This is a genomic window from Nocardia sp. FBN12 (assembly GCF_050320175.1).
GTDB lineage: Bacteria > Actinomycetota > Actinomycetes > Mycobacteriales > Mycobacteriaceae > Nocardia.
This window is the reverse complement of the sequence record NZ_CP190048.1, coordinates 6,785,050-6,900,392: the sequence shown is the minus strand read 5'-3', so window position 1 is coordinate 6,900,392 and position 115,343 is coordinate 6,785,050. Positions and strand designations below refer to the sequence as shown.

The following is a 115,343-nucleotide window of genomic DNA, read 5'->3' as shown; positions in this document are numbered from 1 at the left end:
GAGAGTGACGCGTCGTCACCGGAGCTCAACGCGGATGCGGCGAGCTGGAACGAGGCGAACATGTCGTTGCCCCAGTAGCTGATCAGCACGCTCAATCGCACAGTCAGCAGAGCCATCGCCAGCAGTGCCGCGATGAAAAGCCAAGTGCGCCAAGCTCCGGGGCCGCGGAAATAATCACCGCTGACGTACCAGAACTGGCGACCCCACTTTGTCAGCCTGAGCAGCAGTACGGCGATCACCACGAATGCCACTGCGGTGATGAGGAAGGCGATCCCGAGCCATTTCAGGCTCTCGAACCACTCGACGCTCCAGTCTCTAGACGTCTCCACGCATGCATCCCATCCCACGACGGCCGAAATTCGGCGCAGTCTAACCCGGCTCGAGCACCTGCGCCGGACATGCGGCACGCGCCTTCGACCATCGATTGACCACCGAAAACGTACGTAGGTTAGCCTAGGCTGACTTACGCTGGAACTTGCTCTACGGAGGGTGCACCCATGACGACTGTTCGGACTTCGCGCGGCTGGCGACGCGCGGCGCTGACCGCGCTCGCCGGTGCCCTCACCCTCGGTGTCGTCGCCTGCGGCTCCACTGACGAGGTGACCACCGAGAGCGAAGCGGTGACCATCACCCACGCCCGCGGCGAAACCACCGTCCCCGGCACCCCGAAGAAGATCGTCGCCCTCGGCAACCAGTGGCTCGACAGCTCCCTCGCGCTCGGCGTGGTCCCCGTCGGCTACATCGACAATGTCTCCGCGGTCTCCAAGAGCACCCCGCCGTGGACCCCGGAATCCCTGAAGCAGGCCACCGCGCTCAACACCACCGGCAATATCGCCGAGCAGGTCGCGGCACTCGAGCCGGACCTGATCCTGGCCGACCCGTTCATCGCCGATCAGAAGACCTACGACGACCTGTCCAAGGTCGCCCCCACCCTGCCCGCGCTGACCAAGGACGCTGTCACCCCGTGGCAGGACCAGGTCACCGCGCTGGGCAAGGTGCTGCACAAGGAGTCCGACGCGAGCGCGGTGATCAAGAAGGTCGACGACAAGATCGCCGGCATCGTCACCGCCAACCCCGGCCTGAAGGGCAAGACCTTCGCCAGCACCTGGCTGGCGAGCCCCGCGCAGCTGATGGTGCTGACCGACCCCAACGACGGCTCGGCCAAGGTGTTCACCGCACTGGGCATGGGCATCCCGGCCAACCTCACCGCGCTGCCTGCCAACCAGGGTCGCCTTGCGCTGTCGCCGGAGCGGGTCGACGAGCTGTCCGCCGACCTGCTGCTGGCCGGTTACTCCCCCGGTCTCGACGAGAAGTACCGGCAGCTGCCGGGTTACGCCGATCTGCCTTCGGTGCGCAAGGGTTCGGTCGTGTTCCTGACCACGCAGGAGATCAGCGCGATCAACCAGCCGAGCGCACTGTCGGTGCCGTACATGTTGGACAAGCTGGAGCCCGCGTTCGCCGCCGCTTCGAAGTAGGAACCGAAACCGTTCGACCCAGCAAGGACTCGCCGTGCTCGCCTCCGCATACCCCGCCCAGACCCGATTCGCCCTCCGCGCGGGCGTCACCTGCCTCACGACTCCCGCAGGCGCGGTGCTGCTGAACCCGCCGCGCAACGAGAAGCTCACCGGTCTGGGCGCGGGTGCGCTGCAGGCGCTGAAAACCCTGAACCAGGGCCCGGCGACAGCGGCGGAGATGGCGACCGCGGCGGCGGGTGACGACATCACCGCCCTGATGCGCAAGCTCACCGATGGCGGCTGGCTCTCGGTGACGGTGCGCGACGGCGGCCGCGACCTCTACAGCATCCGCCCCTTCGCCGACCCCGCCCCGCGCCCCGAGGCGGCCTTGCCCACCTGGTCGGCGACGCTGTCGAAATTCGCTGTCCTGCACCGCGACAACCAGGGCTTCGTGCTCGAACACCCGCGGTCCTGGTGCGACCTGCGCATCCACGACCCGCGCCTACTGGCCCTGCTCGACGGTCCCCTCGCCGCCGACTCCCCGGTTCCCGCCGCCGTGAAAACCCAGTTCATGGCGGATCTGCAGTGGTGCGGTTTCCTGGTGGACGGCGACGAGGAGGAGCGCGAGTTCACCACCCGCTCCTGGAACACCCCCGACCTGTGGTTCCACCGCCGCAGCACCCTCGGCGCCCGCACGATCACCTGGGACGACTTCGGCCCCACCCGCTGGGCCGACGGCCAGTTCGCCGAATTGCCTTCGCGCCACGCGTCATTCGCGAGCGACCCGATCGCCCTCGCGAAGCCCGACCTGGTCTCGCTGCGCGTCTGCGACCCGAGCCTCGCCGCCACCATCGAAGACCGCGTCTCCACCCGCGCCTTCGACGACGCCGCCCCCATCACCTCAGTTCAATTGGCCGAGTTGCTCTTCCGCACCGCCCGCACCCGCGAAGACGGCTCCCGCCCCTACCCCTCCGGTGGCGGCGCCTACGAACTCGAGATCTACCCCGTGGTGCGCAATGTCGCAGGCCTGGAAAACGGTATGTACCACTACGATTCGGCCGACCACGCCCTGCGCCTCGTAGCGCCCGCCGACTCCCCCGCCGTCCAGAAGCTCCTGAAATCCACCTCCGCGACCTTGGCAGGCGGCGCGCAACCCCAAGTCCTGCTGCTGGTTTCGGCCCGCGCGGGCCGCGTCATGTGGAGCTACGAACAGGTCGCCTACGCCAACATCCTCAAACACGTCGGCGTCCTCATGCAGACCGTCTACCTCACCGCTACCGCCATGAACCTCGGCGTCGTCGCCCAGGGCTTCAGCGACACCGCCGCCTTCGCCGCCGCCACCGGCCTCGACGAACTCGAAGAGTGCAACGTCGGGAGCATCATCGTGGGCTCACCGACCCGCTGACCTACGTCCGAAGATCTCCTTGTGAACGGGTGCCCCAGCGATCGCCTGGGCGCCCGTTCGCACGGAAGTCCCTGGCCAGAGGGGGAACTCGCTAGTTGCTAGTGCGCGCGGGAGTGTGTAGCGTCACACGAACAAGAACGGCCGCCCGGTGAGCTACCAACTCACCGAACGGCCTGGGTACGAAACAGTCACTAGCTGTTCGCACCGTGGGATGAAATCCTACATGCAACGGCTCGGCGCTCCATGCGTCGGGCTTTCGTCGTTTCGGGGGTGAAGTCTGCCCTGACGACGGGCTATCTGTGTCGTGTCCTGGGCCTGGCCGCTCCTGTCGGTCGTTATCGGAGAGCCCGACCGAGGGACAGACAACCCTGTTAACCCAGCCTCCTGCGAGCACCTTCGTCGTACGCCTCGCACGTACGCACCTGGTCGGTTCGGGAGTGCACACCTTCGCCCAGGTCCGACATCGCCACACGCCGAAACGGGCGTGGGGCCAATTGTGTTGGCCGAGGACGCAAATCGGGGTTCGGTGCGGGGAAGCGGGCAGGGATGGTTACGACACCGGCACCCCTGGGTGCTCCGCTGACCTCACCGCCAATCCAGCTGGCCGTCGACAACGGTCGGCCTCGAATAGCCGTCGAACTCGGACCCGGTGCGCAAGCTCGTCGCGAGGTCGGTCAACATCGCGCTGATCGACACCCATAACGGGCCCGCGTCATCGGCATCGACCTTCTCGAACCGGGTGACGCAGCCGTATAGCTCGCCCGGCCGGGTATCGACGAACAGCAGGTAGCCGTCCGCACCCGCGAAGGGGATGAACTCAGGCAGATATGTCCCCGCCGGGTCGCCCGCCTGGCCGTCGGGATCGACCTCGAACCCCATCTCCTCAGCCATCGGCCCCCACACCTCCAGCTCGAGCTGACGCTCACTGAGAACGCGATCCAGATCGAACAGTTCGTCGCCGGGCAACAACCGCACCCACTGTTCGGCGGGAAACCCGTTGATCAAGGTATAGAGCTGGACCAACTCGGCAGGCCATGACCGACCGGTCGCGACAGCGGTCGCCCGAATCTGCTCTTCTGTCGCCCCGCCGATCGCCACCGTCGCAAGATTGCCCCGCAACCACTTCTCGATTTCGCCGAACTGCTCGGCGACCGACCCGGCCGGGGTCGAATACTTCGGCTCCATGACAATCCCCGTCCTCGCGCCTCAGCCCTCGTCGATGACACCGACGATGACGAGGGCGACTACTTCCGTAAACGAACCTACCTGCGAGTCAAGGGCGCCCGATCACGAGGATCCTTGTATCTCCAGGTACCAGATCGTTTGGTCGCCCCCCATGCCCTTGGTTACCGCTGACTTCGGGCTCACGAGGGAATCCGGAGTTGCGTAGGTCAGCCGCTTGACGATCGGACCTCGCTGTCTGTCGTCGTAGGCGAGGACAACCTTGCCCTCGTGTACGAACACCTGTGTCGTCGATTCGGAGTGGGTGTGTAGCCCGGTCCATTTCGCTCCGTCCGTCCCCAGTGTTCGGTTGAGCTTGTCACTGGTGTTGGGGGAACTGAAGCTGTACATGCGGTCCCACGCGCCGATCTGAATTCCCGATGATGTGACGATGTCGCCCAATCGAGCGGTTCCCCGTTCCTCCAAGAGGCGAGCGAAAGCTGCCGTCAATGCAGGGTTCCCGTCCTGAACGGAGATTTGTTCACCGCTCGAAGAAGAACTACATGCCACTACCGGGGTCAAAACTATCGCGGCCACGAACGTCGACAGCAGCCGACCGCTCATCCGTTTCCGAGTACGCACCTTCACTCCTTATGCGGCTTCACCGCTTCGTCGGACCCAAATCATTTGGGCGACGGCTTGTTGTCTGGAATCAGTGAGCCTGGCAGCGATTGCTGCTGGTCGCTTCGCTGGCGTCGTCGGACAACAACGCCCCGCCGATCGCCACCGTCGCAAGATTGCCCCGCAACCACTTCTCGATTTCGCCGAATTGCTCGGCGACCCGGCCGGGGTCGAATACTTCGGCTCCATGACGATCCCCGTCCTCACGCGAGACGTGCGTCACATAATGCAACCGCAAACGACTCCCGCGCGTCCAAACTCATGACGTGCTTCCTGACAGATCGAGGGTCTCATGAACGACGACTGGTCGGCGCCGACGTGGGCTTCCAACGACGCGTTGCGTGCGCAGATCGATTCGATGCTCGACACGTTCAACACGGAGAAGGCCGCCTTGCTCGACGCCCAGTCCCATGCCACGGAACTGGTAAGCGTGTGGTCGGCCGACGGCCTGGTCCGCGTCTCGGGCACGATCGCGGGCGTGTCAGAGGTCCATATCGCCGCGGACGCGTTCAAGAAGACGACGCCCGAGTCGTTGGGCAGCTCGGTCACCGAAGCCATTAGCGAACTGACGCGGCAGACCTCGCAGATCCAACAGCAGGCATTGAGTTCGCTGACCGGGTCGATGCCGGACCTGTCCGACCTGGTCCCCGGCGCCCCGAGCATGAAAGACCTCATCGCCCAGTTGACCCCGCCACCACCGCCGCTACCCGAGCCGGTCGTGGAGGCTGCACCCAGCCTCGTCGATGACACCGACGACGACGAAGGCGACTACTTCCGTAACCGGAGCTACCTGCGATGAGTTCGGTCAACGTCGACCCCGAAGCACTCCGTAACACCCAACCCGGGTTCGTCGCGGTCGCGTCCACGATCACCACCGCTGCCCAAGCCCTCGCTGCGGTCATCGCCGCCGAAGGTGAATGTTGGGGTGGCGACGAGATCGGTGCCGCGTTCGCCAAGAACTACACACCCGGTGTCGATCCCGGCCAAAAAGCGGTGACGGGGCTGGCGACTACGATGACCCAGTTGGGCCAGAACATGGTCACCGTCGCCGATACCTTCCAAGCCCAGGACACCACCCAGGCCGGCGCCATCGGTCAGGCAGGGGGTTCGCTGTAAATGGGTATCGAGATTCCCGGCGAGCTGCAATGGGTCGCGCAATACGTTCTCGGAGCAGGTGATTGGCCCGACGGTGACGAAACCGCGATGCGTCGGGTCGCTGATGGGTGGACCGCGATGGCCAACACCCTCAACACTGTCGACGACGACGCCGCGACAGTGTTGAACGTGGTGCTCTCGGCGATATCCGAAGGCGAAACCCACACCTCGATCCAGACCTTCCGCGACAAACTACTGTCCGGTGATCAAGCCACTTTTACCGCGGTCCGGCAGTGGTGTGAGAAGCAGGCCGAGCTGCTCGAAGACGGTGCCAACGATATCGAGCACACCAAACTCGTGATCATCGGCACGATGATCGTGACCGCGGTCTCGCTCGTCGCGGCCCTTGCGACCTCCTGGACCGGCGTCGGAGCGGCCGCCGGTGTCGCCGCACGAGTCGCGGCGCAAGTCGCGATCCGTACGGCGATAAAGCAACTCATCGCCCGCATGCTCACCCGTGGTGCCGCCAAAGCCGCGGCCCGACTTGCGTTGCGGGGCGCCGCGTTCGAAGCATTGGAAGAAGGTGGCGTCGACCTGGCCGCGCGGATGATCCAGGTCTCCAACGGCGACCGCACCGCGGACAAGTTCGGTTGGAAGGACTGGAGTCTGGCGACTGTCGGTGGTGCGGTCGGTGGTGCGGTCGGTGGTGTTCTGGGTGGTGGCACTGGCGCTCTCGGCGATGTCGCATCCTCTACCGCAGGCAAACTCGCAGGCAAGGTAGTCGGTGGCACGGTCACCGAACTAGGCGCTGACGTGTCGGCCCAAGTAGCCGCCGCCGGCGTCGGCGCGGCTTTGTACGATCGTGAATTCCAGCTCGATTTCGGCGTCGATACGTTCACCAGCGCTGGCGCGGGTGGTGTCCAGAGCGCAATCGAATCCGGTGGTCACGGCGGAAATGCCACGGCACCGACAGTTCCCGAGTTGGGCACCGAACCGCCTGGTGCGACATCCCCTACTGGGACTGACACGCCGTCAGAGGGCGGGAACCCGTCGCCGACCGACAACGGCAGCCCTGCTGATGGTGCCCCTACGACCCCGGCCGGAATCGACACCGAAAGCCCCACCGACGGCGCAGCCCCCACCACGCCGGCAGGAACCGACAACGGCAACCCAACGAACGGCGCGCCCACTACGCCAGCCGGAACCGACGGCGCCCCGACCGCACCGGCGGCCACAGGCGAACAGGGGACGGCGGGCAACGAGGCGCCCGCACCCCAGACCACCGCGCCCGATACTCCAACAATGGACGACCCTTCCGCTACTCCGAACAGCAACGGCGCGAACGGAACTCCGCCCACTAGCGACTCCGCACCATCCAACACCGACGGGACCACCGACTCCGCACCGCCTTCGACTCCGAACAGCCCGGCAGCCTCGGAGAACCCACCCGGCGACACCGAGCCATCCAGTCCGAACAACAGCCCTGCCGACACTCCCTCGACCGGCGACACGACCCAGTCGAACCCGAACACCAACGCGCCCAATGGAACACTCAGCCAGGGCGATGCGACACCATCGAGCGTCACTGACACGTCAACACCGACGAACAGCAACCCGCAGTCGACGAACCCGAGCACCGAAGCACCCGCCGACACATCCTCACCCAATCCGCCAAGCTCCACCGGATCAACACTTGATCTCCCCTCCCAGGACCGCCCAACCCAGGCGAGCGCTCCAGCCGACAACGCCCCCACCGAACAACAGAACCCGACCTCGGCTACCCCGAACGGCACCGGACAACCGAGCACCATCCCTACGACGCCCGCCAACCCTGAGTCGACATCGCCGGCACCCGCGGCAACTGCCGCCCCGGAGTCGACCCCCCAGCAATCGCCAACCTCTACTCCTGCTGCAACCACCAGCTCGCCGGCCACGACCTCCCAGCCGGCAACCCCGACGAACAGTCCGACGCACGCTCCTTCCGACACCACCCGCCCGTCCTCCACGGACACCTCGACAGCGACAACTCACACCGCGACTGCTCCCCAAACCACAAGCCCCACAACAACACCAGCCGCGTCGATCCCGCCGTCCACTGCTACACAGACATCAACGCCGGCACCCCCAGTAAGCCAAATTCCACCGTCAGCGTCATCGCCCAGATCGACCACGACACCCCCGGTAACCACCGGAACCCCGCCGACAGCTTCCGAAACGCGCCCAGCAACCAGCCCCGACAGTCGGCCGAGCTCCACCACGCTTGCCAACTCCGCCCAGACTGCACCGCAAAGCGGCACTCCCACAACAACTCCGACACCGGCTCCGACAACCCGATCACCCGACCCTGGTTACAGCCCCGATGCCCGACCCAGCCAGAGTCCGGGTACTCCCAGGACGCCTACTGTCGGGCCCGCGAATGTCCGGGGGACCGCACCAAATCCCGCTAACGGCCCCGCGCAGATGGCGCCTTCCCAGTCGTCGGCGCCTCCATCAAGTCCCACCCCCCAACAGATTCAGAATGCAAACCAGTCACGTATCGCCCGCGAGAGCCTGCGCCCGCAGCAGCCCGACGCCGGTGTTCAACCGGTCTCCGACCACAACGGTAATCGGCGCTTCATTGTTGGGCGCTACGCGACAGCACTCGGTGCTCCGGTATCGGTTCTGCGGATAACGGTTCGGATTATCGGCGGTGGCCACCTCAATTCCGCTGAGGTCAACGAATTGATCGAACGCGCTCAACTCGCCGTCGATCTGCATTTCAACGGCGGAAACCAGCTTTCCTCTGGCGACTGGGTGTTGGCAGACTTGGTTCCGCTTGCCGGACCCGGCATGTCCGACATGACGATTGATTTGACTCCGGGAAACCCTAACAGCGTCAACACTGCGGCAGACCTAGAGGCATTGACCACACTATTACGGCAACAGGTCGGCTTGCCGCCGAACAGCGGCTCCGTTCTTGACGCGAACGACCTTCAACAACTGAGTAACAACATCGGCAACGCGAATATACCGGGTCAGACTTCCCCTCCTACCTTGGATGAGGTCGATCATGGTCACCCGGGGCTGTACGACCGAACTGGGAATAGTGATCCGACCCCCGTAACTCCGCTTCAGGATCCTGCCGGATGGATCCAAAGGGTAAACCCGGGATATTCACACCTCCCCGGTACCAACAATAACTGCGGCGACTGCAGTCGTGCCTCCGAAATGAGATGGCGCGGTGTGGAGAACGAAGCTGGCCGCAGTACAAACCCGCCACAGGTCGGTGAACCAATGTCGTGCATGACAAGCTGGGAACGCGGCGAAAGGATCCCGGCGACCTTCCAAGAAATCCGGGATACACTTTCGCAACTCGGGCCGGGGGCGAGCGCTATCGTTGGCGTCGACTGGCACGGCGGCGGCGGTCACTGGTTCAACGCCTTCAACGTCGAAGGCACGCCGATGGCATCGGACTCGCAGAACTCCACAATCGAGCCGTGGCCGCCGACGGGCCAGGGCCTCGGGTTTGATGAGAGCGACGCAGTTTTTGTAGACGTGATGTACATCGATGCAAATGGAAACCATCTCAGAGAAAGTGAGCTCCCTTGATCAGCGAACCTGAGGCAAGAGAAATTGCCACCAAGTTTCTGGCTTCAGAAGACTTCACGCTCAGCGAGTTCGACGCCGGTTGGCGGGTCGTTCACACTTCTCCAGGCAGGGGTTCAGCCAGTCTTGTTATAGAACGGGAAACCGCCGATATCGTGAGCTTTCCATCCTCGGTACCCCCTCGTAGAATTGAGACCGGCTACGCTACCGTTCGACCCAAAGGGTGGCGCCACGAACCAGAACCTGAATAGGCGGTCGTTGCTCAGGGATCGGCTGTGCCAAGAATTCCGATGGTCGAGACTTTGCCGAATGGTGCTCTGCCCCGCGCATTCCCACGTTTTCGAGTGTGGTAGCTCGCTCCCCCCGGGGTTCGTGGGCGTGGTTCCATGCATGTGAATGCCTGAAGTTCTGTCGCCTCTCGGCGGTCCGTGATCGCGTTCCATCGAATTTCGACAGGGCTCACCGAGCGTTCCGCCGGCTCGTTCCTCGACTGGCACATCCAGCGCCTAGGCGAGATGTTCGGGCGAGATCTCACCGTTCTCGACCTTCGGCCGCCGAATGTTCCCAGGTCGTCAACCGCGTTGGCGCGAATCACTGTGGGAGTACCTGGTGAAGACTGCTTGTGATGGGATGGAACCGATCGGCTTCGGGGTGCGTCTAAGTTGATGTAGGCAGGTTACTGCCGTGTCCGACCAAGTAGGAGAGCTGTGCGAAGCGTTGTGGTGATGCGGGCTGTGGTCTGTGGTGTGGTCGGGGCGGCTGTGCTTGCGGGGTGCGGTGGGACCGAGGAGGGGTCGGCTGGGCCCACGACGACTGTGCGAGATCCGGACAGTATCGAGGTGTTCAATCCGTGCCGGGGGGCGTTGTCGGATGAGGTGCTGACGAGCGTCGGCCTCGACCCAGCCACAAAGGGCGTGCTCACTGACCCGCCAACGGGGCCCTCCGCGTGGCGGGTGTGTGACTGGATGCCACTCGATGACCGATACGGCTCCGGTAGCCGCAGCGTCAGCGTCTTCTCCACCAGCTTCACGCTGGACCAGGCTCGCAACAAAGAGTCTGCGACGGTCATCGGCGAGACCACGGTGAACTCTCGGGCGGGGCTGATCTCCAAGGAGAATTCGGACAATGAGAGTTGCTATGTTTCGTTTGAAGCGGAACAAGGCATGTTCGAGATCAATGTCGCATGGCTGAGTACCGAAGGATCGCACATCGGGGACACCTGCGAGATGGCAGCGAAGTACGCGGCAGCACTCGAGCCGCATCTGCCGAAATAGCAGCGGGGAGGAATCTAGATGTCACAGGACCACGCCACCTATTGGCGAAACATGAAGACACAGGCGGTCAATGGTGAGTTCAGGATCGAGGAAGACCTCGGCCAGGCTCTTGCAACCGTCGTGAGCCAATACATCACAGATCTCGAGCGACAGAGGGGCTACGCGCTGCGTCTCGACCGACTGACTGGTTGGGGCGGACTCCCGTCCGCCGAGACGATCCGCGCCAAGTACGAAGCCAAAGCAGTAGCAGGCGGCGCCGGTGACCCTAACGACTCCGCCGTCAAACGCCTCGACCAGCACATCGCCATCGCCCGCGACCAGCGCGACACCTTCCTCGCGGCGATCGGCAAACTACAAGCCGTCGACCAGCAGACCGCGGGCGCGCTCGGCGCGACGGGGGCGAGTATCTGATGGGGTTCTGGGGTGATGTCGGCGATGCCGGTGAGGCCGTCGGCGAATTCTTCGTCAGCGTGGGCACGCTGGGTGGTTTCAAGATCTGGGACAACCACAATCGGTCCGACAACGCCGACAACGAACGCAGCACGCTCGACAATGACGGCAAGCAGGCGTGGGAGGGCGACCGCAGCATCATCGGCGACGAAATGTCGAGGTTGCTGGCCGGCACAGCGGTGACCATGGAGGGAGAGAAGGTCTCCCCCGAGGCCTTCAGCACGTGGTCGCATCAGCAGATCTGGGATGCGTTGCGCGGCAAGGACGGCCAGCCCGGTGTCGATGCCGGCCAGATCAACGCCAGCGCGGACGCTTGGCGGCGCCTGACTACGGGAACCGAGACCGCGGTCAACAACTACCGAACGAGCTTCGAGCGCGTGTTGTCCGAGAAGTGGTCGGGCGCATCCGGAAACTCGGCGATCGATGGGGTGAAGAGCTACACCACCGAAGCCGCGAAGCTGCCCACCACATTCCAGATGGTCGCCAATGGCATCGACTACATGGAAGGTGTTCTCGGACAGGCGAAGATCGCCATTCCGAAGCCGGAGGAGGTTTCGACTTTCGACGAGTTCGTCAGCCATATCCCCGGCAACGGCGTGGTCAAAGCGGCAAAGCACCGCGCGAATGAAGCCGAGGAAGACGCACGGCTCTTCATGATCGGCACCTACCAGCCCGGCTCGATCACCGTCGACAGACAGACTCCGATTCTGCCCCTGCCCCACAACAACATCGGCGACCCGGGCAGCGTCCCCGGCACCGGAAACAACGGCGACACCGGTGGTTCCAACGGCAATACCGGCGGCAACAATGGTGGCAACCCGGCTACGGACACCGCTGGTACGCAACAGGATCCGGCCGCCACGTCGCCGCAGTCGACCGACCCCGGTGACGATCAGAACGAAGACGAGACCGGCGACGACTCCACCGAGCCGAGCGCGACCGACCCAGCCGCAACCACGCCCGCCGCGACCACACCAGTTGGAACCGGCACCCCGACCACGCCCGGCGGCGGATCACCCGGTACAGGATCACCGGGTTCGGGCTCACCCGGATCAGGTGTGCCGAACGGCGGCACACCAGGCGCCGCCGTGCCTGGAACTCCCGGCGGTGCGGGCGCGGCAGCAGGGGCGGCGGGTAACCGCGCCGGAGCAGGCAGCGCCGCAGGCGGTAGGGGCATGGGTGGCATGCCCGGCATGATGGGCGGCGGCCGTGGTGGCGGCAAAGGCGAGGACGACAGCGAGCACGCCATTCCGGACTACCTCATCCAGGATCGGGAAGACGAGCTCATCGGGCTGCTTCCGCCGACCCTGCCGCCAGGTGGGGTGATCGGCGCGTGAGCTGGAACCAAGCGCCGGCTATCGCGGATCGACACACGAGTTGGCAGCTCGACCCGCACGCGTTCGCTGTCGGGTTCGAAGCCCATGGCCGCGACCGCCTGCCCTACCCGCTGACCTTCCGACCCGAATTCGCCGAGACCAACGAGATCCACCAGGAGCGGCGCGAAGCAGCCTTCGCCAGGCTGCGACAGGTCTACGACGACGGTCTGCACAAGGTGTTCCGTGCTCTGCTCGAGCCTGAGGTTCGCGTCGAGATCGAGGGATTACACGGGCCTGGTCAGTCCGAGGCCGTCCGCGCGTATGCGGGAATCATCGAGGACCACGCGGCTTTGGCGGTCCAAGCATCAGGTCCCACCCGCGAGCAAGGCGGGGATATCACCTTGAGCATCGTGCCACTGCCAGAGCTGGCAGCCGCCATCGTCGCGAAACTTCCTCGTGCACATGGTGGTTCGACGCCACGCTTCGAAGGCCGTCGCAGCGACCTCGACACCGCCACCTACGCCCGCCACCCCACCCGCCTCTCCCCCGCCGAACAGACGCAACGATTCTTCCGTCGCCCCCGCACCGGCACCGGCGAAATCACCGTCTACCCAGGCTTCCAGGTGGACTCGCGCCCCACCACCGACGGCAAAGCCTTCCTCTGGCTGGACTACCCGACCGACGGCCGCTACCTCATCCAGCACCACGACGCCGACAACTTCACCGTCATCCCCGGCCCACCCGCCGAACTCCAACACCGCCTGGCCAACCACATCGCCATGTTCACCGAGCGCCGATAAGGGGTAATGCCCACATTTGGCGGTATCATCGACGTTACTATCATCAATGATACTAAGGGGTGCGATGGACTTCGTCGGGCGATGGCACGAGTTGCACACCTTGGGCGCCGCCCTGTCCGGCATCCGCTCCGCGATCGGAACCTCGAAACCGGGGTGTTGCCTGATCCTTCGCGGCCGTCGCCGTATCGGTAAGTCTGCAATGATCGAGGAGTTCACCCAGCGCAGCGGTGTGCCAAATGTCTTCTACACCAGCGAGATCGGACTCGGAACCGACCCGTTGGCCGAGTTCTCCGACACGGTCGCGCATTCCTCGCTGCCCGATGCCGAGATCTTCGGCGAGGCACTTCCGGCCAACTGGACCGCAGCCCTTCGGCAGCTCGCCGGCATTCTGCCCGACGGTGAGCCGAGTATCGTCGTTCTCGACGAGCTGCCCTACCTGATGGACGATTCCGGCGCGTTCGAGAGTGTCTTGCAACGCGCGTGGGACCGCGAACTGTGCCGCAAACCGGTGCTGTTGATCCTGATCGGTTCCGATCTCGCCATGATGGCCGCGCTCACGTCGTATGGGCGCCCGTTTCATCAGCGCGGCACCGAGATGCGCTTGGGCCCGCTCAATCCTGCCGATGTGGCTGTCATGACCGGCTCCGATGCCGCGGTAGCCTTCGATGCCACCCTCATCACCGGCGGACTGCCCATCATTTGCGCGCGATGGCGTGCTGGCGAGGGCGTGTGGGAGTTCTTGATGAGAGAACTGGCCGACCCGGTCAGTCCGCTGATCGTCTCCGCGCAGCTGTCCCTGGCGGCCGAGTTCCCCGATCAGACGTTGGCGCGCCGAGTTCTCTCTGCGATCGGCAGCGGCGAACGAACGTTCACCAATATCGCCCGTGCCGCCGGCGGTCTGGCCGGTACGAGCCTCACGCGTGCCCTGACCCTGCTGGTAGACAAAGGAATCGTGGCCGCGGAACTACCGATCAGCCTCACCTCATCGAAGGAACGCCGCTACCGGATCACCGACTCCTACCTACGGTTCTGGCTCACCTTTCTCGGCCCCTATCTGCCCGAACTGGATCGCCTGCGCAGCGACTTGACTGTGGATCGGATTCGCCGCGGATGGACGAGTTGGCGCGGGCGCGCGGTGGAACCGCTGGTCCGCGACTCGCTCGCCAGGATCCTCCCGGCCCAAGGCATCCCCGCCGTCCCCGCCATCGGCGGGTATTGGACTCGCACCAACGACGTGGAAATCGACATCGTCGGCGCCGATCGGGAACCGGTCGCGAAGGAGCTCGCCTTTCTCGGTTCCATCAAGTGGCTCGAGAACTCACCCTTCGACCTCCACGACCTCACCGCACTGCAAAACCACCGCTTCCGGCTGACCGATGACCCCATCCCTTTGATCGCCGTCAGCCGCTCCGGCATCTCCACCGACCACCTTGCCGCCTCCTTCACCCCCGACGACCTGATCGCGGCGTGGCGGCGTCCATGAAGCCGGCGGCGGCGTGGTCGCCTACCCGTCTACTACGTCGGCGAGCGTGCTGACCGCCTGCTCCCAGAGTTCGGCGAAGCGCGCGGCCTTGTCTTCGGTGAACAGGGATGCGCTCCAGCGGAAGTTGGTGGTCAGAGCTGGGCCTTCGGGGGTGGTGCCGATGCCTGCGATGACGTCTATCGCGTAGCGCAGGGGAAGGTCGGGTTCAGGGTCGAGCGGTAGAGCTTGGTCATGCTTGCCGACCAGGAGGGACCAGGGGTCGGATTCGTTGCCGCTGAGGTCGATTCGGCCGAGGTAGTTGAACTCGACCTGCGGCTCGGCGGCCGTGTGAAGTTCTGCGGCGCGGTTGACATAGCGGAGTAGTCCGTAATCGAGCCCCTGGTTGGGTATTTCGCGCAGATGGGTCGAGACCGAGTCGAGCAGTGCGCGGGCCGCCGCTGGGTCCGCTTGTGCGCGTGCGACATCCACCGCGTTGGCACCGACGCCGAGGCGGACGGGGAACACGCTGGTGAACCAGCCGAGGGTGTTGGCCGTGTCGGTGCCGAGGGTGGTGTCGGCACGGCCGTGGCCTTCCATGGCGATCAATGCGCCTGCGGCCGGGTCATTTCCGTTGTCCGCGTGCAGCGAGGTCATGGTCATGGTGAGGGCGGTGAGGAGGAATTCGCGAACACCCTCGTCCTTGCCGACGCGGTTGAGCAGGCGTTCGGTGACCGCCACGGGGGTCGAGACGGTACTGACGCGCAGGCTCGACCAGGTGTCGGTGGTCGGCGCGGGGTGCCGGGAGCCGAGTGCGGCATCAGGCTGGCGGACCTGAGTGGACCAGTAGTCGCGCTGGGCAAGGACTTCCGGCTCCGAGGCGCGCTGCCACATGGCCGCGGACCACTGCCGGTAGGAGGTGAACTCGGGCAGCGCCTTCGGTGTCACGCCCGCTTGGATCTGCTGCCAGGCGGCGGCGAGGGCGTCGAGCATTATGTGCCAGGACACGACGTCGACCGCGAGGTGGTGGATCGTCAGTAGGAGCATGTCGGCACCTTGGAACCACACCGCACGCACCATGTCACCCGCGCGGGGATCGATGGCGTCGTTGGCGATCCGCGCGAATTCGGTGATAGCCGAGTCGACTTCGGCACCGGCGAGATCGCGGGGTGCTTCGATCAACAGGTCGGCGGCGTTCACCGCACCAGGCGCGCGGGTGACCAGACGCGGGCCGTCCGTCGTGTCGGTGAGGACGGCGCGCAGGGTGTCGTGCGCGTCGAGCAGCGACTGGATGGTGGATTCCAGTGCGGCGCGGTCGATTCCGGCGGGCAGGCGCAGCAGTGCGGCCTGGGTGAAGCGGCGGTAGTTGCCGTATTCGTACATCCAGGAGACCACCGGCAGCGGCGGGACCAAACCGTAGGCGTCTTCTCCGGATTGCGCTGCGGCGACCGGTGCGTCGTCGACGGCAGCGGCGAGCTCGCGAATAGTCGGGCAGGCCAGCACCATTCGCGGGTTGAGGGCGAGGCTGCGGCGGCGGGCCTTGTTGACGAGGGAGATCGCGACGATGCTGTCGACGCCGAGTTCGTAGAAGTCGGCGTCGATTCCTGGGGCGCGGCCGTCGAAGAGTTCGGCGAAGAGCTCACTCAGCGCGATCTCGGTAGGCGTCTCGGCCGCCGCGTTGTTGTCGGCGACCGAAAGCGACTGCTCGGCGAGCTCGTTCAGCGCGTGACTGTCGAGTTTGCCGTTGACGTTCACCGGCAGCTGGTCCATCACGACGATGCGCGCGGGAATCATGTACGCGGGCAGGCGTTGTGCGAGATCAGCGCGCACCCGGCCGACGATCACGGCGCGACCGGCCTTGCCGACGACGAAGCCGACCAGCGACGCGCCACCGGCGCGGCGTACGACGGTCACCGCGGCGGTGTCGATATCGGCGGAGCGCCGCAGCGCGGTCTCGATCTCGCCGACCTCGATGCGATAGCCGCGCACCTTCACCTGGGCGTCGGCGCGGCCGAGGTAGCCGAACCGGCCACCGGGAAGCCTGCGTACGAGGTCACCGGTGCGGTACATGCGCTCGCCAGGGCGGGTGGGGTCGGCGATGAAACGGTCCGCGGTGATGGCGGGTTTGCCGAGATAGCCGCGGGCCAGCTGCACACCGGACAGGTAGAGCTCGCCGACGATGCCCTGCGGGACCGGGCGCAACCGGGAGTCGAGGACGTAGCCGACCATGCCGCCGTTGGCGGTGCCGATCGTCGGGATCTCCGAGGTGGCGACCGGTGCGACCACGGCTTCGACGGTGGTCTCGGTGGGGCCGTAGCAGTTGTACACAGCCGTCCCGGGCAGGGCGCGCAGTCGCGCCCACAGGGCGGTGTCGATGGCCTCGCCGCCGAGGGCGAGCACCGGCAGTTCGCGGTCGAGCAGGCCCGCTGCCGCCAGCTGGGCGAGCATCGACGGGGTCGTGTCGATCATGTCGATGTCGAATTCGGCTATCCCGGAGACGATTCGGTGCGCGTCGCGCATCTCCTCGGCGTCGAACAGGTGCAGGGCCTGGCCGGCGAAGAAGCCGACCATCGGCTGCCAGGAGGCATCGAAGCCGAGCGACCAGGCGTGGGCGATCCGCAGAGGGCGGCCGAGCTTCTCCGTGGCCGGGCGGTAGAAACGCTCCAGGTGATCGGCGAAATATCCCGCCAGCGCGGCATTCGTGCCGACGACACCCTTGGGTTCGCCGGTCGAACCGGAGGTGAAGATGATGTAGGCGCTGTGGTCGAGTTCGCGGCGCACTGCGGGGGCCTGTGCCGACCGGGCCGCGATCCGCTCTACGACGGCAGCCTCGTCGAGCGCCAACACCTGGACCACTCGCCGATCGGCCGATGTCGAGGTGACACCGGCAATCGCGCCGTCGCCGGCCGAATTGTGCCCAGCTGCCACGGCGGCGTCTGCGATTGTCACGGCGAAAGGCGCAGTGCCGTGCCCACGGTCCACAGACGATGTGTCGATGGTTGCGTTGTCGAGCAGGGCACGGTCTGCCCCGAGGAGCACAGCGAGCGTCGGGTTCGATTGGCGCAGGATGGATTCGATGCGGCCAACCGGCAGGGAGATGTCCACGGGGACGTAGGCAGCACCCGCGGCGAACGTCGCCAGGATGGCGATGATCGAGCGGGTGCCGCGTGGGAGCATCAGCGCGACAACGGTTTCCGGGCCGACACCGTGATCGGCGAACTCCCCCGCCAACCGGCAGGCCTCGTCATGCAACTCACGGTAGGTGAAAACCTCACCGGCGGTGGTGGTGAGGGCGATCGCGTCCGGGGTGGCGGTGGTCTGCTGCTCGAACAGTTCCCACGGGGCGGCGGTGGGAGCCGGGGTGATATCCGTTGCCTCGCTCAGGAGTTCGGCATGCTCGGCCTCGGTGAGCAGGTCGATCGCCTCGGTGGTCGCGGTGGCGTCGAGGGTGGACAGGGTGCGCAGGATGGTGAGCATGCGCGCGCCGAGGTCGGCGGGATCGAGGTGGCCGAGGAGGGCGGGGATCGCTTCGACGAGGACGAGGAGTTCGCCGTCACTCAGATGGGAGACGACCGTGAGCGGGTAGTGGGCGAGGCTTTCCATCTCGATCGGGCGGAACTGGGCACCGTCGGGAGTGGTGACCGTCTGAATGGCGTCGTCGATGGGGGCGTTCTCGAAGACGAACAGGGTGTCGAACAGGGCGCCGTGGCCCGCCGCACGCTGCAGGGTCGACAGGCTGAGGTAGCCGATGTCGCGCATGGTGGACGAATCACGTTGCAGGCGTGCGCATTGCGCGACAACCGGCTCGGTGGGATCGATGCGGTGCACCACCGGCACGGTGTTGATGAACAGGCCGACCATGCCTTCGACGCCGGTCAGCTTCTCGGGGCGACCGGAGATGGTGGTGCCGTAGACGACATCGCGGCGATCGGTGATGCGGCTCAGCAGCAGCGTCCAGGCGAACTGCACGGCCGTATTGAGCGTCATGCCGTTGGCCCGCGCCCACTGCTGGAGCCGCTCGGTCTCCCCGGCGGAGAGCCGGAGCCGCGTGGTCTGGGGAACACCGGCACCCCCGGTGCCGTCGGCCAGCACCAGCGGTGCGCTGACCTGCCGCAGGTACTCGGCCCAGCGGCGGGCCGCGGCGTCGTGGTCCTGGGCGCCGAGCCAGCCGATGTAGTCACGGTAGGGGCGCGGCGCGGCAAGGCCGTCGAGGGTGCCGCCCGCCCGATAGACCGCGAGCAGCTCCTGGAAGAAGACCGCGACCGCCCACCCGTCCATCAGGATGTGGTGCGCGGTGAGGATCATCCGCCTGCGCGGCTCGGGCGCGTCGGTGACGTCGAGCAGCAGCACGCGCAGGGCGGGCCCGCGGCTCAGCACGAACGGCACGCGCCGCTCGGATTCGGCGATCGAGTCGAATTCCGTTGAGTGCGCGGCACGTTCGGCCCACGGCAGTTCGGCGTGCGAGGGAATGATCTGCACCGGCTTGGGCACATCGGTGTCCCAGAACGCGGCACGCAGGTTCGGATGCCGGTCCAGCATGGCCTGCGCGCTGCGACGCAGCAGCTCGGTGTCGAGCGGGCCGTCGATGTCGACCACGAACTGCATCGTGTACAGGTCGATCTCGGTGCCCGTAAGCCGGGAGAGGGAGAACAGTCCCTCCTGCAGCGGGCTCAGCGCGAGTACGTCTTCGATCTGCGGCGCACTCATGCTGCGTCCTCTCCTAGCTGTGGGGTGTCGCTGTGGCGCGAGCTCGCCGAGTTGTTCATCCCTGGGCAGACCAAGCGGCCGTCAGCGCGGACAAGGCATCGGCCTCGAGGCCGGATGCACTCATCGGCGCGTGCGAAACCTGTTCGGGCTCTTCGGTGTGCGACTCACCCGCGGCCGCGTCGACGGCGGCGGCAAGTTCGGTGATCGTCGCGCACTCGAACACGAGCTGCGGGGTCAGCGCCAACCCCAGTTCCGCGGCGCGGGCCGACCACTGGATGGAGATCACGCTGTCGCCGCCGATGGCGAAGAAGTTGTCCTCGCCGGTGACGTCCTCGGTGTCGAGCAGCTCCTCGATCAGCGTGATCAGCGCCCGCTCGGTGTCGGAGTCGGCCGCCGCACCGGTGGCGACGGCGCTCGCGGCGACCGGGGCGGGTGCGGCCAGCAGTCGCTCGAGATCCGCGGCGGGCAGCACGCGCAGGTCGGCGACCGGCAGGTCGGACGTTTCGGCGAAGGCGCGCAGCGTGGCGGCGAGTGCGTCGGCGATCAGCGCGGCGGTGGCCGGGTCGTACAGATCGGCGTTGACGACGACGCGGACATCCATGCCGCCGTCGGCGGTCACATTCAGGCTCAGGTTCAGGTCGAGGAAGGAGACGTCGAAGTCGGCGGGCAGCACGGTGACGGTGCTCTCCCCCGAGGTCGCGAACGGGAGCGTGGTGGGCGCCCAGTCGGCGCCGCGGAAGTGGATCATGCTCTGGAACAACGGGTTCCGCGAACGTGAGCGACGCGGGTTGAGCGCTTCGACCAGGCGCTCGATCGGGAGCTCCTGGTGCGCGTTGGCGTCGAGCACCACATTGCGCGCCCGAATCACGGTGTCGCGCAGGGTGGGTCCGTTCGACAGGTCGTTGCGCAGCACGACCATGTTGGCGAACAGCCCGATCAGGGTGGTCGTCGCCGGATCGGTGCGCGCCGCGACGGGAGTGCCGAGGGTGATGTCGGTGCCACCGCCGAGCGTGTGCAGCAAGGTGGCGACCGCGGCCTGGCACACCATGAATTCGGTGGCGCCACTGCGGATCGCGAGGGCTTCGAGCCCGGAGCGAACGGCGGCGGGCAGCGAGAAGCTCACCACTTCACCGCGTTTGCCGAGCACCGGCGGACGCTGCCGATCGTGGGCGACCGCGATCTCCTCGGGGACGTCCGCGAGCGCGGCACGCCAGTAGTCGATCTGGTCCGTGGCGAACGCGCTCGGCGCGGCCTGGTCGAACAGCTCACGCTGCCACAGCGCGTAGTCGGCGAACTGGACCGGTAGCGGCGCCCAGCTCGGGGTGTCGCCCTGCTCGCTGCGCGCCCGGTAGGCGGTGGTGAGGTCGTCGAGCAGCACGCCGAAGGACGCGTGGTCGGCGACGATATGGTGCACCAGCAGCGAGAGCACGTGGGTGTCGGCGTCGAGGACGAGCAGTTCGGCGCGGATCAGCGGTTCACCGTCGAGGGTGAAGTGATAGTCGGCGATCTCGGCGAGGACCTCGGTGAGCTGCGCGGACGCGACCTCGCGCACCGGCAACGGGACCGGAGCGGCGGGGTGGACCACCTGGTAGGGCACGCCATCGTGTTCGGGGAAGGTGGTGCGCAGCGACTCGTGCCGGGCGACCACGTCATCGAGCGCCGCGCGCAGCGAGGCGATGTCGAGCGCACCGTCGAAGCGCATGGCCAGCGGCAGGTTGCCGACCGAACCGGCACCCTCCATCCGGTACTGGAACCACATCGCCAACTGCGAGTACGACAGCGGAACCCGCTCGCCACGTGGGCGCCCACCGATCGCGGGGCGAGGCGACCGCCCCGATCCGGTGACCGCTCCCGAGATATCGGTGGAGGCAGACTCCGCTGTCGCAGTGGTGGCATTCGCGGTCGCAGCAGTCGCGGTAGCGCTCTCGGTAGCGGCAGGGGTGTCGTCGAAATCGTTGTCGATGGCGTCGAGGTCGATATCGAACTCCGCCAGGAACCGGGCGACCAGGTTGACAGCGAGGGCGGCGGGGGTCGGGCTGTCGAAGACGACGCGGACGTCGAGTTCGATGCCGAATTCGGCGCGGACCTGGGCTACCAGGCGGGCCGCGAGCAGGGAGTGGCCGCCGAGTTCGAAGAAGGAGTCCTCCGCACTCACCTCGTCGAGGTTGAACAGGGCACCGAACAGGGCGCACACCTTGCGCTCGGTGGCGGTGGCCGGGGCGCGGTGGGTGCGCGCGACGGCGGGGGTCGCGGCGGGCAGGGCGCGCTTGTCGAGTTTGCCGTTGACGGTCAGCGGGATCTCCGCGATCACCGCGAAAGCGCTGGGCACCATGAATTCCGGCAGGGCGGACGAGGCGAAGGCCTGGACCTGCTCGAGGTCGATGGTCCCCTCGGCAGGGACCACGTACGCGGCCAGCAACGCGCCGATGGCCGGGTCCTCGGTCACCACGACAACGCAGTGGGCGACGGCGGGATGGGCCGCGATCGCGGCTTCCACCTCGCCGAGTTCGATGCGGAAACCACGCACCTTCACCTGCTCGTCGGCACGACCGACGAACTCGAGTTCACCGAAGCTGTTGCGGCGCACCAGGTCACCGGAGCGGTACATGCGCGCACCCGCTGCGGCGCTGCCACCGGCAGACGCGGCGGTGCCATTTGTATCGCCGGTAGCATTGCTAGCGCCACTAATGCTAGCAACGTTAGATTCAGTATCGTCGATAGAATCTGGCATGCTGGTAACGGTGAGGGCCGCCGCGTCTTCGACGGTCGAGCCGGCGGACCCGAGCACCGCACTCGCCGAGGCCGCGAACGGATCTGCGACAAAGCGCTCGGCGCTGAGCCCGGCGCGCTCCAGGTAACCGCGGGCCAGCTGGTCACCGCCCAGGTAGAGCTCACCCACCACACCGTCGGGCACCAACTGCAGCGCCTCGTCGAGAACGTAGGTGTAGACGTTGCGGTTGGGGATACCGATCGGCACCACGCCGGTGCCCTGCGGGCCCGCGACCGGCATGTGCGTGGAGCAGACCACGGCTTCGGTCGGGCCGTAGTGGTTGCGCAGTTCGGCGTCGAGGGTGTTGGCGAAGCGGTCGGCGACCTCACCGGGCAGCGCCTCGCCGCCGACCGGGATCTGGCGCAGCGACTGCCATTCGCTGATCTCGGGCAGCAGCAGGAAGGTGCTCAGCATCGACGGGACCATGTGCAGCACGGTCACCTGGCGGCGGCTGATGAGGTCGGCGACGTAGCGGATATCGCGGAAAGCGTTGGGCTTGGGCACGATCAGCTGCGCGCCGACGGTCAGCGTGATCGCGATGTCGACCAGGGAGGCGTCGAAGCTGACCGACGAAGACTGCATCAGCCGGTCGGCGGCGGTCATGTTCCAGTCGGCGGTGAAGCAGACGATATGTTCGGCGATCGCGTTGTGCGGCACCGGAACACCCTTGGGCTTGCCGGTGGAGCCCGAGGTGTAGATGACGTAGGCCAGGTTCGACGGGCGCAGCGGACGCAGGCGTTCGGCATCGGTGGGTGCCGTCGCGGGCAGGGCGGTCGCCGCCGCCTCCGCGGCGGCCAATTCGACTGCGCCGAGCAGCAATCGGGGCTTCGCGTCGTCGACCAGGTACTCGATGCGGTCGTCCGGGTAGGCGGGGTCGATCGGCAGGTAGGCGCCACCGGCCTTCAGGACCGCGAGCACCGCGACGATGAACTCGACCGAGGTACCAAGGCGAAGGCCGACGATGTCTTCGGCGCCGACGCCCTGCTCGATCAGCCAGTGCGCCAGGCGATTCGCGCGAGCGTGCAGCGCGGCGTAGGTGAGCTCGACGTCGTCGGAGACGAGCGCGAGCGCTTCCGGAGTGGCAGCGGCGGCCGATTCCAGCAGGGCGACAAGGGTTGTCGCGGGCTCGTCGACGAGCACGCCGTGCGAACGGCCGAGCAGCGCGGCCCGATCGGCGGCGCCGAGCATGTCGAGATCGGCGAGCCTGCGCTTCGGGTCGCGCAGTGCGCTGTCGAGGAGCCGGCCGAAGTGCTCGAGCAGCTGGTCGACGAGGGTATCGGCGAGTACGTCGGTCTGGTACTCGGCTTCCACCACCGCGGTACCGTCGGCCTCGAGCACCACGGCGAAGGCCAGCGGCACCTGCGCGCTCGCCGCGCCCAGCTCGAGCTGGGTGGACGTGACGCCGTCGATGGCGAAACCGTCGGCGCTCTTGCGCACGCTGAAACCGAGCCGGACCAGCTGATCCATGCCGTCGCGCCCGGCGACCCGGTCCGGATTCGCTTCGCGCACGACACGGTCGATGCCGACACTGCGGCGGGCGAACGCGCCGGTACACGTATCGCGGACACCGGCGACCAGGGTGGCGAAGTCGTCGCGCCCACCGATTCCCGCGCGCAGCAGCAGGGTGTTGCCGAAGTAGCCGATGAGCTGTTCGGTGCCGACGGGACGGTCGGTCACCGGGATGGAGACGAGGAAGTCGTCAGCGGCGGTGTAGCGGTGCACAAGGGCGTCGAAACCGGCCAGCAGCACCATGAACGGGGTCGCGGCCTGCTCACGCGCGAACTGTTCGGTGCGGGTGACGAGGTCGGCCGGGAGCCGGTGGGTTCGGCGCCGGGCGTGCCTGCCCGGGCGGGCCGCGGCGGCGCCGGGAAGTTCGAGGGGTTCGGGCAGCGGGCGCAGGGCCGCACGCCAGTAGTCGACGTCGGCCTCGGCGGGCTCGGCGATGGGCGCGATCGCGGCGAATTGGACGGTGCCGGAACGGGATTCCGCTGCCACGGGCCCGGTGGCGTTCGCCTCGTCCGGAGAGGTGCTCGTCGAAGCCGTGGCGCCTGCCCGGTAGGCGGCGTTGAGTTCGGTGAAGAAGATGGCCCAGGAGTCGTCGTCCCAGCAGATGTGGTGGATGGTGAACAGCACGACATGCTCGTCGGCCCCGGTGCGGATCAGCGTGGCGCGCAACGGGAGCTCGGTGCCGAGGGCGAAGGGGCGGGCGAAGTCGCGCTGGGCCAGCACCTCGACGCGCAGGTCGCGGTCGGACTCCTCGCGCTCGGTGACGTCGTGGGTCGACCACTCGGCGCGGGCATCGGCGGCGAACACCTGGTACGGCGTGCCCTCGGCATCCGCGCCGTAGGTGGTACGCAGGATGTCGTGGCGGGCCACCACCGCGTCGAACGCGGCATGCAGGCGGTCGGCGTCGAGCGGGCCGGTGAGCCGGTAGGCGACGCAGATGTTGAGGGCGGTGTCGTCCGCATCGCGGGTCTGCAGGAACCACATGCGGCGTTGGCCGGGAGTCAGCGGACGCTGCTCCCCCGCCGGAATCCGCGGTACGGCAACGGGTTGCGCGGTCACGGCGGCCATGCCGCGTTCGCGCAGCTTCTGCTGCAGCAGCAGTTTGCGGCGTTCCGCGACGGACAGGGTGGCTTCGGTGTCAGACATGTTCTTCGGCCCCTCAGCCCTGGTTGGTGTTCTGTGCCATGAGCAGCACGACATCGTCGAGCGATGCGCCGCCGAGAATCGCCGCGACCGGCAGATCGCGGTCGAGTTCCGCCTTCACGCGCTTGCGGAAGTCCAAGGCCTGCAAGGAGTCCAGGCCAAGCGCCACCAAAGGCATGGTGGCGTCGATGGACTCGGCGCTGTCGCCGCCGATCACCTTGAGCAGTTCGGTGCGCATGCGCAGGTCGAGAGGGACACTGTCCGACGACCCGATGCCGGGCGAGGTGCCGCCCCCCGCCCCTGCGCCCACCGAACCCGGCAGGCCGGAGACCGCCCGGATATCGGCACCGCCCGGCGAGCCCGCAGGGCCACCTGGACCGGCTACCAGTGCGGCCTCCGAACGGCCCGCGCCAGGTCTCGCGCTGGAACTCTCCGAACTCGGCTCGGCGGATTCGAGCCCGGTGAGCACGCTGGCCTGGCCGAACGCGCCGAGCACCTCGCGCAGGAAATCCCAGTCGGCGGCGATGATCATGCCGTCGCGAACCGGCACGGCGAGCCCGGCCTCGATCGCGTCGGCGGGCACCATCGGGAACACGCCTGCCTCTTCGACCCGGGCGAACCCGGCATCGTCGAGCGGACCGGCGACACTCCACAGCCCCCACTGCAGGCTCGCGGCGGCGATACCACGGGCGCGCAGCCGGCGGGCCGCCACGTCGAGCATGCGGTTGGTCACCGCGTACAGGACCTGTCCGCGCCCGCCCAGCGTCGCCGCCATCGACGAGCACAGCAGCACGCGGCAGTCCACGGTCAGCGCGACCGCGTCGATCAGGTTGTCCAGACCACGCAGTTTCGCGGCGGCGGCGGTGCGCACAGCATCGTCGGTGATCTGGTCGAGTTCAGCGTCCACATAGTTGACCGCGGCGTGAATCACCAGGTCCACCGGACGATCGGCGATCTCGGCACCGAAAGCCTTCGCGGCGTCGACGTCGCTCACATCGCAGGATCGCACCACGATCTCGGTCGCGCTGATACCGCGTAGCCGAGCCAGTTCCGGTGCCAGCGCATCGGTTTCGCCACTGCGGCTGAGCAGCGTGACCCGGCCCGCACCGGTGTGCGCCAGATGATCGGCGAACCGCAGGCCCAGCTGTCCGGTGCCGCCGACGATCACCACATGATCGAGATCTGTTCCGAGCGAGCCGGTTTCGGTGGTCACGTCGACAACAAGGCGCTTGACGAACAGCTTGCCCGCACGCAGCGCCAGCTCGGCTTCACCACTGGAATGCACCGCGCCGACGATCTTCGCGGCCTGCGCCGGAGCCGATTCGTTCGCGGCGAGATCGAGGTGCCGGAAGAGGATGCCCGGGTGTTCGATACCGACGCTGCGGAACCCGGCGCTGACGCCCGACTGGAACAACCCGGGAATCGGATCACCGTCGCGCACGGACTCGCCGCCGACGGTCAGCAGCCAGCACTCGCCACCGGGACGCAGCACCGACAACGCAGGGGCCCAGGCACGTTCGGCGTAGAACGAGGTCAGGGCTTCGATCGCCTTGGCGCTGTCGTCATCGAGGCTCGGGGGAAGCAGGACGATGACAGCGTCGGCCACGAGGTCATCGCCGGATCTGCCCGCGGCCGCATCCGCGCCCGGAACCGACTCGCCGACGATGCGCAGGCGCGGCGCGGAGTTCCCGGCGCCGCGGCTCTGCTCGCCGAGGTCGAGCGCGGGACTGTGTCCATCGGCCGGGCGAGGGCCACCGGCAGCCAGTTCCTGCGGCCCGACCACCCGCGCGTCGGCACCGTGGCGATCGGCAGCGGCGACCAGAGCCGTTGCCACCTCGGAGCATTCGCCGGTGTGGTCGACGATGAGCAGGCTGCGCGGGGCAGTCAGCGAGCGGCGCTGTAGCGGCGTCCACTGTTCCACCAGCCGTTGGGGTTTCGGCGTGGTGACCGCGAGTTCGGCGGGAGTTTCGTTGGCGCCCAGAGGCGCCCACAGCCGCTTGGGGAAGGTGGCGGTGTGCGGGAAGTCGCGCAGCGGGAGGGTGACGGTGTCGTCGACGCGCAGTGCGTCCCAGCGGTAGTCGATGTCGAGGACGGCGACCTGGGCGAGATTCCGGGTGAACTCGGACAGCCCCTCCGCGGTCCGCAGCGAGGTGCCGAGAACGCGGAAATCGCGCGCGGGCAGACCCGGACGATTCGGGACCAGGCTGAGGTTCTCCTGGATTGCCAGTTGCAGCACGGGGTGTTCGGCGACCTCGATCAGCAGGTCGACACCGTCGCTGCCCGCGCTGATCACGGCCCGGTCGAACCGGACGCGGTTGCGCAGGTTCCAGAACCAGTACTGCTCCTGCTCGAGGTCGGGGGTGATCTTCTCGCCGAGAGTCGCGCCGTAGCAGTCGATCTCGGAGGCGGTGAAGTTCGGCGTGCTCATCTCGTCACCGAGGAAGCCTTCGAAATCGGCCCGCACCTCGGCGACGATGGAGGTGTGCGCAGGGAAGGCGACCCGGATCTCCCTGGCGAACTGGCCGCGCGCGGTGGCCGCGGCCACCAGATCGACGACGCAGCCGCGTTCGCCGGAGATGGCAATGATGTGCGGCGAGTTGACGACCGCGAGTTCGGCCCATCCCGAGTGCCGCGCCATCAGCGCTTCCACGCTCTCGCGGTCCATCCCGAAGACCGCCATCGAGTAGCCGCGCGGGGACAGCCGGTCCGCGAGCAGGGCGCGGTGGGTCACCGCGAGCACCGAATCACGCAGCGTCATCACGCCCGAGACCGCGCCCGCGGCGAGCTCGCCCTGACTGTGGCCGATGGTCGCGTGCGGATCCACACCCGCCGCGCGCCACAGCGCGGCCAGGCCGGTCATGTGGAACATCAACGCGGGCTGCACTTCCCACACCGTGTCCTCGTACTGGCCCTCGCGGCCGAGCAGATAGTGCAGCGGCTGGGAGTGCCCGAAGCGTTCGGCGTGAATGGCGGCGCATTCGTCGACGACGGCGCGGTAGGCCGCCGACAACTCGTAGAACGCGGCGCCCATGCCGGGCCGCTGACTGCCCTGACCGGGGAAGACGAACCCGATCCGACGCGCGCTCGCGGGTACGTCGCCGTGCACGACGAGCGCGTGCTCGGAGCCGGTCGCGATCGCGTCGAGCGCGGACAGCAGCTCATCGGTCGCCGAGGCGCCGGCCGCGTCCACGACTGACACTGACACGACTTTGCCCACAGAAGATCCCGCGGTCGGTCCAGCCTCGGCGCCCGAAGCGATACCGTCCAGGGCGGCCGTGACCACCGGGCCGTTCGTGCGAGTCGGCGATGCGAGGATCAGTACTCGGCGACGGCGGGGAGTACGGGTGCGGAACAGCATGTCCGCCAACCGTTCCGGAGTCACGGTGGGATGCGCGGCGAGATAATCGCGCAGGGCGGCGGCCTCGGCGCGCAGTCCGTCGGCACTGTCGGAGGACAGCAGGACGGGAACCCGCCCGTCCGGCAAGCGGTACTCAGCCATGGTTGGTCTCCTCCAGCACCGGCAGGCCGACGATGGCGTGCGCGTTGGTTCCCGCGACACCGAACGAGGACACCGCGGCGTAGCGCAGGCCGTCCGCGCGTGGCGCCCAGTCGGTGAGTTCGGCCGCCAGCCGCAAACTGGTTGCGTCCCAGTCGATATCGGTGGTCGGCGCGTCGGCCCACAGGCTGGGTGCGATGACACCGTGCGCACCGCACAACAGCACCTTGATCAGCCCGAGCATCCCCGACGCCGCCTGGGCGTGCCCGATATTGGACTTCACCGAGCCGAGCAGGGGGCCGTCGGTCCGGTCAGGATTGCCGTAAGTCGCTGCCAGCGCGGTCAATTCGAGTGGATCGCCGACAGCGGTGCCGGTGCCGTGCCCTTCGATCAGCCCGATGTCGTCGGCACTGACCCCGGCCGCGGCGACCGTGTCCTCGATCAGCCGCTGCTGAGCACCGGCGCTCGGCACGGCGATCGGGGCGCCGGATCCGTTGTGGTTGACCCGCGATCCGAGCAGCTGCCCGTAGATCCGGTGGCCCAGCGCCTTCGCGCGCGATTCGCGTTCCAGCACAATGACTCCCGCGCCTTCGGCCCAGAGGGTGCCGGTCGGGTCGGCGGCATAGGAACGGCAATGGCCGTCGGTGGCGAGGGCGTTGTTCTTGGAGAACTCGTAGAACGCGCCGGGCGAACCCATCACGCACACCCCGCCGGCCAGCGCCCAGTCGCACTCGCCCGCGCGGATGGCCGAGGCCGCCTGATGCACCGCGGTCAGCGACGACGCGCACGCGGTATCCACGCTGATCGAGGGACCGACCAGGCCGAGGCCGTGCGAGATCCGCCCGGCCACCGCACCGAGCGCGGTTCCGGTCGCGCGATAGCCGCTGTACTCGTTGACCGACCCCACCCGCGGCCCGTACTCGACGGTCGAGACGCCCATCCATACACCGGCCGAATCACCGTCCAGCGCACCAGGATTCAGGCCAGCGTGCTCGAGCGCGCGCCAGGCCACCCGCATGGCCACCCGCTGCTGCGGATCCATGGCCACCGCCTCGCGCGGGGTGATGCCGAAGAACTGCGCGTCGAACTCGGTCGCGCCGTCGAGGAAACCGCCCGCGTCGCGGACCGGTGCCCAGCCGTCGAGCCTGCCGAGGGCGAACAGTTCGTCCAGCGGCCAGTCACGGTCGCGCGGGAAGGGACCGATCAGCTCACGTCCGGCCGCCAGCGCGGACCAGAACGCGGCCATGGTGTCGATACCGCCGGGGGCTTCGACGCCCATCCCGACGATCACAATGGGATCAGCGTTCATCGCGCGAGCGCCTGGCCGACGAGCGCCTCGGCGATGCTGTCGATGTTCTCGTCGAGGTAGAAGTGTCCACCCTCGAACAGGTTGACCTCGATCTCGGCGGTGGTGCTCTGCTCCCAGCCGTAGAGGTCACGCGGGCCGACGAACGGGTCGTCATCGCCACCGAGAACCAGCACGGGCGTCGTGACCCGCACCTCGGGGCCGCTCGAATACGCGTCGAAGGCACGGTAATCGGCCTTGAGGACAGGCAATGCCATCCGCATCACCTCACGGCTGGCCAGCACATCGGTGCCGGTGCCGTTGAGCGTGGCCATGTGGTCGAGCAATTCGTCGTCCTCGGTGGGATGGCCGGGGAGCTCGGCGATTCGGTGCGGTGCGGCCGCCGCCGACACCACCAGCAAACGCACGGCCAACCCCGCGGCCTCGGCCAGCCGGACGAACTCGAATGCCACGATGGAGCCCATGCTGTGACCGAAGACTGTCAGCGGTGCGCCGGTGTTGTGCACGCCTGCGCGGAAGGCTTCGAAGGCGCCCGCGGCCAGTTCGGGCAGGGTTTCGGCGGCGGCTTCGCGCGCACGGTCCTGACGGCCGGGGTACTGCACGATCGTGGTGTCGAAATCGGTGGCCATACGCTTGGCGAACACCCGATAGGCCGAGGCGCCCGCGCCCGCGTGCGGGAAGACGATCAGCGGCGGTAGGGAATCGGTCCTGGGGGCCTGAAACTGCCTGATCCAGCCGAGTTCTCTTGCCATGTCGCTCTCCCTCACCAACCACGCAAAGCTGCGCGGCCGTTTCGCACTGTCCAACGCCGCGCTCACGCGCGGGCCCGCCCGGCGCAGTCGTCCGGGACCGGGGCGAATCCTGTTGCACCCGAATCCGACCCGGATAAGGGACGGCCCGGCTATCACCGGGCGATCGGTCGGGCAACAGTAACACCCGGCCATTAGTATAGGCTAGCCTTACCACTTGAGGTGACCAAGGTAACGATTGAACGGAGCACCGAGCAGATGAACCCCGCCGGGACCCCCACCGCGCTGCCCCGCGAGCAGACCGACCTGCCCGCCGAAGTGGCCGCCGCCCCCGCGCCCGTGCTGCCCGTCTTCGCGGCACCGTTCAGCCTGCGCCTTGCCGATCCCGACGGCTCCGACCCCGAGCTACTCGCCGAATGGATGGCCCGCCCGCATCTGCTCGAGTCGTGGGAACAGGACTGGGACGCCGATCGTCGCCGCGAGAACTTTCGTGCCCAGCTGGCCGGAACCTATTCCCGCCCTTGCATTCTCAGCCTCGACTTCGCGGTACTCGGCGAGCCCGAAGCCGGTGTGCGCGAGATCGCCTATCTGGAGTTCTATCGCGCGGCCAAGGACGAGATCGGCCACTTCTACGACAGCGATCCCAGCGACATCGGCTTCCACATCGCCACCGCCGACACCGCCGTGATCGGCAAGGGCATCATGTCGGCCTGGATCTCCACCATGGTGACCGCGGTCTTCGCGGCCGACCCGCACTGCCGCCGTGTGCTCGGCGACCCCGACCACCGGAATGTGGCGATCGCGCGCAGCCTGGCCAAGGCCGGCTTCCAGGTGATCGGCGAGATCGATGTCCGCCCGGACCGCCGCATCGCGCTGCACGCCGCGTCGCGCACGCCGGCGGATCTTCCCGCCTGAGTCACTGGCGTCATCGCGCAATTCGCCGCCGCGCCATCAGTTTTCTGATTGTCGCGGCGCGAATCGCACGGTTACGCCAGCTTCGAGTCGCTCAGCGTGCGGCGACCCTGGCCCGCGCCCGGGCAGGCTGCGTCTGCAGCACCCGGTCCGAAAGTTCGCCGAGGCAGCTGAGATTCGGGAAACCGGGTCCCTGCGCCATCGCGGCCATGTTGGGCAGGTAGAGCTTTCCGGCGAGCCCGCCGACCGCCAGGTCGTAGCCGATCGACGATTCGATCCGCGCCTGCGTCAACGCCCCGCCGACAGCGAGTTCGAGCTGGTCGGCGGTCCGCTGGTCGAACAGGTCGAGGAACCACAGCGGCTGGCCGCCGGTCGCGTCGACCACCAGGTCGAAGTTGTGCACCTGGTCCGCGCGCAGCTCGTTGCTCAGCGTCAACGCCAGCGACTCCCCCTGCGGCGCGATCTTGGTGACTCGCCCCTGCAGATGATGAACGCGGTTGTCGCCCAGCAGGCTTTCCTGCACACGCACCGAGAACACCCCGCGGTCGGTGCGCCGGATCACGTCGCGGCGTTCCTGCACGCTCAGTGCCGCCCACTTCACGGGATCGCTGAACAGCGAGTTCTCGAAGAAGCTCTCGCCACGGGTGTAGAGGGTGGCCAGCGGGGAGATCACCGAGATGGTGAGCATCTCGTGCCGGACGAGTTCGTCCAGCGCCGAGCCGCCGGTCTCGCCGCCACCGATCACCGCGGCGCGGGAGGCGGCGGGCAGCGTGCGTTTGCCCGCGCGGTCCCAGAATTCGGCGATGCTGAGCACGCGCGGATGGTCGAGCAGGGCGCGGCTGCTGCGGCCGGGGCCGGTGATCATCAGGCCGTCGGCGGTCAGTTCGCTGCGCGCGCCGTCGGCGTCGACCACGTCGACCTGCCATTGCGCGCCGTCACCGTGACTGATCCGCTCCACGCGACCGAGTACCAACTCGAGGTCGATGGATTTCGCGACCCACTGCAGGTACTTGGCCCAGACATGGTGCTGCGGGCTCGGCCTGCCGCGGTCGATCCACTCGGCGTAGGTGCCGTGTTCGATCAGGAAGGTGGTCCAGCTGAAGGCGGCCATCGCGTGGTCGATATCGCGATTGCGGCCGCGCGCCCAGGTGGAGTGATACGGGAAGCCGATGTCCTTTTCCGGGCTGGTGCCCAGGCGGTGCTGTCCGTCGGTCCAGCCGCCGGTGGGCAGCCAGTTGCCGCCGACGGCATGCGCCTCGACCACGACAACGCGCGGCGCGGCCATTCCGAGCGAACGCAGAACGTGCGATTTAGCCGCCACCGCAAGGGCTTTCGGCCCCGCGCCGACTACCAGGAGGGTTTCCACCGGTTCGTTCTCCGCTCTCTCACACACCAGCCAATATTTGCATAGGCTTACCTTATTTAACCACCAGAGCAGACAAACAAGTGTCGTTAGGCTAACCTAACGAACATGGGTAAGGGATTGAATGGTCTGATAACCAAGGCCTGGGGCGGCGCCGACTATCGCCTGACGGTGACCTCCAACGAGCAGATCACCGACAAGTTCGTCCGCATCAGCTTCACCGCCGGCGGCCTGCTCGCCGACCACCCGGTGCACCCGACCCAGTGGATCCGCCTGTGGATTCCGGACGCGACCAGCGACAAGCTGCACCACCGCGGCTACACCCTGGTCGACCAGAACCCCGGCGAAGACACCATGAGCATCGACTTCGCCCTGCACGACGGCCCCGCCGCCGACTGGGCCCGCCGCGCGAAGCCGGGCGACCCGCTCGACGCCACCGTGCTCGGCTCGGACTTCCAGCTCCCCGAACAGGCCCCCAGCGAATACGTCATCTTCGGCGACACCGCCTCCCTGCCCGCCATCAACTCGCTGCTCGACGCCATCGGCGACACCCCCGCGCGAGTCTGGCTGGAGTGGCAGTACGAGTCCGACCAGACCATCCCGGTCAACAACAAGCCCCACCACACCCTCACCTGGCTGCAGCGCGTCGACGACGGCCGCCTGCTGCGCGAGGCCGCCCAGGAAATCACCTGCCCGGCGGACGCTTTCGCGTGGGTGGCCTGCTGCGGCAACACCACCCGCTCGATCGTGAAGACCCTCAAAACCCAGCACGCCCTGCCCAAGACCGCGATCAAGTCGCAGGCCTACTGGAAGTGAGGTCATCCTCCGGGATGACCCGCACCGCACCCTTGCCACTGCGTTCGGTTCCGGAGTAGGCCGCGAGGCGGGTAGCGGGGTGGCGGGATTTCGGCAAGGGTGGAACGGACGTTGTCCCCTGTCTGCGAGGAGAGCACCGTGTCCATTCTCGATGCCGCCACCCCGTTCGGCGTAGAGGTCGGCAAGCGGCTGGCCAAGGAAACCGTGATCTGGTTGACCACCATCGGCGCCGACACCACCCCGCAGCCGAACCCGGTGTGGTTTCACTGGGAAAACGACGAGTTCCTCATCTTCACCATGCCCGAGGCCAAGAGATTGCGGCACATCGCGCGCAATCCGCGGGTCGCGCTGAACTTCAACTCGAGCGAGACCGGCGGCGAGGTCGCCGTTTTCACCGGCACGGCGCGCCTGGACGAGCCGGCTACCGAGGACGAAATCGCCCACTACGTGCGCAAATACACCAAGGGGTTCGTCGATATCAAGATGACCGAGGCGGAATTCTTCGCGGCCTACTCGGTGCCTGTGCGCGTCACCGCGGAGCGCCTGCGCGGCTTCTGAAACCCGCATGCGGGCGCGGGCTCCCTGCGAGTACTGTGGCGAGCTCCGTCCGTATCACGGTGGGAGCCGACATTGCAGTTCAAACAGTCGAGCAAGCTCGCGAATGTTTCCTACGAAATCCGCGGCCCGATAGCCGAGCACGCCGCTCGGCTCGAGGCCGAGGGACACCGGGTGATCAAGCTCAATACCGGTAACCCACAGCAGTTCGGGTTCGACGCACCGTCGGAGCTGCTGCGCGACGTCATCGCCAACCTGCCGACCTCGGCGGGCTACGCGACCTCGAAGGGTTTGCTGCCCGCCCGGCGCGCGGTGGTGCAGTACTACGAGGGACGAGGGGTGCAGGACCTCGATATCGAGAACGTCTTCCTCGGCAACGGCGCGTCCGAGCTCATCATGATGGCGATGACCGCGCTCATCGAGAACGGCGACGAAGTCCTCGTCCCCGCACCGGATTTCCCGCTGTGGACCGCCGCGGTGCACCTCAACGGCGGCAAGGCGGTGCACTATCTGTGCGACGAGGGCGCCGACTGGTATCCCGATATCGCCGATATCGCCGCCAAGATCACCGACCGCACGCGGGCCATCGTGATCATCAACCCGAACAATCCGACGGGCGCGGTGTATCCGAACGAGGTGCTCGAGCAGATGCTCGAACTCGCCCGCCAGCACAATCTGATCGTCTGTTCCGACGAGATCTACGACAAGATCCTCTACGACGACGTGCCCCACACCGTCACCGCCTCGCTCGCGCCCGACCTGCTGTGTCTGACGTTCAACGGGCTGTCCAAGGCCTACCGGCTCGCGGGCTTCCGGTCCGGCTGGCTCGCCGTGTCAGGGCCGACCCGTCATGCCGAGAGCTACCTCGAAGGCCTGACGATGCTGTCGGGGTTACGGCTGTGCGCGAATGTGCCCGCGCAGCAAGCTGTTCAGGCGGCGCTGGGCGGGCATCAGAGTATCCACGACCTCACGCTGCCCGGTGGGCGACTACGCGAACAGCGCGACCGCGCGTGGCAGGCTTTGAACGCGATTCCGGGGGTGTCGTGCGTGAAGCCCAAGGGCGCGCTGTATGTCTTCCCCAAGCTCGATCGTGCGACCTATCGGATCGACAGCGACGAGAAGTTCGTCCTCGACCTGTTGCTGGCCACCAAGATTCACGTCGTGCAGGGCACCGGCTTCAATTGGCCCTCCCCCGACCACTTCCGGATCGTCACCCTGCCGCAAGCCGATGAACTCGACCAGATCATCGGCCGCATCGGCGAATTCCTGTCCACCTATCACCAGTGAACTCGGCCTCGGCGGTGTCGCGGACATCGCCGAGGCCCTGGCGTTTACGCGGAGACCGGTTCCAGACGCCAGCCGGTTGCCCGCTCGCGCTCGTTCCAGAACGCGGCGTAGCGGCCGTTCAGTGCGAGAAGCTCAGTGTGCGTTCCACGTTCGGCGATACGGCCCTTGTCCAGGAACAGGATCTGGTCGGCGTGGGCGATCGTCGAGAGCCGATGCGCGACGACGAGAACCGTTTTGTCCCTGGTGAGTTCGTGGATGCCACGGACAACGACGGCCTCACTGTGCGGGTCGAGCGCGCTGGTCGCCTCGTCGAGCAGGACGATCGGCGCGCCCTTGAGCAGGGCGCGGGCGATCGAAACCCGTTGACGCTCACCGCCGGACAGTGAGGTGCCACCTTCGCCGACGGTGGTGTCGAAGCCGTCCGGCAGCCGCTCGACGATCTCGTCGACCCTGGCGGCCACCGCCGCGCGGTGCACCTCGTCCTCGGTGGCGTCGGGCTTGCCGATGCGGATGTTGTCGGCGACCGAGCGGTTGAACAGGTAGACGTTCTGGAAGACCAGGGAGAGCTGGTCGAGCAGGGTGTCCGAAGGCTGTTGCCGCACATCGTGTTCGCCGACCGTCACCGCACCGGAGTCCACATCGTAGAAGCGGGCGGCGAGACGAAGCAGGGTGGTCTTGCCCGAGCCGCTCGGTCCGACGATGGCGGTGGTGGTGCCTGCCGGGACGGTGAAGGTCAGGTCCGACAGCACGGGCTCGTCGGGGCGGTAGCCGAAGCTCACCTCGTCGAAGACCACCGCGGGCGCACCGGGGGTGACCGGTTCGGTCGCGGCGGGCAGCGGCGATTCGGCGAGCAGGTCGGTGATGCGGTCGGCGGCCGCGGCGGCCGAGCGCAGAGCCGTGCCCAACTGGGCGGCCTGGTTCACCGGTTCGATGAAGCGCGCGCTCACCGCGATCAGCGCGATCGCCGCGGCGGCCGAGATCGCGCCGTCGGTCACCTGGACGACCGCGATGTAGGCCAGCACCAAGAACACAGCCTGCACGAACAGCGCGAACACTGTCAGCCCCGGCACTGTCGCGACCATCATCTTCAGCATGGCCGAACGTTGCCGCACCAGTGCCGAATCCAGCTTCTTGTTCCCCGCGCCGACGGCCCCGAACGCGCGCAATACCGGCTGGGCCTGCGCGAATTCCACCACCCGCGAGTCGGCTTCGGCCGCGGCGGCGTGCAGCCGGGCGTCGGCGCCGGTGTAGGCGCGATTGGCGAGATTGTTCACCAGGTAGAGCACCGGCGCGGCGAGCAACATCGCCACACCGACTCGCCAGTCGATGAACAGCATCCCGATCGCGACGACCAGCGGCACGATGACACCGGTGAGCACCTTGGTGAGCAGATAGGCGATCAGGCCCTGCATCTCGCGCACCTGCTCGACCATCACCCGCGAAAGCGGGCCCGCGTCACGATCGTCGAACCAGCCGAGCGGCAACGCGTTGAGCTGATCGCCGAGCCTGGTCTGCAGACCACGCTGCATGCCGAGGCCGATCCGTAGACCGATCACGGCCTGCAGGTAACCGAAGACGACCACCCCGGCCACGGCGGCGGCCATACCGAGCGCCCACAGCCACGCGCCGCTCAGGTCGTCACCGAACAGCGATTCCAGCACGGGTACCAGCAGCAGATACGCGATGGCCTGGCACAGCGCCTGCACCACGATCACGGCGAGCAGCCGCGGAATCAGAGGGGCGAACTCGGCGGGGACGAGCCGGAAAACCTTGCGAATCATCGTGTTTCCTCCACCAGGGCGAGCGCGCCGAGGGCAGCTTCGTTGATCTCCCACAGCCGCTGATACAGGCCACCGGCAGCTCGCAGTTCGGCGTGGGTGCCTTGCTCGACCAGGGTTCCGTTGTCCAGCACCAGGATCCGATCGACACCGGTGATGGTGTGCAGGCGATGCGCGATGACCAGCACCGTGCGCCCGGCGACCAGTGCGGCCAGTGCGTCCTGGACCGCGGCCTCGGACTCGGGGTCGGCGAACGCGGTCGCCTCGTCGAGGACCAGGACCGGGGTGTCGGCCAGCAGTGCGCGGGCAATCGACAGCCGTTGCGCCTCACCACCGGACAGCGTGGCGTCGACGCCGATCTCGGAGTCGTAGCCGCGGGGCAGCGCCAGGATCCGGTCGTGGATCTGGGCGGCCCTGGTGGCGCGTTCGATGGCCTCGGTGTCCGCGCCGGGGCGGGCAAGCAGGAGGTTCTCGCGAATGGTCCCGCGGATCAGGCGCACGTCCTGGAAGACGAATCCGACCGTGCGGTAGAGCTCTTCGGTCGTGAATTCGCGAATATCACGGCCGTCGATGGTGATTCGGCCCGCGCCCACGTCGTAGAAGCGGGGCAGCAGCTTGGCCAGGGTCGACTTGCCGGAACCGCTCGGGCCGACCAGAGCGGTGATCGTGCCCGGCGTAAGTTCGAGGTCGATGCCGCGCAGCACGTCATGCCCGGTGCGGTAGGCGAACTCGACGCCTTCGAAGCGCACGATGCCCGTTTGAACGCCCGCCGGTGTCTCGGCGATCTCCAATTCCGGGGTCTGCAGGAGTTCGTGCAGGCGCAGAGCCGCGGCGCCACCGGCGCGCAGCGCCTGCGAGCCGTAGCCCAGGCCGAGCAGCGAACTGCCGATGCCCAGCCCCACCAGCAGGAACGGCAGCAGATCGAGCGGGTGCACCCAGCCGAGGCCGACACCGGCAAGGCCACCGAGGACCACGACCAGCATCACGAACACGGGCATCACCACGATGTCGGAGGCTGCCTGCACGCGAATGATCGGCGTCTTCATCCGATGTGCCGCCTGGACCTGGCCCTCGACCGCGTCCTGGAACTCCTTGTGCGCCTTGCCCGCCTGACCGAACGCCCGCACCACCTGGATGCCGTCGACGAACTCGACGGTGGCGGCGGACAGGCGACGCTCCCACCGGGTGTACACCGCGAGGCGGTCGCGGCCGTCGCGGTCCATGATCTTGCCGAACAGGATCATGTAGGCGATCAGCGGGATCATCAGCACCAGCGTGAGTCGCCAGTCGACGGTGAACAGGTACCCGAGGGTCACCAGCGGAACCACCAGCGCGCCGATGAAATCGAGGCGGGCGTGCGCGACCAGGAAGTGCAGGGCGTCGACATCGTCGCGCAGATAGCCTTTGACCTCACCGGAACTGCGCTCGCCGAACCAGCCGAGTGGCACCCGGGTGAGCTTGGCCGCGAGCAGCCTGCGCAGGGTGAGCTGGTAGCCGGCGTCGACCGCGTGCGACCAGCTGAGCGCGACGACCTGCAGCAACGCCCGCACCACGAGCACGAGCACGGCCGCGCCGAACAGCCACCACACCCGGTCGGTGTCGACCGGGGAGTTGAGCAGTTCGCGGCAGGCCGCCACGATCAGCAGGAACGGGACCACCGAGCAGACCGACGCGATGGCCACGATCAGGCTCGCCACCGTCAGCATGCCTGAGACCGGTGCCAGAATCTCCTTGCGTGCCAGCGCTTCCCGCTGCTTCTGCGCTTTCGCTGCCGCCTTGGGCAGCCGGTTCCCCGACTCCGCCCCCGGCGGCGGCGCTACCTGCACCGTCATATCGTTCTCGCCTCTCGACCCGTCCGCGGCAACTCCGCAAAGGTAGGTTAGCCTAAGTTGAGCGGTTGTGGCCGATCGGGGAAGGTTGCGTGAACTGCCCGTCAACCCGTCGGCAATTCACTCTTTCGGGCGTAATTTCCTCCCTACCTCTTGATCACGTGCAGCGGTGGGAGAACGAAAATGTTTGTCACGTCAATCATTTCAGCAATTGCCGATTGTCATTCCGATCCTGGAAAGCTGTCGCCCGAACAGGCGCATCGGGCGATGCAGATACATCTCGAATGCAGCGTCGACCTGTGCCGGGTGCGACGCCGAGCGCGCCATGTCCTTGTCGAAGCGAAACTGATGGTGCTCGATCAGCGCGCCGGCTGACGATTGAGAAGCCGAATTCAGGGAATGCGTTTCTCATGTTCACTCCCCTGCCATCTTCGGCCGCGTGGTTACATCGGGACGCCCGTACCGGATTCGAAGTGACGTATTTTCGCGAAGACGCACGGGGACTTCTCGTCGAAGGATGCGCGACCGCTGTCGAGGACGGGACAGTCTGGGCGATCGAGTACCGGTTGCGACTCGATCGGAGTTGGCACACCCGGTCCGCGCAGATCGTCGGACGGTATCCCGCGGGCAGACGCACGGTGCATGTGCAGTCCGACGGATCGGGGCGCTGGCAGGTCGACGGCACGCCCTCACCCGAGCTGGACGGGTGCCTCGATATCGATCTGGAGGCGTCGGCGTTCACCAACGCCCTCCCGGTGCATCGGCTGGGACTGGCTGTCGGCGACGCCGCCGACGCACCCGCGGCGTACGTGCGGGCCGCCGACCTGACGGCGGCCCGATTACCGCAGCACTATCGCCGGATCATCGACGGAATCGGTCAGCGCTACGACTACAGCGCACCCGGCTTCGACTACCGCGCCGAACTCGGCTACGACGAATCCGGCCTGATCATCGATTACCCGGGGCTGGCCACGCGCGCGGCGTGAACCGGCATCCCCCGGGGCCACGAGGGGGTCGCGAGCACTCGACACCGGACGGCCGACGAGACTGTTTTCATGCGACGTAGGCAGCAGCCGCCGCTGCCGAAACGGCACGGCCTCGATCCCGCCCGGCTCCGGCTCCCCGAGGACGGGCAGTGGGCGACCGTGCGCGACCACCTCGTCGAGCGGTTGCCCCGGGTGGACCCGGCCCGTATCGACGCGATGCTGGTGGCGGGCGAGATCGTGGATCTGGAAGGGCCCCTCGCGCCGGACGCGCCGTTCGTACCGGGCAGTGCCGTGTGGTTTCACCGCGACCTGCCCATCGAAACCGATGTGCCGTTCGAGATCGGCATCGTGCACCGCGACGACGACATCCTCGTGATCGACAAACCGCACTTCCTGGCGACGATCCCGCGTGGTCAGCACATCCTCCAGACCGCGCTGGTGCGGCTGCGCAACGACCTCGAGCTGCCCGACCTGATCCCGGCGCATCGACTGGACCGGGTCACCGCGGGCCTGCTGCTGTTCGTCGTGAATCCGGCCCGGCGCGGGGCCTATCAGACGATGTTCCATCGCAAAACCGTGCGCAAGGAATACGAGGCCATCGCGCCCTACGACCCCGCGCTCGAGCTGCCACGGACCGTGCGGAGCCGGATCATCAAGGAGAAGCAGGTGCTCGCCGCTTTCGAAGTGGCGGGCGAGCCCAACGCCGAGACCGAGGTGGAGCTGGTCGAGCACCGGGACGGACTCGGCCGCTATCGCCTGCGCCCGCATACCGGTCGAACCCATCAGCTGCGCCTGCATATGAACGGGCTCGGTGTGCCGATTCTCGGCGACGATTTCTATCCGGTGATCACCGATAAGCCGGTCGACGATTACACCCGGCCGCTGCAATTACTTGCGGCTTCGCTGGAATTCCGGGATCCGATCAGCGCGGAGCCGCGCCGGTTCGAGACGCGGCGCGAACTACAGGCGTGGACCGATTTGGCCGGATGGTCCGGATCGGCTGTCGAGTAGCTCACAGCACCGCACCGGCTGTCGATCTTGATGGGCTCATTCCGGGCCGCTCATCGAGGGGCAGGCGGGTTGTCCGGCATTCACCGGACCGTTTTCATTTCGTGATAATTCCGTACACTCGGTCGGGTGCCCGTACCCGCCGTCGCCGATTCCCGGCCGAAGCTGCATGCCTATATCGATATCGCGGTCGTTGTCGTCGTGTTGGCAGGCACGAATCTGATCGCGCACTTCACCACGGCCTGGGCCAATATCGTCACCGTGCCCATCGCGGCGATCGCGCTCTTGGCGCTGATGCGCAAGCGCGGGCTCGGCTGGGCGGAACTCGGGCTCTCGCCCAGGCACTGGAAGCGCGGGACGGTGTACGCGCTCGGTGCGGTCGGGATCGTGCTGACCGCGGTCGCGATCGGCGCCTTGCTGCCGTTGACCAGGCCGTTCTTTCTCGCCGACCGGTACGCCACAATTTCCGGCGCGCTGATCGCGTCGATGATCGTCATCCCGCTCCAGACAGTGATCCCCGAAGAACTCGCATTCCGCGGGGTACTGCACGGCACTCTCGATCGAGTCCTCGGCGTCCGCGGGCTCTTCGCGGCCGGTTCGCTGATGTTCGGCCTCTGGCACATCGCGTCCTCGTTCGGCCTGACCTCGGGCAACAAGGGGCTTTCCAGCATCGTCGGCGGCGGGGTACTCGGCCAAATGGTCGGCATCGCTCTCGCCGTGGCAGCCACGGCCGCCGCGGGCGTCGTGTTCACCTGGCTGCGTCGCCGCAGCGGCAGCCTGCTCGCCCCCATCGCACTGCACTGGTCGCTCAACGGCGCTGGCGCACTCGCGGCCGCCCTCGTCTGGCACACCGCCCTGCGCTGAGCCGGGCAGCCGACGCTCCAGCCGGGCGTTTAGGCAATAGTCGAATACCGCAGGCGTCTGGTGATCAAGTGTCCAGAAGTCTGTCTCCGAGGCTATCGCCGCGTCGCGATCGCATGGAATACTGGCGACGATTTCTGACATGACGACAAGTCAGACATGGGCGGTTTCCATCGAGGGGGCATTTCGCAATGAAGCGTACGCACACCGGACGGGTCGTCGCGGTGACCGGCGGGGCCGCCGGGATCGGGCTGGAGATCGCGCGGCAGTTCGCGGTGGCGGGGGCTCGGGTGTGCCTCGGCGATCTGTCGGGACAGGCGGCGCGTGACGCCGCGGCCGGGCTGCCGGGCACCGTGCACGGGTGCGAACTCGATGTGACCGATGAGCGCTCGTTTCATGACTTCCTCGCCGTCACCGAGGCGATCCTCGGGCCGGTCGATGTGCTCGTCAACAATGCCGGGGTGATGTGGGTCGGGCCGTTCGACGACGAACCCGACAGTGCGACGGCACGGATGCTCGCGGTGAATCTGCACGGGGTGATCCGCGGGGTGCGACTGACGGCGCCGGCGATGCGGACACGCGGACGTGGGCACATCGTCACCATCGCGTCGATCGCGTCGAAACTCTCCCCCGCCGGTGAGGCGACCTACGCCGCGACCAAACACGGCGTGCTGGGTTATCTGACCGCGGTGCGGGAGGAATTGCGTGGCACCGGGGTGCGCTTGACGGCGATCATGCCAGGCGTCGTCGATACCGAGTTGGCGGCGGGAACAGCCACGGGCGCAGCGCGATTGCTGCAGCCCAGCGATGTGGCCGCGGCAGTTCTCGACGCTGTCGCCCGGCCGCGCTTCGAGGTGACATTGCCCGCGCATCTCGGACCGGTGGTCGGCCTGGCTGGTGCGCTGCCACAGTGGTTGCGCGACATCGTGTTGCGTCGGACGGTCCCGAATCAGGTTGCGGCGGTGGCCGGATCGTCGACACGTGCTTCCTACGAGAAACGGCTGCTCCGCGGCGATGCCGATTCCTGAATACCGGCGTGTCGCCGCCGGGGATTCGGCGGAATCGGCTCGTTGTCGTTGACCGGGGCACGGTCGGCGTTTACGCTCTCTGGCAATCACACATATGTTCGATAGTCCATATGTTCGAGTGGCGGAAGGCGCGGTATGTCCGACGATCGGTTGAGCGAGAATGCCGCCATCGCACCGAACACCGAGATCACGGCGCTCGCCCAGCAGGTCGCGACGGCCCGCGACAAGCTCCCCCTGCAGCACGACACCGCCCTCTACGACGCGCTCTCCGACACCGAGATCCGCGCCGAACGGGAACTGGCCGAATGGATTCGCACGCAACGACGCAAACAGCGTCGGCGTGCTGTGGGCGACGAGCTCGCCGCCGAACAACGCGACCGCCGCACCAGCGCCATCATCCGCCGTACCGACGAAGCCGACGCGCGCTGGCATCGCAAGGCGCTGGCCGCACGACGACGGGTGTCGAGCGCCGACGCGCGCCTTGCCCAGCTGTACCGGCGGTCGGAATGGTCATCGCGCGCGCTGATCGGGGTCGTCGTCCTCGGCATGGTGTGGGCCGGGGTCAATGTGCAACGCAATCTCGTGCCGAGCGGCGACATGAGCGACCCGCTGTACTGGCTCAGCTACGGTATCGAGGCCATGATCTCGATCCCGATCATCGTCATCATGGTCACCGCCACTACCGCGGCCCGATGGGGACGTGAGCTCGAGCGCGGCAAGGTGATCGTGTTCGAACTCGCCCTGCTCGGCACCACCATCGCGTTGAACGCGGGCCCCCACCTGGCCGCCGGATCCTTCGGCCGCGCAGCCGAATTCGCCATCGCCCCGGTGATGGTGGGCGTGGTGATCTGGCTGCATGCCTGGGTGTCGGCGCGGTACGCGATGTTGATCGAGAGCGCCTCGGTCGAATTGCCCGGTGACACCGGGTATTCCGCTGCCGAACGGATCACGTCGTCTGCGTTCCCGCGCAAGCAGGCCGCTTCGCTCGGTGACGACAGGCAGGCGCTTGGATACACAGCGCCGAACCCCACCAACGGCGAGGCCGCCGAATCGCTTGACCAGCAGGTCTTCTCGGAGCCGACTGTTCGAGCTGCCTCGGCGCCGAGCGTGGCGCCGCTGATCGCAGCGACCGATGGGAAGACCGCAGCGTCGGCGACCGAACGCACCTACCCGCACGGCCTGCGCCGCCCCTCCACCGACAAGCCGAGCGCCCCCGGCACTCTCGAACTCATCCACAAGGCCGCGGCCGACCATCGCCGCAACGGCACCGAACATGTAGGCCGCACCAATGGTGCCGCGGCGACCTTGCGGCGAATACCGGTCACCACCGCCGCGCACTCCCCTGCGGGCGAAGCGACCGGTACCGACCCGGTTCCCGAGGCGACGATGCACGCCGGCACCGTCGCCCGTGACCCTGATGGCGACACTCCACCGATCACCGATCCGGTAGCGGTGCACAACGATCCACAGCCCCCCGCCGCGGAGCCGGAGCAGCTGACCCTCACCGCGGAACCCGCTGAGCAACTGGTCCTGCAACCAGAGCCCGCTCCGCACACCGAACGGACCGCCACCACCTCCCCGGCGTCAATCCCCGAGGGCGCCAACTCCACCTCCCCGGCATCACCCCTCGCGCGGACCGCCACCACCGTCGCGTCCCCAGCCCACGAGCCGACCGACTCCACCATCACAACTCCGCCCGCCGGCCGTACCGACCACACCGTCGCAGCCTCCACCGCCAGCCGGGTCGATCACTTTGTCGAGGCCGAGACTCCTGAGCCGTCGCGGGCCACCGCGCAGCCGAAGACGTCCAGCCCTGACCTCGCCGCCGCCTTCGACAAGCCCGCAGCAACAGCCGACCCGGTCGACGCCGATGCCCCAGACGAAGACGAGGAAGACTTCCCGGCCCCCGACGACTTCGACTTCGACGAAGACACCGAGGTCCGCGCCCTGGCCCGCCAGGTCGCCCACCGCAGCCCCCTGCGCCTGACCCTCGGCCAGATCGAAGAGATCCTCGAACTCACCGACCAGTCCTGGTCGGCCCGCAGCATCGGCAGCGAAGTCGGCGTCCCCAGCAGCACCGTCACCAACATCGTCGAATTCGCCCACAAGATCCGCCAGCCCTACGCCTTCACCGGCTGACAGCCCAGCGGTTCGGAGCGACACCATCGGTTTTCCCGGCGGGGACCGCGTGTGGGCTACCCGTTGCTGATGCGAGTCAGCTCAGACCACTGCTCCAGGTTCTTCGCGATCTCGGCGACCTCCACATCACCTGTCGCAATCCGATTCATCAGCGCCTCCTGCTCGTCAGGGAGCGGGCGGACACGGTATCCGTTCAACCGAAGCATGGCGACGCTTGCGACAAATGCGGTTCTCTTGTTGCCGTCGATCAGCGCGTGATTTCGGGCAATCGAATGCAGTAGAGACGCAGCCTTGAGGAACAGCCCCGGGTAGGCCTCCTGGCCGAACACCGTCGCTTTCGGTCGCTCCACGGCGCCTGCCAGCAGACCGATGTCGGCGACGGCATGCGGTGTCCTGTTCACTGCGCGGGCAATGGCGACGACCTCAGCGAGATCGAGATAGATCACGCGAGCCGGCGCATCAGTTCGGCATGCTCATCCATAATCGAGTCCACCATCGCCCCGAACGCCTCCGCTTGCCGAGCGACGTACATATGAATCGCTTCCTGCGCCAAGTCCTGCTTACTCCGGCCGAGTCGCTCCGCTAACTCGGAAAGCCGTCGGTCATCGTCGCCATTGAGTCGCAGTGTCATCGCCATGATCTGATGGTATCAGCCAGGTATCAACCGTCGATGCAAACGACGAAGGCCCGCTTCCCAGAGGGAAACGGGCCTTCGCAGAAACGATCTCGATGGATCGAGGAGGGAGGCTTACTTGGCCTTCTCCAGGACCTCGACCAGACGCCAGCGCTTGGTGGCCGACAGCGGACGGGTCTCCATCAGCTGAACGTGGTCGCCGACGTGGGCGATCTCGTTCTCGTCATGCGCCTTCACCTTGGAGGTGGTGCGAATGATCTTGCCGTAGAGCTTGTGCCGGTGACGGTCTTCCAGCTCGACGACGATCGTCTTGTTCATCTTGTCGGAGACAACATAGCCGCTGCGTACCTTGCGGCTGTTGCGCTCTTCGGTGTTCTCGCTCATGCCGCATCTCCCTTGCCAGCGGGCGCCGTGGCCAGGCCGAGCTCGCGCTCACGCATGACCGTGTAAATGCGCGCGATCTCGTGGCGGACGACGCGCAGTCGACGGTTGTTGTCGAGCTGACCCGTCGCCATCTGGAAGCGCAGGTTGAACAGCTCTTCCTTCGACTCGCGCAGGCGTGCCACGAGCTCTTCTTCGTTGAGCTCACGGAGCTCTGCGGCCGGTGTTTCGGTAGCCATCAGAACTGCTCCTCCCTGGTCACGATCCTGCATTTCATCGGGAGCTTGTGCATCGCGCGGCGCAGGGCCTCACGAGCGGTCTCCTCGTTGGGGTAAGACATCTCGAACATGACCCGACCGGGCTTCACGTTCGCGACCCACCACTCCGGCGAACCCTTACCGGAACCCATGCGGGTTTCGGCCGGCTTCTTCGTGAGTGGACGGTCGGGGTAGATGTTGATCCAGATCTTGCCGCCACGCTTGATGTGGCGGGTCATCGCGATACGCGCCGACTCGATCTGACGGTTGGTGACGTAGGCGGGCTCGAGAGCCTGGATGCCGTACTCACCGAAGGCCACCGCGGTGCCGCCCTTGGCCATGCCGGAGCGACCGGGGTGGTGCTGCTTGCGGTGCTTGACGCGACGGGGCATCAGCATGCGTCAGCCCTCCTTGTTCTCTGCCGGAGCCTCCGCCACTGCAGTGGCGGCGCGACCGACCTCGGTGCTGGTCGCGGTGGTGCCAGTGGCGCCGGACCGACGAGGGCGGCTCGGACGCTCGCGACGCGGGCGTTCCGGAGCAGCGGCGGCGGCGGTCAGTTCACGACGACCACCGACGATGTCACCCTTGTAGATCCAGACCTTCACACCGATGCGACCGAAGGTGGTCTTGGCCTCGTAGAGGCCGTAGTCGATGTCCGCACGCAGCGTGTGCAGCGGAACACGACCTTCACGGTAGAACTCCGAGCGCGACATTTCGGCGCCACCGAGGCGGCCCGAGCACTGCACACGGATGCCCTTGACGTTCGGCGAACGCATGGCCGACTGAATGGCCTTACGCATCGCACGACGGAACGCCACACGGTTGGACAGCTGCTCGGCAACACCCTGAGCAACCAGCTGCGCATCCGATTCGGGGTTCTTGACCTCGAGGATGTTCAGCTGAACCTGCTTCTTGGTGAGCTTCTCCAGCTCGGCGCGGATGCGATCGGCTTCCGCGCCACGTCGACCGATCACGATGCCGGGACGCGCGGTGTGGATATCCACACGGACGCGATCACGGGTGCGCTCGATCTCGACCTTCGAGATGCCTGCCCGCTCCATGCCAGTGGCGAGGAGCTTGCGGATCTGAACGTCTTCCTTCACGTATTCCGCGTACTGCTTGTCCGCGTACCAACGCGACTTCCAGTCGGTGGTGATACCGAGGCGGAAGCCATGGGGGTTAATTTTCTGTCCCATTTACTTTGCCCCTCCCTTCCGGCGGCTACGAGTGGCAGCGCCGGTGGTGGGCACGCTCTCGACCTCGATGGTGATGTGGCTGGTGCGCTTACGAATCCGGAACGCACGGCCCTGGGCCCGCGGCTGGAAACGCTTCATGGTGGCGCCCTCGTCGACAAAAGCAGTCGAGATGACCAGGGTGGCCGGGTTGAGGCCGAGGTTGTTCTCGGCGTTCGCCGCGGCCGAAGCCACGACCTTGGCCACGGGCTCGCTGGCAGCCTGCGGTGCGAACCGCAGGATCGCCAGCGCGTCCTCGACGCTCTTGCCGCGGACCAGGTCCACGACTCGACGGGCCTTCATCGGGGTGACCCGAACGTGCTTGGCGGTTGCGCGTGCAGTCGGGTTCTGAATGGTTTCAGTCATCGCCGCTTGCTCTTCCGGTCGTCCTTGACGTGGCTCTTGAACGTCCTGGTCGGCGCGAACTCACCAAGCTTGTGGCCGACCATGTTGTCCGAGATGAACACCGGGACATGCTTGCGACCGTCGTGGACGGCGAAAGTGTGGCCGATGAAATCGGGGATGATGGTCGAGCGACGCGACCAGGTCTTGATGACCTGCTTCGTGCCCTTTTCGTTCTGGACGTCCACCTTCGCGAGGAGGTGGTCGTCGACGAACGGGCCCTTCTTGAGGCTGCGTGGCATTTCTTACCTCCTCCTTAGCGCTTCTTGCCGGTCTTACGACGGCGAACGATGAGCTTGTCGCTCGGGCGGTTGGGCTTGCGAGTACGGCCTTCAGGCTGACCCCACGGGGAGACCGGGTGGCGACCACCGGAGGTCTTACCCTCACCACCACCGTGCGGGTGGTCGACCGGGTTCATGACGACACCACGGACGGTGGGACGACGGCCCTTCCAGCGCATACGGCCGGCCTTGCCCCAGTTGATGTTCGACTGCTCGGCGTTGCCGACCTCGCCGACGGTGGCGCGGCAGCGCACGTCGACACGGCGGATTTCACCCGAGGGCATACGAAGGGTCGCGTACGGCCCTTCCTTGCCCAGCAGCTGAATGCTCATTCCGGCGGAACGAGCCATCTTGGCGCCGCCGCCCGGACGCAGCTCCACGTTGTGAATCGTGGTACCGGTCGGGATGTTGCGCAGCGGCAGGTTGTTACCCGGCTTGATGTCGGCCGTGGGGCCGGACTCGATCGGGCTGCCCTGCTTGATGCCCTTCGGCGCGATGATGTAGCGCTTCTCGCCGTCGGCAAAGTGCAGCAGTGCGATGTTGGCGGTGCGGTTGGGGTCGTACTCGATGTGAGCGACCTTGGCCGGGATGCCGTCCTTGTCCAGCCGACGGAAGTCGATCAGACGGTAGGCACGCTTGTGACCGCCACCGCGGTGACGCGTGGTGATGCGACCGTGCGCGTTACGACCACCGGACTTGGTGAGCGGGCGCAGCAGCGACTTCTCCGGCGTCGACCGGGTGATCTCGGCGAAGTCCGAGACGCTCGAGCCTCGACGGCCCGGCGTAGTCGGCTTGTATTTACGGATTGCCATGAGTTCTTCTCGCTTTCTGGAGTCCCAGGCGCTTACGCGACCGGTCCTCCGAAGATCTCGATGGGCTTGCTATCGGCCGAGAGGGTCACGAGTGCGCGCTTGGTGTCCTTGCGCTTTCCGTAACCGAATTTGGTCCGCTTGCGCTTGCCCTGACGGTTGGCGGTATTGACGCTGGTGACCGTGACGCCGAAAACCTTCTCGACGGCGATCTTGATCTGCGTCTTGTTCGAGTCCGGGTGCACCAGGAAGGTGTAGGTGCCTTCCTCGATCAGCCCGTAGGACTTCTCCGAGATGACCGGTGCGAGCAGGATGTCGCGGGGGTCGGCGATGGTGCTCACTTGCTCTCCTCCTGGGCCGCCTCGGCGGGACCGTGAACGAATGCGTTCAGGGCCTCGACGCTGAACACCACGTCGTCGCTGTTGAGCACGTCGTAGGTGTTGAGCTGATCCGGGGCGATCGGCAGCACGTTCTGCAGGTTCGCCACGCTCTTCCACGCGGCGACGTCCTCGCGGCCGACGACGACCAGGAACTTCTTGCGGCCCGAGAGCTCGGCCAGGAAGTCCTTGGCAATCTTGGTCGACGGGTTCTGACCCGAGACCAGTTCGGTGATCACGTGGATGCGCTCGTTGCGGGCCCGGTCGGAGAGGGCACCGCGCAGGGCGGCCGCCTTCATCTTCTTGGGGGTCCGCTGGCTGTAGTCACGCGGCTGCGGGCCGTGGACGGTGCCACCGCCGGCGAACTGCGGCGCACGGGTCGAGCCCTGACGGGCGCGGCCGGTGCCCTTCTGGCGGTACGGCTTCTTGCCACCACCGGAGACCTCGCCACGAGTCTTCGTGGAGTGGGTGCCCTGGCGAGCGGCGGCCAGCTGAGCGATAACGACCTGGTGCATCAGCGCGACGTTGGCGGTCACGTCGAAGATCTCCGAGGGGAGTTCGACGGTGCCTTCGGTCTTGCCGCCTGCAGCCTTGACGGTCAGCGTCAGGTTGGCCTTCTTGTCGAGGCTGGTCATGCGTGCGCACCACCCTTCACGGCGCTCTTGACGATCACGATGTTGCCCTTGCGGCCCGGGATAGCACCCTTGACCAGGAGCAAACCGTTCTCGGCATCGACCTTGTGAACCGAGAGGTTCTGCGTGGTGACGCGGTCGTTACCCATACGGCCCGACATGCGCATGCCCTTGAACACGCGGCCGGGAGTGGCACAGCCACCGATGGAACCCGGGCGACGGTGCACAGCCTGCGCACCGTGCGAGGCGCCCTGGCCCTTGAAGCCGTGACGCTTCATGGTGCCGGCGAAGCCCTTGCCCTTGCTGATTCCGGTCACGTCGACGTAGGTGCCCTCTTCGAAGACATCAGCCGAGAGTTCCTGGCCGATCTCGAAGGTGGAGGCATCCGCGACGCGGATCTCGGTGACGTGGCGGCGCGGGGTGACACCGGCCTTGGCGAACTGGCCGGAAGTCGGCTTGTTCACCTTGCGCGGGTCGATGGCGCCGAAAGCGATCTGCACGGCCGAATAGCCGTCGCGCTCCACGGTACGAATCTGGGTGACCACGTTCGGGCCCGCCTTGATGACGGTGACCGGGACTACGCGGTTCTTCTCGTCGAAGACCTGGGTCATGCCGAGCTTGGTGCCCAGGATTCCGGCCTGGGGCCGATTCTTGTTGTCAGTCATGTCTCGAGTCCCCGTCACTGAATGTTGACGTCGACGCTGGCCGGCAGGTCGATGCGCATCAGCGCGTCAACCGTCTTCGGCGTCGGGTCGAGGATGTCGATGAGGCGTTTGTGCGTGCGCATCTCGAAGTGTTCGCGCGAGTCCTTGTACTTGTGCGGCGAACGGATGACGCAGTAGATGTTCTTCTCGGTCGGCAACGGCACAGGCCCGACCACACGGGCGCCGGTGCGGGTCACCGTTTCCACGATCTTGCGCGCTGACGCGTCGATCGCCTCGTGGTCATAGGCCTTGAGCCTGATGCGGATCTTTTGTCCCGCCACGCTAAGTGTCCTTTTCTCCGCTTTCCTTCGTGGTCACAGGAGCTAGCTCCCGCACCACCCTCAATTTGCACAGCCCGAACACAAGAAAGACGCCTCAGCGTGGTTTCCCACTAAAGACCCGCAACCAGGGCGCACCAAAAGGCACTACCTAGTCCTCGCCGCTGTTCATCTGTCATGGTTCTCCGGTCCACGCGGTCGGGCGTGTCGCCCTAACTCTTAATCTCCGACCCTGGTCGATTGCTCACCATGGGCCGGAAGTGCGTGGTTCCGAACGTATCCACGCCGGCGAACCAGCGGGATACAAACTACTGCTCCCCTTGCCCGGATCATCCGCTCCGGAGAGTCGGTCGATCCTGCGCAAGGCAACCCGAACAGTATGCACCATGCCGACGACGTCCTTCAAATCGGGGGTCATGAGGTATCGATCACGCCCTCACAGGGGCTTCCACCTCGACCGCACCGCCGGCTGGGCTGTACCGATGAATGGTAGCTGCCGTATCGCCGCGCCTGGTCACCGGAGGGTTACCACAGAACTTACTTTTGAGTAAGATAGTACTCATGACACAGGAAACCGCGACCTACCGCGGCTGGAAGAAGCTGCCCGACAACCGCATCGGGCACGCGCTGTTCTCGCTCGGCATGGTCGCCCGGGTCCCCTACTTCGGCACCGTGCTCCCCCAGGTGGTCCGCCTCGAACCCGGCGTCTGCGAGGTGACCTCCCCGAAGTGGTTCGGCATCCACAACCATCTCGGCACCTTCCACGCCATCGCGGCCTGCAACCTCGCCGAGGTGGCGATGGGCATGCTCAGCGAGGCCACCGTTCCCACCACCCATCGCTGGATCCCCAAGTCGATGAACGTCCAGTACCTGGCCAAGGCGGAATCCGGCCTGCGCGCGGTCGCGAAACTCGACGAGATCCCCGACTTCGACGCGATCACCAAGGGCATGGAACTGACCGTTCCCGTCTCGATCTACGACAAGGACGGCATCGAGGTCGTCCACGCCGACATCACCACCTGGGTTTCGCCGCGCTGATTGCGGCCGGGTGAACCGTTGCCTCGGTACGGTTGTGGGCAGACAACTATCACGATGGGGAGTCCGATGTTGGAAGTCGCCCAGCTGACGCGGCGGTTCGGGGACAACGTCGCGGTCGACAACGTGTCGTTCGCGGTACCGCCCGGTGCGCTGACCGGTTTCGTCGGTGGCAACGGGGCGGGCAAGACCACCACGATGCGAATGATCATGGGCGTCTTGGCCGTTCATTCCGGCGAGATCCGGTGGGACGGCAGGCCGGTGACCGAGCTGGATCGGCGCTCGTTCGGATACATGCCCGAGGAGCGGGGGCTCTATCCCAAGCAGCCGGTGTTCGACCAGCTCGTGTACCTGGCCCGGCTGCGTGGGCTGCCCGTCGGCGAGGCGAAGGCACGTACCGAGAGCCTGCTGGAGCGGTTCGATCTGGGCGCGCGCGGCAAGGACAAGCTCGAATCGCTGTCGCTGGGCAATCAACAGCGCGTCCAGATCGCGGCGGCGGTGATCGCGCGACCGACGGCGCTGATCCTGGACGAGCCGTTCTCGGGACTCGACCCCCTCGCCGTGGATTCGATGGTGGATCTGCTGCGGGAACACACCGATCAGGGTGTGCCCGTGCTGTTCTCGTCGCACCAGCTGGATCTCGTGGAGCGGTTGTGCGATCAGCTGGTCGTGCTCGCCGCGGGCCGGGTGGTCGGACAGGGCTCGGTCGACGAGCTGCGGTCCAGCGGCGGCACGCGGTACCGGCTGGTGCTCGACGGTGACCCGGGGTGGTTGCGGGATTACCCGGGGGTTCGGGTGGTCGAGAGTGCCGGGCCGGGCGTGTTGTTCGAGGTCGACGGCGCAGGCACCGACGGGGTGTTGAAGGAGGCGCTGTCGCGGGGATCGGTGCGGGAGTTCGCCGAGGTGCGGCCGACGGTCGCCGAGATCTACCGTGAGGTGACGAAATGAGCGGGTCATCGCGCAGCGTGTGGCGGATCGTCGCGGCCAGGGAGATCGTGGTGAAGCTGCGTGATCGCAACTTCGTCATCTCGACGGTGGTCACGATCGTGGCGATCATCGCCTCGCTGGCGATCAGCGGATTTGTCAGCAGCAGGCCCGACAAGGTCGACGTGGCGATCGCCGGTTCGCAGACCTCAGTCGTGCTCGACACGGCCAACAGCCTGGCCGCGGGCGCCGGCACCGACATCACGTTCACCGCGCGACCCGTCGCCGACCGTGCCGCGGTCGAGCAGCTGGTGCGCGAGGACGCGGTCGACGTGGGTTTGGTGCCCGCCGAACCCACCGGGTGGCAGCTGATCGGGAAGACCGCCGAAGACGACGACGCCACCACCTACATCACCGCCGCCGCGCAGCAGATCGCGGTGCAACGCAATGCCGCCGCGGCGGGCGTCTCACTCGAAGAGCTCGGCCGTGGCGCCACGGTGACCTACGACCTGCTCGAGAAGGGTTCGATCGACCCGGGACTCGCCAAGATCGTCTCGTTCGTCTTCGCGTTCCTCTTCTATCTGGCGTCGATTCTGTTCGGCATGTCCATCGCGCAGAGCGTGGTCGAGGAGAAGCAGAACCGGATCGTGGAGATTCTCGCCAGTGCGATGCCGTTGCGGCAGTTGCTGATCGGCAAGGTCGCGGGCAACGCGGCGCTGGCGTTCGGGCAGCTCGTCCTGTTCGTCGGGGCCGGACTGACCGGATTGGCGGCGACCGGCCAGGCCGACCAGCTGGGCCAGGTCGCCGGGGCCGCGGGCTGGTTCATCGTCTTCTTCCTCGTCGGATTCCTCGCCCTGGCGAGTCTGTGGGCCGTCGCGGGTTCGCTTGCCACCCGCAGCGAAGACCTCCAGTCCACCGCCACCCCGCTCTCGATGCTGATCATGATCGTGCTGTTCGCGGGCATCTTCCTCACCGGCACCGCCCGCGTGATCGCCTCCTACGTTCCGATCATGTCGATCGTCGCCATGCCGGGTCGCCTTGCCGAAGGCACCGCGGCCTGGTGGGAACCGTTCCTCGCCCTTGCCCTGATGGCGGTGGCCACCTACGGCATCGTCGTCATCGCCGAGAAGATCTACCGCCGCTCCCTGATGCAGACCCAGGGCCGCCTGACGATGCGCCAAGCGCTTGCGCTGGAGGACTAGCATCTGCAGCCGGCCATCACGGGCTGGTCGCGCGGACGAAGTGACGACCGGATCACATGGTGCTTGCGTGGCAGCGGGTGCTGCCGATTGAATGCGGACGTGAGCGTTGCGCGGGAATTCGATATCTGTGTGGTCGGGCTCGGTCCGACCGGGCGGGGGTTGGCGCATCGCGCGGCCGTGGCGGGGTTGCGGGTGGCGGCGGTGGATCCGCGGCCGGAGCGGCTGTTCCCGCCGACCTTCTCCTGCTGGATCGACGAGTTGCCCGAGTGGCTGCCGGAGAGTGCGATCGCGCAGCGGATCGCGGCGCCGACGGTGTGGACCAAAGGCGAGCATCGGATCGAGCGGCCGTATTGCGTGCTCTCCAAGGCTGGGCTGCACGCGACGTTGGCCTTGGACGACGCGACGGTCTTCGCGGATCGGGCGCGGCGGGTGGACGCCCACGAGGTCGAGCTCGCGGACGCAACGGTGATCTCGGCGAATACGGTGTTCGATACCAGGGGGCTGCCGACGCTGGGCAGGCGCAGGGCCGCCTCGGCGCACGGAATCTTCGTCGATGCCGAGACCGCCGCGCCGATGGTCGCGGAAGGTGAAGGGCTGCTGCTGGATTGGCGGCCGGAGAACGGGGCGGGCCCGGATGAGCCGCCGTCGTTCCTCTACGCGGTGCCGCTCGGCGACGGGACGGTGATCTTCGAGGAGACGAGCCTCGGGTTACGTGGCGGGATGCCGCAGCACGAGTTGCGCAAGCGCACCCTGAACCGGCTCGCTGCCCACGGCATCACCCTCACCGGCGACGAACCGCACGAAGCCGCCCACTATCCCCTGGATCAGCGACCCCCGAAGAAGGGCACCGCCGTCGCGGTGCCGTTCGGCTCGCGCGGCGGGATGATGCACCCCTGCACCGGTTACAGCGTGGCCGACTCCCTCGCACTGGCCGACACCGCCGTCGCCGCGGTGCAACGGGGCGAGAACCCGATCGAAGCCCTCTGGCCGTGGCAGGCCAGGGCCGTGTACTGGATGCGCATGCGCGGCCTGTGGGGTCTCGGCCGGCTCACCACCGACCAGTCCATCGCCATGTTCGACGCCTTCTTCACCGAATCCGAACGCGGCCAGCGGGCCCTGCTCTCGGCCCACGACGACTACACCGCCCTCGGCGCCGTCCTGTTCAACACCGTCGCCCACACCTGGCCGTTCCGCTGGCGCTACGACCTCGTCGGCTGGACCAACCGCGACCGCTGGCTCGACTACCCCTTCGCGCCCGCAGACGCCGCCTCATCCAGCCGATAACGCACTGATCGCCGCCACAGAAGTTCGTGGCGGCGATCAGAATCGGGCACGACTCAGGACGACTCGGCGGCCTTCTTGTAGCCGACAATCGCCGGGTAGGCGAAGACCGCGACCATGCCGACCGTCCACGCGACCGTCTTGAGCAGCGGTTCGGCGACCGGCCCGCCGTAGGACAGGCCCTTCATCGCGTCGATCGCACAGCTCATCGGCTGATTCGCGACCACATCCTGCAACCAGGTGGGATAGGCGAACACGGGCACGAAGCCGGTGTTGAAGAACATCAGCAGGGTGTTGAGGATGCCGATGAGGCTGATCAGCATCACGCCCTCGGTGATCGTGGCCAAGGCGGTCACCATCACCGCGAATCCGATGCCGAACAGCACCGGAACGAGCACCAGCGCGATATTGGCGAGCGGGTCCTCCATGAACAGGAACCCGAGCGGCACCGCGACGAGCAGCACGATCAGTGTGGTGAGCAGGATGCGCAGCATCTCGGCCAGCAGTCGACCGGTCAGCAGCGAAGCCTTGTTCAGCGGCATCGTGTAGAACCGGCTGAGCAGCCCTGATGCCTTCTCGCGCTTGAAGCCGAGCGCACTCACCACCGCACCGGTCATGGCCGCGACCAGGGTGAGCAACGCGGCCTGGCCGTAGATGCTCGGTGCGCCGGTGGCCGCGGTGATCGAGTCACCGAGCACGATCCGGAACATCAGCAACGTCACCGCGGGGTAGGCGATGGTCTGGATGGTGGTGGACGGGTCGCGCAACCACACCATCAGCAGACGCTTGGTCTGGATCAGGCTGTGGGTGAACCACACCGACACCGAGTTCTCCGGTTTGGCGTGCACCACCGGCAGCTCGGCCGCGGTCTCGACGGCAGCGGTCTCGATGGTTGTCATGATCGCCTCACGCTCGCCCACACGGCCAGTGGGAGGAAGAAAATGGTGAGTCCGCCGAGCCAGGCCAGCGATACCCAGGTCCCAGCCCAGCTCAGCTGGCCCGCGGCCATATCGCTGAGCGTCTGGGCGAACTGGGAGATCGGCTGGTTGCGCGCGAACGGCCGCACCCACGACGGGAAGCTGGCCTCCGGCACGAACCCGGTCGACATCATGCCGAAGATCAGGATCGGCAGGGTGAGGGCCTGGCTGAGTGCCTCGGGGTTCTTGGTGAGGCTGCCGAGCGCGTCGGCGCCGAGCGTGAGCACCACGCCGACGATCAGCGCGAAGCCGCAGAACGCGAGCGCCTGCAACCAGCCGCCGGTGAACCGGAACCCGATCACATACCCGTAGCCCACGGTCGCGATCAGCGAGACGATCGACCGCACCAGACCCGCGCAGATGCGCGACAGCAGCGGAACCAGCGAACCGATCGGCATCGTCTGGAGCCGAGTACTCAATCCGGTGAGCGCTTCGAACGCCGCGAGCTGCGCGTTCGACATCATCGTCATGGCCATCGTCTGCAGCACGACGATCGGCATCACGTACTGCGCGTAGTCGATGCCCTGGACCTTCATCACGTACCGCAACGGCAGGTAGAAGGCCACGGTCACCACGAGCGGGGTGAGCACCGCGACGATCAGCTCGCCCTTGGTGGCCATGGTGCGCACGATGCGCCCGGTCAGCGCGCGCCACTGCGCGAAACTGCTCGGGCGCACAGCCGGAAGCTCGGCGAACAACGTGTTCGCCGCGGGGGTGGACACGCTCACTAGTGGCCGCCCGTGTGGCCGGTGATCGACAGGAACACGTCGTCGAGCGAGGGGCGGCGCAGGGCGATGTCGGCCAGGTCGATGCCCGCGGCGTCGAGCCTGCGCAGTGCCTCGGCGAGGGTGGCGGCGCCGTCGGGGGCGGGAATGGACACCTTGTCGGCACCGTCGGTCTCGGCGGCGACCGCGGCCGGGACCAGGTCACCGAGCGCCTTGACGGTCTGCGGGACGCGGCTCGGATCGAGCGGGACGATCTCGCAGAAGCTGCCGCCGGTTTTGGCCTTGAGCTCGTCGGCGGTGCCTTCCGCGATGACGGTGCCCTTGTCGATGACGATGATGTTGTCGCTGAGTACGTCGGCCTCTTCGAGGTACTGCGTGGTCAGCAGCACCGTGATGCCCTGGTTCTTGAGCGCGGTCACCAGATCCCACACGCCCTGCCGGCTGCGTGGGTCGAGGCCGGTGGTCGGTTCGTCGAGGAACACCACCTCGGGCCGCACGACCAGCCCGCAGGCGATGTCGACGCGACGGCGCATGCCGCCGGAGTAGTTGCGCACGGCCCGCTTACCGGCGCTGACCAAGTCGAACTCCTCGAGCAGCACCTCGGCGCGCTTGCGGGCGGCCGACTTGGGCAGGCCCATCAGGCGACCGAACAGCTCGAGGTTCTCCTTGCCGGTCAGGTTCTCGTCGAGCGCGGCGTACTGGCCGGTCATCATGATCGAACGGCGCACACCGGCGGCGTCGGTGAGCACGTCGTGCCCGGCCACCACGGCGGTGCCGGAGTCGGGGCGCAGCAAGGTCGACAGGACCTTGACCATGGTGGTCTTGCCCGCACCGTTGGGTCCGAGGATGCCCAGCACACTGGCCTTGCCGGCCTGGAAACTGATGCCCTGCAACGCGTGCACGTCACCGAACGACTTGCGCACGTCGGACACCAGCACCGCGGGTTCACTGTCGCTCGACGCGACGCCACCTGCGGGCGAATCCACTGAGATCGAACTCGGCATCAACTCTCCACCATCGGCCGGGTGCGCACGGCCCTGACGAGACGAGCGCACGCGGAATAAATTCTTCCCGGTAAGTGATCCATACCGTTCGGCGCGATGTTACCGGTCCGGTGGTTTTCCCGGCCCGGTCTGCGTTGATGCGCCCGGTTTGCCGGGCCGTGTTCGCCGCCCGCAGTGGTATTGCTCACGTGGGCAGTGCAAGGGCAGTGCGCTGACCTTGTCGGCCGGGCCGTACGCCCATACGCTGACAGCCGGGGAAACACTCGTCTCACCGGCCCGCGTGCGGGCGTGCTCGATCTTTGTGGGGAGGTGACCGTGGTCGAATCCGCGACAACCGGTCGATCCGATGTGCTCACGTCTTTCGATCCGCGCACCGGTGAACAGTTAGCGCAGTATCCCGTGCAGGGCACCGCCGAGGTCACCCGCGCGGTACGCACCGCACGTGTCACCCAGAACTGGTGGGGCGAACTGGCTTTCGGTGAGCGCAAGCACCTACTACTCGACTGGCGTCGCCAGATCGCCCGCAACGCGGGCGAATTGGTGGAGCTGCTGCGCAGCGAGACCGGCAAGCCGGAGGCCGACGCCACCCTGGAAGTGATGCTCGCGGTGGAGAATCTGGACTGGGCCGCCCGCAATGCCGAGCGCACACTGGGCCGAAAACGCCTGTCCACCGGCTGGATGACCCGCAATCAGCATGCCTCCGTCGGCTATCTGCCACTGGGGGTGATCGGGGTACTCGGCGCGTGGAACAACCCGGTGTTCACACCGATGGGTTCGATCGCCTACGCCATGGCAGCCGGTAACACGGTGGTGTTCAATCCACACGAACTCAGCACCGGCGTCGGCACCTGGCTGGCCGACAGCTGGGCCGCGGTTTCGCCCGAACAGCCTGTGCTGCAAGCGGTGACCGGAAATTCGCGGACGGCGACAGCCCTGTGCAAGGCGGGGGTGGACAAGATCGCCTACGCCGGGCCGGAAGCACGCGGGCGCGAGGTGATCGCGCTCTGCGCGCAGACGTTGACGCCGGTGGTGGTGGAGAACCTCGGCAAGGGCTCGATGATCGTGCACGTCGACGCGGTGCTCGACGCGGCCGCGGAGGCGGCGGTGTTCGGCGCGATGGCCAATGCCGGGCAGAACTCCTCGGGGATCCAGCGCTGTTATGTCGCCGATTCGGTGTTCGACGATTTCCTGGCCAAGGTGGCCGAGCGGGCGGCGAAGCTGCGTCCCGGCGCCGACAATCGTGCCTCCTACGGCCCGATGATCAATGCCACCCAGGTCGACGTGGTGCGCAGGCAGGTCAGCGACGCGCTCATCCACGGTGGGCACGCGGTGCTCGGCGGACTCGATTCGTTCCGCGACCCGTATGTGGAGCCGATCGTGCTGGCCGAGGTGCCCGAGGAGAGCATCGCGATCACCGGTGAGGGGATCGGCCCGGTGCTGGTGGTGAACCGGGTCGCCGACCTGGCCGACGCGGTCGCCCGGGTGAACGCGGCGGGCAACGGCATCGCCGTCACCATCTTCACCCTCGACATCCCCAGCGCGGAGTTCATCGCCGAGCAATTGAAAGTCGGTGTGGTGACGGTGAATTCGTCGACCGCGTTCACCGGCATTCCGGCCCTGCCGTTCGGCGGTGTCGGCGAGTACGGCCAGGGACACAGCCACGGTCAGCAGGGTCTGTTCGAATACAGCCGGACGATGTCGATCGCCCGCAGGCGCTACCGGGCGCCGGTGCGGCTGTCGACCTTCGATCGCCGACCAGGGCACTTACAGGCGGCGAAAGCCCTGTTCCGCCTGCGTCACGGTCGCGGCTGACCTAGTTCTGTCTCCGCCGAGCCATTTCCGAGCAACACCGCGTCGGTCAGCGCGGCGAGGCGGGCGAGCTGCTCGGGGCGCGAGTCGAAGCGCAGCAACCGGCCGACATCGATGATCTGGCCGACGGCGGCGTGCACGCGGAAGCGGGCTTCGATCGGGTCGCCGTCGAGCAGGTTGGCCCATTCGAGGATGTTCTGTCGCTGGATGGCGCGCAGGCGGTGCTGCTCGGCCTGCGGGAGATTGCTGAACTCCGCGTAGTAGACCGGCGCGATCTCGGGCGTCGCGAACGTCAAGCGCGCGTGCTGGTCGGCGATGCGGCGGGCGGCGTCGGCCCGGTCGTCGGTCTCGGCCAGCGCATCGCCGATCGCGACCGCGAGCCGGTCGGCGGTGCGATGGAAGGCGGCGGCGAGCAGGTCGGCCTTGCTGTCGAAGTGACGGTAGACGCTCGAGGCATTGATGCCGACGGCGGCGCCGATCTCCTCGATGCCGGATTCGTGATAGCCGTTGCGGCCGAAGATCCGGATCGCCTCGGTGAGCAGCTGTTCACGTTTCGACGTGACGGGCAGACCGCGGGTCTGCTTGTCCGGCTCTGCCTCGCCGGGGGTCGGCGGGAGCTCGGCGCGCACGATCGCCCAGGCCATCTCGAGCTGGACCGCGAGCATGCGGCCGTGCGAGAGGGTGGTGCGATGCGCGGCGATGCTGGCCAGCGAACTCAGTGCGCCGACCGCGAGCAGGACGACGTCGTCCGCGCTCGCCTCGGGGCGCAGCTCGGCGATCCGCGCGGCGACGGTGGCCTCGAGTTCGCGGTAGTAGGCGCGGATGCGCACCCGGTCCTCGCGCTCGAGATAGCGGCGTTCCCAGCGGTAGAGCCCGGCCTCGCGGCGGATGTCGATATTGCGTTCGGCGACCGCGGTGAGCACCGCGTCGAGCCTGGCCTCCGGGCTCAGCGACGGGTCGTCGGCCGCGGCGGCGACATCGCGCAAACCCCGAGCACCCTCCTCGGCGGCGGCGACGAGCAGCGCGTATTTATTGGCGAAATGGCGGTACAACGCCGGGCCCGAGATGCCCACTTCGGCGGCGATCTCGTCCACGCCGACGGGGTAGTAGCCGCGCGCGCTGAACGCACGGGCGGCGGCCCGCATGATCTGCATCTTGCGGTCCTTCGGCCTGCGGCGCACGACGCGGGCAGGTGCGGTCGTCGGCTCGCCGGCCTGTTCGGCCTCACTGCGATCGGCGACCATGCACTCACTTTCCGTTGCGCGAACCGGGTTGGACCAGTCAACCTAAGTTAACCACAATTCGCAAACGTCGAGGGCAGGTCGGGGAAATGGAACCGCCTCGGCAGCGACGTGCTCGCTACCGAGGCGGTTCGGGAGAAACTGTGGTCTACAGGCCGAGCCCGCGAGCCAGGGTCGGCCACGACAGCTTCAGCTCGTCCTTCCAGTAGCCCCACGAGTGGGTGCCGTTGGGGCGGAAGTTGAAGGTCGCCGGGATACCCAGCTCGTTGAGGCGGTTGGCCAGGTTGTGCGTGCAGTAGTTGGTGCCTGCCTCGATCACGCCACCGATGACGATCTGGTTGGCCAGGCCGTAGGCGCCGGGCAGCGCGTACGGGCCGTCGAGAGTGTCGTACGGGCCGGGCAGGCCGTTGCCGGTGGAGACGTAGAGATCCACGCCGCGCAAACCCTCGGCATTCACGTACGGGTCGTTCTTGACCCATTCCTCCGAGCCCTGCGGACCCCACATGTTCATGGTGTCGCCGCCGCCCCAGGTCTCGACCGTGAGCTTCACGAACTCCGAACCGACCGGGTCGGAGGTCTGCGCGCAACCGCTGTAGGCCGCGGCCGCCTTGTACAGGCCGGGCTTGGCGATCGGCAGCGCGAGCACGGTGGTGCCCGAGGTGGACAGGCCCGCGATGGCGTTCACACCGTTGGTGCCCAGCGCGCCGTCGACCAGCGGGGGCAGTTCCTCGGTGAAGAAGGTCTTCCACTTGTTGCGCCCGACAACCGGATCGTCGGCGATCCAGTCGGTGTAGTAGCTCCAGGAGCCACCGATCGGCTGGATGACGTTGACGTTCTTGTCGCCGAGGAATTCGAGCGCGTCGGTCTTGGCCACCCAGGACGCCGAATCCTCGCCGCCGCCCGCACCATTGAGCAGGTACAGGGTGGGGCGCGGGACCGAGGCGTCGGCGGGACGCTGCACGTCGACGATGATGTTCTGGTCCATGGCCGCGGAGTACACGTGCAGTCGCAGACTGCGCGAATCCTTCACTTCGGCCTTGACGATCTTGGAGCCGTCGTCGGAGACGGGATTGGCGAGCAGGCTCTTGGAATCGATGATCGGGTCAGCGGATGCCGGACTCGTGCCGATGCCGGACATCAGTCCCGCCGCCACTGCCGTTGCCGCGATCATCGCCGCGGCCCTTGAGCCACGACGCCGGGTGGGCCGACGCATCAATTTCGCACCTTCGCTTCGTCTCGAATTCCGACTCGGTCCGTGCTCCCCAACAGGGCACGAAGTTGCAACACGCCAGACCCTACGGGTTATCCGGTAGTTACAACAGGGGTAATCGTTACAACAGCGCGGTCACATCATGCCTCACGGGCACCGTTGATGTCATCGCGCCCCGGCGTTGTGTCACCACGCCTCCGGGCGTATTCGTCACCGCGCCCCGGCCTCGCGGTCGCCGGCGTCGAGCAGTTCGGCCAGCCGCGGCCCGATCTCCGCCAATGCCTGCGGCGAGGTCATCTGATCATGCACCACCGCGACCGGTCGATCACGCACCGCGCCGTCGACATACGGAGCCCAATTCGCCGCCGCCGCCTCGTGTCCGAGCGCACTGAAGTACTCGAGCCTGCCGCGGAACACCGCGGGCCGATGCTCGGCGATCAACTCCGCCGAGCGCACCGCGCTGCGATAGATCCGGCGCACCCGTTCAGGAGTCAGCACGGCCATGTTGGCGGGGATGATCGCGTGCAGCGCGGCCAGTCCGTCCTCGCTGAGTTCGCGCACGCCCGCGGCGGGCAGCGCGGCGCTGATGTCGACACCGAGTTCGGCGAGCGCGTCGCGGACCGCCGTGTGGAAATCGGGGACGTCGATATCGGGGTGCGAATCCAGCATCGCCAGCAGCGACACCCGCTCCCCCGCCGCCTGCAATTCGGTGGCGACGGCATGGGCGAGCACACCGCCCAGCGACCAGCCCATCAGCCGGTACGGGCCGTGCGGCTGCTGGGTCCTGATCTCGGTGGCGTAGCGGCGCGCCATCTCGGCGAGCGTGCCCGGCAGGTAGCCCGCCTCGCTCAGCGCGGGTGACTGCAGGCCGAAGATCGGCCGTCGCGCCGGAATGTATTGCGCCAGACCGGCATAGCACCAGGAGAGGCCGTACATCGGGTGGATGCAGAACAGCGCACCGCCCGCCTCGGTGCCGTGCGGCACCCGATTGCGAATGGCGAGCAGGACGCCGAGGGCGTCGTCGGATTCGAGATCGGAGGTGAGGTCGTAGTCGCCGGCGGCGGACTGGGTGGCGTCGATCCGGTCGGCCAGCGCGGCCACCGTGGCATCGGTGAAGAACCACTGCACTCGCACCTCGGCGCCGACCCTGGTGCGCAGGCGGCTGATGGCTTTGGTGGCGACCAGGGAGTTGCCGCCCAGTTCGAAGAAGTCGTCGTCGAGGCCGACCTTGCCCGCGCCGAGCACCTCCGCGTAGACCTCGGCGACGGCGCGCTGCAACGGTGTGGTCGGCGGGCGGTAGGCGCGGGTGGTGAAGGCGGGTACGGGGAGTGCCTTGCGATCGAGCTTGCCGCTGGCGTTGAGCGGCAAGGACTTCAGCGTCACCAGGGTCGCGGGCACCATGTACGACGGGAGCGCCGCCCTGGCATGGGCGAGCAACACGGCTTGATCGAAACCGGCAGTGGCGGTGCCGCTTTCGATCGAGTAGCCGGCCGCTCGAGCTTCCTCGTCCGGCGCCTCGGTAGGTACCACGTAGCCGACCAGGCGATCTCCCGTCGGACCGTGAACGAGCGCGACGGCAGCGTGGCGGACACTGTGATGGTCGCGCAGGACGGCCTCGACTTCGCCGAGTTCGATGCGCTGCCCGCGCAGTTTCACCTGGAAGTCGCTGCGACCCAGGTATTCCAGGCTCTCGGCGGCCGTCCAGCGGACAACGTCACCGGTGCGGTACAGCCTGCCACCGCCCGGGTGGGCGACGAAACGTTCGGCGGTGAGAGTCGGAGCGCCGAGGTAGCCGCGAGCCAGCTGCACACCTTCCAGGTACAACTCCCCCGCGGTGCCGGGCGGTACCGGCCGTAGGTGACGATCGAGCACGTGCACTCGCGTGTTGGCGACCGGAGTGCCGATCGGAACACCAACGGCGGCACCAGCTTCGACAACCTCCGCGGTCGCCACGGTGGCCTCGGCGGGCCCGTACCAGTTGACCAGCGTCGCCGTGGGCAGCACCTGAGCGAACCGGCGAGCGGACGCGGACGACAGCGCCTCACCCGCGGCGAAGACCCGTCGTAGCGAGGGGAATTCGCCGTCGCAGCGCTCGGCGAGGAAGGCATCGAGCATCGACGGTACGAAATGCACTGTGGTGACTGCGCGTTCGGTGATCACCTCGGCCAGGTAGGCCGGGTCGCGGTGGCCGTCGGGGGCGGCGATCACCACGGTGGCGCCGGTGTGCAACGGCCACAGCAACTCCCAGGTGGAGATGTCGAAGGTGACCGGGGTCTTGTGCAGCACCACGTCGCCGGGGCCGAGCGGGTAGGTGCGCTGTGCCCAGCGGAACTGGTTGACCAGTTGCCGGTGGGTCAGCATGACGCCCTTGGGCTTTCCGGTGGACCCGGAGGTGTGGATGACGTAGGCGAGATTGCCTGCCTTCGGCAGCTCGAGATCCACTACGTCGTCACTGACAGCGGCTGTTTCGACGACCGGGATGTCCGAAGTGGTCGTGAATCCGGCGGCGGCGAGCACACAGATCGGAGCGGCGGCGGCCAGTACCCGCTCGGTCCGTTCGGCCGGATGGTCCGGGTCGACCGGAACGTAGGCCGCCCCGGTCCGCAGCACCGCGTAGATCGCCGTCACCAGGTCGATTCCGCGCCGCATCGCCACCGCGACGAGCGTCTCCGGCCGGGCGCCCCGTGCTCGAAGCGCGGTGGCGAACTTTCGTGCCCGTTCGTCGAATTCCGCGTAGGTATAGGTGGTTTCACCGTCGATCAGCGCGGTGGCGTGCGGTGTGCGCTTGACCTGCGCGTCGAACAATGACAGCAGGGTCGCGTCGTCGAGCAGTTCGGGGGCGTCGGTGGCGTTGATCGCCGCGACGGTCGCGCGCTCTTCCGCCAGCAGGACATCGATCTCGGCGAGCCTGGCCCGCGGGCTGGTGGTGAAACGGGCGAGCAGCATCGAAAAGCGTTGTGCCAGCGCGTTCGCGGTGTCCTCGCCGAACACATCGCGCAGGTACTTCACCGATACCCGCAGCTGCCCGTCGGCGACCACCTGCACGGTCAGCGGGTAGTGGGTGCCGTTGGCGGCGTCCATCCCGGTGACCGCGGCCGATCCGGACGCGGCCTGCGCCAGTCCCGCGCGGTCGACCGGGAACGACTCGAACACGACGAGCGAATCGAACAGCGCGTCGATGCCCGCGATCTCCTGGATCTCGCCGAGACCCAGGTAGTGGTGATCGAGCAGCGCGGCCTGGTCGTCCTGCAGTCTGCGCAGCAGCTCGGCGACGGTATCGCCGGGATGCACGCGCACGCGGATGGGAATCGCGTTGAGGAACAGTCCGACCATCCGCTCCACACCGTCGAGCTCGGCGGGCCTGCCGGACACGGTGGCGCCGAACACCACGTCGTCGCGGTCGACCAGCCGGGCGATGAGCAGACCCCATGCCGCCTGGACGACGGTGTTCACCGTGACGCCGAGGCTCGCGGCGAGCTCGCTCAGTGCGGTGGTATCGGCCGGGGAGAGCGCGAAGCCGGTTTCGCCGGTGCCCGTGGCGATCTCACGGCCCTGGTCGACGGGCGCGAGCGGAGTGGGCTCGGCCAGGCCGGTGAGCGCGGTGCGCCAGGCCGTCCTGGCGGCTTCGAGATCCTGGTCGACGAGCCAGGCCAGGTAGTCGCGATAGGGCGCGACCTTCGGCAGGCGCCTGCTCCGACCGCCGACCACGTACGCGGTGAGCAGTTCCTGCAGCAGCAGCGGGGTCGACCAGCCGTCGATCAGGATGTGATGGCTGGTGACGAGCAGGTGCGCGGTCTCCGCGGTGCGCACCATGGTGAACCGCAGCAGCGGGGCTGCCGTCATGTCGAAGTGCGCCGCCAGGTCGGCAGCGCGAATGCGCTGGTAGGCGGCATTGTCGGCGTCGATGACCTGCCACGGCACGTCGATGTCGTCGAGCACGACCTGCAGCGGGGTGCCCGCGGCGTCGGTGGCGAAGGCGACGCGCAGGTTGTCGTGCCGGTCGAGCACGGCCTGCGCAGCCTCGTGCAGGCGCTCGACGTCCACGGACAGATCGAGGTCGAGGACGAACTGGGTGATGTAGGGGTCGACCGAGTTCTCCGCGAGCAGGGCGTGGAACAGCATCCCCGATTGCAGTGGGGTCACCGGCCACACGTCGCTGAGCAGCGGGTAGCGGCGGACCAGGCGGGTCAGTTCGGTCTGGCCGAGACGCACCAGCGGGAAGTCCGACGGCGTGAATCCGCCCGCACCGGGCTGCAATCCGTGTTCGGCGAGACCGCCGAGCGCGCGGATCCAGTGTTCGGCGAAGGTTTTGACGGCGTCCGCGGTGAGTACGGCGGTGGCGTAGTCGAACCGGGCGACCAGGCCGTCGTCGGTGGCGTCGACGGTGAGTACCAATGCCAGGTCGTCGGTGGCGACATCGGTGTGCACGCGCGCGGGGCGCAGGTCACGCAGACGGACCGCGAACCGGCCGCGATCCAGGGTGCGGACGCTGTCGGAGGTCTCGGCGTCGAGGTAGCGGAGCAGGCCGAAACCGGCGCCGTGGGCGGGGACCGCGCGGCGCAGTTCCTTGATCTGGGCCAGGGCCGTTCCCGCGGCGGGACCGCCGACGAGCGCGTCGGCGACGTCGATGCCATCCAGGCGCAGCGCGAGCGGATAGTCGGTGGTGAACCCACCGACGACGTTCTCGGCATCGGATCGGCCGAGCAGACGCTGATCGGCGCGCAGCCGCACCACCGTGCCGATCGCCCGCGCGACGGCGGTGTCGGCCGCGGTGTGCAGGGCCAGCGCGGCGGCGGTGAGCAGCACCTCGTCGACGGTGGCGCGGTAGGCCTCGGCGACCGTGCGGACCGCGGTGGTGCCCTCACCGGTGATGCTCAGCGAGACCCGGTTGCGCTGGTGCAGATCGGCGGATTCGCCTGCCCTGGAACGGATCGCGCGATGCCAGTATTCGCGTTCGGTGCGCGCGGGGGCGGTGGACGGGTAGTCGGCGAGTCTGCGCACCAGGTCACCGAGTCCGGCATCCGGCGCGGCGGGTGCGGCGTGGCGGCCGCGGCTCCAGGCCGAGGTCAGCTGGTCGACCACGGCGCGCCACGAATTCTCGTCCAGGACGAGAGCATTCGCGACGACGACCAGAGTCGCCGAGTGCTCGGCGTCGCCGGTGAGGATGAAGTGGATATTGCGACCCTCGTCCGGGTCGAGCGCGGCGGCGGCCGCGGCGACGATGTCGTCGACCGGCAGTGAGGACTCACCGTCTTCGGTGTCGAGCCTGCGGAACGCGCCGCCGATGCGTTCTTCGGGCGGCGGGATGCGCAGCACCGGGGTGTCGCCGGTGCGGTCGAGCAGCGCCCAGAGCATCGGGTGCTGGTTCATCACCGCGGTCGCGGCGGCGGCGACGGCCTGGTCCGGGCAGTCGGCCGGTACCTCGAGCAGCACGGCACGCGGTTCGACCGCGGTCTCCCCCGCTTCGATGAGCTGGGCGGCGGTCGCGGTGAGCGGGAGCGAGGCGGACGGGGCACTCGGTGCCACGGTCACCTCGGCACGGTCGGCGAGCGCGATGACGGTGCGCGCGTCGAACAGATCACGCGGCCGCAGGACCACGCCGGCCGACCCGGCCCGCGACACCACCTGGATGGCGGTGATGCTGTCGCCGCCGAGGGCGAAGAAGTCGTCGTCGAGGCCGACCCGGTCACGGCCGAGCACGTCGGCGATCACCCGCGCGACGGTCTTCTCGGCGCTGGTGCGAGGCGGGCGGTAATCGCGGCGGGCGGTGACCGGGTCCGGCAGCGCGCGCCGGTCCAGCTTGCCCGCGGGGGTCAGCGGAATCTCGTCGAGGACGACGATCGCGGCGGGCACCATGTAGCCGGGCAGCACCTGCGCGGCGAGCGCGGTGAGTTCGGCGGTATCGAGGTGGCGGCCCTGCTCGGCCATGACATAGGACACGAGCATGGTCGAACCGGAGCCGTTGTCGCGGCCGAGCGTGGCGACCCAGGAGACACCTGGCGCGGCGGCCAGCACGGCGTCGATCTCGCCGAGTTCGATCCGCAGACCACGGATCTTGACCTGGAAGTCGTTGCGGCCCTGGAACTCCAGGACATCAGCGCGGCGGCGGACGAGGTCGCCCGTGCGGTAGAGCCGGGCGCCGCCGTCGCCGATCTCGGCGGCGAAGGGGTCCGCGACGAAGCGGGACGCGGTCAGGGCGGGGCGCTGGTGGTAGCCGCGGGCGAGCTGGATTCCGCCGAGGTAGAGCTCGCCGGTGACCCCTTCGGGGACGGGGCGGAGGCGTTCGTCGAGGATCAGGGCGCGGATGCCGCGGATCGGGCCGCCCATGTGGACGGGGTCGCCGGGGTGCAGTGCGTCGCTGATGGTGGTCATGACGGTGGTCTCGGTGGGGCCGTAACCATTGTGGAAGTGCCGCTGGGGCAACGTGTTCCAGCGTGCGGCCAGGTCGGCGGGGACGTGTTCGCCGCCGACGATCAGGGCGCGCAGGCCAGGGACGCCGTCGGGATCCAAGGTGGCGAGGACCGACGGGGTCAGGAAGGTGTGGGTCACGCCCTCGGTGCGGATCAGTTCGGCGAGTTCGGTCCCACCGACATACCCGGTCGGCGCCACCACGAGGGTGCCGGCGCCACCGATGGCGAGCAGCAGCTCCAGCATGGAAGCGTCGAACGACGGGGAGGCGAAAGCCAGTGCGCGCGTGTCGGAGTCGAGGTGGTAGCGCTGTTTCTGCTCGGCGCAGAAGTTGGCGAGTCCGGCGTGGGTGACGACGACGCCCTTGGGTACGCCGGTCGAGCCGGAGGTATAGATCATGTACGCCGCGTTGCCGGTGCTCGGCGGTGCGAGTAGTTCGATTTCGCGCAGGCTCACGGTCGCGCACCCGGCGATTTCGGCGGTGAATGCGCGATCGTCGAGTGCGACCCAGCCCCCGTCGCCGGGCAGTTCGGGCAGCCCGGCGAGTTCGGCGGCGAGGGTGATGCCGAAGACGGCACCCGAGTCGGCGACCATGTGACTGATCCGCTCGGCGGGGTAGGCCGGGTCGATCGGCACGATCACCGCGCCGGTGCGGGCGATCGCCCAGACCGCGAGCACCGATTCGACCGACCGCCGAATCGCCACGGCGACAGCGGCTTCCGGGCCCGCACCGCGGGCGATGAGGCCGCGGGCCAGCTGGTTGGCGGCGGCGTCGAGCTCAGTGTAGGTGAATCCGCGACCGTCGCCGCGCAGGGCGATGCCGGTCGGATTGGCCCGCACCGCATCGTCCAGCAACTGGGCGAGGGTGCGTGCGGGCTCGGCCGCCGGGCCCGCGAAGGTGGTTTGCGCGCGGAACTCGGCGGGGTCGAGCAGGGCGATATCGCCGACGGCGAGGTCGGGGTCGGCGGCTACCGCGGCGAGCAGGCGGGTGAACCGCTCGCCGAAGCTCCGCACGGTCGTCGCGTCGAACAGATCTGTGGCATAGGTGAATTCGGCGTGCATGCCGCCGTTGTCCGGCTGCTCGCGCACAGTGAGCAACAGGTCGAACTTGGCCTCAGCGGTGCGGGCGTCCAGCGCGCCCACCGTGATCGCGGGCAGCTCGAAGGCGACCGGGGCGAGGTTCTCGAACGACAGCGCCACCTGGAACAGCGGATGCCGACCCGCCGATCTGGCGGGCTGGACCGCCTCGACCACCCGCTCGAACGGGACGTCGGCGTGGGCGAAGGCGCGCAGATCGGTGTCGCGGGTCTGCGCCAGCAGGGCGGTGAACGGTGCGCTCTCGGTGATCCGGCTGCGCAGCACCAGGGTGTTGACGAACATGCCGACCAGGTCGTCGAGCTCACGGGCACCACGTCCCGCGATCGGGGTCCCGATGGCGACATCGTCGGTACCGCTGAGCCTGGCCAGCAGCACCGCGAGCGCGGCCTGCACGACCATGAACACCGTGGCACCCTGCGCGCGGGCCAGCCCGGCGAGCTCGGCGTGCAGTGCGGCGTCGATCGTGAAGGTGCTGGTGGCGCCGGCGAACGACTGCACCGTCGGGCGCGGGCGGTCGGCGGGGAGCGCGATCTCCTCGGGCAGACCGGCGAGTTCGTCGTGCCAGTAAGCCAGCTGGGCGGCGGCCGTGGAGGCCGGGTCCGACTCGTCGCCGAGTGAGTCTCGCTGCCACACCGCGTAATCCGCGTATTGCAGCGGCAGCGGCGGCCAACCGGGCGTGGACCCTGCCGTGCGCGCGGTGTAGGCGAGAACGAGGTCGCGGGTGAGCGGCCCCATGGAGAAACCGTCCGCGCTGATGTGGTGGGCGACGAACACCACGACGTGGTCGTCGGCGCCGAGTCGCAGCAGTCGCAACCGGACCGGCGGCTCGGCGGTGACATCGAAACCGGTGGCAACGATCTGGCGCACCTCGTCGGCGAGGGTGTCGGCAGTGACCGGCACCGGCGTCAGATCGACGTGCATCGCGTCGGGCGCGAGGACATCTTGGAACGGCACGTCCGCATGCGCCGGGTAGCGGGTACGCAGTACTTCGTGACGGGCGAACAGGTCGGCTACCGCGAGGCCGAGCGCGGGCACGTCGAGTGCACCGCTGAGGCGGATCGCGGCCGGGATGTTGTAGACGGTGGCGTCGGGGTCGAGTTGGTTGAGCAGCCACATCCGCTGCTGTGCCAGCGACAACGGCACCCGCTGCGGGCGCGGTCCGGCGAGCAGCCGGGGCGCGGTGGCCTCGTCCGATCGGTGCACGCGCAGGGCGAGATCGGCCACCGTCGGTGCTTCGAACAGCAGGCGAACGCCGACCGCGCGATCGAGCGCGGTACCGATCCGGGCCGCGGCCCTGGTGGCGAGTAGCGAGTTGCCGCCGAGGGCGAAGAAGTCGTCGTCGGCGCCGACCGAGGCTACGCCGAGGATCTCGCCGTAGACCTCCGCGACCGCCTGCTCGGTGGGCGTCGCTGGGGCACGGAAGCTGGCGGCCTCGAAGACCGGCGCGGGCAACGCCTTTCGATCCAGCTTCCCGTTGACGGTATACGGCAGTTCGTCGAGGACAACGAAGGCGTCGGGCACCAGATAGGTCGGCAGCTTTTCCTTGAGCACGGACTTCAACTGCGCGGCATCGAGATCGGCGCCGACCACATAGGCGACCAGCCGATCACCGAAGTGGGCGTCGGTGCGGGCCAGCACGGCGGCCTGGCTCACCCCCGGCAGCCCGAGCAGAACAGCTTCGACCTCACCGGGCTCGACCCGGAAACCACGGACCTTCACCTGGAAGTCACTGCGGCCCAGGTAGATCAGCTCACCGGACGCACCTGCTACCGGAGCGGCCGACATTGCGGTGCGGGCCACCAGGTCGCCGGTGCGGTACATACGGGCACCGGGTTCGAAGGGATCGGCGAGGAAGCGTTCGGCGGTCAGGGCGGCCTTGCGGAGGTATCCGCGCGCGAGCTGGATACCACCGAGGTACAGCTCACCCCTGATGCCGGGGGCGACGGGGCGCAGACGCTCGTCGAGGACATAGACGCGGCTGTTCCATTCAGGGGCACCGATCGGCACGGTCAGCACGTCGGCGGTGGTGACGCGGTGGTCGGTGATGGAGACGGCTGCCTCGGTGGGACCGTAGAGGTTGTCGATCCTGGTTTCGGGCAACGCCTTCAGCAGGCGTTGGGCCAGCGCGGCGGGCAGCGCTTCACCGATCGCGAGGATGCGGGTCAACGCGACGATGCGGGGTGCGGCGGCGCTGTAGTCGTTGTGCGCGTACGACTCCCAGTAACCCGAGAGCGCGTCGAGCAGAGACGGCACGGCGGTGAGCGTGGTGACGCCGGCGTCGGCGATGAGGGCGTCCAGATAGGCGGGGTCGCGGTGGCCGTCGGGGGCGGCGATCACCAGGCGGCCACCGCAGACGGCGGCGGACCAGAATTCCCAGACCGACAGGTCGAAGGTGGCGGGGGTCTTCAGCAGGAAGACATCGGCGGCGTCAGTACCGAATTCGGCTCGTAGCCAGTGCAACTGGTTCATCACAGCCACGTGCGGCACCGCGACGCCCTTGGGGCGACCGGTGGAGCCGGAGGTGAAGATGACGTAGGCGGTGTTCTCCGGGTGCAGCGGCGCACGGCGATCGGCATCGGTGATCGGGCCGGGGTCGGCGGAGGCGATCACCGGGTGGTCGACCCGCACCACCGGCGCGGCATCGGTGCGGAAACCGCTGGTGAGCACACAGATCGGGGCGGCCGTGTGCAGGATGTAGTCGGTGCGGTCGGCGGGCTGATCGGGGTCGATGGGCACGTAGGCGCCGCCGGAGCGGGTCACCGCGAACATGGCGACGACGAGATCGATCGAACGCGGCAGGGCGATCGCGACCAGCGACTCGGGTCCGACACCGATCGAGATCAAGTGGCGCGCGAGCCTGTTCACCCGCGCGTCGAACTCGGCGTAGGTGAGCTCCAGACGACCCTCGGGCAGATCCGCGACGAGCGCGATGGCGTCGGGCCGAGCGACCAGCGGCAGGTCGGCGAGCGTGCCACCGGGCACTGCCAGATCCGCCGCACCGCTGACGATTTCGGCCGCGAGCTCAGCGGGGGTACGCAGGTCGACATCGCCGACCACCACGGACGGCTCGCGCACGAACGCGGCGAGCAGCAGCTCCAGCCGGTCCGCGAAGGTGGCCACCGTCGAGGCGTCGAAAAGATCGGTGGCGTAGGTGAAGAAGCCCTCGATGCCCGCGGGTGCCCCGGCCGCGTCGTAACCGTCTCCGACGATCAGATGCAGATCGAATTGCGACACAGCGAGTTCCGTGGAAACCGGCGCGATCCGCAGCCCGGGCAGCTCCAGTTCGGCGCGGTCGACATTCTGGAAGGAAAGGCCCACCTGGAAGAGCGGATGACGGGCGGTGGAGCGCGGTGGATCGAGGACATCGACGAGTCGCTCGAACGGCACGTCGGCGGCGGCGAACGCGGCCAGATCGCTGGTGCGCTGGGCGGCGAGCAGCTCGTCGAATGTCGACCCACCGTCATAGCGTGTGCGCAGGACGACGGTGTTGACGAACATGCCGATCAGATCGTCGAGTTCACGCTCACCGCGCCCGGCGACCGGGGTGCCCACCGCCACGTCGGCGGCACCCGACAGCCTGGCCAGCAGCACCGCGAAGGCGGTGTGCAACACCATGAACACGGTCGCGCCACGCTCGCGCGCGATCCGCGCGAGCGCCGCGTGGGTCTGCGCGTCGATGCGCACCGGCACTCGCCCACCGGCGAGTGAGGCGAGGGCTGGGCGCGGGTAGTCGGTGGGCAACTCGAGCAGATCCGGCAGGTCGGCGAGTTCGGACCGCCAGTACGAGAGCTGTTGGGCAGCAGCCGAATCCGGCTGGTCTTCCGTGCCGAGCCGGTCCAGCTGCCACAACGCGTAGTCGGCGTACTGCACCGGCAGTGCGGCCCAATCCGGGGCGTGCCCGGCGGCGCGGGCCAGGTAGGCGGTGGTCACGTCGCGTACGAGCGGCACCATCGAGGAGGCGTCAGCGGCGATGTGGTGCACCACCACGGCGAGCACGTATTCGGTGGGTGCGTCCGGCGCGTTCCCGGTGACGTCGAGCAGCCGAACCCGCAGCGGAACCTCGGTGGTCACATCGAACGCGGTCGACGCGAGTGCGCGCACCTGCTCGATCAGCCCGGTCGCGGTGCCCGAGGCGCCGTCGGCGGCCGTGCCCACCCGGTACACAGCGAGGTCGAGATCCACCTCGTCGGCCGGCAGGATCTGCTGGATCGGGCCGTTCGTGGTGTCGGGGTAGATCGTGCGCAGGACCTCGTGCCGGGCCAGCACGTCGCGCAGGGCCGCGGTGAGGGCGGGGACGTCGAGGGTGCCGGTCAGGCGGAGGGCGAAGGGGAGGTTGTAGGCGGCGGCTCCGTCTTCGGCGCCCTGGTCGAAGCGGTTGAGGAACCACATGCGGCGCTGGGCGGGCGAGAGGGGCAGCTCGGCGGGGCGAGGCAGGGTGCCGAGACCGCTGGTCGGTTCGGCCGCCGCATCGGGGTCGAGGGCGGCGGCGAGTCCCGCGACGGTGGGTGTCTCGAAGAGGGTGCGTACGGCGACTCGACCGCCGGTGGCGGCACCGAGGCGGGCGACCAGGCGGGTGGCGATCAGCGAGTTGCCGCCGAGGGCGAAGAAGTCGTCGTCGGCGCCGATGTCGGTGCGGCCGAGCACTTCCCCGAACAGGCCGGCGACGAGCCGCTCCTGCGCGGTGCCCGGCGCACGGAAGGCCCGGGTCGTGAAGCTCGGCGACGGGAGCGCCTTGCGGTCGAGTTTGCCGCTGGGGTTGAGCGGCAACGCGTCGAGCACGGTGATCGAGGCCGGAACCATGTAGGCCGGCAGGGTTTTCGAGACAGTCGCCTGGAGCCGGTCCGGCACAGCGGCATAGCCGGGAGCGGGCACCACATAGGCGACCAGCTGGTCACCGAGCTCGGTCGACGCCACCAATGCCACTGCCTGGCTGACGGTTTCGTGTGCCAACAGCGCGGTCTCGATCTCCCCGAGCTCGATCCGCTGACCACGGAACTTCACCTGGAAGTCGATGCGCCCCAGGTAGTCCAGCCGGTGGGGTGCGTTCGAGCTGGGCTGACGCCACACCACCAGGTCACCGGTGCGATACATGCGCGCGCCCACCACGGGCCCGCCGCTTGCTCCGTCGGCCACGCCACCATCAGCTGATCCGCTGACGGAAGCCGCTGCGGCGAAGGGGTCAGCGACGAAGCGATCGGCGCTCAGGCCGGGCCGGGCGACGTACCCGCGGGCGAGCTGGTCGCCCGCGAGATACAACTCACCCGCGATACCTGGCGGCACGGGTCGCAGCCGCTCGTCCAGGACGTATACGCGAGTGTTCCACTGCGGCAGGCCGATCGGCACCGAGCGCTCACCCGGACGAGCGGGCCAGTAGGTCACCGAGACGGCCGCCTCGGTCGGCCCGTACAGGTTGTGCAACCGGGCCGAGCTCACCGCGGCCATGGCATCGACGGTCTCCGCGGGCAGCGCCTCCCCGATCACGAAGATCTCGCGCAGCGACGCCAGCCCGGCGTGGTGACCGTCTCCCCCGGACGCGATGACAGCACCCGGCCCGGACGGCCCGTCGGGGGCAACGGACGCGCCGCTGCCCGCTGCTGCTTGCGCCGCGAACACCGTGAGCATCGACGGGACGAAGTCCGTGACGGTCACCGAGTGCCGCGCGATCAGGTCGATCAGATACGCGGGGTCGCGGTGGCCGTCCGGGGTGGCGAGCACCAGTTTCGCGCCGACCCGCAGCGGCATGAAGTAGCCCCACAGCGACACGTCGAAGGTGGTTGCCGTCTTCTGCAGGTACACATCACCCAGTGCCAGTGGGTATTTCGCCAGCATCCAGACCAGCTGGTTGCCGATGGCGGCGTGCGAGATCGCGACACCCTTGGGCTTGCCGGTGGACCCCGAGGTGAAGATGACGTACGCCGGGTTTTCGGGGCGCAGCGGTACCCGCAATTCCGGCGCGAGCACCGGATCACCCTGTACCCCAGCGAGATCGAGCTCATCGAGCAACAACAACGAGGTGCCGTGCGGGACCGCGACGGCATCGGCGCGGGTGCTCAGCACACAGGCGGGCCGGGCGGTGTCGAGGATGTAGGCGATGCGCTCGGCCGGATGATCCGGGTCGAGCGGCACAGCGGCGCCGCCCGCGGCGAGCACCGCGTACATGCCGATCACCAATTCGGGCGAGCGCCGGATCGCGAGGCCGACCAGGCTTTCCGGCCCGACGCCCGCCTCGATCAGCACCCGCGCGAGCGTGTTCACCCGATCGTCGAACTGCCGATAGGTCAGCTCGGTGTCCTCGAAGACCAGCGCGGTGGCGTCCGGATGCATCTGCACCGCACGGCGATACGCCTCGAGCACCGGTTCCGGCGCCACCGGATGCCGGGTGTCGTTCCAGCGCACCAGGGTCTGCGCGCGCTCGACCTCGGTGAGTAGATCGATCTCGCCGATCGCGACATCGGCGTCGGCGGCGACCGCCTCGAGCAACCGCGTGAACCGGGCCGCCATGGTCTCGACGGTGTCGGGATCGAACAGATCGGTGGCGTAGTTGAACGACGCGGCCATCGGTTCGGTCGGATCGGCGCCGGGCACGATCGTGAGCTGCAGATCGAAACGTGCCACCGCACCGTCGAATTCGACCGGCGTGGCGTCGAGGCCGGGTAGTCGCAGGCTCGGCAGATCGAGATTCTGGAAGAACAGGGCCACCTGGAACAGCGGGTGATGCGCCTGCGAACGCACCGGATCGAGCAGCTCGACCAGCCGCTCGAACGGCAGATCCGCGTGGGCGAAGGCGGCGAGGTCGGCACGTTTGGTCGCGCGCAGCAATTCGGCGAAGCTCGCGCGCGGGTCGAGCTGCGAGCGCAGGACCAGCGTGTTGACGAACATGCCGATCAGGTCGTCGAGCTCGCGGGCACCGCGCCCGGCCACCGGGGTGCCGATGGCGATGTCGTCGGTGTGCGCGATCCGACCCAGCAGCACCGCGAAAGCCGCGTGCACGACCATGAATTCGGAGGTGCCGCTGCGCTGGGCGAGCGCGGCGACCGCGCCGTGCACCGCTGCCGGGATCTGGAAGCCGAATTCGGCTCCGCGACCGGTGAATACGGGTGGGCGAGGGCGATCGGTGGGCAGGTCGAGCCGGTCGGGCAGGCCGGCCAGCGCCGTACGCCAGTGCGAGATCTGCGCGGCGGCCACCGAATCCGGGTCGGTTTCGGCACCGAGCAGCTCGCGATGCCACAGTGTGTAGTCGGCGTACTGCACCGGCAGCGGCTGCCACCTCGGCCGCGAACGGTTGCGGCGAGCCAGGTAGGCACCGAGCAGGTCGCGCAGCAGCGGTGCCACCGAGGCGCCGTCGGCGGTGATGTGGTGCAGGGCCACGGCGAGCACGTGATCGTGCGGTCCGAGCTCGGCCAGCGCCACCCGGAACGGCACGCCCGCGGCGACATCGAAGCCGGTGCTCGCGAATTCCCCCAGCCACAGCGGTAATTCGTCCTCGGTGAGCGAGTCGACCAGCACGTCGGGCACCGCGTCGGCCATCGGCAACACCACCTGGTGGCCGACACCGTCGACCACCGCGCCGTCACCGTCAGCGCGCGCCTCGTCAGCGTTGTAGACCGGGTACCACGTGCGCAGGGATTCGTGGCGCCCCACCAGATCCGACAACGCCGCGTGCAGCGCGCGAGCGTCGAACGGCCCGGACAGGCGAAGCGCGAACGGGATCGTCTCGGCCGTGGAACTCGGATCGAATTGGTTGAGGAACCACATCCGCTGCTGCGCGGGCGAGAGCGGGATCAGCTCGGGTCGGCCACGCGGTGTCAGCGGCGCCTGCCCGCCTGACCCCTTCAACGGTTCGAGCAGCGCGGCAAGCCCAGCGACAGTGGGGCTTTCGAACAGATGACCAGCGGGCACCCGCGCCGAGAGCTCCGCACCGAGCCGAGCCGCCGCCTGAGTCGCGAGCAGCGAATTGCCGCCGAGCGCGAAGAAGTCGTCATCGGCGCCGACCGGGTTCTCCGGGGCGAGGAGCTCGGTGAAGATCTGCGCCACAAGCTCTTCCATCGCACCCGTCGGCGCCCGGAATTCCTCGGCGCGCAACGTCGGCGCGGGCAGCGCGGCCCGGTCGAGCTTGCCGACGGGAGTCAGCGGAATGGTGTCGAGCACGGTCAGCGCGGTCGGCACCATGTGCGCGGGCAGGCCCGCTCTGGCGTGCGCGAACAGCGCGTCGGTGTCGATCAGCGCACCGGGCGTCGCATGCACGTACGCGGCGAGAATCGTGGTGCCGTTGTCGAGTTCATGGCCGAGGGTCACCGCGAAGTCGACGGTGTCGTGCGCGGTGAGCACGGTGTCGATCTCACCCAGCTCGATCCGGAACCCGCGCACCTTCACCTGGAAGTCGTTGCGCCCCACGAACTCGATCGCGCCGTCGACCCGGCGACGTACCAGGTCGCCGGTGCGGTACATCCGCCCGTCGGCCCCCGCGAAGGGATCGACCACGAAGCGCGACGCGGTCAATCCCGGCTGCCGGTGATACCCGCGCGCCAGCCCGTTACCCGCGATGTACAGCTCGCCGATCATCCCGTCGGGCACCCGGACCAGGCGCTCGTCGAGCACGTACTCGGTCACCCCACGCAGCGGGGCCCCGATGTTCATCGTGTCGCCGACCACCAGCGGTGCGCTGATATTCGTCACGATGGTGGTCTCGGTCGGCCCGTAGCAGTCGTGGAACCGGCGCGAATCGGTGGCCCAGCGCCGGATCAGATCCGGTGGGCACGCCTCGCCACCGGTCGTGACCACGGCCAGCGCGTCGAGACCGGCCGGATCGAGTGAGGCCAGCGCGGCCGTGGTGATGAACATGTGCGTGACGGCTTCCCGGCGCAGCACCTCGGCCAGCTCGGCGCCGCCGAGCACGCCCGCGGGCACCAGCACCATCGCGGCCCCTGCGCCCACCGCCATCAGCAGTTCGAGCACGGCGCCGTCGAAGGACGGCGACGCGAAATGCAGAGTCCGCGACGACGGTTCGATCCCGTAGTGCGCGCGCTGCTCGGCGCAGTAGCCGGCCAGCCCGGCGTGCGTGACCACCACGCCCTTGGGCAAGCCCGTTGAGCCGGAGGTATACACCACGTACGCGGGGTGCTGCAGCCGCAGCGTGCGCACCCGGTCGGCGAAGGTCACCGGGTCGCCGGACTGATCGTCGGTGGCGCGCCGCACGCTCGCGTCATCGAGGCACAACCACTCGAGCGCACCGGGCAGCCGGTCCATCGCCGCACCGACCGCCACACCGAGCACCGCGCCGGAATCGTCGAGCATGTGGCGCACCCGGGCAGCCGGATAGTTCGGGTCGACCGGCAGGAACGCCGCGCCCGCCTTGGCCACCGCCCACATCGCCAACACCGATTCCGGCGAACGCGGGATGCCGACGGCCACCACGTCCTCGGGACCGACACCACGGGCGATCAGCAGCCGCGCCAGCCGGTTGGATCGTTCGTCGAGCTCGGCGTAGGTCCAGCGCACCGGCGCGGAGACACCGTCGTCCCACGACAGCGCGAGCCCACCGGGATTGGACTCCACCGCCACGGACAGCAGTTGCGGCAGCGACTTCCCGCGCTGCCGGGCACGGGCGCCGGACGCCCGGGTCGCCCGGGTCACGACAGTTCCATCCGATCGACGGAGTCGACTTGCCGTTGCCCGGTCATGCACACCTCGTACCGATCTCGACGCGCACCGGCACGTCGCGCACCGCGCGGACCAGCCAGTGTTCGTTCCACCTATCCATCCATCCCGACCACCGTGCGCCGCTCGTGCGGCTGCCCGGCGTTGCCGATCATCTCACCGATCGCGACAATCCTCGCACCGGTCCCGTCGCCCGGTTCGGCGACTGCCACCGCGGACTCGGTGAACACGTGGCTCACCTCGTCCGCACCCCCCTGATCTGCCCCCAGCACCAGCGTCGCACCCGCGATCGCGGCCGAGACGATCTCGAGCACCCCCACCACCGAATCCGGTCGACCAGCCGCTCGCGTGCGCGATTCGAAAGTCAGCCCGGTGCGCTCGGCGACCTGTTCGGCCGCGGCCGCCAACTCGTCGTAGCTCAGCGTGCGGCCACCGCCGACGAAGGCCACGTCGTCGCCGCGCAGCGCCCGCGTGCGATGGGCGTAGCCGATCGGGCGCGGCGACTCGGCGGCCAGTTCGGCGTGCAGCGCGGGATCGGCCAGGTCGTACCAGTCCAGGCCGTCGGGCGCGTCGAGGATGTCGATGGTCAGGCCGAGTTTCACCTCGAGGCTGCCCGGCAGCCCCGCGTCCATCGTCATCAACGGCACCACCGCGGCACCGGCCTTGAGCACCGCCCAGGTCGCGATCGCCGCGTCCATCCCGCGGTCTAGACGAATGGCGACTCCGGTGCCAGGCCCTGCTCCGCGCGCGATCAGCGAGCGCGCCAATTGCGAAGAGCGGGCATCGAATTCGGCGTAGGCGAGCTCGGCTTCGCCCAGGTCGAGGGCAGGCGCGTCCGGGTCTTCCTCGACGGCGGAGGCCAGTTCCTGCGCCAGGGCGGCACCGTTGGCCGACGGCGCGGGGGCATAGGCGGCCGCGGTCAGCGCGCGTTCGCGTTCGCCCGCGTCACGCAGGTCGATATCGCCGACGCGCACCGCGGGGTCGGCGGCGACCGCGGTGACGATCTCGGTGAGCCCGCGGGCGAAGGCCGCGACGGTGGGCTCGTCGAAAAGGTCGGTGGCATATGTGAAGACGACGCCGATCTCATCGGGTTCGCCAGCGGCCGACAGTCGCGGTTCGACATTGACCTGCAGGTCGAACTTGGCGGGCCGGGCCGCGAGATCCATCGCCTCGATGGTGAGGCCGGGCAGGCGGAGCACGGGGGTCTCGTTGTTGTGGAACGAGAGCACCACCTGGAACAGCGGGTTGTGCGAGACCGTGCCGGTCGGAGCCACCTCCTCGACGACCCGCTCGAACGGCAGGTCGGCGTTGGCGAACGCGGCGAGACCGACTTCGCGTGCGGCACTGACCAATTCGTCGAAGCCGCGTTGTGGATCGACTTCGGTGCGCAGGGTCAGGGTGTTGACGAACATGCCGACCAGGTCGTCGAGCTCGGGTTCGCCTCGTCCGGCGATCGGCGTGCCGATCGCGATGTCGGTGCTGCCGGAGATCCGGGCGAGCAGCACGGCCAGTGCCGCGTGCACGACCATGAACAGCGACGCGTTGTGCGTGCGGGCGATCTCGACGAGATGGGCGTGGATCTCGGCGGGCAGGATGGTGCTCACATCGGCGCCACGCAACGAGGCGTGCGAGGGGCGTGGATGGTCGTGCGGCAGTTCGACCGTGCCGGAATGACCGGCCAGGGTGTGTCGCCAGAAGGCCAGTTGCCGCGCGGCGGTGGAATTCTCGTCGGTTTCGGAGCCGAGCACCGCGCGCTGCCACAGCGCGTAGTCGGCGTACTGCACCGGCAGCGGCGCCCACGCCGGTGAGCGACCTTCGACGCGCGCCCGGTAGGCGATCACGAGGTCGCGGGCCAGCGGCGCGAGCGAGCCACCGTCGGCGATGATGTGCTGCACCACCACGGCGAGCACATGCTCCTCCTCCGCGAGCGGATCATCGCCGGGGACCGTGAACAGCCCGGCGCGCAGCGGAACTCGGTCGGCGACATCGAAACCGCCTGCGAGCAAGCGCATTATCCGATCGCGCGGGTCGTCGCACTCCTCGATCGCGAGCCCGGTCGGCAGCACCGCGCTGACGGGCAGGATCTCCTGGTACGGAACAGCTTCGGTGTCATCGGCCGGGAATCGGGTGCGCAGCGCCTCGTGCCGTTCGAGCACATCGGCGACGGCATAGCGCAGCGCCGAGGTGTCGAGCGCACCGCGCAGCCGCAGCACCAGCGGAATGTTGTACGCGGGTGAGTCCGGGTCGATGCGGTTGAGCAACCACATCCGCTGTTGCGCGGGCGAGAGCGGAATGACGCCACGATCCTGCGCCGGGATCAGCGGCGGTCGTGGCGCGGCCACCGCACCGGGGCGCACACGGGCGGCGAGCGAGCCGACGGTCGGCGCCTCGAACAGGTCACGTACCACCAGGTCGGTGCTGAGCGCCTGGTCGATGCGGGCGATGGCCCTGGTGGCCAGCAGCGAGTTGCCGCCGCGGTCGAAGAAGTTGTCGTCCAGCCCGATCTCGGGCACGCCGAGCAGGGTCGCGAAGACCTCGGCGACGCTGAGTTCGATGGGCGTGGTCGGGGCGCGGAAGGTGGTGGCGGCGGTGAACTCCGGTGCGGGCAGCGCGGCGCGGTCGAGTTTGCCGTTGGTGGTCATCGGTAGTTCCCCGACCACCACCACAGCGTCGGGAACCATGTAGCCGGTGAGGAATTCGCCGACGGCGGCGCGCACGTCCACCGGGTCGAGAGCTGTCTCCGAGGCAGGCACGACGTAGGCGATCAGGCGGTCACCGGCGTGCTCGTCGGCGCGCACGATCACCGCGGACTGGCCGACGCCGGGCACGCGGAGCAGCGCGGCCTCGATCTCGCCCGGTTCGATCCGGAAGCCGCGCAGCTGGACCTGCTGGTCGCCGCGCCCGCCGTATTCGAGAGTGGGGGTGCCGCGGAAACCGATCCACCGGCCGAGGTCGCCGGAGCGGTAGCGGCGGGCACCCGGTTCGCCGAACGGGTCGGCGACGAAGCGGGTGGCGGTGAGGCCCGGCTTGCCGAGGTAGCCGCGTGCGAGCTGGTTGCCCGCGATATAGAGCTCGCCCGCGACGCCGAACGGGACAGGGCGCAGACGGTCGTCGAGGACGACCACCGACAGTCCGGGCAGCGCACGACCGATGAGACTGCCTGCCAGTTCGGCGGAAGTGTCGCGCCGATCCGCCGCCGCGTCCGCATCCGAGCCGGCCCGATCGGCCACGATCTCCGCCGTCCGCGAAGTCAGAACCTGGTGCGAGACATGGACGGTCGTTTCGGTGATGCCGTACATGTTGACGAGTTCTGGTGCGCCCGCGCCATTTCCGTAGCGGTCGTACCAGCGGTTAAGCTTGCGGGGGTCCAGCGCCTCGCCGCCGAACACCACGTAGCGCAGCGGTAGCGGTGCGGCTCCGGCGGCCTGCGCGGCGCGGTCGGCTTCGTCGAGTTGGGCGAAGGCCGTGGGGGTTTGGCTCAGCACCGTCACGTGTTCGCGGGCCAGCAGTTCGCGGAATTCGATCGGCGAGCGAGAAGTCAGGTGGTCGACGACGACGACCGACGAACCGCCCGCCAGCGCGCACCACAGCTCCCAGACGGAGAAGTCGAAGGCGAAGGAGTGGAAGACCGTCCACACGTCGTCGGCGTCGAAGGCGAACAGCAGTTGGGTGTTGGCGAACAGCTCGAGCACATTGCGGTGAGTCACGCCGACACCCTTGGGCAGGCCGGTGGAACCCGAGGTGTAGATGACGTACGCGAGGTGGTCCGGGCGCAGCGGGGCGTGGCGCTCACCGGGCCGCAGCGGCGCGGCGGAGAAGGCGCCCTCTTCGCCGAGCAGCACCACCGGCAGGTTCGCCAGTGAGGTACCCAACGGCACCGTCGACAGTGGATCACCATCGACCGGCGCCTTCAGTCGATCACCCTCGCCCGAAGTCGTCAGCAGGACAGTGGGTTTCGCGTCGGAGATCACGTATTCCAGCCGCTGCGCGGGATATCCGGAATCGATCGGGAGATATCCGGCGCCGGAGAGCAGCACGGCCAGTAAAGCGACCGGGAGCTCCGCCGTGCGCGGAACAGCGACGGCCACCAGTGTTTCCGGTCCGGCGCCCTGCGCGATGAGCGCGCGGGCGAGTGCCGACGCGCGGCCGAGGAGGTCGGCGAAAGTGACGGACTCCGCCCCCGCCCTGATCGCGATCGCCTCGGGTCGCTGCTGGGCCTGGATCGTGATGAGATCGGCGAGCGTCACCTCGGGCACGGCGACACCGGGTGAATTGCCTTCGCGCAGCACGAGTTCGCGCTCACCGGGAGCGAGCACATCGATATCGCCGACCGGTTTGCGGGGATCGGCGACGATCGCGGCCAGTACCCGCGTCCAGCGATCGGCGAAGTCGGCGACGGTGGCGCGGTCGAAAAGGTCTGTGGCGTAGACGAAGGTGGCCGCCATGCCCTGCGGTGCGCCGTCGACGCCGATGTGTTCGGCGAGCTCCACCTGCAGGTCGAACTTCGCCAGCGGCACCGTGAAATCGGCGGCGGACACGGCGAGGCCGGGCAGCGCCAGGTCGGTGCGGGCCAGGTTCTGGAAGGTCAGCATCACCTGGAACAGCGGATGCCGCGCGGTCGAACGCACCGGCTCCAGCAGATCCACGAGCCGCTCGAACGGCACATCGGCATGCCCGAAGGCCGCGAGATCCCGAGCTCTGACCTCGGTGAGCAGCTCGGCGAAGTTCGCCGCCGGGTTCACCTCGGCGCGCAGGACAAGGGTGTTGACGAACATGCCGATCAGCTCGTCGAGCGCCTGCTCACCGCGGCCCGCGACGGGGGTACCGATCGCGATGTCGCGGGTGCCGGAGAGCCGGGCGAGCAGCATGGCCAGCGCGGTGTGCACCACCATGAACAAGGTGGCGTTGTGCTCGCGGGCCAGCGCGGACAGACCAGCGTGGACCGAGGCCGGAACCTGCACGCTCAGCGAGCCACCCGCCCGGCTCGACACCGCGGGACGCGGGCGGTCGGTAGGCAGTTCGAGCTGTTCGGGCAAGCCGGACAGGGTCTTTCGCCAGAAGGCGAGTTGCGCGGCGAGCAGTGAATCCGGGTCGTGCTCGGCGCCGAGCAGCTCACGCTGCCACAGCGTGTAGTCGACGTACTGCACCGGCAGCGGCGGCCAGTGCGGTGCGCCGCCACCTCGTCGTTCGGCGTAGGCGGTGAGCAGATCCCTGGTCAGCGGCGCGAAAGAGAAACCGTCGGCGGCGATGTGGTGGACCACGCACACGACTACGTGCTCGTTGTCCGAGATCGCGAGCACCCGCACGCGCACCGGCGGCCCGGCGGTGACGTCGAAGCCGGTCAGCGCCGCGGCGCCGATCGCCTCGGTCAGCTGGTCTTCCGCGACCTCGACGACTTCGAACTCCGGCACCGCGGCTGGGTCGCCTGCCGCCAGCACCAGCTGGTGGCCTTCACCATCGAGCACCGCACCGCCGCTGACATCAGCAGGCTGGGCGCCGTTGGATACCGGGTAGACCGTGCGCAGGACTTCGTGGCGCGCGATCAGGTCGGCGATCGCGGCCCGCAGGGCGGGCAGGTCGAGCCGACCCGACAGGCGCACCGCGACCGGGATGTTGTCCACCGCCGAAGTGGGGTCGAAGCGGTTGAGGAACCACATCCGTTGCTGGGCATACGACAACGGGACCAGCGCTGGACGCGGACGTGGTGTCAGCGGCAGGGCGTGCGCCGACAGTCGTTGCTGCTCGGCCCGATTGGCGAGCGCGGCGACCGTGGGCGCATCGAAGACCGCCTGCACCGGCACCCGCACGTCCAGCGCGGCACCGATGCGGGCCACCGCCTGCGCGGCGAGCAGCGAGTCACCACCCAGTTCGAAGAAGTCGTCGTCGGCGCCGACCCGGCCCGCGCCGTCGCGCAGCAACAGTGCGGCGAACACATCGGCCACCACCTGTTCGGCCGGGGTGGCGGGCGCGCGGAAACCACGCGCGGTGAACACCGGCGTCGGCAACGCGGCACGATCGAGCTTGCCGACCGACGTCAGCGGCAGCGCGTCGAGGACCATGATGACCGACGGAATCATGTACGCGGGCAGCGATTCCGCGAGGAATTCCGCCAGCGCGCCGGTGTCGACGGTGCGCCCGGCACGCAGCAGCACATAGGCGACCAGCGCGGTCGTCCCCGACGGCATCGTCTTGCCCAGCGTCACCGCGTAATCGAGGTCGGGGTGCGCGGTGAGCGCGTTGTCGATCTCGCCCAGCTCGATCCGGAATCCGCGCACCTTCACCTGGAAGTCGGTGCGGCCCAGATATTCCAGCGTGCCGTCGTGTTCGTATCGGCGCACCAGGTCACCGGTGCGGTACAGCCTGCCCGGCCCGAACGGCGAGGCGACGAACCGTTCCGAGGTGAGCCCCGGCCTGCCCAGATACCCCTGCGCCAGCGCGGGGCCGGCGAGATACAGCTCGCCGACCACTCCGGCGGGCACCGGCCGCAGCCGCGCGTCGAGCACGTACAGGCCCATGCCGGGCACGGCGTTGCCGATGGTGATCGGCGCGTGCGGGTGCAGCTTTGCGGTGCTGGTCGCGAGGATCGTCGCCTCGGTCGGCCCGTAGCCGTTGTAGAACGCGCGCCCGCCGGTTGCCCAGCGCCCGACCAGCTCCGGGCCGAATCGGTCACCCGCGACGATCACGGTCGTCAGATCCGGCAGCCCGGCCGGGTCGACGGACTCGAGCGCGCCCGGGGTGATCAGCAGGTGGGTGATGCGTTCGCGGCGCAGCAGGTCCGACAGTTCGAAACCACCGAACACGCGCGGCGGCGAGATCACCAGCGTCGCCCCGGTACCGAAGGCCAGCAGCAGCTCGAGCACCGACACGTCGAAGTTCGGTGAGCAAACATGCAGCACACGCGAATCCGGTTGCACACCATAGTGTTCGCGCTCGGCGGCGACCAGCGTGGCGAGCCCGGCGTGCGTCACCTCGACGCCCTTGGGCTTACCGGTGGAGCCGGAGGTGTAGATGACGTAGGCCGGGTGGGCCTCGTCGATCGGGCGGACCCGGTCGGCGTAGCTCACCGCGTGCCCTGGCCGCACCGCGATGCGTTCGGCGACCACCGGGTCGTCGAGTTCGATCCAGTACGCGGTGGTGCCGAGGCCCGCGCGATGGGCCGCGGTGGTCAGGCCGATGGTCGCGCCGGAGTCGGCGACGATGTGGGCGATCCGCTCGGCCGGGTAGGCCGGGTCGACCGGCACGTACGCGGCACCGGTCTTGGCGATGGCCCAGACCGCGAGCACGGATTCGACGGAGCGGGCGATCGCGATCGCGACGACGTCGCCCGCGCCCATGCCACGGTCGATGAGTTCCCGTGCCAGGCGCGAGGATCGCTCGTCGAGTTCACGATAAGTGAGGCGCTGTTCCGCACCGGGCATGCCGGTGGGGTTGGAACGCAGCGCGATCGAATCGGCCGCGGACTCGACGGCGGCCGTAAGTAGTTGTCCGAACAACGGTGCGCCGGTCGCCCGTCGGCGACCGACACGGCCCGTGCGGCGGGGGGTTTCCACAGACCAATACACCTCTCGCGTCCGGCGGCCGAGTCGGACACAGCATAGCTACACCTACATAGCCACTGCCGACCGTCGCCGAGGTGTGCGCCACGACACACCAACTCTATCGCAACAGGATCGTAATACCCATGTAGTCCGTTACGGAGAGGTATCGGCGGATCCGTGCGCACCCGCGACGACCTGCGCAATTACCGGTCCGGACGTGGCTACCGCCACAGCCGAGAGCAACTCCTGGTGGGTGGCCTCGACCGGGTGGTCAGCAATGATCCCGCTGACGAAACGCCGCCATCGCGAGGCTCCGTCCCCCAGCTTTTGGGGGGTCCGCAGAGCGGTGAAATAGGTCAGATCGCCGTCGAATCGGGCGGGTTCGAGCTCGGTCAGCACCGCCACCGAATGCAGCGCGCCGCGGTACATGCCGACGAATTGCGCGCGCGAGATCGGCGTGTCCCCCGCCAGCGCGGCGTGCAGCGATTCGAGCGCGTCGTCGCCGAGTTCGGCGAGCTGGTCGGGTAGTCGATGCTCGGGTATGCCGAGTTCGGTGAGCACGTGTCGCAACTCGGTCTCGAAATCGGCGAGCGCGGCGCCAGGCAGGCTGTCGAGCATCGTCAGCGACGCCACTGTCTCGCCCTCGGCTTGCAAACGGGTGGCGACGGCCTGGGCGAGCACACCGCCGAGCGACCAGCCGAGCAACTGATAGGGGCCGTGCGGTTGGACGCCACGAATTTCGGCCAGGTAGCGGTCGACGAGTTCTTCCGCCGAGTTGGGCCGGAATCCCGGATCGCTCAGTGCCGGCGACTGAATGCCGACGACGGGCTGATCGTCGGGCAGGTACGGCACGAGGCTCGCGTAGGCCCATGCCAGGCCGGAGACCGGGTGCACGCAGATCAGCGGTGCGCGGGTGCCGCGGCGGGCGATCGGGAGGACCACCGCGAGCGCGGCTTCGAGGTCGGCCGCGGTGGCCGGGCCGTCGCTGATTCTCGTCGCGAGGCCCGTGACGGTCGGATCGGCGAAGAACGCGGCGACGGTGAGTTCGACGCCGGTGTGTTCGCGCAGGTGATGCACTACGCGGGTAGCCAGCAGGGAATTGCCGCCGAGGGCGAAGAAATCGTCGTCGAGGCCGGGGTTTTGCGTGCCGAGGACCTCGGTGAAGACAGCGGCCACGGCTCGCTCGTGATCGGTCTCGGGGGCACGGTAGCGGCGCGGTTCGAGTACCGGTGCCGGAAGGGCGGGTCTGTCGAGTTTGCCGTTCGCGTTCAGCGGGAGATGGTCGAGGACGACGAAGGCCGCCGGGACCATGTACGACGGGAGTACCTGCGCCACCGCGGCTTTGGCGACCACCGCGGTGAGCGTTGCGCCGGGTACGGGTACGACGTAGGCGACGAGACGGTCGCCGAGCTGCGGATCGCTGGCGGCGATGACGGCAGCCTGGGCGATCTGCGGCGCGGCGAGGAGGGCGGCTTCGATCTCGCCGAGTTCGATGCGGAAGCCGCGGATCTTCACCTGGAAGTCGGTGCGGCCGCGGTATTCGAGTTCGCCGTCGGTGGTCCAGGCGACGAGGTCACCGGTGCGGTACATGCGCGCGCCACCGGCGAAGGGGTCGGCGACGAAGCGGTCCGCGGTGAGATCGGGGCGGCTGTAGTACCCACGGGCGAGCTGAGCGCCCGCGAGGTACAGCTCGCCCGCGACACCTGCCGGGACGGGACGCAGCCGGGCGTCGAGAACGTAGACCCGGCTGTTCCATTCGGGTCGGCCGATCGGCACTGTCACGACGTCGTCGGTCGTGACGCGGTGATCGGTGATCGACACCGCGGCTTCGGTGGGGCCGTACAGGTTGTGCAGTGCCGCCGAGTTCGCCGCCAGGAAACGCTGGGCGGTCGCGGCCGGGAGAGCCTCGCCGATCGCGAGGACGCGGCGAAGCGAATTCGGCAGGGCGCCATCGGATTCGATCAGCAGCGCATCGAGCATCGAGGGCACGACGTGCAGCGTCGTCACCGCCTGTTCGGCGAGGACGCGGAGCAGGTAGGCGGGGTCGCGGTGGCCGTCGGGGGCGGCGATCACCAGGCGGCCGCCGCACACCGCGGCCGACCAGAACTCCCAGACCGAGAGGTCGAAGGTGGCGGCGGTCTTCAACAGCACCGAATCGTCGCGGCCGAGGCCGAAAGTGGCTGTTTTCCAGAGCAACTGGTTGACGATCGCGCCGTGCGAGACCGCCACACCCTTCGGCTTGCCGGTCGAGCCGGAGGTGAAGATGAGGTAGGCCGTGCTCTCCGGACGCAGCACACCGATGCGTTCGCTCGCCGTGATCGGCGCGGTCGAGATCGCGGACAGGTCGACCTCGTCGATCACGATCACCGGTGCGGTGACACCACCGATGGCGACTGCCGGCGACAAATCGCTGCCCGTGGGCTCGACTGCCGAGGCTGCGACCGAACCGTCAGCGGAGTGGGCCATCGCATCGGGCGCGGCCGTCGCCGCGCCGGCGGCCTCAGTGCGCGCGAGAAACACACCCTCGCGCGCGGTGGTCAAAATGCAGGCAGGCGCGGCTGTTTCGACGATGTGCGCCACCCGGTCGGTCGGTTGATCGGGGTCGACAGGAACGTAGGCGGCGCCGGCCTGGGTCACCGCGTACATGGCGATGACGAGATCCACGCCGCGGCGCATGGCCAGCGCGACACGGTCCTCGACTCCCACGTCCCGCGTGATCAGGTGCCGTGCGAGCCGGTTCACGCGGGCGGCGAAATCACGGTAGGTGACCTGTGCGCCGTCGGCGTCGACCAGCGCGATGCCGACGGGGTGGGCGGCCGCGGTGTCCGCGAAGAGTGCGGCGAGGGTCGCGGTCGGGCAGGCGTGGCCGGTCGCGTTCCAGTCGTGCAGGATTCGTGCCCGTTCGGCATCGGAGAGCAGTTCGATCTCGTCGACGGGGCGGTGCGGGGAGGCGGCGATCGCGGTGAGGACCCGAGCGAACCGATCCGCGTAGGTTTGGGCGGTCGAGGCGTCGAACAGGTCGGTGGCGTAGGTGAATACGCCGCTGATCCCTTGCGCGGCGCCCGCGCTGTCGTAGGCGTCGGCGACGATCGCGTGTAGGTCGAACTGGGATACCGCGAGATCCACGTCGACGCCCTCGACCGCGGTCTCGCCGAGTTCGAGGCCCGTGCGGCTCAGGTTCTGGAAGGACAGGCCGACCTGGAACAGCGGATGCCGGGCGGTGGAGCGGGCGGGGTTGATCGCCTCCACGAGCCGCTCGAACGGGAGGTCGGCGTTCGCGAACACCTGCAGGTCGGTATCGCGTTGGCGGGCGAGGAGTTCGGTGAACGACTCGCCGGGCTCGAAGGTGGTGCGAAAGACCAGCGTGTTGACGAACATGCCGATCAAGTCGTCGAGCGCGGCCTCGCCGCGACCGGCGACGGGGGTGCCCACCGCCAGATCGCCGGTGCCCGCCAGCCTGGCCAGGGTCACCGCGAGGGCGGTGTGCACAACCATGAACAGGGTCGCGCCGTGTTTGCGCGCCAAAGCCATTAGCGCGCGGTGGGTTTCGGCGTCGACCTCGATCGGGACGCGACCACCGGCGAAGGACTGCACCGCGGGGCGCGGGCGGTCGGCGGGCAGGTCGAGCTGGTCGGGCAGGCCCGCCAGCGCGGCACGCCAGTAGCCGAGCTGGGCCGAGGCCAGCGACCGCGGATCGTCCTCACTGCCGAGCAGGGCCCGCTGCCACAGCGCGTAGTCGGCGTACTGCACGGCCAGCGGCGCCCACTCCGGCGCATTGCCCGCCGAGCGCGCCGCGTAGGCGAGCATGAGATCCCTGGTCAGCGGTGCGAGCGAGGAGCCGTCACCGGCGATGTGGTGCACGACCACGGCGAGCACCGACTCGTCGGCGCCGAGCTCGAACAGCGCGACCCGCAACGGCACCTGGCTGCGCACATCGAAGCCGGACGAACCGAACTCGTGCATGGCGGCGGTCAGCTGGCCGGGGGCGATCGCGCGCACCTCGAGCTGTGTCGTCGCCTCGGTCAGGATCTGCTGGATCGGCCCCTCGTCGGTCTCGGGGTAGATCGTGCGCAGGGTTTCGTGGCGGGCGACCAGGTCGGCCACGGCAGCGCGCAGGGCTTCGCGATCGATGGCGCCGTGCAGCCGCACCGCCATCGGGATGTTGTAGGCGACCGACCCCGGGTCGAATTGGTTGAGGAACCACATCCGCTGCTGGGCCAGTGACAGCGGAATCCGCGCGGGCCGCTCCCCCGCCACCAGCGCGGGACGCGTACCCGCACCGGCGGCTTCGGCGAGGCGCCGGGCCAGTGTTTCCACCGTCGACACCTCGAACAACAGCCGGACCGGGAAGTCGGCATCCAGTGCGGCACCGAGGCGGGCGGCGACCTGGGTGGCCATCAGCGAATTGCCGCCGAGTGCGAAGAAGTCGTCGTCGAGGCCGAGCTGGGTGTCGCCGAGGTCGAGCACCTGGGCGAAGGTGCCGGCCACGATCTGCTCGACCGGTGTTGCGGGAGAGCGGAATTCAGCGTGCTCGAGGATCGGTGACGGGAGCGCCCTTCGGTCGAGTTTGCCGACGGGGGTGAGCGGGATGGTGTCGAGTTCCATCAGCACCGTCGGCACCATGTGCGCGGGCAGGCTGCGTTCGGCGAAGGTGGTGAGCGCGGCGGTATCGACGGTCGCGCCGGGTGCCGCGTGCACATAGGACACCAAAATGGTCGCGCCGCTGTCGAGTTCGTGGCCTATCGTGACAGCGAAGTCGATGCTGTCATGCGCCGAGAGCACCGCGTCGATCTCGCCGAGTTCGATCCGGAAGCCGCGGATCTTCACCTGGAAGTCGTTGCGGCCCACATAGTCCAGTGCGCCATCGGCGGTCCAGCGGACGAGATCACCGGTGCGATAGAGGCGAGATCCGGCGGGGTCGAACGGATTCGCGACGTAGCGCGAGGCGGTGAGGCCGGGGCGGGCATGGTAGCCGCGGGTCAGCTGAGCGCCGGTGATGTAGAGCTCACCGGTGACGCCCGGCGGAACGGGGCCGAGCCGGTCGTCGAGGACGTATTCGGCGACACCGTTGATCGGGCCGCCGATGGTCATCGGGTCGCCCGGTTTCAGCGGCACGCTGATGTTGGTGACGATGGTCGTCTCGGTGGGCCCGTACGCGTTGTGGAATTCGCGCAGTGTGCCGTCGGCGAGTGGAATCGCCCAGCGCCGCAGGAGATCCGGCGGCACGGCCTCACCGCCGACCGCCACCACCCGGAAGTCGTCGAGCCCATCCGGGTCGATCGAGGCCAGCGCGGCCGGGGTGATGAAGGCGTGACTCACCCGCTCCCGCCGCAACAGCGCGGCCAGATCGTCGCCGCCGTACACACTCGGGTCGACGATCACCATCGTGGCGCCGGCGCCGATCGCCAGCAGCAACTCGAGCAGCGAGGCATCGAAGGACGGTGAGGCGAAATGCAGAGTGCGCGAGGCGGCTTCGACGCCATAGTGCCGACGCTGTTCCTCGCTGAACCCGGCGAGCCCGGCCTGGGTCACCGCGACGCCCTTGGGCAGTCCGGTGGAACCGGAGGTGTAGATCAGGTAGGCGAGATCCTCTGCCCGAACCGGACGCACCCGGTCCGCCGACGTGATCGCCGCACCGGAGAGGTCGTCGAAAAGTTGTCCGCCGTCGAGCCCGCCACTCGGCAGGTGTCCACCATCAGGCCGCGCGCCATTGCCGCGCGTGTCGGTCAGCGGCTCTGTGGGTGCGGCTGCTCCGTCGGTTCGCTCGGCGTCGAGCGCGAGCCATTCCACCTGTGCGGGCAGACCATCGGCGACGGCCGCGACAGTCAAGCCGAAGACGGCGCCCGAATCGGTGACCATGTGGACCACGCGGTCCGGGGGGTAGTTCGGGTCGACGGGGACGAAGCCCGCACCGGTTTTGGTGACGGCCCAGACGGCGAGGACCGATTCGATGGAACGTGGGATTCCGACGGCTACCAGGTCGCCCGCGCCGATGCCGCGGCCGATCAGGAAGCGGGCAATGCGGTTGGAGCGCTCGTCGAGTTCGGCGTAGGTGAGCGCCCCGAGGGTCCGGGTGGCATCGGCGAGGACGACCGCGAGCCCATCCGGGTTGGTCTCGACCGCGGTGGCCAGCAGCTGTGCCAACGCGGTGACGCGCGGGCGACGAGTCCGTACCGGTCGGGTTCGTGCCGGTCGTGTCATAGCTGTTCCACCTCACCCATCACCGAAACTTGTTGTCCCGCAGCGGGGCCCCGTGCCGTGAGCACGCGGCTCACGCCACCGGGGCGCGCAGCTCTCCGAGTACGAGCACTACCTCGGCCGCACCCGGATTGCCCGGCGCGGCATCGTCGGCGATCAGGGCCTGCAGGTCGCCGAGCTCGGCGGTGTCGAGCGCCTCGATCCCCGCTCGATCACCGAACAAGTGGGTCACCCATTCCTCGGCCAGCGCCGCCGACGCATCCGCGACGCCGGGCACCAGCACCATCGACGCGCCCGCGACACCTGCGGCCACCGGCTCGACCAGCGCCGTGAAGCTGTCGACGGAGCCATGGCCGAAGGTCCGTGCTTCGAAGGTGAGGTCGGTGTCGGTGCGGACTCGCGCCCCCGCCGTGGCGAGTTCGTCGTAGTTGCAGGTGCGGTCGGCGCCGACGAAGGCCGGGTCCGTGCCACGCAGGGCTCGGGTGCGGTCGGCGTAGGTGACCGGGCGGGCGGATTGGGTCGACAACTCGGTCTTGATCGCCGGGTCGTCGAGGGAGATCCAGTCGACGCCGCCAGGTTCACCGACGGTGATGCCCAGCTTCGCGGCGGGTTCGGTCCGCGATTCGGTGCCGGTCACCGGAACCACGGCCGCGCCCGCCTTGAGGATCGCCCAGACCGCGATGACCCACTCGACGCCGCGCGGAAGGTCGACGGCCACACCGTCTCCCGGGCCGAAGCCGCGACCGATCAGCAGCCGCGACAGGCGCGCGGAGCGGGCGTCGAGCTGCTCGTAGGTCAGCGCGTCGTCGCCCCAGACGAGGGCAGGGCCGTCGGGGTCGTCCTCGGCGGCGGCCGTGAAAGCCTGCGCGAGGGTGGTGCCGCCCGAAGGAGCGCTCGGTGCGGGAGCCTGGGCCGCGCCGGCGAGCAGCCGGGCCCGTTCGGACTCGTCGAGGATGTCGATATCGCCGATCCGGATCTGCGGGTCGGCGGCGACGGCGGTCAGGATGCGAGCGAAACGGGCCCCGATACTGCGCACAGTGGCCTCGTCGAACAGGTCAGTCGCGTAGTTGAACAGGGTCACCAGTTCGTCGGGCTCGCCGGCGGCGGTGAAGCGCGGTTCGACGTCGACCTGCAGGTCGAACTTCGCCGCGACCGCGGTGTCGAGAGCGTTCACGGTGAGACCGGGCAGTTCGAGCGCGGCCGCCTCGTTGTTGCTGAAGGTGAGTGCCACCTGGAACAGCGGGCTCTGCGCACTGCCCCGGCCCGGCGCGACAACCTCGGCGACTCGCTCGAACGGCAGGTCGGCATTGGCGAACGCGCCGAGGTCGGTCTCGCGCGCCACGTCGACGGCCTCGTCGAAGGACGCGGCCGGATCGAGAATGGTGCGCAGCGTCAGGGTGTTGACGAACATGCCGACCAGCTCGTCGAGCGCCCGCTCGCCACGACCGGCGACCGCGGTACCGATGGCGATGTCGGAGGTGCCCGACAACCGGCCGAGCAGCACGGCCAGCGCCGCGTGCACAACCATGAACAGCGACGACTTGTGTTCACGCGCGAGGTTGTTCAGCGCGGTGTGCACGTCGGCGGGCAAGCGCAGCTCGGCGGTGGCGCCGCGCAGGGTCGGCACCGAGGGCCGCGGGCGGTCCTGCGGCAGCTCCAAAAGCGCTGGCACGTCAGCCAACTGATCGCGCCAGTAGTCGAGCTGCGCGGCGGCCAGCGATTCCGGCTGCTCGTCGTCCCCGACAACCGCCCGTTGCCACAGCGCGAAGTCCGCGTACTGCACCTCCAGCGGCGCCCACGCCGGGCTCTGCCGCGCCGCACGCGCGACATAGGCGGTCATCAGATCGCGGGCCAGCGGCGCCAGCGACGCACCGTCGGCCGAAATATGGTGCACCACAACAACAAGCAGCCAGTCGGCCGAAGTCCCGTCGGTGAGCAACCGCGCACGCAGCGGCACCTCACGGGTTACGTCGAAGCCTGTGCCAGCCAATTCGGCCGCCCGAGTGAGGATGTCGGAGGTCGACTCGACCTGAAGCCCGCCGGGCAGCGCCTCGGCCACGGACAGAATTTCCTGGACGGGCATACCATCGGCCACGGCCTCGCCCGGAGCGCCGGCGCGACCGGCGTCGATCCGGGCAACGCCGCCACCGGCCACCGGGAAGAAGGTGCGCAGGGACTCGTGTCGGCCGAGCACGTCGGCAACCGCGGCGTCGAGTGCGGCCACATCGAGTTCGCCGGTGAGGCGGATGGCGAAGGGGATGTTGTAGGAGGCCGAAGTGGGGTCGACCTGGTTGACCACCCACATGCGCTGCTGGGCCAGCGACAGCGGAATGCGTAGCGGGCGTTCGGTGGCGACCAGCGGCGGGCGGGCGGCGGTACCGCTCGCACCGCCGATGCGCGCGGCCAGCGCCGACACTGTGGGCGTCTCGAACAGGTCGCGGATCGCGAGCTGGGCGTCGAGGGCCTCGTTGATACGGGCGATCGCGCGGGTGGCGAGCAGCGAGTTGCCGCCGAGGGCGAAGTAGTCGTCGTCGGCGCCGACCCGGGCCATGCCGAGCAGTTCCGCGAAGACCCCGGCGACGATCTCCTCCGCGGGGGTGGCGGGCGCGCGGAACTCGCCCGCGGTGAAGGCGGGAGCGGGCAGCGCTTTGCGGTCGAGCTTGCCGCTCGGGTTCAGCGGGAAGCTGTCCAGCACTGTCACGACGGTCGGAACCATGTAGGCGGGCAACGATTCCGCGACAGCTGTCCGCAGCGCCGCGGGGTCGGGCTGCTCGCCGGGGCGCGCCACCACATACGCGACCAGATGCTGGCCCGATGCGGTGTCGAGCACCAGTGCCACGGCCTGGCTGATCGCATCCCGCGCGAGCAGCGCGGTCTCGATCTCGCCGAGCTCGATGCGCTGACCACGGAACTTCACCTGGAAGTCGGTGCGGCCCAGGTATTCCAGCGCGGGCTCGGCCGACGATCCACCCCAGCGGACGAGGTCACCGGAGCGGTACATCCGCGCGCCGGGCTCGAAGGGGTTGGCGACGAACCGATCCGCGGTGAGACCGGGGCGGGCGACATAGCCGCGCGCGAGCTGGTCACCGGCCAGGTACAGCTCGCCGACCACTCCGGCGGGCACCGCACGCAGCCGCGAATCCAGCACGTAGACACGGGTATTCCACTCCGGGACACCCATCGGCACCGAACCGCGATCGGAATCGACTGCGGGCCAGCGCGTCACGGTGACGGCGGCCTCGGTAGGTCCGTACAGGTTGTGCACACGCGCCGCGGAAACGCGGGCCACGTCGGCCACTGTCTCGGTGGGCAGCGCCTCACCGGCGGCGAACACCGCACGCAGACTCGGAATCGAGCCTGCGGTGGTGTGCGCGGCGAACACCGAGAGCATCGACGGCACGAAGTCGGTGAGCGTGATGCCCTGCGCCGCGATCGTTTCGGCGAGATACACCGGGTCTCGGTGTCCGTCGTGGGTCGACACGACCAGCTTCGCACCGGTCCGCAGCGGCAGGAAGTAGCCCCACAGCGACACGTCGAACGTGGCGGGCGTCTTCTGCAGGTACACATCCGACGGGCCGATCCCGTACTCGGCGCCCATGTAGACCATCTGGTTGACGATCGCCGCGTGCGATACCGCCACACCCTTGGGCCGCCCGGTGGAACCGGAGGTGAAGATGACATAGGCCGGGTTCGCCGGCAGCACCGGCCGCGACAACTCGAGCGGAGCAGCCGAGAACTCTTCGAGCGCAACGGAATCCACCAGGATCACCGGCACGCCGACCGGCACCTCGACGGCATCGGAGGTGGTGCTCAGGACAGCAGCTGGCGCCGCGGTATCGAGAATGTGCGCGATGCGATCTGCCGGATGGTCCGGATCGATCGGCACATACGCTCCACCAGCGGTGACGATCGCGTACATCCCGACCACCAGGTCCAGCGAACGGCGCATCGCGAGCCCGACCAATGATTCGGGTCCGACACCCTGCGCCACCAGCAACCGCGCGAGCCGGTTGACCCGCTCGTCGAACTCCCGATAGGTTAGCTCGGCACCCTCGTAGGCGACGGCGACAGCGGCGGGGAACTCCGCGACGGCACGCCGATAGCCATCGAGCAGCAGCTCCGGCGCGAGTTCGTGGCGAGTGTCGTTCCACTGCACCAGAATTCGATCCAGCTCGGCGGGCTCCAAGAGCTCGATCGCACCGAGCGGCCGAGCCGGGGCGGCAACGATCGCCGCCAGCAGCCGCTGGAACCGGTCGGCGAATCCGGCGATGGTGTCGGCGTCGAACAGGTCGGTCGCGTAGGTGAGCCCGACCGCGATGCCGTGCGGGGCACCGTGGCGATCGGTGTCCTCCACCATCTCGAACTGCAGGTCGAACTTGGCGAACGGCATGGTCAGCTCGACGCCGGAGACGGTCATCCCGGGCAGCTCGAGGGCCGTGCGCGCCATGTTCTGGAAGGCGAGCATCACCTGGAACAGCGGGTGCCGCGCGGTCGAACGGGCCGGGTCGAGCAGCTCGACCAACCGCTCGAACGGCACGTCGGCGTGGCCGAAGGCGGCCACATCGACCGCCCGGGTCCGGGAGAGCAACTCTTCGAAGCTCGCCGCGGGGTCGACCTCGGTGCGCAACACGAGCGTGTTGACGAACATGCCGATCAGATCGTCGAGCGCGGCGTCACCGCGTCCCGCGACCGGCGTGCCGATGGCGATATCGGTACTGCCGGACAGCCTGGCCAGCAGCGCCGACAGCGCGGCATGCACAACCATGAACAAGGTCGAATTGTGGGTGCGCGCAAGCTGATCCAGCCCCGCGTGCACCTCGGCCGGAATGCGGAAGTCCAGGCTCGCACCACGGTAGGAGGCAGTAGCGGGCCGCGGCCGGTCGATGGGCAGCTCGAGCTGATCGGGCACCCCGGCGAGCTGGGTGCGCCAGAACTCGATCTGCTGGGCCAGGATCGACTCCGGGTCGTCCTCGGTACCGAGCACCGCACGCTGCCAGAGCGTGAAATCGGCGTACTGGACAGCCAAGGCTGGCCAGCCGGGCGCAGAACCCGCGCTGCGCTGCACGTAGGCCGTCATCAGATCGCGGGTGAGTGGACCCATCGACACACCGTCACCGGCGATGTGGTGCATCACGCAGACCAGCACATGCTCGGTCGCGCTCAGCCGCAGCAGCCGCAACCGCAGCGGCGGGGCCACGGTGACATCGAAGCCCGCACCGGCGGTCTCGGTGACCAGGGCGGCGATCGCGTCCTCGCCGATGTCGTCCACCGCGAGCGCGGGCACAGCGCGCGGGTCCGACAGCGGCAGCACGAGCTGCGTGCCGACCCCGTCGACCGGCGGATACATCGTGCGCAGCACCTCGTGGCGGGCCACCAGATCGGTGACCGCGACGCGCAACGCCTCGACATCCAACACACCCGACAGGCGCACCGCGATCGGCATGTTGTTCACGGCGCTGGCCGGATCGAACTGGTTGAGGAACCACATCCGCTGCTGGGCGAACGACAGCGGGATCGAATCGGGGCGCTGCTGGGCGACCAGCTCCTGGCCCGAACCGGTGCCGATATGGCGTTCGACGCGTTCGGCCAGCCCGGAAACGGTGCTGACCTCGAACAGCACCTGCACCGGAATCCTGGTGTCGAGCGCGGCGCCGATGCGCGTGGCGGCCTGGGCGGCCAGCAGCGAGTTGCCGCCGAGCTCGAAGAAGTCGTCGTCGGCGCCGACCCGGATCTCTTCCGGCGCACCGGCGGTCAGCAGTTCGGCGAAGACGTCCGCCACCACCTGCTGCACCGGGGTGACGGGCGCACGGAACTCGCGGACCGCGAAAACAGGTTCCGGCAAGGCCTTTCGATCCAGCTTGCCCACCGGCGTCAGCGGGATCCGGTCCAGGACCATGATCGCGGCCGGAATCATGTAGCCGGGCAACGATTCCGCGAGGAACGCGTCGAGCGCGGCCACATCCACGGGGGCGCCGGCACGTGGCATCACATACGAAACCAGTGCTGTCACACCGGAAGGCAGGGTCTTGCCGAGGGTGGCCGCGAAGTCGATATCGGGGTGCGCGGTGAGCGCGTTGTCGATCTCACCGAGCTCGATCCGGAAGCCGCGGATCTTCACCTGGAAGTCCGAGCGCCCCATGTACTCGATGACGCCGTCACCGGATTCGCTGCGCCGCACCAGGTCTCCGGTGCGGTACAAGCGGGCGTTCGCGTCACCGGATTCGGCACCGAAGGGGCTGGCGACGAAACGCTCCGCGGTCAGCGCGGGGCGGTTCAGATAGCCCTGCGCCAGCGCGGGACCCGACAGATACAACTCACCGATCACACCCGAGGGCACCGGCCGCAGCCGGGAATCCAGCACGAACGCGCCGACACCGGCGATCGCGGCACCGATCGTCACCGGCGCGGCCGGATCCATCGGCGCGGTGCTGGTGGCGAGAATGGTGGCCTCGGTGGGGCCGTAACCGTTGTAGAACTCCCGCTCGCCGACGGCCCAGCGCCCGACCAGTTCCGGACCGAACTTGTCACCCGCGACGACCACTACCTGGAGATCGTCCAGATCGGCCGGGTCGACCGATTCCAGCGCACCCGGAGTGATGAGCATGTGCGAAACCTGTTCGCGGCGCAGCAGATCCGCGAGTTCGAAGCCACCGAACACCCCGGGCGGCGCGATCACCAGGGTGGCGCCCGCGGAGAAGGTGAGCAGCAGTTCGAGCACCGACACGTCGAAGTTCGGCGAGCACACGTGCAGCACACGCGAGTCGGCGGCGACGCGGTAGTGCGCGCGCTCGGCGGCGACCAGACCGGCCAGACCGGTGTGGGTCACCACGACGCCCTTCGGCTTGCCGGTGGAGCCCGAGGTGTAGATGACGTAGGCCGGGTGCCGCTCATCGAGGGTGCGGATCCGGTCGGTGTAGGAGATCGGGTGCGCGGGCTCGGCCGCGATCCGGGTGGCCGTCTCGGCGTCGTCGAGCTCGAGCCAGGTCAGGGCCGTACCGAGGATCTCGCGATGGGTGGCGGTGGTGAGCCCGAGGACCGCGCCGGAATCGGACACGATGTGCGCGATGCGGTCGGCCGGGTAGTTCGGGTCGACCGGGACGTAGGCGGCGCCGGTCTTGGCGATCGCCCACACGGCCAGCACGGATTCGATCGAGCGGGCGATACCGATGGCGACCACGTCGCCGGGGCCGATGCCGCGGGCGATCAGCGCACGGGCCAGCTGCGAGGACTGCTGGTCGAACTCGGAGTAGGTGAGCTGACGCTGATCGGCGGGGTCACCGGACGGGTTGAACCGAACCGCGACCCGATCGGCGGCCGATTCGACGGCCCCCGTCAGCAACTGCCCGAATGTCGGACTGCTCGACCGGCGACGGCGGTTACCGCGGGCAGAACGACGGGCAGTTTCCATTCGAGTTCATTCACCTCTCACATCGAGCCTGCCCGTGCGGCTGCCGCATCGTGCAGATCGAGCCATCATATAGACCGACGACATAATGTCCGAGTCGTGTGCCCCCAGTGCTCGGGGCCAAGAGGACTATCGGCCCGGCCCAGGAACGTGTTGCCCCCACCAACAGCAAAGTGACGGGGCTCATAAGAGCCACCGTCACTCACTAACGCTGTCAGAGCAAACCGCGAACCCCGACCCTTAGGGAGGGGCGCCGCGCAGCGGCGGTTCGCGGCCTTCCCGTCGATCAGGCGCCGTTGCGTAGGCGACGAAGGAGCAAGCAACGGTGCCTGATCGACGGGACACCCGTGGCCGCGAACTCGAGCGCGCCAGCGCTCCAGATAATCAGTGCGCGGAAGGGCCCCACTCGAGCGGGACACCCTTGGAGGCGAGGTACGGAATCGGGTCCATCTTGCCGCCGCCCTGATCCCAGATCTCGAGGTGCAGGTGCGGGCCGGTGGACTGGCCGCGGTTGCCGACGGTCGCGATGACCTGGCCCGCGTTGACCCGCTGGCCCTCGCTGACCAGCATCTCGTTGACGTGGCCGTAGACGCCGGTGGTGCCGTCGTCGTGCAGCACGCGCACCCACAGGCCGAAGCCCGACGCCGGGCCCGCCTCGATGACGGTGCCGCTGGACACGGACTTGATCGGGGCGCCGATCGAGTCGGCGAAGTCGAGGCCGTAGTGCATGGCACCCCAGCGGGCGCCGAAGCCGGAGCTGATCGGACCCGCGACCGGGCGGGTGGCCTGCGGCGGCGCGACCTGATGCTGAATGCCCTGCAGGATGTCCTCGACCTGGCCGAGCGGGCCGGAGATCTCGGGGGGCAGGTTGCCGATGCCGAAGGGCGCGGCCACGGGGGCGGCGATCGGCGCGGCGACCGCGTCTACCGGCGCCGGAGTCTCGACGTGCGCGGAGACCTGCTGCGCGGCGACGAGGTCGACGTCCTGGCGGGCGGACTCGGGAACGACCGATTCCTCGACGCTGTCGTCGTGGGTCGGCAGCAGCGGCGCGGCGAAAGCCAGGGCGGGGGCGATCTGGGCGGTGACGCCGACCAGGGCGCCCGCGGCGACCGCGGCACTCGCGGCGACTCGCACCCGATCGGTGCGCGAGGCCTCGGCGCGGTGCCTGCTCCTGCTCGGGCTCCGGCCATCCGCGTGCGCAAGCAGGTCCTGCACGGAGATGGATTCGGGACCCACACGGTGCTGCGACAAGATCTCGTCCTAGCGTCCGACAACAAGGAAACGAAACCGGTCTGCGACCGGCCCGGAGACCACCTGGGTGTTCTCCACTGCCGAACTATGTGTAACGGTTCGGCATACGTTGTGACGGGAACACTACCCGGCCGTGACCATTCCGCAACCTTGCGTTGCGAAGTCGCAGGTAGATGGCGTGTCACACAGTAACGATCACCGTGTCGAACCCATCACACGCGCCGTCAGGTGGCCTGAACACGGCCTCGACCGACCACACTCGACCCATGGTGATCGAGACCTTGACCGTCCCCATCGTCGCCGCGCCCATGGCAGGCGGCCCGTCCACACCCGAACTGGTGGTCGCCGTCGCGGCCGCGGGCGGGTTCGGCCAGCTCGCCGCCGGCTACCTCGGCACCGAGGCGCTCGCAGCGCAGATCGAGGCGACGCGAGCGGCCACCACAGCGCCGTTCGGCGTGAACCTGTTCGCACCGGGAGCAGTGGCCGATCCGTCCGCGTACGCGACCTACCTCGCCGAACTCGGCGCCGAATTCCCACTCGGCACCCCCGAACACGACACCGACGGCTGGGCCGACAAGCTCGATCTCCTGGTCGCCGATCCGGTGGCGGTGGTCTCGACGACCTTCGGCTGCCCCACCGCGGTGGAGGTGGACCGGCTGCACGCGGTCGGTTCGGAGGTGTGGGTGACGGTCACCTCCCCCGACGAGGCACTGATCGCCGTCGACGCGGGCGCCGACGTGTTGATCGCCCAGGGTGCCGAGGCGGGCGGGCACCGCGCGAGCTTCCTCGACGACCCCGCCGGCGATCCGATCGACCCACCCGGCCTGCTGACCCTGATCCAGCTGCTCACCGCCGTCACCTCCCGCCCGCTCGTCGCGACGGGTGGGATCGCGACGGGTGCGGGCGTGGCCGGCGTGCTGGCGGCCGGGGCATCGGCGGCGCAGATCGGGACCGCGCTGCTGCGCTGCCCGGAGGCGGGCACCAATGCCGTGCACCGCGGCGCGATCGGGACGCCGGAACCGACGATGCTCACGCGCGCCTTCACCGGACGCCGCGCTCGCGGGATCCGCAACCGTTTCCTCGTCGAACACACCGCCGACGCGCCGGCCGCCTACCCCGAAATCCATTACGCCACCGCCCCGTTGCGGGCCGCCGCGCGCGCGGGTGGCAACACCGACGAAGTGAATCTGTGGGCGGGGCAAGCTCATTCGCTGAGCACCGGGCAACCGGCAGGCGAACTCGTCGCCGACCTGGCCTCGGACGCGAAAAGCGCACTCCGAAAAGCACTTTCGGAACGAATCCAGGGTTATTGACAACCGATTTCGTTTAGACTCGACCTGGCATCGCATCCCGCCGACCACCCCCAAGCAGGAGGAGAGCGCCATGTCCCTCGATGTTCCCGCCGCACTACTCGAACGCGCCGAGCAGGGCGATATCGACGACGCCGAATTCGTCGAATGTGTCCGTACCTCATTGCCTTACGCATGGGAGGTGGTGAGCCGGGTCGCGGACGACCTGCGCACCGGCACCGACGAATACGCCGACAACCGGGTACCGCCGCCGGACGAGGTGGCCCGCGGCCAGCTGCTGCGTGCCCTGGCCTCCGACGCCATTCGCGGTGGCCTGGAACGGCACTTCGGTGTGAAGCTGGCTTTTCAGAACTGCCATCGGGTCGCGGCGTTCCCGCTGTCGGCCGTCGGCGGGGAGACCTACACCCGCTACATCAGCCCCCGCGCCCAGCTCTTGAACCAGAGCCCCGAGCTCCGGAACTGCTGAGTTCTTGGCGGCTGGCGCCGCGGTTCGCGGCCCTTCGGGCCCCGATTCTTCCCTCCCGGCGGGCACTCCTTCGTCGCACCCTCTGGTCAGTCCAGAATCGGGCGGGCCGCGAATAACGTAGCTCGCAGTACAAAAGGGCGGGCGTGGAAGCGATTCCACGCCCGCCTTTCGCTGTCTTACACCGTGACTACGTCCAGTTCGCCCTCGGCGTACTGGGCGCGCAGACGCTTCTTGTCGAACTTGCCGACGCTGGTCTTCGGGACCTCGGCGATGAAGGTCCAGCGCTCGGGCAGCTGCCACTTGGCGAACTTGTCGGCCAGGTAGTCGCGCAGTTCGGCGGCCTCGGCAGCGGCGCCTTCGGCGAGCACGATGGCGACCAGCGGGCGCTCGTCCCACTTCTCGTCCGGCACGCCGATGACCGCGGCCTCGGCGACGGCCGCGTGGCCCATCACCGCGTTCTCCAGGTCCACCGAGGAGATCCACTCGCCACCGGACTTGATGACGTCCTTGGAGCGGTCGACCAGGGTGAGGTAGCCGTTGGGGCTGATCTTGCCGACATCGCCGGTACGCAGCCACCCGTCGTCGAACTTGTCCGGGTCGATGTCAGCGCCGGTGGGCGAGTAGTAGGAGCCGGTGATCCACGCGCCGCGGACCTCGAGCTCGCCGAGCGACTCACCGTCGTTCGGGACGACCTTGCCGTCGTCGCCGACGAGCCGGGCCTCGACGTTGGCCGGGAAACGACCCTGGGTGTAGCGGTAGGTCCAGGCCTCTTCGCCCTCGACGCCGGCGGGCGGGTGCCCGACGCTGCCCAGCGGGGAGGTCTCGGTCATGCCCCACGCGTGCAGGATGCGCACGCCGTGCTTCTCCTCGAAGGCGCGCATCATCGCGGGCGGCACCGCGGAGCCACCGACTACCGCGGTGCGCAGGTGCGAAATGTCCTGCGGTGCCGCCGAAAGCGCGGCAAGCACGCCACCCCAGATGGTGGGCACGGCGGCGGCGAAGGTCGGCTTCTCGGCGGCCATCATCTCCAGCAGCGGGCCGGGCTGCAGGAAACGGTCCGGCATCAGCACGTTGGCGCCCGACATCAGCGCCGCGTACGGCAGGCCCCACGCGTTGGCGTGGAACAGCGGCACGATCGCCAGCACGTAGTCCGAGCCCTGGAAACCCATGCCGTTGGGCGAGTTCACCTGCATGGCGTGCAGCCAGTTGGAGCGGTGCGAGTAGACGACGCCCTTCGGGTCGCCGGTGGTGCCGGAGGTGTAACACATCGCGGCGGCGGAGCGTTCGTCGACGACCGGGAAGTCGAAGTCGGCGGACTGGGCGTCGAGCAGCTCGCGGTACGAGTGCACGGCGACACCCTCGGGCGCGGTGAGCGCGGCGGCATCACCGTTGACGACGATCACGTGCTTCACGGTCTTCAGGTTCGGCAGGTACTGCGCGAACAGCGGCAGCAGCGTGCCGTCGACGAGCACGACCTTGTCCTCGGCGTGATTGGCGACGAACACCAACTGCTCGGGGAAGAGCCGGATGTTGAGCGCGTGCAGCACCGCGCCCATCGCGGGCACCGCGATGTAAGCGACCATGTGCTCGTTGTTGTTCCACATGAAGGTGCCGACGCGGTCACCTTCTTCGATGCCGAGACCACGCAGCGCGTTGGCCAGCCGAGCCGAATCGGCGCCCAGCTCGCGGTAGGTCATGGTGCGAACACCGTCACCGGTCCACGTGGACACTGTCGAATCGCCCTGGAAAGTAGCGGCATAGTTGAGCAGTTTGGCCAGCGAGAGCTGGTCGTCCTGCATGGTGCTCAGCATCGGTGCTCCTTCAAGTCCCTGCCGTGGCATGAGCCACGTCACAACGGATGCTACCGAAAGGTTTGAGGCTCGCAATCGTTTCCTCCGACAACATTCCTGCAGGTCGAATCGTCATCGCGAACCAGGCGGCTCCGCGTGCGGCGGCTGACCATCAGGACCGCTATGGTGCGACGGCACGCCAGGACCGGCGTGTTCGGCGTTGTGTACCGCGTCCACGACCAGGCTGCGGACGTGATCGTTGTCGAGGCTGTAGTAGATGGTGGTCCCCTCGCGACGGGTGCGCACGAGCCGCGCCATGCGCAATTTCGCCAGGTGCTGGGACACCGAGGGGCCCGGCTTGCCGACTCGGCTCGCCAATTCGTTCACCGAGAGTTCTTCCTCGGCCAGCGCCCAGAGGACCTGGACCCTGGTCGGGTCGGCCAGCATCCGGAACACCTCGACCACCAACCCCACCTGGTCCTCGGCAAGGGGCGAACGAGCATCTGCGTTCATACGCAGATAATAGAGCCGCGAGTGTTCGCCTCGCCACAGTCGGCGATGTGAACGGCAGTTACTGTGACGAGCATGGCTGTTGACCGGATGCTGCCCACCGACGAGGCGCGCGACCTGATCGAACTGACCCGCGATATCGCCGACAAGGTGCTGGAGCCGAGGGTCGCCGAGAGCGAGAAGACCGGCGTCTTTCCCGACGGCGTTTTCCCCGCGCTCGGTGCGGCCGGGCTGCTGAGCCTGCCTTACCCGGAGGAATTCGGTGGTGGCGCGCAGCCCTATGAGGTGTACCTGCAGGTGCTCGAGGAGATCGCGAGCCGTTGGGCGGCTGTCGCTGTCGCCGTGAGCGTGCACGGTCTGTCGTGCCATCCGCTGTTCACCTACGGCACCGACGAACAGAAGCAGCAGTGGCTCGAGGGCATGCTGTCGGGCGAAACGATCGGCGCCTACAGCCTTTCCGAAGCGCACGCCGGTTCCGACGCGGCCGCGCTGCGCTGCCGGGCCACCCCCGTCGACGGCGGCTACAACCTCAACGGCACCAAGGCCTGGATCACCAACGGCGGTCGCGCCGACTTCTACACGCTGTTCGCCCGCACCGGCGAGGGTTCGCGTGGCATCTCCTGCTTCCTGGTCCCCGCGGACACCGAGGGCCTGAGCTTCGGCAAGCCCGAGGAGAAGATGGGCCTGCGCGGCATCCCCACCACCACCGCCGCCTACGACGATGCCTTCCTGCCCACCGAGCGTCGCATCGGCGAAGAGGGACAGGGACTTTCGATCGCGTTCAGCGCGCTCGACGCGGGCCGCCTCGGCATTGCCGCCGTCGCGACCGGTGTCGCCCAGCGCGCCCTCGACGAAGCGGTCGCCTACGCCAAGGAGCGAGAAGCCTTCGGCCGCAAGATCATCGACCACCAGGGCCTCGGCTTCGTCCTCGCCGACATGGCCGCCGCCGTCGACACCGCCCGCGCCACCTACCTCGACGCCGCCCGCCGCCGCGACGCGGGCCTGCCGTATTCGCGCCAGGCCTCGGTCGCCAAACTGGTCGCCACCGACGCGGCCATGAAGGTGACCACCGACGCGGTCCAGGTCTTCGGCGGCTACGGCTACACCCAGGACTTCCCCGTCGAGCGCTACATGCGCGAAGCGAAAGTCATGCAGATCTTCGAAGGAACGAACCAGATCCAGCGCCTGGTCATCGCCCGCCACCTCGCCGGTAGCTAATAGGCAACGCGCTGATCAACGCCGGTCAATGCGTTTGGGCAACCGATCAGTAAACTGGATGACATCTCGACACCTCGACGAAATGAGGCGCGCGATGCTCTGGTGGTTGATCGTGATCGTGGTTGTGTGCGTCGTTGCTCTGTTGTACCTGCGTGCCGAACAGAACAAGCGGAACGCGCGCGAGCTCGAGGAGGCGCAGGCCGACGCGAGGGTGACGATCGAGCGACTCGGCGGGCAGGTCTACCAGCTCTCACCCCGCAACGAAGCCGCCCGCCAGGCCCTGGCCGACGCCTCCGAGCGATACAACGCCGCAGGCGGCCAGATCGACCGCGCGGGCTCCCCCACCCAAGCCCGGCTCGCCAAGCAATCCGCACTGGAAGGCCTCTACTACATCCGGGCCGCCCGAATCGCGATGGACATGGACCCCGGCCCCCCGATCCCCGCCATCGACGGCCAGGACATCGCCGGTCAGGTCGACGAACAGCGCACCGTCGCCCACAACGGCCGCGCCATCACCGCCTCCCCCGCCCCCTCCGCCGGCACCCCGAACTACTTCCCCGGCGGCCGCGTGGCAGGCCGCCCCGTCCCCGCGGGCTGGTACTCCGAGCCCTGGTGGAAGCCCGCACTGATCGCCGGAGCCTGGGGTGCGGGTTCGGCCCTGCTGTTCACGACGCTGTTCGCCGGAATGGGCGGGGTCGGCTACGACGCGCAGGCGTTCGAGGACGGTACCGGCGAAGCTGCCATTGATCCCGGCTATGACCAGGGCGGATTCGACCAAGGCGACAGCGGCACCGATTTCGGCGGCAGCGACGGTTACGACAGCGGGAGCGGCTTCGACAGCGGCGGCGGCGGTTTCGACGCCTTCTGACCCCAAGCCCACAGGCCTACGCCACCGAGCCCGCCCCCACGCTATACTCAGCTCGGCCAGCCGAGCCTGGCCACGCCTTCGTAGCTCAGGGGATAGAGCAACCCTCTCCTAAAGGGTAGGTCGCAGGTTCGAATCCTGCCGAGGGCACCACAACGACCGAGGCCCCACCCGTTTGTCCTAAAGGGCAGGTCGCAGGTTCGAATCCTGCCGAGGGCACCAGAGTTTCGCCTGGTGCGAGGAGGGATGACGATGTCGACTCCGTCAACGGAGTTCCCCCAACTGCCCCTTCGTATGACCTGGGCCGAGTTGAGCGCCCTGCCCCCTGACCAGTCGGAACGTATCGAACTGGTCAAAGGGCATCCGGTCTGGGTTCGTACCGGTCCGCCAGAGCACCAACGCTTCGCTACTCGCTTGCGCAACGCACTGGAGAACGCCGCGCGACGCAGCATGAAAGCCCGTCCTGGTGAATGCTGGCAGGTGGACACCGAAACCAATGTCTTCCTGAATCGCACCAAAGACGACTTCCTCACCCCGGATTTCATGGTCTACCACCGCCCCGACGAACCATGGACACCGATCTTCGCCGAGCACGTTGTCATCGTCGGCGAAGTACTTTCCCCGTCCAACCACATCGGTCAATTGCTGACAAAACAAGCGCGCTACGCCGAAGCCGGGATAGGCGAATATTGGGAGGTGCTGCTCGACCGGGAAGGCCGACGCATCGACACCGTCTTGACCTACGTTCTGGCGACGCCCACTGACCTGCCAGCAGGCGTCACTCCTCTGCGGCCGCGCCAATACGCCCTGGTCAGCGAATGGTCACCAACCGCCCATCCCGAAATCGAGCTGAGCCACCCGTTCCCTCTCACCCTCAGCTGGACCGACCTCGAATATTGAGCACACTCGCCCGTTTCGGTAGGCCACAGGTTCGCATCCTGCCGGGCGCAACCCACCGTCAGCAGACAGAGAGGTGCCGGGCAGACTCGATGAATCGTTCAGGATTCGACGCGCTGGGACTGCCTGGCCTGTGCCGCCGCGTCCAGGTATCTACCGAGCTCATCGGCTAGGACACGCTCGAATGCCCGATCCAAGCTGTCGCGGACAGCCTCGGTGCCGAGTTCGCGCCAATAATTGAGTGTGTGGGTCAGTGTGGCGATTTCGCTGTCGGATTCGGGGAGCCAGCCGACGCCGTGCTCACCGATAATGATGTCTCGAGCGGTACCGATCATCATGCTCGCGATTTCCTCGAGGCGCGCCGAGATCCGTGCGTGCATGTCGATCTGTGTCGACGTCGCGATTCCGTGTTTGTTCAGCTGGACGAACACGTCGATCAGGTTGGTTTGGAGCACTTCGATGGTGCCGGGTTCCGCACCCGGCTGCACCACACCCAACTCGATCAGCCGGTCGACCTCGGCGTTGGCGAGGGGCCCGTTTTCCGGATCGCCGACCATGGCTTCGAAGGTCTCGCGCGACATCGTCAGCTCTTCGTCGCGGTGACCCCAGGCTGCCGTCACCGCGCTCTGCAGGCCGAGGACCTCGGTGATGTCCTTGCCGGTCTCCCAGCTGGTGATGAAGTCGGCGATATGGGCGATGGTGAAACCACGCGTGAGCATGCGGTCGATGAGGCGCAGACGACCGAGGTGGGTGTCGTCGTAGATATTGGCTCTACCCTCGCGCCTGATCGGGGCGGGCAGCAGACCTCGCTCATGGTAGAGGCGTACATTGCGGCTGGTCGTGCCCGCCGCGCGGGAAAGTTCGTCGATGCGGTACTCGCTCACGTCATCACCTCGGTCGCCCTGTCCCTTATACCCACGTCGCCCCGATATGCCTGTGCCTCCGGCCCGCGTGACGGAACCGGAGGCACAAGCTATATATCGACATACCCTAGCCGAACGCAGGCATCCGGTTGATATCGCCGATCTCGGTGACCACACGCGAAGTAACGACGTAGTCGTCGAGGTCGAGTTCGTCGAGTTGACGCACGAACTGCGTGCCGAAGCCGGGATACATTGTCGCGTTGAACCCGTCTTCGGTGAGGTACCAGCTGCTACAGCCGGAATTCCAGGTCGTCGACGCCAAGCGCCGCTGCATTTCGATGTTGTACTCGTCTTGCCGCTGCTTGTCGACCTCGAGCGTGCGCAGGTCGCGGCGCAGCAGCAGGCCGATCGCCTCGGCGATGTACTCGATCTGGGCTTCCATGTACACCAGTGCCGAGTTGTGGCCCGGTCCGGAGTTGGGACCGAAGGTGAAGAACAGGTTCGGGTAACCCGCGACCGCCACGCTCTTGAACGCGTAGGAGCCGCGGCTCCATTCGTCGTCGAGTGTGCGGCCGCCGCGACCGGTGATCGGGATCGGTGCCCCGGATTTGGACACCTCGAATCCGGTCGCGAACACTATGCAGTCGGCACGATGCACGACGCCCTCGGCGGTGAGGATGCCCTCGGGGACGATCTTGACGATCGGCCAGTTGTTGAGCTGGCAGTTGTCCGCTTGCAGCGCCGGGTAGTAGTCGCTGCTCATCAACAGCCGTTTGCAGCCGGCCCGGAAGTCCGGGGTGAGCTGGCGACGCAGCCACGGGTCACGCACCTGTGCCCGCAGGTGCAGTTTGGCGACCCGCTCGACTACGCGGGTGAGCGGGCTCTCCCAGACAACACCGAGCGCGACGGTCTCATGTCCCCAGAACCACGCGCCACGCGCCAGCGACTGGGTGACCGGGAAGCGCTGGTACAGCTTCTTCGCCAGGCCGCTGGTTTCCCGGTTGACCCGCGGCAGGACCCAGCCGGGCGTGCGCTGATGGACCTTCACCGATGCGGCGGTCTTGACCATCTCGGGCACGATCTGCACGGCACTGGCGCCGGTGCCGACCACGGAAACCTTCTTGCCCGCGTAGTCGTAGTCGTGGTCCCAGCGGGCGCTGTGGACCTTCTTGCCCGCGAAGTCGTCGATGCCGGGGATGGCGGGGAAACTCGCGTTGGACAACGGTCCGGAGGCGACGATGACCGAGCGCGCCCGCAACAGCTTGTCGCGGCCCTCGATGGTGATCGACCACAGGCCTTCGGCCTCGTCGAACTCCAGGCCGGTGACATTCTGACCGAACCGGATGAAGGGGCGAACGCCATACGAATCGACCATGTTCTCGATGTAGTCGAGAATCTCACCACTGCCCGAATACGTCTTGGACCAGTCCGGGTTCGGCGCGAAGCTGTAGGAGTACAGCCGCGACGGAATATCGCATGCGGCGCCGGGGTAGGTGTTGTCGCGCCAGGTGCCGCCGACGCGGGTGTCACGCTCCAGAATCGCGAAGTCGTTCACGCCACGCTGACGCAACCGCAACGCGATACCGATGCCGGCGAAGCCCGCGCCGATGATCGCCACGTCCAGTGGCTTGACCACGGCGCTCATGCCGCGGGCTCGTAGGTGAGAGCCTTGGACCAGCTGGGGTTCCGCAGGAAGCGTTCAGGGAAGCGCGCAGTCACCTTGACCAGCGAGTCGGCGAGCAGGTGGTATTTGTGACCGCGGTCGATGACCCAGCGGCTGTGCATGCGCACGATCCGATACATCGGCACACGGTTCACGATCGGCGCCCGCTCGGCCACCGCGGCGAAGCGCTCCATCGCCGCGTACAGCCGCTCCTCGGACACACCCATGTCGACGACGTTGTCGCGCATCTTGTTCAGCAGTGGGACGTAGCTCAGCGTGCCGATGATCAGCGACGGCTTGGCCCAGCCACCGATGAAGTCGATGGCGAGCTTGCGCGTTGTCGCGTGTCCGAGCAGCTCCATCACCGCGTAATCGGTGGCCAGGTGCCGCGATTCGTCGGCGTTGATCTTCTTGAAGACTTGCTGGGCGACCGGGTCCTTGACCTCGTCGGTGATGAACTTGATCAACGCACCGTCGAGGGCGACCTCGAGCATCGGGATGACGGTACCGAGGAAGGACATCGACATGCCGTCGGCATACTTGTCCAGGAAGTCGATCACCAGCTTGACGTTGATGTTCGGCTCTGGCATCTCGTCACCGTCGAGCATCCCCCATCGGCGCATCAAGGCGAATTCGGCGTTCGCGTGCCGCTGCTCCTCGGCGTGGAAATACCGATAGATCTCGGCGAGCGTCTCGGTGGGCGCCTTCTTCGCCATCGCGGCGAAACCACGTGCACCGACGTTCTCGATCCACATCAGATCGGTGAGGAACGGCTTGAGCTTCGCGTGCAGTTCCGGGTCGATCATCTCGGCGCCGGGGGCGTCCCAGTCGATATCGGCCAGCGCCCATTGGCGGGCCTTGATCTTTGCCAGCATGTCATCGAAGTCGAACGACATCGTCAGACTCCCTTCTTGTCGAAATCGTCGGTGGTCTCGGTCGTGTCTTCCTGGGGCAGAAAGCGATTCAGCAATCCGAGAACGTTGGTGTAGGTCGCGGGGAAAGTCCGCTTGAGCTGCCAGATAAGCCGGGCATCCAGCTGGGGCAGCACATAGAGGCGGTTGCGGTCGAGCGCGTCGAGGGTGCCGGCGGCAACCCGCTCGGGTGCGAACCCGGTCAGCCGCATGAGGCCGTCGGCCAGGCGTGATGAGCCCGAGGTGATCCGGCCGTCGCTGACGACATTGGTCTTGACGAAGGTCGGGCACAGTACGGTCACCGCGACCCCGGTACCGGCGAATTCGGCGGACATGGTCTCCGACAGCGACAGCACACCTGCTTTGGAGGTGTTGTACACCGCCATCGCGGGTGCCGCGGTGAAGCCGGCCGCCGAGGCGACGTTGATGATGCCGCCACGGCCTGCCGCGCGAAGCTTGGGCGCGAAGATCTCACACCCGTGCACCACGCCCCACAGGTTGATGCCGAGCGCCCATTCCCAGTCGCCGAAGCCGATCTCACCGACGCGCTTGCCGCCGATACCGACACCAGCGTTGTTCACGACGACCGTCGGCGCACCGCCGAAGACCTCGTCGGCGAAGTCGGCGAGGCGCTGCACATCGGCTCGCTCGGAGACGTCGCAGAACATGGCGTGCGCGGGTCGCCCGTACCGCGCTTGGATCAGACGCACGGTCTCCTCAGCACGATCTTTGTCGATATCGGCGCAGACGACTTCGCCGCCGCGCGCCGCCAACTCCATCGCGAAGGCGCGGCCGATGCCGCTGCCCGCTCCCGTGACCACGGCCTTGGCGTCATAGCTGCGCTGCTGCCTGCCGAGAGCCTTCTGGAACGATTCCAGCAGATTCATACTCAACTCGCTTCCGCCGCAAGAAAATCCGCGGCCGAGAACGCATCGGTGACGAAGTCCGCGACATGTCGCAGCGCCGATGCGGCTTCGGGGACCATCAAAGGGAGGGCTTGAAAGACGTGAATGCGACCCGGCCACAGTTCCAGCCGACACGGTGTCGCGGCCGCCGCGGCCATCTCGGCAAGGTGGCGGGCGTCGTCGCTGAGCATCTCCTCGGCCGAGGCCTGGATGAACAGCGGCGGCAGTGCCGCATTCGGCGGAATCGACAGCTTCAATCGCGGTGATTGCGCCGGTTCGGGCTCGGTGTAGAGCCCGATCAACTTGCGCCCGGTCACGGCCGCTGCCATCGGGTCGGGCCGGTGGCGATCGAGCCGTTCGGCCATGGTGAGCGACAGGTCCATCAGCGGCGAGAACATGAAAGCGCCGACCGGTTGCGCTGTGTTCGAACGGTGGTTCTGCAAGAGCAGGTCGAGGGTGAGATGACAACCCGCGGAATCACCGCCGACGACGATGTCACCGGGCTGGTGCCCCTGGTCGAGCAGCCACTGGTAGCCGGCGGCGACATCGTCGGCCGCGGCCGGGAAACGATGCTCGGGCGCGAGCCGATAGTCCAGGACGAATACGGGCAGTCCCGTCACCTTCGACAGCCGAGACGCCAGGCCGCGATGCGTTCGCGCCGAGCAGACCACGTAGCCGCTGCCGTGAATGTAGTACATCACCCGAGATCCACTGGCCACACCGGCCGCCCGAATCATCTCGCCCCGAGTAGCGCCCGACTCAACCCGAGTGACTCGCGTTCCGGGTAGGACGGGGCCGCCGACAGCCATGACTGCCGCTATCAGGGCGCGACCCACACCGATTCCTACCTTGTTGCTGGGCAGCACGTTGTTTACCTGACGAATGCTCATTACCGACCCTGCCGCCGCGACCCGAGTTCTGACAGACGCGTCACGCGGTACCGGGCGGGTCAAAGTCGCCGTTGACTCTGTTCTCACCATGGACTTAGCATCAGTGACCAATGCGCCCTTTGTCAATGGCTCATTATCGAGTGACAATTAACCGGATGGTCGCCGATGGTGAAGATCTGCAAGTCAGGAGCTAGAAATGACCCGATCCGCGAACTCGACTCGCCCTGAACCCGCCAGCCCGGTAGTCCAGCTGACCGTTCACCAAGTGGTCCGCGAGACGGCCGATGCGGTAACCCTGGTCCTGAATTCGCCGACGGGAAACACGGTGCGCTACCGCGCAGGCCAGTTCCTGACTCTGCGCGTACCGGGACAGGACGGCCCGCTCGCTCGCTGCTACTCGCTGTCGAGTTCGCCCGCGGCAGACAATCTGCCCGCTGTCACGGTCAAACGAGTACGTGACGGCCGTGCGTCGAACTGGATCTGCGACAACGTCACCGCCGGAATGGTCCTCGACACGCTGCCACCCGCGGGCAACTTCGTGCCCCGCGACTGGGACGCGCCCTTCGTCCTGCTCGCAGCAGGCAGCGGGATCACCCCCGTCATGTCGATTCTGCGCACTGCCCTTGTCGCGCACCGGAATCCGATCACCCTGGTGTACGCCAACACCGACCGCGAATCGGTCATCTTCGACCGCGACCTCGCAGAGTTGGCGCAGCGCCATGCCGACCGGCTCACCGTCGTGCACTTGCTCGAAACCGAGCACGGTCTACCCGACGCCACACTGATCGCCTCAGCCATCGCGGATCCGACGGGCGCCCACGTCTACATCTGCGGGCCGGGCCCGTTCATGACCGTGGCCCGAGCAGCGGCCTCCAGCAAGGGAATCGACGAAGCTCGGATCCACAACGAGGTCTTCGTCTCGCTCGAGTCCGACGCGTTCGAGGCGCGCCCGGTGGTATCGAGCGCCGACGGCGATCAGGTCACCGCCACCGTCGAACTCGAAGGCGAAGAGCACACCATCGCCTGGCCCACGAGCACCGTCCTGCTCGACGTGTTGCTCGACAAAGGTCTCGATGCCCCTTACGTGTGTCGCGAAGGTACCTGCGGAGGTTGCGCCTACACCCTGCTCTCCGGCGAGGTCGAGATGCTCGACAACCAGACACTCGACGACTACGACCTCGCGCGT

73 protein-coding genes and 1 tRNA gene (2 of these 74 only partly in view) are annotated in these 115,343 nt (G+C 68.0%); 32 read left to right on the top strand and 42 right to left on the bottom strand.

Annotated elements, in window-relative coordinates:
• On the bottom strand, positions 1–329 hold the 5' end (the start) of the coding sequence (locus ACQHI0_RS32435) for an ABC transporter ATP-binding protein/permease (protein ID WP_427905513.1). The gene continues 1,519 nt to the left of window position 1, outside the view; the window shows 329 of its 1,848 coding nt (coding positions 1–329); the start codon lies at positions 327–329; the stop codon falls past the left edge of the window.
• Positions 330–497: 168 nt separating this feature from the next.
• Here ACQHI0_RS32435 and ACQHI0_RS32430 point away from each other — a divergent pair, with 168 nt between their 5' ends.
• Together ACQHI0_RS32430 and ACQHI0_RS32425 are read left to right on the top strand one after the other, a co-directional pair.
• Positions 498–1,475 carry an ABC transporter substrate-binding protein gene (locus tag ACQHI0_RS32430; protein ID WP_427905512.1) on the top strand — a complete coding sequence of 326 codons (978 nt, stop codon included), beginning with the start codon at positions 498–500 and terminating at the stop codon, positions 1,473–1,475.
• A gap of 34 nt (positions 1,476–1,509) precedes the next feature.
• Positions 1,510–2,859, top strand: coding sequence for a SagB family peptide dehydrogenase (locus ACQHI0_RS32425; RefSeq protein ID WP_427905511.1), 1,350 nt, complete (start codon positions 1,510–1,512; stop codon positions 2,857–2,859).
• Positions 2,860–3,444: 585 nt separating this feature from the next.
• Here ACQHI0_RS32425 and ACQHI0_RS32420 read toward each other — a convergent pair.
• From ACQHI0_RS32420 to ACQHI0_RS32410, 3 genes are all read right to left on the bottom strand, one after another.
• Positions 3,445–4,044: an SMI1/KNR4 family protein gene (locus tag ACQHI0_RS32420; protein ID WP_427905510.1), complete on the bottom strand. Its 600-nt coding sequence runs from the start codon at positions 4,042–4,044 to the stop codon at positions 3,445–3,447.
• Positions 4,045–4,146: 102 nt separating this feature from the next.
• Entirely contained in the window at positions 4,147–4,662 is a 516-nt protein-coding gene (locus ACQHI0_RS32415; RefSeq protein WP_427905509.1) for a hypothetical protein, read from the bottom strand.
• Positions 4,663–4,732: 70 nt separating this feature from the next.
• Positions 4,733–4,924 carry a hypothetical protein gene (locus ACQHI0_RS32410; RefSeq protein WP_427905508.1) on the bottom strand — a complete coding sequence of 64 codons (192 nt, stop codon included), beginning with the start codon at positions 4,922–4,924 and terminating at the stop codon, positions 4,733–4,735.
• Between the two features lie 69 nt (positions 4,925–4,993).
• Here ACQHI0_RS32410 and ACQHI0_RS32405 point away from each other — a divergent pair, with 69 nt between their 5' ends.
• The 8 genes from ACQHI0_RS32405 (at position 4,994) to ACQHI0_RS32370 (ending at position 14,704) form a co-directional block, all read left to right on the top strand.
• Positions 4,994–5,500 (top strand): YbaB/EbfC family nucleoid-associated protein, encoded by a 507-nt coding sequence (locus ACQHI0_RS32405; RefSeq protein ID WP_427905507.1) that lies wholly within the window; start codon positions 4,994–4,996, stop codon positions 5,498–5,500.
• Positions 5,497–5,817, top strand: coding sequence for a type VII secretion target (locus tag ACQHI0_RS32400; RefSeq protein ID WP_427905506.1), 321 nt, complete (start codon positions 5,497–5,499; stop codon positions 5,815–5,817). The genes ACQHI0_RS32405 and ACQHI0_RS32400 overlap by 4 nt, the downstream gene beginning before the upstream one ends.
• Positions 5,818–9,384: a toxin glutamine deamidase domain-containing protein gene (locus ACQHI0_RS32395; protein WP_427905505.1), complete on the top strand. Its 3,567-nt coding sequence runs from the start codon at positions 5,818–5,820 to the stop codon at positions 9,382–9,384.
• Positions 9,385–10,106: 722 nt separating this feature from the next.
• Positions 10,107–10,655 carry a DUF3558 domain-containing protein gene (locus ACQHI0_RS32390; protein ID WP_427905504.1) on the top strand — a complete coding sequence of 183 codons (549 nt, stop codon included), beginning with the start codon at positions 10,107–10,109 and terminating at the stop codon, positions 10,653–10,655.
• A gap of 18 nt (positions 10,656–10,673) precedes the next feature.
• Positions 10,674–11,066, top strand: coding sequence for a hypothetical protein (locus ACQHI0_RS32385; RefSeq protein WP_427905503.1), 393 nt, complete (start codon positions 10,674–10,676; stop codon positions 11,064–11,066).
• Positions 11,066–12,442 (top strand): PPE domain-containing protein, encoded by a 1,377-nt coding sequence (locus tag ACQHI0_RS32380; protein WP_427905502.1) that lies wholly within the window; start codon positions 11,066–11,068, stop codon positions 12,440–12,442. The genes ACQHI0_RS32385 and ACQHI0_RS32380 overlap by 1 nt, the downstream gene beginning before the upstream one ends.
• A complete protein-coding gene (locus ACQHI0_RS32375) occupies positions 12,439–13,221 on the top strand; it encodes an ESX secretion-associated protein EspG (RefSeq protein WP_427905501.1) in 783 nt (260 codons plus the stop codon). The genes ACQHI0_RS32380 and ACQHI0_RS32375 overlap by 4 nt, the downstream gene beginning before the upstream one ends.
• A gap of 16 nt (positions 13,222–13,237) precedes the next feature.
• Complete coding sequence (locus ACQHI0_RS32370) at positions 13,238–14,704, top strand: ATP-binding protein (protein ID WP_427905500.1); 1,467 nt, start codon at positions 13,238–13,240, stop codon at positions 14,702–14,704.
• Positions 14,705–14,725: 21 nt separating this feature from the next.
• Here the strand turns inward: ACQHI0_RS32370 and ACQHI0_RS32365 are convergent, their stop codons facing one another.
• The 5 genes from ACQHI0_RS32365 to ACQHI0_RS32345 are packed head-to-tail and all read right to left on the bottom strand — an operon-like array spanning position 14,726 to position 30,360.
• Positions 14,726–19,387 carry an amino acid adenylation domain-containing protein gene (locus tag ACQHI0_RS32365; protein WP_427905499.1) on the bottom strand — a complete coding sequence of 1,554 codons (4,662 nt, stop codon included), beginning with the start codon at positions 19,385–19,387 and terminating at the stop codon, positions 14,726–14,728.
• 55 nt (positions 19,388–19,442) lie between these two features.
• Positions 19,443–24,809, bottom strand: coding sequence for an amino acid adenylation domain-containing protein (locus ACQHI0_RS32360; protein ID WP_427905498.1), 5,367 nt, complete (start codon positions 24,807–24,809; stop codon positions 19,443–19,445).
• Between the two features lie 13 nt (positions 24,810–24,822).
• Positions 24,823–28,305, bottom strand: coding sequence for an SDR family NAD(P)-dependent oxidoreductase (locus ACQHI0_RS32355; protein ID WP_427905497.1), 3,483 nt, complete (start codon positions 28,303–28,305; stop codon positions 24,823–24,825).
• Complete coding sequence (locus ACQHI0_RS32350) at positions 28,298–29,611, bottom strand: polyketide synthase (protein WP_427905496.1); 1,314 nt, start codon at positions 29,609–29,611, stop codon at positions 28,298–28,300. Before ACQHI0_RS32350 ends, ACQHI0_RS32355 begins: the two co-directional genes overlap by 8 nt.
• A complete protein-coding gene (locus ACQHI0_RS32345; RefSeq protein ID WP_427905495.1) occupies positions 29,608–30,360 on the bottom strand; it encodes a thioesterase II family protein in 753 nt (250 codons plus the stop codon). The genes ACQHI0_RS32350 and ACQHI0_RS32345 overlap by 4 nt, the downstream gene beginning before the upstream one ends.
• A 255-nt stretch (positions 30,361–30,615) precedes the next feature.
• Between ACQHI0_RS32345 and ACQHI0_RS32340 the strand changes: the two genes are divergently transcribed.
• On the top strand, positions 30,616–31,272 hold the full coding sequence (locus ACQHI0_RS32340) for a GNAT family N-acetyltransferase (RefSeq protein ID WP_427905494.1): 657 nt from the start codon (positions 30,616–30,618) through the stop codon (positions 31,270–31,272).
• A 91-nt stretch (positions 31,273–31,363) separates the two neighbouring features.
• Here ACQHI0_RS32340 and ACQHI0_RS32335 read toward each other — a convergent pair whose 3' ends face one another.
• A complete protein-coding gene (locus ACQHI0_RS32335; RefSeq protein ID WP_427909372.1) occupies positions 31,364–32,635 on the bottom strand; it encodes a SidA/IucD/PvdA family monooxygenase in 1,272 nt (423 codons plus the stop codon).
• 105 nt (positions 32,636–32,740) lie between these two features.
• Here ACQHI0_RS32335 and ACQHI0_RS32330 point away from each other — a divergent pair, with 105 nt between their 5' ends.
• The 3 genes from ACQHI0_RS32330 (at position 32,741) to ACQHI0_RS32320 (ending at position 35,290) form a co-directional block, all read left to right on the top strand.
• The gene (locus tag ACQHI0_RS32330; protein ID WP_427905493.1) at positions 32,741–33,448 is read left to right on the top strand and encodes a siderophore-interacting protein; all 708 of its coding nucleotides are present in this window, start codon (positions 32,741–32,743) and stop codon (positions 33,446–33,448) included.
• 138 nt (positions 33,449–33,586) lie between these two features.
• Entirely contained in the window at positions 33,587–34,006 is a 420-nt protein-coding gene (locus ACQHI0_RS32325) for a TIGR03667 family PPOX class F420-dependent oxidoreductase (RefSeq protein WP_427905492.1), read from the top strand.
• A 72-nt stretch (positions 34,007–34,078) separates the two neighbouring features.
• On the top strand, positions 34,079–35,290 hold the full coding sequence (locus tag ACQHI0_RS32320; protein WP_427905491.1) for a pyridoxal phosphate-dependent aminotransferase: 1,212 nt from the start codon (positions 34,079–34,081) through the stop codon (positions 35,288–35,290).
• A gap of 44 nt (positions 35,291–35,334) precedes the next feature.
• On the opposite strand, the gene ACQHI0_RS32315 is transcribed toward ACQHI0_RS32320, so the two are convergent.
• Both ACQHI0_RS32315 and ACQHI0_RS32310 read right to left on the bottom strand, forming a co-directional pair.
• The gene (locus ACQHI0_RS32315) at positions 35,335–37,071 is read right to left on the bottom strand and encodes an ABC transporter ATP-binding protein (RefSeq protein WP_427905490.1); all 1,737 of its coding nucleotides are present in this window, start codon (positions 37,069–37,071) and stop codon (positions 35,335–35,337) included.
• A complete protein-coding gene (locus ACQHI0_RS32310; RefSeq protein WP_427905489.1) occupies positions 37,068–38,900 on the bottom strand; it encodes an ABC transporter ATP-binding protein in 1,833 nt (610 codons plus the stop codon). Before ACQHI0_RS32310 ends, ACQHI0_RS32315 begins: the two co-directional genes overlap by 4 nt.
• Positions 38,901–39,080: 180 nt before the next feature.
• On the opposite strand from ACQHI0_RS32310, the gene ACQHI0_RS32305 reads away from it, so the two are divergent.
• The 6 genes from ACQHI0_RS32305 (at position 39,081) to ACQHI0_RS32280 (ending at position 44,919) form a co-directional block, all read left to right on the top strand.
• Entirely contained in the window at positions 39,081–39,272 is a 192-nt protein-coding gene (locus ACQHI0_RS32305; RefSeq protein WP_266296828.1) for a hypothetical protein, read from the top strand.
• Positions 39,273–39,307: 35 nt separating this feature from the next.
• Positions 39,308–39,883, top strand: coding sequence for a putative glycolipid-binding domain-containing protein (locus tag ACQHI0_RS32300; protein WP_427905488.1), 576 nt, complete (start codon positions 39,308–39,310; stop codon positions 39,881–39,883).
• A 69-nt stretch (positions 39,884–39,952) separates the two neighbouring features.
• A complete protein-coding gene (locus ACQHI0_RS32295) occupies positions 39,953–40,894 on the top strand; it encodes an RluA family pseudouridine synthase (protein WP_427905487.1) in 942 nt (313 codons plus the stop codon).
• Positions 40,895–41,020: 126 nt separating this feature from the next.
• Positions 41,021–41,755 (top strand): CPBP family intramembrane glutamic endopeptidase, encoded by a 735-nt coding sequence (locus ACQHI0_RS32290; protein WP_427905486.1) that lies wholly within the window; start codon positions 41,021–41,023, stop codon positions 41,753–41,755.
• Between the two features lie 188 nt (positions 41,756–41,943).
• Positions 41,944–42,780 carry an SDR family oxidoreductase gene (locus ACQHI0_RS32285; protein WP_427905485.1) on the top strand — a complete coding sequence of 279 codons (837 nt, stop codon included), beginning with the start codon at positions 41,944–41,946 and terminating at the stop codon, positions 42,778–42,780.
• A gap of 135 nt (positions 42,781–42,915) precedes the next feature.
• A complete protein-coding gene (locus ACQHI0_RS32280; protein WP_427905484.1) occupies positions 42,916–44,919 on the top strand; it encodes a hypothetical protein in 2,004 nt (667 codons plus the stop codon).
• A 56-nt stretch (positions 44,920–44,975) separates the two neighbouring features.
• On the opposite strand, the gene ACQHI0_RS32275 is transcribed toward ACQHI0_RS32280, so the two are convergent.
• The 13 genes from ACQHI0_RS32275 to rpsJ form a co-directional block, all read right to left on the bottom strand.
• A complete protein-coding gene (locus ACQHI0_RS32275; RefSeq protein ID WP_427905483.1) occupies positions 44,976–45,365 on the bottom strand; it encodes a type II toxin-antitoxin system death-on-curing family toxin in 390 nt (129 codons plus the stop codon).
• Complete coding sequence (locus ACQHI0_RS32270) at positions 45,362–45,556, bottom strand: ribbon-helix-helix protein, CopG family (RefSeq protein WP_427905482.1); 195 nt, start codon at positions 45,554–45,556, stop codon at positions 45,362–45,364. The genes ACQHI0_RS32275 and ACQHI0_RS32270 overlap by 4 nt, the downstream gene beginning before the upstream one ends.
• A 111-nt stretch (positions 45,557–45,667) precedes the next feature.
• Entirely contained in the window at positions 45,668–45,937 is a 270-nt protein-coding gene (rpsQ, locus tag ACQHI0_RS32265; protein WP_056818470.1) for a 30S ribosomal protein S17, read from the bottom strand.
• Positions 45,934–46,173: a 50S ribosomal protein L29 gene (rpmC, locus tag ACQHI0_RS32260; RefSeq protein WP_056818473.1), complete on the bottom strand. Its 240-nt coding sequence runs from the start codon at positions 46,171–46,173 to the stop codon at positions 45,934–45,936. Before rpmC ends, rpsQ begins: the two co-directional genes overlap by 4 nt.
• A complete protein-coding gene (rplP, locus tag ACQHI0_RS32255) occupies positions 46,173–46,589 on the bottom strand; it encodes a 50S ribosomal protein L16 (protein WP_056818475.1) in 417 nt (138 codons plus the stop codon). The genes rpmC and rplP overlap by 1 nt, the downstream gene beginning before the upstream one ends.
• Positions 46,590–46,592: 3 nt before the next feature.
• Complete coding sequence (rpsC, locus tag ACQHI0_RS32250) at positions 46,593–47,387, bottom strand: 30S ribosomal protein S3 (RefSeq protein WP_266296840.1); 795 nt, start codon at positions 47,385–47,387, stop codon at positions 46,593–46,595.
• Positions 47,388–47,789, bottom strand: a complete 402-nt coding sequence (rplV, locus tag ACQHI0_RS32245; RefSeq protein WP_067448312.1) for a 50S ribosomal protein L22 — start codon at positions 47,787–47,789, stop codon at positions 47,388–47,390.
• On the bottom strand, positions 47,786–48,067 hold the full coding sequence (gene rpsS / locus ACQHI0_RS32240) for a 30S ribosomal protein S19 (RefSeq protein WP_056818481.1): 282 nt from the start codon (positions 48,065–48,067) through the stop codon (positions 47,786–47,788). The genes rplV and rpsS overlap by 4 nt, the downstream gene beginning before the upstream one ends.
• 14 nt (positions 48,068–48,081) lie before the next feature.
• The gene (gene rplB, locus ACQHI0_RS32235) at positions 48,082–48,918 is read right to left on the bottom strand and encodes a 50S ribosomal protein L2 (protein ID WP_056818484.1); all 837 of its coding nucleotides are present in this window, start codon (positions 48,916–48,918) and stop codon (positions 48,082–48,084) included.
• Between the two features lie 32 nt (positions 48,919–48,950).
• Complete coding sequence (gene rplW, locus ACQHI0_RS32230) at positions 48,951–49,256, bottom strand: 50S ribosomal protein L23 (RefSeq protein ID WP_056818486.1); 306 nt, start codon at positions 49,254–49,256, stop codon at positions 48,951–48,953.
• The gene (rplD, locus tag ACQHI0_RS32225; RefSeq protein WP_101464455.1) at positions 49,253–49,927 is read right to left on the bottom strand and encodes a 50S ribosomal protein L4; all 675 of its coding nucleotides are present in this window, start codon (positions 49,925–49,927) and stop codon (positions 49,253–49,255) included. Before rplD ends, rplW begins: the two co-directional genes overlap by 4 nt.
• Positions 49,924–50,589, bottom strand: a complete 666-nt coding sequence (gene rplC / locus ACQHI0_RS32220) for a 50S ribosomal protein L3 (protein WP_266296847.1) — start codon at positions 50,587–50,589, stop codon at positions 49,924–49,926. The genes rplD and rplC overlap by 4 nt, the downstream gene beginning before the upstream one ends.
• Before the next feature lie 14 nt (positions 50,590–50,603).
• On the bottom strand, positions 50,604–50,909 hold the full coding sequence (gene rpsJ / locus ACQHI0_RS32215; protein ID WP_040804197.1) for a 30S ribosomal protein S10: 306 nt from the start codon (positions 50,907–50,909) through the stop codon (positions 50,604–50,606).
• Positions 50,910–51,467: 558 nt separating this feature from the next.
• Here rpsJ and ACQHI0_RS32210 point away from each other — a divergent pair.
• The 4 genes from ACQHI0_RS32210 (at position 51,468) to ACQHI0_RS32195 (ending at position 55,351) form a co-directional block, all read left to right on the top strand.
• The gene (locus tag ACQHI0_RS32210) at positions 51,468–51,944 is read left to right on the top strand and encodes a hotdog fold domain-containing protein (RefSeq protein WP_427905481.1); all 477 of its coding nucleotides are present in this window, start codon (positions 51,468–51,470) and stop codon (positions 51,942–51,944) included.
• 66 nt (positions 51,945–52,010) lie between these two features.
• Complete coding sequence (locus tag ACQHI0_RS32205; RefSeq protein ID WP_427905480.1) at positions 52,011–52,889, top strand: ABC transporter ATP-binding protein; 879 nt, start codon at positions 52,011–52,013, stop codon at positions 52,887–52,889.
• Entirely contained in the window at positions 52,886–54,067 is a 1,182-nt protein-coding gene (locus tag ACQHI0_RS32200) for an ABC transporter permease (RefSeq protein WP_427905479.1), read from the top strand. The genes ACQHI0_RS32205 and ACQHI0_RS32200 overlap by 4 nt, the downstream gene beginning before the upstream one ends.
• Positions 54,068–54,166: 99 nt before the next feature.
• On the top strand, positions 54,167–55,351 hold the full coding sequence (locus tag ACQHI0_RS32195; protein WP_427905478.1) for a lycopene cyclase family protein: 1,185 nt from the start codon (positions 54,167–54,169) through the stop codon (positions 55,349–55,351).
• A gap of 53 nt (positions 55,352–55,404) precedes the next feature.
• Here the strand turns inward: ACQHI0_RS32195 and ACQHI0_RS32190 are convergent, their stop codons facing one another.
• The 3 genes from ACQHI0_RS32190 to ACQHI0_RS32180 are packed head-to-tail and all read right to left on the bottom strand — an operon-like array spanning position 55,405 to position 58,054.
• Positions 55,405–56,247, bottom strand: a complete 843-nt coding sequence (locus ACQHI0_RS32190) for an ABC transporter permease (protein ID WP_427905477.1) — start codon at positions 56,245–56,247, stop codon at positions 55,405–55,407.
• Positions 56,244–57,047, bottom strand: a complete 804-nt coding sequence (locus ACQHI0_RS32185) for an ABC transporter permease (protein WP_427905476.1) — start codon at positions 57,045–57,047, stop codon at positions 56,244–56,246. Before ACQHI0_RS32185 ends, ACQHI0_RS32190 begins: the two co-directional genes overlap by 4 nt.
• Positions 57,048–57,052: 5 nt before the next feature.
• Positions 57,053–58,054: an ATP-binding cassette domain-containing protein gene (locus ACQHI0_RS32180; protein ID WP_427905475.1), complete on the bottom strand. Its 1,002-nt coding sequence runs from the start codon at positions 58,052–58,054 to the stop codon at positions 57,053–57,055.
• A 315-nt stretch (positions 58,055–58,369) separates the two neighbouring features.
• On the opposite strand from ACQHI0_RS32180, the gene ACQHI0_RS32175 reads away from it, so the two are divergent.
• Entirely contained in the window at positions 58,370–59,866 is a 1,497-nt protein-coding gene (locus tag ACQHI0_RS32175; RefSeq protein ID WP_427905474.1) for an aldehyde dehydrogenase family protein, read from the top strand.
• Here ACQHI0_RS32175 and ACQHI0_RS32170 read toward each other — a convergent pair.
• The 7 genes from ACQHI0_RS32170 to ACQHI0_RS32140 form a co-directional block, all read right to left on the bottom strand.
• Positions 59,851–61,107: a TetR/AcrR family transcriptional regulator gene (locus ACQHI0_RS32170; RefSeq protein WP_427905473.1), complete on the bottom strand. Its 1,257-nt coding sequence runs from the start codon at positions 61,105–61,107 to the stop codon at positions 59,851–59,853. The two genes, ACQHI0_RS32175 and ACQHI0_RS32170, sit on opposite strands and share 16 nt — an antisense overlap.
• 145 nt (positions 61,108–61,252) lie before the next feature.
• Complete coding sequence (locus ACQHI0_RS32165; RefSeq protein ID WP_427909371.1) at positions 61,253–62,275, bottom strand: alpha/beta hydrolase; 1,023 nt, start codon at positions 62,273–62,275, stop codon at positions 61,253–61,255.
• Positions 62,276–62,524: 249 nt separating this feature from the next.
• Positions 62,525–79,504 carry an amino acid adenylation domain-containing protein gene (locus ACQHI0_RS32160; protein WP_427905472.1) on the bottom strand — a complete coding sequence of 5,660 codons (16,980 nt, stop codon included), beginning with the start codon at positions 79,502–79,504 and terminating at the stop codon, positions 62,525–62,527.
• 68 nt (positions 79,505–79,572) lie between these two features.
• Positions 79,573–87,027, bottom strand: coding sequence for an amino acid adenylation domain-containing protein (locus ACQHI0_RS32155; protein ID WP_427905471.1), 7,455 nt, complete (start codon positions 87,025–87,027; stop codon positions 79,573–79,575).
• A 141-nt stretch (positions 87,028–87,168) separates the two neighbouring features.
• Positions 87,169–93,216: an amino acid adenylation domain-containing protein gene (locus ACQHI0_RS32150; RefSeq protein ID WP_427905470.1), complete on the bottom strand. Its 6,048-nt coding sequence runs from the start codon at positions 93,214–93,216 to the stop codon at positions 87,169–87,171.
• A 70-nt stretch (positions 93,217–93,286) separates the two neighbouring features.
• On the bottom strand, positions 93,287–100,621 hold the full coding sequence (locus tag ACQHI0_RS32145) for an amino acid adenylation domain-containing protein (protein WP_427905469.1): 7,335 nt from the start codon (positions 100,619–100,621) through the stop codon (positions 93,287–93,289).
• A gap of 381 nt (positions 100,622–101,002) precedes the next feature.
• A complete protein-coding gene (locus ACQHI0_RS32140; protein WP_427905468.1) occupies positions 101,003–101,869 on the bottom strand; it encodes a M23 family metallopeptidase in 867 nt (288 codons plus the stop codon).
• Positions 101,870–102,135: 266 nt separating this feature from the next.
• Between ACQHI0_RS32140 and ACQHI0_RS32135 the strand changes: the two genes are divergently transcribed.
• Both ACQHI0_RS32135 and ACQHI0_RS32130 read left to right on the top strand, forming a co-directional pair.
• Positions 102,136–103,182, top strand: a complete 1,047-nt coding sequence (locus ACQHI0_RS32135; protein ID WP_427905467.1) for an NAD(P)H-dependent flavin oxidoreductase — start codon at positions 102,136–102,138, stop codon at positions 103,180–103,182.
• Between the two features lie 70 nt (positions 103,183–103,252).
• On the top strand, positions 103,253–103,645 hold the full coding sequence (locus tag ACQHI0_RS32130) for an SCO5389 family protein (RefSeq protein WP_062982488.1): 393 nt from the start codon (positions 103,253–103,255) through the stop codon (positions 103,643–103,645).
• Between the two features lie 176 nt (positions 103,646–103,821).
• Here ACQHI0_RS32130 and ACQHI0_RS32125 read toward each other — a convergent pair whose 3' ends face one another.
• Complete coding sequence (locus tag ACQHI0_RS32125; protein WP_427905466.1) at positions 103,822–105,456, bottom strand: long-chain fatty acid--CoA ligase; 1,635 nt, start codon at positions 105,454–105,456, stop codon at positions 103,822–103,824.
• Between the two features lie 111 nt (positions 105,457–105,567).
• Positions 105,568–105,948 carry an ArsR/SmtB family transcription factor gene (locus ACQHI0_RS32120; protein ID WP_427905465.1) on the bottom strand — a complete coding sequence of 127 codons (381 nt, stop codon included), beginning with the start codon at positions 105,946–105,948 and terminating at the stop codon, positions 105,568–105,570.
• Between the two features lie 72 nt (positions 105,949–106,020).
• Between ACQHI0_RS32120 and ACQHI0_RS32115 the strand changes: the two genes are divergently transcribed.
• From ACQHI0_RS32115 to ACQHI0_RS32100, 4 genes are all read left to right on the top strand, one after another.
• Entirely contained in the window at positions 106,021–107,163 is a 1,143-nt protein-coding gene (locus ACQHI0_RS32115) for an acyl-CoA dehydrogenase family protein (RefSeq protein ID WP_427905464.1), read from the top strand.
• Positions 107,164–107,257: 94 nt separating this feature from the next.
• Positions 107,258–108,031: a DUF1542 domain-containing protein gene (locus tag ACQHI0_RS32110; protein ID WP_427905463.1), complete on the top strand. Its 774-nt coding sequence runs from the start codon at positions 107,258–107,260 to the stop codon at positions 108,029–108,031.
• A 74-nt stretch (positions 108,032–108,105) separates the two neighbouring features.
• Positions 108,106–108,181, top strand: a tRNA-Arg gene (locus ACQHI0_RS32105).
• Positions 108,182–108,280: 99 nt separating this feature from the next.
• Complete coding sequence (locus ACQHI0_RS32100) at positions 108,281–108,928, top strand: Uma2 family endonuclease (RefSeq protein WP_427905462.1); 648 nt, start codon at positions 108,281–108,283, stop codon at positions 108,926–108,928.
• Between the two features lie 98 nt (positions 108,929–109,026).
• Here the strand turns inward: ACQHI0_RS32100 and ACQHI0_RS32095 are convergent, their stop codons facing one another.
• The 5 genes from ACQHI0_RS32095 to ACQHI0_RS32075 form a co-directional block, all read right to left on the bottom strand.
• A complete protein-coding gene (locus ACQHI0_RS32095; protein ID WP_427905461.1) occupies positions 109,027–109,809 on the bottom strand; it encodes a MerR family transcriptional regulator in 783 nt (260 codons plus the stop codon).
• Between the two features lie 106 nt (positions 109,810–109,915).
• Positions 109,916–111,433 carry a flavin-containing monooxygenase gene (locus ACQHI0_RS32090; protein ID WP_427905460.1) on the bottom strand — a complete coding sequence of 506 codons (1,518 nt, stop codon included), beginning with the start codon at positions 111,431–111,433 and terminating at the stop codon, positions 109,916–109,918.
• Positions 111,430–112,347: a ferritin-like domain-containing protein gene (locus ACQHI0_RS32085; protein WP_427905459.1), complete on the bottom strand. Its 918-nt coding sequence runs from the start codon at positions 112,345–112,347 to the stop codon at positions 111,430–111,432. Before ACQHI0_RS32085 ends, ACQHI0_RS32090 begins: the two co-directional genes overlap by 4 nt.
• Before the next feature lie 2 nt (positions 112,348–112,349).
• Positions 112,350–113,249, bottom strand: coding sequence for an SDR family NAD(P)-dependent oxidoreductase (locus ACQHI0_RS32080; protein ID WP_427905458.1), 900 nt, complete (start codon positions 113,247–113,249; stop codon positions 112,350–112,352).
• Between the two features lie 2 nt (positions 113,250–113,251).
• On the bottom strand, positions 113,252–113,965 hold the full coding sequence (locus ACQHI0_RS32075) for an alpha/beta hydrolase (protein WP_427909370.1): 714 nt from the start codon (positions 113,963–113,965) through the stop codon (positions 113,252–113,254).
• A gap of 388 nt (positions 113,966–114,353) precedes the next feature.
• On the opposite strand from ACQHI0_RS32075, the gene ACQHI0_RS32070 reads away from it, so the two are divergent.
• A protein-coding gene (locus ACQHI0_RS32070; RefSeq protein WP_427905457.1) for a 2Fe-2S iron-sulfur cluster-binding protein crosses the window boundary here: on the top strand, positions 114,354–115,343 show its 5' portion. It continues 66 nt past the right edge of the window; only the first 990 of its 1,056 coding nucleotides appear in the window; the start codon lies at positions 114,354–114,356; its stop codon lies off the right edge, out of view.

Bases quoted from the DNA above. Each gene is read 5' to 3' on its own strand.
- ACQHI0_RS32115 (WP_427905464.1), top strand. From the start codon at position 106,021: ATGGCTGTTGACCGGATGCTGCCCACCGACGAGGCGCGCGACCTGATC.
- ACQHI0_RS32365 (WP_427905499.1), bottom strand. From the start codon at position 19,387: ATGAGTGCGCCGCAGATCGAAGACGTACTCGCGCTGAGCCCGCTGCAG.
- rpsC (WP_266296840.1), bottom strand. From the start codon at position 47,387: ATGGGACAGAAAATTAACCCCCATGGCTTCCGCCTCGGTATCACCACC.
- ACQHI0_RS32360 (WP_427905498.1), bottom strand. From the start codon at position 24,809: ATGTCTGACACCGAAGCCACCCTGTCCGTCGCGGAACGCCGCAAACTG.
- ACQHI0_RS32090 (WP_427905460.1), bottom strand. From the start codon at position 111,433: ATGAGCGCCGTGGTCAAGCCACTGGACGTGGCGATCATCGGCGCGGGC.
- ACQHI0_RS32285 (WP_427905485.1), top strand. From the start codon at position 41,944: ATGAAGCGTACGCACACCGGACGGGTCGTCGCGGTGACCGGCGGGGCC.
- ACQHI0_RS32385 (WP_427905503.1), top strand. From the start codon at position 10,674: ATGTCACAGGACCACGCCACCTATTGGCGAAACATGAAGACACAGGCG.
- ACQHI0_RS32130 (WP_062982488.1), top strand. From the start codon at position 103,253: ATGTCCCTCGATGTTCCCGCCGCACTACTCGAACGCGCCGAGCAGGGC.
- ACQHI0_RS32405 (WP_427905507.1), top strand. From the start codon at position 4,994: ATGAACGACGACTGGTCGGCGCCGACGTGGGCTTCCAACGACGCGTTG.
- ACQHI0_RS32270 (WP_427905482.1), bottom strand. From the start codon at position 45,556: ATGGCGATGACACTGCGACTCAATGGCGACGATGACCGACGGCTTTCC.
- ACQHI0_RS32085 (WP_427905459.1), bottom strand. From the start codon at position 112,347: ATGTCGTTCGACTTCGATGACATGCTGGCAAAGATCAAGGCCCGCCAA.
- ACQHI0_RS32420 (WP_427905510.1), bottom strand. From the start codon at position 4,044: ATGGAGCCGAAGTATTCGACCCCGGCCGGGTCGGTCGCCGAGCAGTTC.
- ACQHI0_RS32390 (WP_427905504.1), top strand. From the start codon at position 10,107: ATGCGGGCTGTGGTCTGTGGTGTGGTCGGGGCGGCTGTGCTTGCGGGG.
- rpsQ (WP_056818470.1), bottom strand. From the start codon at position 45,937: ATGAGCGAGAACACCGAAGAGCGCAACAGCCGCAAGGTACGCAGCGGC.
- rpmC (WP_056818473.1), bottom strand. From the start codon at position 46,173: ATGGCTACCGAAACACCGGCCGCAGAGCTCCGTGAGCTCAACGAAGAA.
- ACQHI0_RS32340 (WP_427905494.1), top strand. From the start codon at position 30,616: ATGAACCCCGCCGGGACCCCCACCGCGCTGCCCCGCGAGCAGACCGAC.
- ACQHI0_RS32295 (WP_427905487.1), top strand. From the start codon at position 39,953: ATGCGACGTAGGCAGCAGCCGCCGCTGCCGAAACGGCACGGCCTCGAT.
- ACQHI0_RS32150 (WP_427905470.1), bottom strand. From the start codon at position 93,216: ATGACACGACCGGCACGAACCCGACCGGTACGGACTCGTCGCCCGCGC.
- rpsS (WP_056818481.1), bottom strand. From the start codon at position 48,067: ATGCCACGCAGCCTCAAGAAGGGCCCGTTCGTCGACGACCACCTCCTC.
- ACQHI0_RS32310 (WP_427905489.1), bottom strand. From the start codon at position 38,900: ATGACGGTGCAGGTAGCGCCGCCGCCGGGGGCGGAGTCGGGGAACCGG.
- ACQHI0_RS32345 (WP_427905495.1), bottom strand. From the start codon at position 30,360: ATGGCAAGAGAACTCGGCTGGATCAGGCAGTTTCAGGCCCCCAGGACC.
- ACQHI0_RS32075 (WP_427909370.1), bottom strand. From the start codon at position 113,965: ATGTACTACATTCACGGCAGCGGCTACGTGGTCTGCTCGGCGCGAACG.
- ACQHI0_RS32110 (WP_427905463.1), top strand. From the start codon at position 107,258: ATGCTCTGGTGGTTGATCGTGATCGTGGTTGTGTGCGTCGTTGCTCTG.
- ACQHI0_RS32395 (WP_427905505.1), top strand. From the start codon at position 5,818: ATGGGTATCGAGATTCCCGGCGAGCTGCAATGGGTCGCGCAATACGTT.
- ACQHI0_RS32280 (WP_427905484.1), top strand. From the start codon at position 42,916: ATGTCCGACGATCGGTTGAGCGAGAATGCCGCCATCGCACCGAACACC.
- ACQHI0_RS32170 (WP_427905473.1), bottom strand. From the start codon at position 61,107: ATGGTCGCCGATCGCAGTGAGGCCGAACAGGCCGGCGAGCCGACGACC.
- ACQHI0_RS32165 (WP_427909371.1), bottom strand. From the start codon at position 62,275: ATGATCGCGGCAACGGCAGTGGCGGCGGGACTGATGTCCGGCATCGGC.
- ACQHI0_RS32315 (WP_427905490.1), bottom strand. From the start codon at position 37,071: ATGATTCGCAAGGTTTTCCGGCTCGTCCCCGCCGAGTTCGCCCCTCTG.
- ACQHI0_RS32145 (WP_427905469.1), bottom strand. From the start codon at position 100,621: ATGGAAACTGCCCGTCGTTCTGCCCGCGGTAACCGCCGTCGCCGGTCG.
- ACQHI0_RS32100 (WP_427905462.1), top strand. From the start codon at position 108,281: ATGTCGACTCCGTCAACGGAGTTCCCCCAACTGCCCCTTCGTATGACC.
- rplB (WP_056818484.1), bottom strand. From the start codon at position 48,918: ATGGCAATCCGTAAATACAAGCCGACTACGCCGGGCCGTCGAGGCTCG.
- ACQHI0_RS32200 (WP_427905479.1), top strand. From the start codon at position 52,886: ATGAGCGGGTCATCGCGCAGCGTGTGGCGGATCGTCGCGGCCAGGGAG.
- ACQHI0_RS32080 (WP_427905458.1), bottom strand. From the start codon at position 113,249: ATGAATCTGCTGGAATCGTTCCAGAAGGCTCTCGGCAGGCAGCAGCGC.
- rplP (WP_056818475.1), bottom strand. From the start codon at position 46,589: ATGCTGATGCCCCGTCGCGTCAAGCACCGCAAGCAGCACCACCCCGGT.
- rplC (WP_266296847.1), bottom strand. From the start codon at position 50,589: ATGACTGACAACAAGAATCGGCCCCAGGCCGGAATCCTGGGCACCAAG.
- ACQHI0_RS32355 (WP_427905497.1), bottom strand. From the start codon at position 28,305: ATGGCTGAGTACCGCTTGCCGGACGGGCGGGTTCCCGTCCTGCTGTCC.
- ACQHI0_RS32205 (WP_427905480.1), top strand. From the start codon at position 52,011: ATGTTGGAAGTCGCCCAGCTGACGCGGCGGTTCGGGGACAACGTCGCG.
- rplV (WP_067448312.1), bottom strand. From the start codon at position 47,789: ATGACTGAAACCATTCAGAACCCGACTGCACGCGCAACCGCCAAGCAC.
- ACQHI0_RS32300 (WP_427905488.1), top strand. From the start codon at position 39,308: ATGTTCACTCCCCTGCCATCTTCGGCCGCGTGGTTACATCGGGACGCC.
- ACQHI0_RS32190 (WP_427905477.1), bottom strand. From the start codon at position 56,247: ATGACAACCATCGAGACCGCTGCCGTCGAGACCGCGGCCGAGCTGCCG.
- rplD (WP_101464455.1), bottom strand. From the start codon at position 49,927: ATGACCAGCCTCGACAAGAAGGCCAACCTGACGCTGACCGTCAAGGCT.
- ACQHI0_RS32430 (WP_427905512.1), top strand. From the start codon at position 498: ATGACGACTGTTCGGACTTCGCGCGGCTGGCGACGCGCGGCGCTGACC.
- ACQHI0_RS32350 (WP_427905496.1), bottom strand. From the start codon at position 29,611: ATGAACGCTGATCCCATTGTGATCGTCGGGATGGGCGTCGAAGCCCCC.
- ACQHI0_RS32120 (WP_427905465.1), bottom strand. From the start codon at position 105,948: ATGAACGCAGATGCTCGTTCGCCCCTTGCCGAGGACCAGGTGGGGTTG.
- ACQHI0_RS32380 (WP_427905502.1), top strand. From the start codon at position 11,066: ATGGGGTTCTGGGGTGATGTCGGCGATGCCGGTGAGGCCGTCGGCGAA.
- ACQHI0_RS32125 (WP_427905466.1), bottom strand. From the start codon at position 105,456: ATGCTGAGCACCATGCAGGACGACCAGCTCTCGCTGGCCAAACTGCTC.
- ACQHI0_RS32330 (WP_427905493.1), top strand. From the start codon at position 32,741: ATGGGTAAGGGATTGAATGGTCTGATAACCAAGGCCTGGGGCGGCGCC.
- ACQHI0_RS32135 (WP_427905467.1), top strand. From the start codon at position 102,136: ATGGTGATCGAGACCTTGACCGTCCCCATCGTCGCCGCGCCCATGGCA.
- ACQHI0_RS32180 (WP_427905475.1), bottom strand. From the start codon at position 58,054: ATGCCGAGTTCGATCTCAGTGGATTCGCCCGCAGGTGGCGTCGCGTCG.
- ACQHI0_RS32400 (WP_427905506.1), top strand. From the start codon at position 5,497: ATGAGTTCGGTCAACGTCGACCCCGAAGCACTCCGTAACACCCAACCC.
- ACQHI0_RS32305 (WP_266296828.1), top strand. From the start codon at position 39,081: ATGTTTGTCACGTCAATCATTTCAGCAATTGCCGATTGTCATTCCGAT.
- ACQHI0_RS32210 (WP_427905481.1), top strand. From the start codon at position 51,468: ATGACACAGGAAACCGCGACCTACCGCGGCTGGAAGAAGCTGCCCGAC.